At 64.6% G+C, this 110751-nt stretch carries 116 protein-coding genes and 1 pseudogene (2 of these 117 only partly in view); 54 read left to right on the plus strand and 63 right to left on the minus strand.

All coding sequences use genetic code 11. The features are described from left to right. The 6 genes from SC1_RS15910 to SC1_RS15935 all read right to left on the minus strand — a co-directional run. A protein-coding gene (locus tag SC1_RS15910) for a right-handed parallel beta-helix repeat-containing protein (protein WP_062186840.1) crosses the window boundary here: on the minus strand, nt 1-940 show its 5' portion. Its footprint begins 14 nt before the window's first position; 940 of the gene's 954 nt are visible here — the first part of the coding sequence; it begins with the start codon at nt 938-940; its stop codon lies off the left edge, out of view. Between the two features lie 93 nt (nt 941-1033). Further along, nucleotides 1034-3652 carry a methionine synthase gene (gene metH, locus SC1_RS15915; protein WP_062184836.1) on the minus strand — a complete coding sequence of 873 codons (2619 nt, stop codon included), beginning with the start codon at nt 3650-3652 and terminating at the stop codon, nt 1034-1036. Nucleotides 3653-3674: 22 nt separating this feature from the next. Next, entirely contained in the window at nt 3675-4199 is a 525-nt protein-coding gene (locus SC1_RS15920; RefSeq protein ID WP_062184839.1) for a GNAT family N-acetyltransferase, read from the minus strand. 4 nt (nt 4200-4203) lie between these two features. After that, nucleotides 4204-5268, minus strand: a complete 1065-nt coding sequence (locus SC1_RS15925) for a homocysteine S-methyltransferase family protein (protein ID WP_062184842.1) — start codon at nt 5266-5268, stop codon at nt 4204-4206. Then, the gene (gene metF, locus SC1_RS15930) at nt 5265-6203 is read right to left on the minus strand and encodes a methylenetetrahydrofolate reductase (protein WP_062184844.1); all 939 of its coding nucleotides are present in this window, start codon (nt 6201-6203) and stop codon (nt 5265-5267) included. Before metF ends, SC1_RS15925 begins: the two co-directional genes overlap by 4 nt. Further along, complete coding sequence (locus SC1_RS15935) at nt 6200-7186, minus strand: metalloregulator ArsR/SmtB family transcription factor (protein ID WP_062184847.1); 987 nt, start codon at nt 7184-7186, stop codon at nt 6200-6202. The genes metF and SC1_RS15935 overlap by 4 nt, the downstream gene beginning before the upstream one ends. Nucleotides 7187-7415: 229 nt before the next feature. Here SC1_RS15935 and SC1_RS15940 point away from each other — a divergent pair, with 229 nt between their 5' ends. The 4 genes from SC1_RS15940 to SC1_RS15955 all read left to right on the plus strand — a co-directional run bounded on the left by SC1_RS15940 (nt 7416) and on the right by SC1_RS15955 (nt 9355). Beyond that, the gene (locus tag SC1_RS15940; protein WP_062184849.1) at nt 7416-7748 is read left to right on the plus strand and encodes a hypothetical protein; all 333 of its coding nucleotides are present in this window, start codon (nt 7416-7418) and stop codon (nt 7746-7748) included. Nucleotides 7749-7919: 171 nt separating this feature from the next. Continuing rightward, on the plus strand, nt 7920-8249 hold the full coding sequence (locus SC1_RS15945; protein WP_062184852.1) for a hypothetical protein: 330 nt from the start codon (nt 7920-7922) through the stop codon (nt 8247-8249). A 78-nt stretch (nt 8250-8327) separates the two neighbouring features. Further along, on the plus strand, nt 8328-8531 hold the full coding sequence (locus SC1_RS15950) for a hypothetical protein (RefSeq protein WP_152682469.1): 204 nt from the start codon (nt 8328-8330) through the stop codon (nt 8529-8531). A 146-nt stretch (nt 8532-8677) separates the two neighbouring features. Further along, on the plus strand, nt 8678-9355 hold the full coding sequence (locus SC1_RS15955) for a DJ-1/PfpI family protein (protein WP_062184858.1): 678 nt from the start codon (nt 8678-8680) through the stop codon (nt 9353-9355). Here the strand turns inward: SC1_RS15955 and SC1_RS15960 are convergent. The 5 genes from SC1_RS15960 to SC1_RS15980 all read right to left on the minus strand — a co-directional run bounded on the left by SC1_RS15960 (nt 9352) and on the right by SC1_RS15980 (nt 14531). Further along, a complete protein-coding gene (locus SC1_RS15960; RefSeq protein WP_062184863.1) occupies nt 9352-10113 on the minus strand; it encodes a glutaminyl-peptide cyclotransferase in 762 nt (253 codons plus the stop codon). The genes SC1_RS15955 and SC1_RS15960 overlap by 4 nt on opposite strands. A 217-nt stretch (nt 10114-10330) precedes the next feature. After that, entirely contained in the window at nt 10331-11974 is a 1644-nt protein-coding gene (gene groL, locus SC1_RS15965) for a chaperonin GroEL (protein ID WP_062184866.1), read from the minus strand. A 63-nt stretch (nt 11975-12037) separates the two neighbouring features. Beyond that, entirely contained in the window at nt 12038-12325 is a 288-nt protein-coding gene (gene groES, locus SC1_RS15970; protein ID WP_037514464.1) for a co-chaperone GroES, read from the minus strand. 132 nt (nt 12326-12457) lie between these two features. Beyond that, nucleotides 12458-13855, minus strand: coding sequence for an MATE family efflux transporter (locus tag SC1_RS15975; protein WP_062184869.1), 1398 nt, complete (start codon nt 13853-13855; stop codon nt 12458-12460). 103 nt (nt 13856-13958) lie between these two features. Next, on the minus strand, nt 13959-14531 hold the full coding sequence (locus SC1_RS15980) for a Pycsar system effector family protein (RefSeq protein WP_062184872.1): 573 nt from the start codon (nt 14529-14531) through the stop codon (nt 13959-13961). A gap of 179 nt (nt 14532-14710) precedes the next feature. Here SC1_RS15980 and SC1_RS15985 point away from each other — a divergent pair, with 179 nt between their 5' ends. The 3 genes from SC1_RS15985 (at nt 14711) to SC1_RS15995 (ending at nt 18241) form a co-directional block, all read left to right on the plus strand. After that, nucleotides 14711-14947 (plus strand): acyl carrier protein, encoded by a 237-nt coding sequence (locus SC1_RS15985; protein ID WP_062184875.1) that lies wholly within the window; start codon nt 14711-14713, stop codon nt 14945-14947. A gap of 7 nt (nt 14948-14954) precedes the next feature. Further along, on the plus strand, nt 14955-16157 hold the full coding sequence (locus tag SC1_RS15990; protein ID WP_062184878.1) for an aminotransferase class I/II-fold pyridoxal phosphate-dependent enzyme: 1203 nt from the start codon (nt 14955-14957) through the stop codon (nt 16155-16157). Nucleotides 16158-16270: 113 nt separating this feature from the next. Beyond that, complete coding sequence (locus SC1_RS15995) at nt 16271-18241, plus strand: ATP-binding protein (RefSeq protein WP_062186842.1); 1971 nt, start codon at nt 16271-16273, stop codon at nt 18239-18241. Here SC1_RS15995 and SC1_RS16000 read toward each other — a convergent pair whose 3' ends face one another. From SC1_RS16000 to SC1_RS16010, 3 genes are read right to left on the minus strand one after another with little or no spacing between them, the layout of a single operon-like run. After that, nucleotides 18242-19102, minus strand: coding sequence for a hypothetical protein (locus SC1_RS16000; protein ID WP_062184881.1), 861 nt, complete (start codon nt 19100-19102; stop codon nt 18242-18244). Nucleotides 19103-19109: 7 nt separating this feature from the next. Beyond that, on the minus strand, nt 19110-20084 hold the full coding sequence (locus SC1_RS16005; protein ID WP_062184884.1) for a diacylglycerol kinase family protein: 975 nt from the start codon (nt 20082-20084) through the stop codon (nt 19110-19112). 6 nt (nt 20085-20090) lie between these two features. Next, entirely contained in the window at nt 20091-20564 is a 474-nt protein-coding gene (locus SC1_RS16010) for a DUF2141 domain-containing protein (protein ID WP_062184887.1), read from the minus strand. Nucleotides 20565-20697: 133 nt separating this feature from the next. Here SC1_RS16010 and lptF point away from each other — a divergent pair, with 133 nt between their 5' ends. The 5 genes from lptF (at nt 20698) to sppA (ending at nt 27790) form a co-directional block, all read left to right on the plus strand. Then, nucleotides 20698-21918, plus strand: coding sequence for an LPS export ABC transporter permease LptF (gene lptF, locus SC1_RS16015; protein WP_083435960.1), 1221 nt, complete (start codon nt 20698-20700; stop codon nt 21916-21918). Next, nucleotides 21919-23019, plus strand: coding sequence for an LPS export ABC transporter permease LptG (gene lptG / locus SC1_RS16020; protein WP_062184890.1), 1101 nt, complete (start codon nt 21919-21921; stop codon nt 23017-23019). 503 nt (nt 23020-23522) lie between these two features. Beyond that, complete coding sequence (gene proB, locus SC1_RS16025) at nt 23523-24629, plus strand: glutamate 5-kinase (RefSeq protein ID WP_062186846.1); 1107 nt, start codon at nt 23523-23525, stop codon at nt 24627-24629. 47 nt (nt 24630-24676) lie between these two features. Then, on the plus strand, nt 24677-25573 hold the full coding sequence (locus tag SC1_RS16030) for an NAD(P)-dependent oxidoreductase (RefSeq protein ID WP_062186848.1): 897 nt from the start codon (nt 24677-24679) through the stop codon (nt 25571-25573). Between the two features lie 234 nt (nt 25574-25807). Further along, nucleotides 25808-27790, plus strand: coding sequence for a signal peptide peptidase SppA (gene sppA, locus SC1_RS16035; RefSeq protein WP_083435961.1), 1983 nt, complete (start codon nt 25808-25810; stop codon nt 27788-27790). Nucleotides 27791-27924: 134 nt separating this feature from the next. On the opposite strand, the gene SC1_RS16040 is transcribed toward sppA, so the two are convergent. The 10 genes from SC1_RS16040 to mdh all read right to left on the minus strand — a co-directional run bounded on the left by SC1_RS16040 (nt 27925) and on the right by mdh (nt 40090). After that, nucleotides 27925-28827: an alpha/beta fold hydrolase gene (locus tag SC1_RS16040; RefSeq protein ID WP_062184893.1), complete on the minus strand. Its 903-nt coding sequence runs from the start codon at nt 28825-28827 to the stop codon at nt 27925-27927. Nucleotides 28828-28848: 21 nt separating this feature from the next. Further along, nucleotides 28849-30177, minus strand: a complete 1329-nt coding sequence (locus SC1_RS16045) for an oxygenase MpaB family protein (protein ID WP_062184896.1) — start codon at nt 30175-30177, stop codon at nt 28849-28851. Nucleotides 30178-30213: 36 nt separating this feature from the next. Next, nucleotides 30214-30843, minus strand: coding sequence for a trimeric intracellular cation channel family protein (locus SC1_RS16050; protein ID WP_370568753.1), 630 nt, complete (start codon nt 30841-30843; stop codon nt 30214-30216). Between the two features lie 10 nt (nt 30844-30853). Next, a complete protein-coding gene (locus tag SC1_RS16055) occupies nt 30854-32191 on the minus strand; it encodes an amidohydrolase (RefSeq protein ID WP_062184899.1) in 1338 nt (445 codons plus the stop codon). Between the two features lie 25 nt (nt 32192-32216). Continuing rightward, nucleotides 32217-33614 (minus strand): dihydrolipoyl dehydrogenase, encoded by a 1398-nt coding sequence (gene lpdA / locus SC1_RS16060; protein WP_062184902.1) that lies wholly within the window; start codon nt 33612-33614, stop codon nt 32217-32219. Nucleotides 33615-33663: 49 nt separating this feature from the next. After that, entirely contained in the window at nt 33664-33981 is a 318-nt protein-coding gene (locus SC1_RS16065; RefSeq protein ID WP_062184907.1) for a hypothetical protein, read from the minus strand. A gap of 4 nt (nt 33982-33985) precedes the next feature. After that, the gene (gene odhB / locus SC1_RS16070; RefSeq protein ID WP_062184910.1) at nt 33986-35236 is read right to left on the minus strand and encodes a 2-oxoglutarate dehydrogenase complex dihydrolipoyllysine-residue succinyltransferase; all 1251 of its coding nucleotides are present in this window, start codon (nt 35234-35236) and stop codon (nt 33986-33988) included. 33 nt (nt 35237-35269) lie between these two features. Continuing rightward, nucleotides 35270-38092, minus strand: coding sequence for a 2-oxoglutarate dehydrogenase E1 component (locus SC1_RS16075; RefSeq protein ID WP_062184913.1), 2823 nt, complete (start codon nt 38090-38092; stop codon nt 35270-35272). An 82-nt stretch (nt 38093-38174) separates the two neighbouring features. Further along, on the minus strand, nt 38175-39065 hold the full coding sequence (gene sucD, locus SC1_RS16080; RefSeq protein WP_058455589.1) for a succinate--CoA ligase subunit alpha: 891 nt from the start codon (nt 39063-39065) through the stop codon (nt 38175-38177). Nucleotides 39066-39127: 62 nt separating this feature from the next. After that, nucleotides 39128-40090: a malate dehydrogenase gene (gene mdh / locus SC1_RS16085; protein ID WP_062184916.1), complete on the minus strand. Its 963-nt coding sequence runs from the start codon at nt 40088-40090 to the stop codon at nt 39128-39130. Between the two features lie 386 nt (nt 40091-40476). Here mdh and SC1_RS16090 point away from each other — a divergent pair, with 386 nt between their 5' ends. Further along, nucleotides 40477-41520, plus strand: a complete 1044-nt coding sequence (locus tag SC1_RS16090; protein WP_062184919.1) for a hypothetical protein — start codon at nt 40477-40479, stop codon at nt 41518-41520. Here the strand turns inward: SC1_RS16090 and zapE are convergent. Genes zapE through SC1_RS16110 form a run of 4 tightly spaced genes read right to left on the minus strand, consistent with a single transcriptional unit; the run spans nt 41491 to nt 44859 of the window. Further along, nucleotides 41491-42612 carry a cell division protein ZapE gene (zapE, locus tag SC1_RS16095; protein WP_062184921.1) on the minus strand — a complete coding sequence of 374 codons (1122 nt, stop codon included), beginning with the start codon at nt 42610-42612 and terminating at the stop codon, nt 41491-41493. The two genes, SC1_RS16090 and zapE, sit on opposite strands and share 30 nt — an antisense overlap. Further along, the gene (locus tag SC1_RS16100) at nt 42609-43100 is read right to left on the minus strand and encodes a PaaI family thioesterase (protein WP_062184924.1); all 492 of its coding nucleotides are present in this window, start codon (nt 43098-43100) and stop codon (nt 42609-42611) included. The genes zapE and SC1_RS16100 overlap by 4 nt, the downstream gene beginning before the upstream one ends. After that, nucleotides 43097-44077, minus strand: coding sequence for an MBL fold metallo-hydrolase (locus SC1_RS16105; RefSeq protein WP_062184927.1), 981 nt, complete (start codon nt 44075-44077; stop codon nt 43097-43099). Before SC1_RS16105 ends, SC1_RS16100 begins: the two co-directional genes overlap by 4 nt. Continuing rightward, nucleotides 44077-44859: a succinate dehydrogenase iron-sulfur subunit gene (locus SC1_RS16110; protein ID WP_062184930.1), complete on the minus strand. Its 783-nt coding sequence runs from the start codon at nt 44857-44859 to the stop codon at nt 44077-44079. Before SC1_RS16110 ends, SC1_RS16105 begins: the two co-directional genes overlap by 1 nt. A gap of 62 nt (nt 44860-44921) precedes the next feature. Here SC1_RS16110 and SC1_RS16115 point away from each other — a divergent pair, with 62 nt between their 5' ends. From SC1_RS16115 to SC1_RS16135, 5 genes are read left to right on the plus strand one after another with little or no spacing between them, the layout of a single operon-like run. Further along, nucleotides 44922-46532, plus strand: a complete 1611-nt coding sequence (locus SC1_RS16115) for a lipopolysaccharide biosynthesis protein (RefSeq protein WP_238586751.1) — start codon at nt 44922-44924, stop codon at nt 46530-46532. Beyond that, nucleotides 46529-47236, plus strand: a complete 708-nt coding sequence (locus tag SC1_RS16120; RefSeq protein WP_062184933.1) for an HAD-IB family phosphatase — start codon at nt 46529-46531, stop codon at nt 47234-47236. Before SC1_RS16115 ends, SC1_RS16120 begins: the two co-directional genes overlap by 4 nt. Then, a complete protein-coding gene (locus SC1_RS16125; RefSeq protein ID WP_062184936.1) occupies nt 47236-48375 on the plus strand; it encodes a hypothetical protein in 1140 nt (379 codons plus the stop codon). Before SC1_RS16120 ends, SC1_RS16125 begins: the two co-directional genes overlap by 1 nt. Beyond that, complete coding sequence (locus SC1_RS16130) at nt 48372-49475, plus strand: CDP-alcohol phosphatidyltransferase family protein (protein WP_062184939.1); 1104 nt, start codon at nt 48372-48374, stop codon at nt 49473-49475. Before SC1_RS16125 ends, SC1_RS16130 begins: the two co-directional genes overlap by 4 nt. Then, complete coding sequence (locus tag SC1_RS16135; RefSeq protein ID WP_062184943.1) at nt 49472-49900, plus strand: HIT family protein; 429 nt, start codon at nt 49472-49474, stop codon at nt 49898-49900. Before SC1_RS16130 ends, SC1_RS16135 begins: the two co-directional genes overlap by 4 nt. Here SC1_RS16135 and SC1_RS16140 read toward each other — a convergent pair. From SC1_RS16140 to SC1_RS16150, 3 genes are read right to left on the minus strand one after another with little or no spacing between them, the layout of a single operon-like run. Continuing rightward, nucleotides 49888-50652: a sugar phosphate nucleotidyltransferase gene (locus tag SC1_RS16140; RefSeq protein WP_062184946.1), complete on the minus strand. Its 765-nt coding sequence runs from the start codon at nt 50650-50652 to the stop codon at nt 49888-49890. The genes SC1_RS16135 and SC1_RS16140 overlap by 13 nt on opposite strands. Beyond that, nucleotides 50649-51443: a nucleotidyltransferase family protein gene (locus tag SC1_RS16145; RefSeq protein ID WP_062184949.1), complete on the minus strand. Its 795-nt coding sequence runs from the start codon at nt 51441-51443 to the stop codon at nt 50649-50651. The genes SC1_RS16140 and SC1_RS16145 overlap by 4 nt, the downstream gene beginning before the upstream one ends. Beyond that, nucleotides 51440-52366: an alpha/beta hydrolase gene (locus SC1_RS16150; protein ID WP_062184952.1), complete on the minus strand. Its 927-nt coding sequence runs from the start codon at nt 52364-52366 to the stop codon at nt 51440-51442. Before SC1_RS16150 ends, SC1_RS16145 begins: the two co-directional genes overlap by 4 nt. Nucleotides 52367-52568: 202 nt before the next feature. On the opposite strand from SC1_RS16150, the gene SC1_RS16155 reads away from it, so the two are divergent. From SC1_RS16155 to SC1_RS16170, 4 genes are read left to right on the plus strand one after another with little or no spacing between them, the layout of a single operon-like run. Continuing rightward, entirely contained in the window at nt 52569-53411 is an 843-nt protein-coding gene (locus SC1_RS16155) for a diacylglycerol kinase family protein (protein WP_062184955.1), read from the plus strand. Further along, nucleotides 53408-54256 carry a metallophosphoesterase gene (locus SC1_RS16160; protein WP_062184958.1) on the plus strand — a complete coding sequence of 283 codons (849 nt, stop codon included), beginning with the start codon at nt 53408-53410 and terminating at the stop codon, nt 54254-54256. Before SC1_RS16155 ends, SC1_RS16160 begins: the two co-directional genes overlap by 4 nt. 49 nt (nt 54257-54305) lie before the next feature. Next, nucleotides 54306-55397 carry a hypothetical protein gene (locus SC1_RS16165; protein WP_062184961.1) on the plus strand — a complete coding sequence of 364 codons (1092 nt, stop codon included), beginning with the start codon at nt 54306-54308 and terminating at the stop codon, nt 55395-55397. Continuing rightward, the gene (locus tag SC1_RS16170; protein ID WP_062184964.1) at nt 55394-56437 is read left to right on the plus strand and encodes a phosphotransferase family protein; all 1044 of its coding nucleotides are present in this window, start codon (nt 55394-55396) and stop codon (nt 56435-56437) included. The genes SC1_RS16165 and SC1_RS16170 overlap by 4 nt, the downstream gene beginning before the upstream one ends. On the opposite strand, the gene SC1_RS16175 is transcribed toward SC1_RS16170, so the two are convergent. The 4 genes from SC1_RS16175 to SC1_RS16190 form a co-directional block, all read right to left on the minus strand. Further along, nucleotides 56434-56739, minus strand: coding sequence for a hypothetical protein (locus SC1_RS16175; protein WP_062184967.1), 306 nt, complete (start codon nt 56737-56739; stop codon nt 56434-56436). The genes SC1_RS16170 and SC1_RS16175 overlap by 4 nt on opposite strands. Nucleotides 56740-56843: 104 nt before the next feature. Then, nucleotides 56844-57341, minus strand: coding sequence for a 30S ribosomal protein S9 (rpsI, locus tag SC1_RS16180; protein ID WP_062184970.1), 498 nt, complete (start codon nt 57339-57341; stop codon nt 56844-56846). Further along, nucleotides 57341-57820, minus strand: coding sequence for a 50S ribosomal protein L13 (rplM, locus tag SC1_RS16185; protein ID WP_058537036.1), 480 nt, complete (start codon nt 57818-57820; stop codon nt 57341-57343). The genes rpsI and rplM overlap by 1 nt, the downstream gene beginning before the upstream one ends. A 215-nt stretch (nt 57821-58035) precedes the next feature. Then, entirely contained in the window at nt 58036-59085 is a 1050-nt protein-coding gene (locus SC1_RS16190) for a COX15/CtaA family protein (RefSeq protein ID WP_062184973.1), read from the minus strand. Nucleotides 59086-59189: 104 nt separating this feature from the next. On the opposite strand from SC1_RS16190, the gene SC1_RS16195 reads away from it, so the two are divergent. The 6 genes from SC1_RS16195 to galU all read left to right on the plus strand — a co-directional run bounded on the left by SC1_RS16195 (nt 59190) and on the right by galU (nt 64127). Continuing rightward, nucleotides 59190-60182, plus strand: coding sequence for a M48 family metallopeptidase (locus SC1_RS16195; RefSeq protein ID WP_062184976.1), 993 nt, complete (start codon nt 59190-59192; stop codon nt 60180-60182). A gap of 57 nt (nt 60183-60239) precedes the next feature. Then, on the plus strand, nt 60240-60776 hold the full coding sequence (gene msrA / locus SC1_RS16200; RefSeq protein ID WP_062184979.1) for a peptide-methionine (S)-S-oxide reductase MsrA: 537 nt from the start codon (nt 60240-60242) through the stop codon (nt 60774-60776). Nucleotides 60777-60915: 139 nt separating this feature from the next. Next, nucleotides 60916-61455, plus strand: a complete 540-nt coding sequence (locus SC1_RS16205; protein ID WP_062184982.1) for a YfiR family protein — start codon at nt 60916-60918, stop codon at nt 61453-61455. After that, nucleotides 61452-62681: a diguanylate cyclase gene (locus tag SC1_RS16210; protein ID WP_062184985.1), complete on the plus strand. Its 1230-nt coding sequence runs from the start codon at nt 61452-61454 to the stop codon at nt 62679-62681. The genes SC1_RS16205 and SC1_RS16210 overlap by 4 nt, the downstream gene beginning before the upstream one ends. Before the next feature lie 19 nt (nt 62682-62700). Beyond that, on the plus strand, nt 62701-63201 hold the full coding sequence (locus SC1_RS16215; protein WP_062184988.1) for an OmpA family protein: 501 nt from the start codon (nt 62701-62703) through the stop codon (nt 63199-63201). Nucleotides 63202-63263: 62 nt separating this feature from the next. After that, a complete protein-coding gene (gene galU, locus SC1_RS16220) occupies nt 63264-64127 on the plus strand; it encodes a UTP--glucose-1-phosphate uridylyltransferase GalU (protein WP_062184991.1) in 864 nt (287 codons plus the stop codon). Nucleotides 64128-64164: 37 nt separating this feature from the next. Here galU and aqpZ read toward each other — a convergent pair whose 3' ends face one another. Both aqpZ and SC1_RS16230 read right to left on the minus strand, forming a co-directional pair. Then, the gene (gene aqpZ / locus SC1_RS16225; protein ID WP_062184994.1) at nt 64165-64890 is read right to left on the minus strand and encodes an aquaporin Z; all 726 of its coding nucleotides are present in this window, start codon (nt 64888-64890) and stop codon (nt 64165-64167) included. A 100-nt stretch (nt 64891-64990) separates the two neighbouring features. Then, nucleotides 64991-66277, minus strand: coding sequence for a methyl-accepting chemotaxis protein (locus SC1_RS16230; RefSeq protein ID WP_238586752.1), 1287 nt, complete (start codon nt 66275-66277; stop codon nt 64991-64993). 178 nt (nt 66278-66455) lie between these two features. On the opposite strand from SC1_RS16230, the gene SC1_RS16235 reads away from it, so the two are divergent. Beyond that, nucleotides 66456-66761 (plus strand): hypothetical protein, encoded by a 306-nt coding sequence (locus SC1_RS16235; RefSeq protein WP_062186859.1) that lies wholly within the window; start codon nt 66456-66458, stop codon nt 66759-66761. A gap of 5 nt (nt 66762-66766) precedes the next feature. Here SC1_RS16235 and SC1_RS16240 read toward each other — a convergent pair whose 3' ends face one another. Beyond that, nucleotides 66767-67435 (minus strand): S24 family peptidase, encoded by a 669-nt coding sequence (locus SC1_RS16240; protein WP_062184997.1) that lies wholly within the window; start codon nt 67433-67435, stop codon nt 66767-66769. A gap of 135 nt (nt 67436-67570) precedes the next feature. Between SC1_RS16240 and SC1_RS16245 the strand changes: the two genes are divergently transcribed. Together SC1_RS16245 and SC1_RS16250 are read left to right on the plus strand one after the other, a co-directional pair. Continuing rightward, nucleotides 67571-67834 carry a hypothetical protein gene (locus tag SC1_RS16245; RefSeq protein ID WP_062185000.1) on the plus strand — a complete coding sequence of 88 codons (264 nt, stop codon included), beginning with the start codon at nt 67571-67573 and terminating at the stop codon, nt 67832-67834. After that, nucleotides 67831-68157 (plus strand): hypothetical protein, encoded by a 327-nt coding sequence (locus SC1_RS16250; RefSeq protein ID WP_062185002.1) that lies wholly within the window; start codon nt 67831-67833, stop codon nt 68155-68157. The genes SC1_RS16245 and SC1_RS16250 overlap by 4 nt, the downstream gene beginning before the upstream one ends. Here the strand turns inward: SC1_RS16250 and SC1_RS16255 are convergent. Next, nucleotides 68154-68984, minus strand: a complete 831-nt coding sequence (locus SC1_RS16255; protein WP_062185005.1) for a hypothetical protein — start codon at nt 68982-68984, stop codon at nt 68154-68156. The two genes, SC1_RS16250 and SC1_RS16255, sit on opposite strands and share 4 nt — an antisense overlap. A gap of 57 nt (nt 68985-69041) precedes the next feature. Continuing rightward, nucleotides 69042-70247, minus strand: a complete 1206-nt coding sequence (locus SC1_RS16260; protein WP_062185008.1) for a TIGR04063 family PEP-CTERM/XrtA system glycosyltransferase — start codon at nt 70245-70247, stop codon at nt 69042-69044. A 105-nt stretch (nt 70248-70352) separates the two neighbouring features. Here SC1_RS16260 and SC1_RS22575 point away from each other — a divergent pair, with 105 nt between their 5' ends. The 8 genes from SC1_RS22575 (at nt 70353) to SC1_RS16295 (ending at nt 76849) form a co-directional block, all read left to right on the plus strand. Beyond that, complete coding sequence (locus tag SC1_RS22575; RefSeq protein ID WP_274520270.1) at nt 70353-70478, plus strand: hypothetical protein; 126 nt, start codon at nt 70353-70355, stop codon at nt 70476-70478. After that, complete coding sequence (locus SC1_RS16265) at nt 70471-71853, plus strand: putative O-glycosylation ligase, exosortase A system-associated (protein WP_062186861.1); 1383 nt, start codon at nt 70471-70473, stop codon at nt 71851-71853. Before SC1_RS22575 ends, SC1_RS16265 begins: the two co-directional genes overlap by 8 nt. Before the next feature lie 52 nt (nt 71854-71905). Further along, entirely contained in the window at nt 71906-72916 is a 1011-nt protein-coding gene (locus SC1_RS16270; protein ID WP_062185010.1) for a DNA topoisomerase IB, read from the plus strand. A gap of 21 nt (nt 72917-72937) precedes the next feature. Then, entirely contained in the window at nt 72938-74143 is a 1206-nt protein-coding gene (locus SC1_RS16275) for a mechanosensitive ion channel family protein (RefSeq protein WP_062185013.1), read from the plus strand. Nucleotides 74144-74236: 93 nt separating this feature from the next. Further along, nucleotides 74237-74695, plus strand: coding sequence for a MaoC family dehydratase (locus SC1_RS16280; RefSeq protein WP_062186864.1), 459 nt, complete (start codon nt 74237-74239; stop codon nt 74693-74695). Nucleotides 74696-74760: 65 nt separating this feature from the next. After that, the gene (locus tag SC1_RS16285) at nt 74761-75942 is read left to right on the plus strand and encodes an acetyl-CoA C-acyltransferase (protein WP_062185016.1); all 1182 of its coding nucleotides are present in this window, start codon (nt 74761-74763) and stop codon (nt 75940-75942) included. Between the two features lie 16 nt (nt 75943-75958). Then, the gene (locus SC1_RS16290; protein ID WP_062185019.1) at nt 75959-76543 is read left to right on the plus strand and encodes a carboxymuconolactone decarboxylase family protein; all 585 of its coding nucleotides are present in this window, start codon (nt 75959-75961) and stop codon (nt 76541-76543) included. 15 nt (nt 76544-76558) lie between these two features. Beyond that, entirely contained in the window at nt 76559-76849 is a 291-nt protein-coding gene (locus SC1_RS16295; RefSeq protein ID WP_062185022.1) for a putative quinol monooxygenase, read from the plus strand. A gap of 474 nt (nt 76850-77323) precedes the next feature. Here SC1_RS16295 and SC1_RS16300 read toward each other — a convergent pair whose 3' ends face one another. Further along, the gene (locus tag SC1_RS16300) at nt 77324-77803 is read right to left on the minus strand and encodes a hypothetical protein (protein ID WP_062185025.1); all 480 of its coding nucleotides are present in this window, start codon (nt 77801-77803) and stop codon (nt 77324-77326) included. 63 nt (nt 77804-77866) lie between these two features. Beyond that, the gene (gene soxR, locus SC1_RS16305) at nt 77867-78337 is read right to left on the minus strand and encodes a redox-sensitive transcriptional activator SoxR (RefSeq protein ID WP_062185028.1); all 471 of its coding nucleotides are present in this window, start codon (nt 78335-78337) and stop codon (nt 77867-77869) included. Nucleotides 78338-78542: 205 nt separating this feature from the next. Between soxR and SC1_RS16310 the strand changes: the two genes are divergently transcribed. Beyond that, complete coding sequence (locus SC1_RS16310; RefSeq protein WP_062185031.1) at nt 78543-78938, plus strand: VOC family protein; 396 nt, start codon at nt 78543-78545, stop codon at nt 78936-78938. Nucleotides 78939-79002: 64 nt separating this feature from the next. Then, nucleotides 79003-79467, plus strand: coding sequence for a pyridoxamine 5'-phosphate oxidase family protein (locus tag SC1_RS16315; RefSeq protein ID WP_062186867.1), 465 nt, complete (start codon nt 79003-79005; stop codon nt 79465-79467). Here the strand turns inward: SC1_RS16315 and SC1_RS16320 are convergent. Next, nucleotides 79464-80447, minus strand: coding sequence for a dipeptide epimerase (locus tag SC1_RS16320; protein ID WP_062185033.1), 984 nt, complete (start codon nt 80445-80447; stop codon nt 79464-79466). The two genes, SC1_RS16315 and SC1_RS16320, sit on opposite strands and share 4 nt — an antisense overlap. Nucleotides 80448-80471: 24 nt before the next feature. On the opposite strand from SC1_RS16320, the gene SC1_RS16325 reads away from it, so the two are divergent. Beyond that, complete coding sequence (locus SC1_RS16325) at nt 80472-80867, plus strand: YkvA family protein (protein WP_083436060.1); 396 nt, start codon at nt 80472-80474, stop codon at nt 80865-80867. 604 nt (nt 80868-81471) lie between these two features. Here SC1_RS16325 and SC1_RS16330 read toward each other — a convergent pair. The 3 genes from SC1_RS16330 to SC1_RS16340 all read right to left on the minus strand — a co-directional run bounded on the left by SC1_RS16330 (nt 81472) and on the right by SC1_RS16340 (nt 83079). Further along, complete coding sequence (locus SC1_RS16330; protein ID WP_062185036.1) at nt 81472-81780, minus strand: hypothetical protein; 309 nt, start codon at nt 81778-81780, stop codon at nt 81472-81474. Next, nucleotides 81770-82171, minus strand: a complete 402-nt coding sequence (locus SC1_RS16335; RefSeq protein WP_062185038.1) for a TetR/AcrR family transcriptional regulator — start codon at nt 82169-82171, stop codon at nt 81770-81772. The genes SC1_RS16330 and SC1_RS16335 overlap by 11 nt, the downstream gene beginning before the upstream one ends. Before the next feature lie 104 nt (nt 82172-82275). Beyond that, nucleotides 82276-83079, minus strand: a complete 804-nt coding sequence (locus tag SC1_RS16340; RefSeq protein WP_062185041.1) for an SDR family oxidoreductase — start codon at nt 83077-83079, stop codon at nt 82276-82278. Between the two features lie 72 nt (nt 83080-83151). On the opposite strand from SC1_RS16340, the gene SC1_RS16345 reads away from it, so the two are divergent. Then, nucleotides 83152-83589, plus strand: coding sequence for a helix-turn-helix domain-containing protein (locus SC1_RS16345; RefSeq protein WP_062185044.1), 438 nt, complete (start codon nt 83152-83154; stop codon nt 83587-83589). Between the two features lie 40 nt (nt 83590-83629). Here SC1_RS16345 and SC1_RS16350 read toward each other — a convergent pair whose 3' ends face one another. Next, nucleotides 83630-84112: an SRPBCC family protein gene (locus tag SC1_RS16350; RefSeq protein ID WP_062185047.1), complete on the minus strand. Its 483-nt coding sequence runs from the start codon at nt 84110-84112 to the stop codon at nt 83630-83632. Nucleotides 84113-84159: 47 nt separating this feature from the next. Between SC1_RS16350 and SC1_RS16355 the strand changes: the two genes are divergently transcribed. Then, nucleotides 84160-84486, plus strand: coding sequence for a helix-turn-helix transcriptional regulator (locus tag SC1_RS16355; RefSeq protein ID WP_062186870.1), 327 nt, complete (start codon nt 84160-84162; stop codon nt 84484-84486). Between the two features lie 637 nt (nt 84487-85123). Here SC1_RS16355 and SC1_RS16360 read toward each other — a convergent pair. The 3 genes from SC1_RS16360 to SC1_RS16370 all read right to left on the minus strand — a co-directional run bounded on the left by SC1_RS16360 (nt 85124) and on the right by SC1_RS16370 (nt 88458). Then, the gene (locus SC1_RS16360; protein ID WP_062185049.1) at nt 85124-86938 is read right to left on the minus strand and encodes a M2 family metallopeptidase; all 1815 of its coding nucleotides are present in this window, start codon (nt 86936-86938) and stop codon (nt 85124-85126) included. A 75-nt stretch (nt 86939-87013) separates the two neighbouring features. Next, nucleotides 87014-87766: an alpha/beta fold hydrolase gene (locus tag SC1_RS16365; protein WP_062185052.1), complete on the minus strand. Its 753-nt coding sequence runs from the start codon at nt 87764-87766 to the stop codon at nt 87014-87016. 44 nt (nt 87767-87810) lie between these two features. After that, the gene (locus SC1_RS16370; protein WP_062186872.1) at nt 87811-88458 is read right to left on the minus strand and encodes a 2-hydroxychromene-2-carboxylate isomerase; all 648 of its coding nucleotides are present in this window, start codon (nt 88456-88458) and stop codon (nt 87811-87813) included. Nucleotides 88459-88590: 132 nt separating this feature from the next. Here SC1_RS16370 and SC1_RS16375 point away from each other — a divergent pair, with 132 nt between their 5' ends. The 3 genes from SC1_RS16375 (at nt 88591) to SC1_RS16385 (ending at nt 91845) form a co-directional block, all read left to right on the plus strand. Continuing rightward, nucleotides 88591-89037 (plus strand): MarR family winged helix-turn-helix transcriptional regulator, encoded by a 447-nt coding sequence (locus tag SC1_RS16375; RefSeq protein ID WP_062185055.1) that lies wholly within the window; start codon nt 88591-88593, stop codon nt 89035-89037. After that, on the plus strand, nt 89037-90137 hold the full coding sequence (locus SC1_RS16380) for an HlyD family secretion protein (protein ID WP_083435962.1): 1101 nt from the start codon (nt 89037-89039) through the stop codon (nt 90135-90137). Before SC1_RS16375 ends, SC1_RS16380 begins: the two co-directional genes overlap by 1 nt. Nucleotides 90138-90255: 118 nt before the next feature. Then, on the plus strand, nt 90256-91845 hold the full coding sequence (locus SC1_RS16385) for an MDR family MFS transporter (RefSeq protein WP_062185059.1): 1590 nt from the start codon (nt 90256-90258) through the stop codon (nt 91843-91845). Nucleotides 91846-92021: 176 nt separating this feature from the next. On the opposite strand, the gene SC1_RS16390 is transcribed toward SC1_RS16385, so the two are convergent. The 7 genes from SC1_RS16390 to rplS form a co-directional block, all read right to left on the minus strand. After that, nucleotides 92022-92477, minus strand: coding sequence for a GFA family protein (locus SC1_RS16390; protein ID WP_062185062.1), 456 nt, complete (start codon nt 92475-92477; stop codon nt 92022-92024). A 1-nt stretch (nt 92478) separates the two neighbouring features. Further along, nucleotides 92479-93084 carry a hypothetical protein gene (locus SC1_RS16395; protein WP_062185065.1) on the minus strand — a complete coding sequence of 202 codons (606 nt, stop codon included), beginning with the start codon at nt 93082-93084 and terminating at the stop codon, nt 92479-92481. Nucleotides 93085-93086: 2 nt separating this feature from the next. Next, the gene (locus SC1_RS16400; RefSeq protein WP_062185068.1) at nt 93087-93710 is read right to left on the minus strand and encodes a DUF2238 domain-containing protein; all 624 of its coding nucleotides are present in this window, start codon (nt 93708-93710) and stop codon (nt 93087-93089) included. A 142-nt stretch (nt 93711-93852) separates the two neighbouring features. Continuing rightward, nucleotides 93853-94632, minus strand: a complete 780-nt coding sequence (locus tag SC1_RS16405; protein ID WP_062185070.1) for a dimethylarginine dimethylaminohydrolase family protein — start codon at nt 94630-94632, stop codon at nt 93853-93855. Between the two features lie 183 nt (nt 94633-94815). Further along, nucleotides 94816-95841 (minus strand): aspartate-semialdehyde dehydrogenase, encoded by a 1026-nt coding sequence (locus tag SC1_RS16410; RefSeq protein ID WP_062185073.1) that lies wholly within the window; start codon nt 95839-95841, stop codon nt 94816-94818. A gap of 47 nt (nt 95842-95888) precedes the next feature. Beyond that, nucleotides 95889-96500, minus strand: coding sequence for a DUF1287 domain-containing protein (locus tag SC1_RS16415; protein WP_083435964.1), 612 nt, complete (start codon nt 96498-96500; stop codon nt 95889-95891). A gap of 98 nt (nt 96501-96598) precedes the next feature. Next, nucleotides 96599-96976: a 50S ribosomal protein L19 gene (gene rplS, locus SC1_RS16420; protein WP_062185076.1), complete on the minus strand. Its 378-nt coding sequence runs from the start codon at nt 96974-96976 to the stop codon at nt 96599-96601. Between the two features lie 333 nt (nt 96977-97309). On the opposite strand from rplS, the gene SC1_RS16425 reads away from it, so the two are divergent. Further along, nucleotides 97310-98680, plus strand: coding sequence for a sulfatase-like hydrolase/transferase (locus SC1_RS16425; RefSeq protein ID WP_062185079.1), 1371 nt, complete (start codon nt 97310-97312; stop codon nt 98678-98680). Here the strand turns inward: SC1_RS16425 and trmD are convergent. Beyond that, the gene (gene trmD, locus SC1_RS16430) at nt 98653-99360 is read right to left on the minus strand and encodes a tRNA (guanosine(37)-N1)-methyltransferase TrmD (RefSeq protein WP_062185082.1); all 708 of its coding nucleotides are present in this window, start codon (nt 99358-99360) and stop codon (nt 98653-98655) included. The two genes, SC1_RS16425 and trmD, sit on opposite strands and share 28 nt — an antisense overlap. Beyond that, on the minus strand, nt 99357-100253 hold the full coding sequence (locus SC1_RS16435) for a LysR substrate-binding domain-containing protein (protein ID WP_238586753.1): 897 nt from the start codon (nt 100251-100253) through the stop codon (nt 99357-99359). The genes trmD and SC1_RS16435 overlap by 4 nt, the downstream gene beginning before the upstream one ends. A 129-nt stretch (nt 100254-100382) precedes the next feature. Between SC1_RS16435 and SC1_RS16440 the strand changes: the two genes are divergently transcribed. After that, nucleotides 100383-100583, plus strand: a complete 201-nt coding sequence (locus tag SC1_RS16440; RefSeq protein WP_062185088.1) for a hypothetical protein — start codon at nt 100383-100385, stop codon at nt 100581-100583. Between the two features lie 93 nt (nt 100584-100676). Here SC1_RS16440 and SC1_RS16445 read toward each other — a convergent pair whose 3' ends face one another. From SC1_RS16445 to ffh, 4 genes and pseudogenes are all read right to left on the minus strand, one after another. After that, nucleotides 100677-102194, minus strand: coding sequence for a serine hydrolase (locus SC1_RS16445; RefSeq protein WP_062185090.1), 1518 nt, complete (start codon nt 102192-102194; stop codon nt 100677-100679). 160 nt (nt 102195-102354) lie between these two features. Next, entirely contained in the window at nt 102355-102849 is a 495-nt protein-coding gene (gene rimM, locus SC1_RS16450) for a ribosome maturation factor RimM (protein ID WP_062185093.1), read from the minus strand. Between the two features lie 198 nt (nt 102850-103047). Next, nucleotides 103048-103521, minus strand: a pseudogene (gene rpsP / locus SC1_RS16455) (30S ribosomal protein S16); the annotation flags it as partial. Nucleotides 103522-103609: 88 nt separating this feature from the next. Continuing rightward, nucleotides 103610-105061 (minus strand): signal recognition particle protein, encoded by a 1452-nt coding sequence (gene ffh, locus SC1_RS16460; protein ID WP_062185098.1) that lies wholly within the window; start codon nt 105059-105061, stop codon nt 103610-103612. Nucleotides 105062-105309: 248 nt separating this feature from the next. Between ffh and SC1_RS16465 the strand changes: the two genes are divergently transcribed. The 5 genes from SC1_RS16465 to SC1_RS16485 all read left to right on the plus strand — a co-directional run. Then, nucleotides 105310-106941, plus strand: a complete 1632-nt coding sequence (locus tag SC1_RS16465; RefSeq protein ID WP_062185101.1) for a bifunctional diguanylate cyclase/phosphodiesterase — start codon at nt 105310-105312, stop codon at nt 106939-106941. Between the two features lie 150 nt (nt 106942-107091). Then, complete coding sequence (gene dapF, locus SC1_RS16470) at nt 107092-107898, plus strand: diaminopimelate epimerase (RefSeq protein WP_062185103.1); 807 nt, start codon at nt 107092-107094, stop codon at nt 107896-107898. Further along, nucleotides 107895-109205: a MiaB/RimO family radical SAM methylthiotransferase gene (locus tag SC1_RS16475; RefSeq protein WP_062185105.1), complete on the plus strand. Its 1311-nt coding sequence runs from the start codon at nt 107895-107897 to the stop codon at nt 109203-109205. Before dapF ends, SC1_RS16475 begins: the two co-directional genes overlap by 4 nt. Continuing rightward, nucleotides 109202-110128, plus strand: a complete 927-nt coding sequence (gene ftsY / locus SC1_RS16480) for a signal recognition particle-docking protein FtsY (RefSeq protein WP_062185107.1) — start codon at nt 109202-109204, stop codon at nt 110126-110128. The genes SC1_RS16475 and ftsY overlap by 4 nt, the downstream gene beginning before the upstream one ends. Continuing rightward, nucleotides 110125-110751, plus strand: partial view of an inner membrane-spanning protein YciB gene (locus SC1_RS16485; protein ID WP_062185108.1) — the 5' portion only. It continues 45 nt past the right edge of the window; only the first 627 of its 672 coding nucleotides appear in the window; it begins with the start codon at nt 110125-110127; its stop codon lies beyond the right edge, outside the window. The genes ftsY and SC1_RS16485 overlap by 4 nt, the downstream gene beginning before the upstream one ends.

Raw genomic sequence — 110751 nt, forward strand, 5'->3', positions numbered from 1 at the left:
AACGCTTCAGCCCCGGCCCCAGTTCGTTTGGTCCGATCGCCAGCGGTTCGCCGCTCCAATCGGCAACGAACACCGAGTTTCGGCCAATGCCTTGCGGAATGCTCGCGCGATTGCCCTCGATCACCAGGCCGCGCGATGGATTGTCGCGTGCCTCGGCAGCGACGGCGATCAGCGCCGAATAATTTTCCTTGTCGCGCCCCTGGATCAGCAGATTGTTCACGACGCGGCCCGTCGAACCTGCGGGCAGGTCGATCAGATAATTGGTCGTCTTGCCCTGCGTGTCGTCGAAGCTGTTGTCGTTGATGTCGACCCGCGCCGCGCGGGTTTTCAGATAATGGCCGCCGCTGCCCTTTTCGAAGCGCGTGCGCGTCACGACAACGCGGCCATAGCTGCCTGTGTAAACGCTGTGCGCGCAGCTCAGGCCGCGGTCGCAGCGACCAAGGCGCGAGAAGGTCGAGCGGTCGATCGTCAGCGTCGCGGCGGGATCGTCGGCGGTTAGGATACCCTCCTCGCTGTTGCGGAAAAGGCTGTTCACGACGTCGAGGTCGCTCTGCTCGAGACGGATACCTGCGCCATTGCCGTCGGGGACGCGCATATTCTGGAACACGATCCCGTCGACTTTCGCGCCAGCACCGCGCAGCACCAGCGCAGCCTTGCCCTCGCACGTCACACCGTCGAAGATCGCACGGCCGGGTTCGACCGCAACGAAGGCGATGCGACCCGCGGTCTGCACGGCGCAATCGCGATGGTAACCGGGAGCGACGCGGATTGTGCCCTCGCCTTCCCCGATCGCATCGACGGCATCCTGCAACCGCCCGAAGCTGCGCCCATCGACACTATAGGGCTCGCCGCCGGTCTGTGCCGGCAGCGGCAGCGGCGCGAGAAGCAGCGGAAGGGCGAGCAGCGGCAGCAAGGGCCGGCGGAGAATTGCCTTGGACATCGCCGCGCCATAGCGGCTTTCGGGACCTTCGTCGCTCGCGAAGCTGGTTAATCGGGCGCCTGTCCCCTTATCGGACAGGCACACCGATGCAGGTTAATCGAGGTTCGGGCGTAGCCAGCGCGTCGCGGTTTCGATGTCGACCCCGCGCCGCTCGGCATAATCCTCAAGCTGGTCGCTACCGATCCGCGCGACGCCGAAATACTGGCTTTCGGGATGCCCGAAATAGAAGCCGCTGACCGCAGCCGTGGGCAACATCGCAAAGCTCTCGGTCAGCACCAACCCCGCATTGTCGCCAGCCTGGAGCAGGTCGAACAGGATCGGCTTCAGGCTGTGATCGGGGCAGGCGGGATAGCCGGGTGCCGGACGGATACCGCGATATTCTTCCTTGATCAGCGCCTCGTTTGTCAACTGCTCGCCAGGCGCGTAACCCCAGAGGGTGGTGCGGACATGCTGGTGCAGCCGCTCGGCAAACGCCTCCGCAAAGCGATCGGCTAGCGCCTTCAGCAAGATGTCCGAATAATCGTCCTTATCGGCGCGGAAACGCTCCGAATGCGGTTCGATACCGTGGATGCCCACCGCAAAGCCGCCCATCCAGTCGCCCGCCGGATCGATGAAATCGGCAAGACACATATTGGCGCGGTCGCGGCTCTTCTTGATCTGCTGACGCAGGAAAGGAAGCGTCACATGGCGCTCCTCCTCGGCGAGGTGGATCGTGACGCTGTCGCCGTCACGCGCGCACGGCCAGAAAGCACAGACGCCACGCGCCGTCAGCCATTTTTCGGCGATCAGCTTGTCGAGCATCGCGTCGGCATCGGCCTTCAGCGCCTGCGCCGTTTCGCCGACGACATCGTCTTGAAGGATCGACGGATAAGTGCCGTGCAGCTCCCACGCGCGGAAAAAGGGCGTCCAGTCGATGCATTCGCGCAAATCTTCGAGCGACCAGTCGTCAAAGCGGTGCAGCCCCGGCTGCAGCGGCGGCGCAGGCTTGTCGCTGAGATAGGCGTCGTAAAAATTGGCACGCGCCTCCTCAAGCGTATGCAAAACGCTCTGTCCTTTGCCCGCGCGCACGTCGCGGACATGCTCATAATCGTCCTTATAGCCCTGCACATAGGCGTCGCGCCCGGTGTCGCTGACCAGTGCAGTCGCGACGCCGACCGCGCGGCTCGCGTCGAGAACGTGAAGCACCGGGCCCTTGTACGCCGGGTCGATCCGCAGCGCGGTATGGACCTTCGACGTCGTGGCGCCGCCGATCAGCAGCGGCATAGTCATACCGGCGCGCTGCATCTCCTCGGCGACCGTTACCATCTCGTCGAGCGAGGGGGTGATCAGACCCGACAGGCCGATCATGTCGGCATCATTCTCGTTCGCCGCCTCAAGGATCTTCGACCAGGGCACCATCACGCCGAGGTCGACGATCTCGAAGCCGTTACACTGGAGCACGACGCCGACGATATTCTTGCCGATGTCATGAACGTCGCCCTTGACGGTCGCCATCACGACCTTGCCCTTGCCCTTGGCGCCGGGCTCCTTCGCCGCCTCGATGAAGGGCAGCAGATGGGCGACCGCCTTCTTCATCACGCGCGCCGATTTCACGACCTGCGGCAGGAACATCTTGCCCGATCCGAACAGGTCGCCGACCACGTTCATGCCGTCCATCAGCGGCCCCTCGATCACCTCGATCGGACGCGGCAGCAGCAGGCGCATTTCCTCGGTATCATCAACAACATAGGCGTCGATACCCTTGACCAGCGCATGTTCGAGCCGCTTTCGCACCTCCCAGCCGCGCCATTCCTCGGCCGCCTTTTCCTGCGCCGCATTGGTACCCTTATAGCGTTCGGCAAGCGCGATCAGCCGCTCGGTCGGCGATTCCGCCTCGCCGTCGACCTTGCGGTTGAGCACGACGTCCTCGACCGCCTGCCGAAGCTCGGGATCGATCGTGTCGTAAACGTCGAGCTGGCCAGCGTTGACAATCGCCATGTCGAGCCCGGCGGGGATCGCATAATAGAGGAAAACGCTGTGCATCGCCCGGCGCACGACCTCGTTGCCGCGGAAACCGAACGACAGGTTCGACAGGCCGCCCGAAAAATGAACGTGCGGACAGCGGACGCGAATTTCCTTCACCGCCTCGATGAAGTCGACCGCATAATTATCATGCTCTTCCAGCCCGGTCGCGACCGCAAACACATTCGGGTCGAAGATGATGTCCTCGGGCGGAAAGCCGATAGTCATCAGCAGCTTGTAGGCGCGCTCGCAAATTTCGATCTTGCGCTGCTTCGTGTCGGCCTGCCCGACCTCGTCGAACGCCATCACGACGACCGCGGCGCCATAGGCCATGCACTTGCGCGCATGATTCAGAAACTGCTCCTCGCCTTCCTTCATGCTGATCGAATTGACGATCGGCTTGCCGGGCACGCATTTCAGCCCCGCCTCGATGACATCCCATTTCGAGCTGTCGATCATCACTGGAATGCGCGCGATATCGGGCTCCGCGGCGATGAGTTTCAGAAAGGTCGTCATCGCATATTCGGCGTCGAGCAGACCCTCGTCCATATTGACGTCGATGACCTGTGCGCCATTTTCGACCTGCTGGCGCGCAACCTCGACCGCCGCGGTATAATCGTCGGCGAGGATCAGCTTCTTGAACGCCGCCGATCCGGTAACGTTGGTGCGTTCGCCGATATTGACGAAGCTGGAGGAAGCGGCGGTGGTCATCGAATAATCCTGAAACTGAGCATTAGGCGGCAAGCGGGCGGGCTAGGACGAGATCGTCGTAAAGCTTGCCGCCGACATTGAACTGGCGCGTGCCGAGGTCGACAAAACCCTGTTTGCGATAGAAGGCGAGCGCGCGCTCGTTGCGGGCGTAGACACCGAGCAACAGACGGCGATGACCGTGCGCTGCCTCCAGCGCCCGCTTCATCAGCGCCGCGCCGAGCCCGGTGCCGTGAAAGCGCGACAGCAAATAGATGCGCTTCAGCTCGATATCGCCTTCGAGTGCCGCGGCAAGGTCAGGCTTGCCGACCAGCGCGAATCCGATCGGCGCGCCGCCGGGCTGCGCTTCGGCGATCCAGGCGCGCGCGCCGGCCGCCAGACCGGCCGCATAGGCAGCCGCATTATGCTGTGCGGCGCAGTGACCGACGATCGCATCGCCATCGAGAATGCCCGCGAAGGTTTCGAGGAAGGTCGCCGCGCCGATCAGCGCGAGCGCCGGCGCATCATCGACTCCGGCTTCCCGGATCGTCCATGTCGGATTGTCGGGCATCGGTTCAGGCCGCCATGGTAAAGGGCTCGAGCCCCGCAAGCCGCGTGCGCACCGGCACATCGGGAATCTGCCGCGGCGCGAGCCCCTCGATCGCTTTCGCCATCGCCGCGATATGCGCGGGTGTCGATCCGCAGCAGCCACCGAGGATATTGACTTGGCCATGTTCGGCCCATTCGCGCACAAGGCTCGCGGTCGTGTCGGGCATTTCGTCATATTCGCCGAGTTCGTTGGGCAAGCCGGCGTTCGGATAGACCATCACCAACGCATCGGCGATATCGGAGAGGACGCGGACATGCGGACGGAGCTGCGACGCACCGAACGAGCAATTGAGCCCGATCGTCAGCGGCTTGGCGTGGCGTACGGCATACCAGAAAGCCTCGACCGTGTGGCCCGACAGGTTGCGTCCCGAAAGGTCGGTCAGCGTCATCGAGATCATCAGCGGCAGTTCGCGCCCGATCTTCGCTTCGGCCTCCAGCGTCGCGGCGATACCCGCCTTGGCGTTGAGCGTATCGAAGATCGTCTCGATCAGGATGAAATCGGCGCCACCCTCGGCCAGCGCGACCACCTGTTCCAGATAGACATCCTTGAGTTCGTCGAAATCGATCTCGCGAAAGCCCGGATTGTTGACGTCGGGCGACAGCGACAGTGTCTTGTTCGTCGGCCCGACCGCACCGGCGACGAAGCGGCGGCGACCGTCGAGCGCTTCATATTTTACCGCGGTCTCGCGTCCCAGCCGCGCGCTTTCAATGTTGATGTCGGCGACCAGCGCCTCGGCGCCATAGTCGGCTTGGCTAATGCGGTTCGCGCTGAACGTGTTCGTTGACACGATGTCCGACCCCGCGGCGAGATAGGCCTCTCCGATCGCGGTAACAACGTCGGGACGCGTCAGCGCGAGGATATCGTTGTTGCCCTTCTGGTCATGCGACAGGCCGAGATTGCCCGCATAGCAAGCCTCGGTCAGCTTGCGGAGCTGGATCTGGGTTCCCCAGCCACCATCGGTGAGCAGGATGCGCTCCTTTGCCGCGGCCTGAAGGGCTTCACGTGCGCCCGAAATGGATTTGGAGGTCATGCTGCCTGATCCTTTGCGGTCGAAATCGGCCGCAATCCCAGCAGATGGCAGATGGCATAGCTGAGCTCGGCACGGTTGAGGGTGTAGAAATGGAAGTCCCGCACGCCGCCCGCGTACAGGCGGCGGCACATTTCGGCGGCAATCGTCGCCGCCACCAACTGGCGTGCGGCAGGGTGATCGTCGAGACCGTCGAACAGCGACACCATCCATGCGGGGATCGCCGTGCCGCACATGTCGGCCATGCGCCGCGTCTGCGACACGTTCGACACCGGCAGGATACCGGGAATTATCGGCGCATCGATCCCTGCAGCCGCCGCGGCATCGCGGAAACGCAGGAACGCCTCGGGCGAGAAGAAGAATTGCGTGATCGCGCGCGTAGCGCCCGCATCAAGCTTGCGCTTCAGATTATCGAGATCGGCCTCGGCGCAGGACGCGTCGGGGTGCACCTCGGGATAGGCGGCAACCGAAATGTCGAACGGCGCGACGGCTTTCAGCCCCGCGACCAGTTCGATCGCATTGGCATAGCCGTCCGGATGCGCCCGGTACGGCTCGCCGCCCGGAACATCCCCACGCAACGCGACGATGTGGCGCACGCCCGCATCCCAATAGGCACGCGCGACCTCGTCAATCTCGGCGCGCGAGGCCTCGACGCATGTCAGGTGCGCCGCCGGGGGAACGGCGCTTTCGGCGGCAATGCGCGCGACGGTCGCATGGGTGCGCTCGCGCGTCGAACCGCCGGCGCCGTACGTGACGGAAACGAAGCTCGGAGCCAATGGTTCGAGCGTGCGGAAGGTGTCCCACAGCTGCGCTTCCATCTTCTCCGTCTTGGGCGGGAAGAATTCGAAGCTGACGCCGATGTCGCCTTCGAGATTGGCAAACAGCGGCGTAGCTGCGGCGCGGCGCGCCTCTGCCAGCGAATTCAAATTCGACGTCATGCCGCAAGCCTTTTACTTTGTCCGCCTTCACTGGCGGGGGGTTGATCTTCGTCGCTGCGACGGCGGCCGAGCCATAGCTTTACAGCCAGCTCCCCACCTTCGAGCGTTTGAGTCGTTTCGAGGAGCAGCCCTGCGGAAGCGAACCAGCCGCGAATCTGCGCGTCCGAAAAGCCGAGACGGGCGTGCGCCGCGAGATTGCGCAATTCTTCATCCTCATGCGGCGCGAAATCGACCACGAGCAGGTGCCCGCCGCCGCGCAGCACGCGGCTTGCTTCGGCGATCACACGGTCGGGCTCGTGCGCGAAATGCAAGGCCTGATGGATAACGACGCTGTCGATGCTCGCGTCGGCGACGGGCAGATTCAGGAAATCGCCCTGCAGCAGGTCGACAGGAACCGACTGCCCCTCCAGCTTGGTGCGCGCAATGCGTAGCATTTCGGGACTGCGATCAAGCGCAGTGATGCGCCGTGCGGTCGGGGCGAAGATTTCCGCCATCCGGCCGGTGCCGGTACCTATATCGAGCAGATGGCCTAGCCGGCGGTTGTGCATCATGGCGAGCATCGCGGCCTCGACCTGGCTTTCGGCGACGTGACGCGAGCGGATCGCATCCCATTCGGCAGCATGTTCGGCAAAATAGCGCTCGGCTGCCGCTGCGCGTTCGTCGCGCACCGCCGCCAGCCGCCGCGCATCATAGGCAATGACCCGCGTTTCACGGGCCGAGAAAGGCCATTTTTCGGCCTGCCCGATAATCCCGGCAACCGCTCCGCCCTCGGCAATACGCAGAAAAACCCAGCTCCCTTCGCGCCGCCGCTCGACGATGCCTGCCTCGACGAGGATCCGGACATGGCGTGACACGCGGGGCTGACTTTGGTCGAGAACGACCGCCAATTCACCGATGGCAAGCTCCATTTCGCGCAAAAGCGCGACGACTCGCAGACGCGTCGGGTCCGCCAAGGCGCGAAAAATGTCGAGTAGCTCGCTCATGAAAGGACATATAAAGGTTTCTTTATATCCGGTCAACCAAGCGCCACGCCACAATTTCCGCCACACGTCCCCCGATTACGACCGAATTACGACGAAACGGACGAGCTCTCCCAAAAAGGGCGTTGCACGCGATTCCACGAGGCGGTAATTCTGCCCGCGATTGGCAATATTCGGGATCGATCCGTTCCTGTGCCGATCGGTCAGTTCAAACCGAGAGGGGTATTCCCACATGAAGAAATCGATCACTCTGTCGCTCGTCCTCGCCGCCTCGATGGGCCTCGCTGCTTGCGCCGACAAGGCTGCCGATGACACGGCCGCTGCAACCGAAGACGCAGCCGCGACCGTTGAAGGCGCTGCCGATGGCGCGATGGAAGCAGCCGAAGGCGCTGCCGACGCGAGCGCTGCTGCCGCTGGCGAAGCCGGCGCCGCTGCCGGCGCCGCAGGCGATGCCGCCGCTGCTGGTGACGCTGCCAAGGCTGCTGACAAGGCGACCGAAGCTGCTGGCGCTGCCAAGGAAGCTGCCGACGCCGCAAAGGGCGCTCTGGAAGAAGCCAAGAAGTAAGCTTCTTTTCGGCTTTTCGGCCAAGACAAAGGGGGGTCGCCGGTTCACCGGTGGCCCCTTTTTCCTTCCGGGTCGGGTATCAAGCAGCGCAGTTGCAAAGGACCTGATCCCTCGTTAACTCTCAGTCCCAATGGCCCATCACACGGCCGTTGTATTCGAAAGGAATTACCCATGCGCAAGATCATCCTCGCATCGATGGCCGCTGCGGCCTTCAGCCTCACCGCCTGCTCGGAAAAGACGCAGGACGCCGCGTCGGAAACCGCCACCTCGGCCGCCGATGACGCTGCCGCCGCTGGCGACGCCGCTGCCGATGCAGCCGCTGGCGCTGCCGACGCGACCGCCGCCGCCGCTGGCGAAGCCGCCGATGCGACCGCCGACGCCGCGAAGAACGCCGGCAATGCCGTCGAAGGCACCGTGAACGCGGCCGGCGACGCTGCTGCCAATGCTGGCGACAAGATCGCCGAAGAAACCAAGAAGGCCGAAGCAAACGACAAGAAGTAAGTCGTCGGCACGCCTTCGGGCTGATATTCGGGGCTCCATCCACCTTGGATGGGGCCCTTTTTCGTGGGAGCGTATGAAATGATCGATCGGTGGAAGACCAGCGCCGCGCTCGTGGTCCTGATCCTTGCGGCAGGATGCAGCCGTACCGACAACGAACCCGGCCCCGGCGGCGTGACCGTCAGCGAGGCAAAGGCGCTCGACGATGCCGCCGAAATGCTCGAAAGCCGCGACAGTCTTCCGGTCTCAGACGAGGCCCCTGCGGCAAAAGATGCCGCCAAATAGCCTTTCCTCGCGGCCTTGCCCGCGCTAGATTGCCGTCGTTCCGCAACTGGCGCTGAAGATGGAGTCCCATCGGGAAGCGGGACCGATCCGACGATCGAGACGAGCCGCGCGCCTGGGTGATCCACTGCCAGTGCAAGGACATCCGCATGACCGACGCCCCAACCACAACAATCCTTTTCCTGCTTTTTCCGGGCATCACCCAGCTCGATTTCACGGCGCCCGCGCAAGCGTTGTCGCGGATGCCCGGCGCAGTGCTGGCCGGCGCAGCGGCAAGCCTCGAACCGATCGCGACCGACAGCGGCTTCGCGATCGTCCCGACGCATGACTTTGCGCGCGCGCCGCAAGCCGACATTTTGTGCGTTCCCGGCGGTCACGGCGTTACCGACGCGCTGAATGACAAGGCGACGATCGACTTCATCGCGCGCCAGGCTGCGGGCGCTCAATGGGTGACGAGCGTGTGCACCGGCGCCTTCCTGCTCGGCCGCGCCGGGCTGCTCGCGGGCAGGCGCGCGACGACGCACTGGGGCTATACGCATCTGCTGCCGCTCGTCGGAGCAAGCCATGAAAATGCCCGCGTCGTTGAGGACGGCCATGTCGTGACCAGCGGCGGCGTGACGTCAGGGCTCGATTTCGCGCTGACATTGATCGCTCGGCTCAAGGGCGACGCGGTCGCTCAGGCGATCCAGCTCGCGATCGAATATGACCCGGCCCCACCCTTCACCGGCGGCCACCCCGACCGTGCGCCCGAAGCCGTGACCGCCGGACTGAAAGCGCGCGTCTATGACGCCGCGGCGGCGCGAATGGAGGCGGCGCTGATGGCTTAGTGGCAGTCGGCGAGCGCGATCTCGTAAAGCTTCGGCCAGTTCTTGCCCGTCACGAACAGGCGCTTCTTCTTCGCGTCCCAGGCGATGCCGTTCAGCACGCTGTCGGTATCGCTGACGCCGGCATCGGCCTTGAGCGTCGTCAGGTCGACGAGCGAGACGACGTCGCCGGTGGCGGGGTCAATGCGGACGATGAAGTCCGTCATCCAGACATTGGCCCAGATCTGGCCATCGATCGTCTCAAGCTCGTTGAGCATCGGAAGCGGGCGACCGGCGAAGCGCACGGTGACACGCTTCTGCTCCTTCATCGTCGCGGGATCGAAGAAACGAAGGTCGGTGGTGCCGTCGCTCAGAACCAGGCTGTCGCCGACCATTGTCAGCCCCCAACCCTCGCCCTCATATTTAAAGGTGCCGGCGGGCTTCAGGTCCCTGATAGACCAACGATTGCCGATGCCGCCCTGCCAGGTCACACCGATGATCTGGTCACCCCAACGCGTGATCCCCTCACCAAATTGATCGGACGGAAGTTTCGATTGGGCGAGCGCCTTGCCGGTCTTGAGGTCAAGGCGTGCGACGCGCGATTGGCCATATTGACCGGTGGCTTCGTATAAATGCCCCTCGTGCCAAAATAGTCCTTGAGTGAAGGACGACCTGTCGTGCGGAAATGTCTCGACGATCCGATAACCGCAGCGCTCGACCGGCGGCGGGGGCGTGGCGGTTGCGGGGTCGGCGAGCAGCGCGAGGGCGAGGGCGAACATCATCGCCGCCCTAGCTATGCCGCCTTGCCTTAACTGGCAATGTCCCGCCCGCCCTATTTCGTCAGCAACGCCCCACTCACTCCGGCCGTAATCCTGAAAGAGACGCCAAGCGGGACCCCGGATCAACTCCGGGGTGACGAGAGAGCATAAACACAAAGAAAAAGGGCCGGAGGATTGCTCCCCCGGCCCTCTTATTGGCTGAACGCCGAACGGTTTGGACTTAGAAGTCCATGCCGCCCATGCCGCCCATGCCGCCGCCACCCATGGGCATGGCGGGCTTGTCGTCGGGCGTTTCGGCAATGCCGGCTTCGGTGGTGATCAGCAGACCGGCAACCGAGGCAGCATCCTGAAGTGCGGTGCGGACAACCTTGGTCGGGTCGATAACACCGGCCTTGACCAGGTCTTCATAGACGTCGGTAGAGGCGTTGAAGCCGAAGTTGCTGTCGTTCTGGTCGAACAGCTTGCCCGCGACGACACCGCCGTCGAAGCCGGCGTTTTCAGCGATCTGGCGAACCGGAGCCTGCAGAGCGCGACGGATGATGTCGATGCCGCGGGTCTGGTCTTCGTTGACGCCCGACATGCCCTCGAGAGCCTTCGTCGCGTACAGAAGCGCAGTACCGCCGCCAGGGACGATGCCTTCTTCGACCGCAGCGCGGGTCGCGTGGAGAGCGTCATCGACGCGATCCTTGCGTTCCTTCACTTCGACTTCCGAAGCGCCGCCGACCTTGATCACTGCAACGCCGCCAGCGAGCTTCGCCAGACGTTCCTGCAGCTTTTCCTTGTCGTAATCCGACGTGGTCGTTTCGATCTGCGCACGGATCTGTTCGACGCGGCCCTTGATCGCATCATGGTCGCCAGCACCATCGACGATGGTGGTGTTGTCCTTGTCGATCGTGACGCGCTTGGCCTGCCCGAGCATGTTCAGCGTGACCGACTCAAGCTTGATGCCCAGGTCTTCGCTGATCATTTCACCGGCGGTGAGGATCGCGATGTCCTGCAGCATCGCCTTGCGACGATCGCCGAAGCCCGGTGCCTTGACGGCAGCGACCTTCAGGCCGCCGCGCAGGCGGTTGACCACCAGCGTTGCGAGCGCTTCGCCTTCGATGTCTTCAGCGATGATGAGGAGCGGACGGCCCGACTGCACCACGGCTTCGAGGATCGGAAGCATCGACTGGAGGTTCGACAGCTTCTTTTCGAAGATCAGGATGTACGGATCCGAAAGCTCGACGAGCATCTTTTCGGGGTTGGTGATGAAATAGGGGCTGAGGTAGCCGCGGTCGAACTGCATGCCTTCGACGACATCGAGTTCGAAATCGAGGCCCTTGGCTTCCTCGACGGTGATCACGCCTTCCTTGCCGACCTTTTCCATGGCTTCGGCGATCTTGTCGCCGACTTCCTTGTCGCCATTGGCCGAAATAATGCCGACCTGGGCGATTTCAGACGTGCCCGAAACCGGCTTCGACTGCGCCTTGATCGTTTCGACAACCTTGGTGACCGCGAGGTCGATACCGCGCTTCAGGTCCATCGGGTTCATGCCGGCAGCAACCGACTTCATGCCTTCGCGAACGATTGCCTGAGCAAGAACGGTCGCGGTGGTGGTGCCGTCGCCGGCCTTGTCGTTTGCCTTCGATGCGACTTCGCGCAGCATCTGGGCGCCCATGTTTTCGAACTTGTCCTTAAGTTCGATTTCCTTGGCGACGGTGACGCCGTCCTTGGTGATACGGGGCGCGCCGAAGCTCTTGTCGATCACGACGTTACGGCCCTTGGGACCGAGGGTCACCTTCACCGCGTCGGCGAGGGTGTCGACGCCGCGAAGAATGCGCTCACGCGCGTCGCGGCTGAATTTTACGTCTTTAGCAGCCATGTGCTTATTCCTTTCAAAGGCGCAGAAAACTGCGCAACTTCATTCGCAAATCGATGGAAACGCTCAGGCGATGACGCCGAGGATGTCCGATTCCTTCATGATCAGCAGCTCTTCGCCGTCGACCTTGACTTCGGTACCCGACCATTTGCCGAACAGGATACGATCGCCAGCCTTGACGTCGAGCGGGGTCACCTTGCCGTCATCGGCGCGGGTGCCGGTGCCGACGGAGACGACTTCGCCTTCCTGCGGCTTTTCCTTGGCGGTGTCGGGAATGATGATGCCGCCAGCCGTCTTTTCTTCGGCTTCGATACGGCGAACAAGCACGCGGTCGTGCAGCGGGCGAAATTGCATGGAAATCCCTCCAGAGATGGAAATAATGTCGTTTAGCACTCACAGGGCGCGAGTGCTAACACGTCGGGCATATGGGTGGGAGTCAGATAGGCGTCAAGCGCCGCCCTGCAAGATTCTTGCGAAGTTTTTGCGTCAGGCCGGAAGCAGGCCGAGACGACCGCGCATCCGCCACCTGAGCAGCAGCACCGCCGAGACCACGATCAACCCCACGGCCAGCCCGATCCACACGCCGACTCCGGCGAGCGGCGTCCAGAAACCGAGATAGATGGCGGTGCCATAGCCCGCGATCCAGTAACCGCAGATCGCGATGATCATCGGCGTGCGCGTGTCCTGTAGGCCGCGCAGTACGCCGGCCGCCACCGCCTGCGCGCCGTCGAACAGCTGAAAAGCGGCCGCGACGACAAGAAACTGCATGGCAAAGCCGACCAGCGCCGCGTTGCGCGCCGCATGGACGTCGACATAGATCGACAGCACCACCGTAGGGAACAGCCACATGAGCAGCGCGGTGAAGCCCATGAAGCCAATGCCGAGCGCCAGCGACGCAAAACCCGCATGGGCGATACCGCGATGGTCGCGCGCGCCATAAGCAAGGCCGACACGGATCGTCGCGGCCTGCGCGACCCCGAAGGGAATCTGAAAGGCCAGCGCCGCGACCTGCAGTGCGATCGTGTGTCCGGCAAGCTCGGCCTCGCCGATCCGGCCCATCAGGAAGGCGGCCCCGGTGAACAGCCCGGCTTCGGCCAGAATCGTCAGGCTGATCGGCGTGCCGATGCGCAGCATGTCGAAAAAGCGGCTCCATTCGGACCGCCATATATTGCCGAACAGCCGGTAACGGCGCAGCCGGCGATCGGTCTGAATGACGACAATATAGGCAATAAGCATCGCCACGCTCGTCATCACGCTGGAGATCGCCGAACCGTGCAAGCCGAGCGCGGGCATGCCGAGGTGACCGAATACCAGCACCCAGTTGCCGAGCGCATTGACGAACAACGCGCCGAAGGTGATCGCAGTCGCGATTGTCGCGCGCCCGAGCGCCGAGACGAAGATGCGCAGCACCGCGGCGGCAATCATCGGGAACAGCCCCCACATCAGGATGAGCAGGAAGCTCGCGGCGCGCGCCGAGGTTTCCGGCGGCTGTCCGGTCGCCAGCATGATGGGCCCACCCGCGGCGCAGATTCCCATGAATAGGAGCGAAACGAGCGCGCTGAGCCACAATGCCATGCGCACGGTGCGACGCACCTCGCGCACCGCATGTTTGCGGCGGCCGAGTTCGGCGGCGATCAGCGGGGCCGACGCACCGACAAGCCCCGACCCCGTCCAGAGGAGGAGGCCGAAGATCGCGACGCCGAGCGACGAGGCGGCGAGCGCCGCATCGCCAAGCCGCGCGACGAAGATCACGTCGATCGCGTGAACCATCATCTGGAGCAGGTTGGCGGCCGCCAACGGCACCGCGAGCGCCAGCGTCGCACGGAATTCCGCGCGAAGACCCTGCGGCGTGTCCGCGGTCAGAGAGGTCGCCTGCTGCAACATAGCCGGCCCGGATAGTCGCAGCGGGGACGGGCTTCAATCCCGCACGGCGCTCATCGGATTTTTCAACGGCAGGGGTGGCATAAGGGCAACAGCCCCATCTGCGCTATTTACCCCAAAGCATCGCCATCTCGACCCCGAACGCGATGAATGTCAGCGTCAATCCGACGACGAACAGCCGATAGGCGTAAGCGAGATAGCGATATTTGCGCCGCGCGAGGACGACGCCGTTCTGATAGGTATCGCGCAGCATCGTCTCGTACAGATCTTCCTCGGTGCGCAGGCGTGTCTTCACCGCGTCGATGAACTCATCCTCGTCCATCTGTGCGAAGCGGCCGAAGAACAGGATATTGCTGTGGTCCTTACCGTCCTTGTAGACGACCGGCGGCGCCTTGCCGACGCGCGGGAGCACCGCCGACACCGCGAGCAGCGCTGACAGGAAGGAAAAGGTCGCGAGGATCGCGAGCGGCATCGCGAGCGCACCGCCCCCCGAACGCGCCTGCCCGATCGCGAGCGTGAAGACGACGAAGGTCGCACCCATCAGGATCGAAGCCTTTTGATCGGCCATCTGCGACAGTTGCATCGTGATCTGCTGGTTGGTGCGCACCAGGTGCACCGCGTTCGGCGGGAAGGAAATCGCCGGCCGTTCGGTCGGTGTCGTTGTTTCTGCGCTGTCCATGCCAAGCTGCCCCCTGCCCCAATACTCTGCCCCGATATCCTGCAAGCGACCCGCCACAGGGATGACATGAAGTCCCGCCAGCGGCAAGATGCTGCCCTGTTCCCGCCGCATTCACTTGCCAATCGGGAGCCTTCGCGGCATGCCCGCGCGCAACTTTCTTCCATAATGGGACGCACCCTATGAGCACCGCCCTCACCGACCAGATTTTCGGCCTGATCCAACCCTTCAACAAAAAGGGCGTCGAACTGACCGACGCCACGACCTTTGCCGGCGACCTCGAATGGGACAGCCTGACGGTCATGGATTTTGTTGCCGAGGTCGAGGACACATTCGACATCATCATCAGCATGAACATGCAGGCCGAAATCGAAACCGTCGGCCAGTTGGTTGCCGCCGTCGAGAAGCTGAAGGGCTGATACGCCGATGACCGACCTCTTCAGCAAGTTCGACCCGCTCATCCAGCAGCGTGAGGCGCTGCTCGCGACCGGCGTCACCGACCCGTTCAGCCTGGTCATGGAAAAGGTCGTCTCGCCAACCGTCGCGATCTGCAACGGGCGCGAGACGATTCTGCTCGGCACCTATAATTATATGGGCATGACGTTCGACGAGGATGTCATCGCAGCGGGCAAGGACGCACTGGACAAGTTCGGCAGCGGCACCACCGGCAGCCGCGTCCTCAACGGCACCTATCAGGGGCACAAGGAGTGCGAGGACGCGCTCAAGGAATTTTACGCCATGGACCATGCCATGGTGTTCTCGACCGGATATCAGGCGAACCTTGGCATCATTTCAACGATCGCCGGCAAGGGCGACTATGTCATCCTCGACATCGACAGCCATGCGTCGATCTATGACGGGTGCAAGATGGGCGATGCCGAAATCGTCGCTTTCCGCCACAACGACGTCGAAGCGCTCGAAAAGCGGCTGAAGCGCCTGCCGCCCGAAGCCGGCAAGCTGGTCGTGCTCGAGGGTGTCTATTCGATGCTGGGCGACATCGCTCCGCTGAAAGAGATGATCCGCGTCTCGAAGGAAAATGGCGCGATGGTCCTCGTCGACGAGGCGCATTCGATGGGCTTTATCGGCGAACACGGCCGCGGCGTTGCCGAGGCGCAGGGTGTGATCGACGACGTCGACTTCATCATCGGCACCTTCAGCAAGAGCGTCGGCACGGTCGGCGGCTTCTGCGTGTCGAACCATCCGAAGTTCGAGATCATGCGGCTCGTCTGTCGCCCTTATGTCTTCACCGCTTCGCTGCCGCCGAGCGTCGTCGCGACCGCCGCGACCAGCATCCGCAAGCTGATGCACGGGTCGAACAAGCGCGCGCATCTGTGGGAAAACAGCAAGGATCTGCACAAGGGACTGCGCGATCTCGGCTTCCAGCTCGGCACCGCAGAGCCGCAGTCGGCTATCATCGCGGTGATCATGCCCGACCTCGAAAGAGGCGCGATGATGTGGGAAGCGCTTCTGGAAGAAGGGCTTTACGTCAATCTCGCACGCCCGCCGGCGACCCCCGCGGGCATGACGCTGCTCCGCTGCTCGCTCTGCGCCGAGCATTCGAGCGAGCAGGTTACCGAAATTCTCGGCCGCTTCGAGCGTGCGGGCAAACGCGTGGGCATTATCGGTTGAATCGAGCGACTTCGCCGACCAGCGGATTCCTTTTCGGGGCGAGTTGAAGCGGTGTTAAGTTAACCGAAGCTTCGGCGCTTTGCGGCGCCGCGCTTGTCCGGTAAGAGATGCGCGTGTTCGAGCGGGATATCGACAGCGAAAATGACGGCCGGCGGGAGCGTATCCGCTTCTGGCTGACGATCGTCCTCGGTGCGATCCTGACCGGCGTGGTCGGGGCGCTCCTTGTGCTGCTCGCGCGCGCCAACGACAATTATGACCGTTCGCTCGGCTGGCAGACGCAGAGCATGGAGGTCATCTCGCAGACCCGCTCGGTCGACGCTGCAATTGCGCGGGCCGAGGCATCGCTCGGCCGCTTCGCGGTCGGGCTGCAGAAAGAAGACGGGCGCGTCTATGAATATCAGTGGGGCCGCGCGCGCCAGTTCCTGGCCCAATTGCGGCGCAACGTCCGCGACAATCCGAAGCAGATGGTTCTGGTCGAACGGCTGACGCGCGAGATGGACAGTCGCGGGGCATTGCTCGGCGATGCAGCGCTGAGTGCGAATTACAATCAGACGGTCGCCGCAATCTCGAAATATTATGCGGCCGGCAAGGGACAGGGGGTCAGCCAGATCGACAAGCTGATCAGCGAAATCATCGCGAACGAGCGCACTTTGCTTCGCGACCGCAACCGGCTCGCGGCCGCCGATCGTGCCAGCCTGAACCAGGCAATACTGCTCTTTTCGTTACTTGGCGCTGCCGCCGCCGTCATTGCGATCGCCACGACCTTCTCGCTGCTCCGCGCCGAGGGCGAGCGGCGCCTCGCGCGGCGCGAACAGTTTGCCGAAAGCGACCGTGCGATGCAGCTTGAAGCAGCGGTCGAGGAGCGAACTGCCGAACTGGCGCAGGCCAACGAGGCGCTGCGCAGCGAAATGACCGAACGCGAGACCGCCGAATCGCAGCTTCGCCAGGCCCAGAAGATGGAGGCCGTAGGCCAACTGACCGGCGGCATCGCACACGACTTCAACAACATGCTCGCGGTGGTGGTTGGCGGGCTCGAACTTGCGCAGCGCTGGCTACCGGGAACCCCCGAAAAGGCGCAGCGCCACCTCGCCAACGCGCTCGACGGCGCCAATCGCGCCGCGGACCTGACCCGGCGCCTGCTGACCTTCGCCAGATCGGAGCCGGCACGCCCCGAAATGACGGCGATCGACGACTGTATCGCAAGCTTTGCGCAGCTCATCGAACGCACGATCGGAGACCGAATTGCGCTGACACTCGATCTTCAGGCCGACGGTCTCGCCTGCTGGGTCGACCGGCAACAGTTCGAAAACGCGCTGCTCAATCTGGCGGTCAATGCGCGCGATGCGATGAACAGCCATGGGTCGCTGACGATCCGGACGATCGACGACGGCGAGGCCAAGGCGCTTGCGGTGCAGGTCATCGATACCGGTTGCGGCATGTCGCCCGAGGTGCTGGAACGCGTCTTCGATCCCTTCTATACCACCAAGCCTGCAGGCCAGGGCACCGGACTTGGCATGAGCCAGGTCTTCGCTTTCTGCCGCCAGTCGGGCGGCGAGGTGCAGATTTCGTCGACCGAGGGCGAAGGCACAAGCGTCGCCATGCTGCTTCCGATCGCCCAGGCGGATGCCGATGTCGCGGCAGAGATGCTCCCGAGCGAGGCCACCGACCCCGACGCCCCCACCGACGCGTTGAGCATCCTTGTCGTCGAGGACGACGCCCGCGTCCTGGCCGCCACGGTCGACGCGGTCAGCGAACTTGGCCATACCGCCGTCGCATGCGGCAACCCGCTTCAGGCCGAAGCGCTTGTCGAAGAAAGGCTGGCGGGCGGAGAGCGCGGCTTTGATCTGATATTGTCGGATGTTCTGATGCCCGAGCTTACCGGCCCGGAAATGGTCGCGCAGCTGAAGCAGCGTTGGCCCGAATTGTCGGTCCTGTTTGTAACGGGCTATGCCGGCGATGCGAGCGAAGATGCCGCGTTCGGCGATCATGACGTGCTCAGGAAGCCCTTCACGCTCACGGCGCTAGATCAGGCAATCCGGCGGCGCGGCGAACCGCGGCCCGAGGGTCAGCGCCTCGCGGGCTAATCAGCGGATCGCGCCGCCCTTGATCAGGCGCGGCACCAACGTCAGCGCGGCGACGAGCGGCCAGCGGCGCTGCCATGCCTTGATCTCGATCTTCGTCCCCGCATGCCGATTGATCTTCCACGCGAGATAATCGATCCCGCCAGCATAGGTCAGGCTGGCCTTGGCAAGCCGCGCGATGCTGAGCGCCTTGCCTTCGAAGCGCCGCTGCGACCAGCGTCCGCTGACGGCATCGGCAGGAATAGCTGCGATGGCCGGGCCGCTGAAACGTTCATAGCGGTCGGCGTCCGCATCGACGACCGATTGCGCCCGCCCGGTCCGCTCGGCACGTAGTTCGACCGAGTAAGTGAGCGAAAAGGCCCGCCGCCACCAGTCGAGCGGCGCTTCGCCCTCGATCCGGCCCGCAGCGGCGAGAAGCGCCGGCGCCGCGCGCGAAACCGCGCCCACCGCGCGGCCCCGCGCGGTATCGTCGACCGCCCAGACCAACCGCGAAGGCTGCGCAAAGCGCGCCCATACCGACACGTTACGCGTCGCGGCGCCGTTAAGTCGGTCGAAATCGGCTTCGCTGAGCACCGCGTATTTTGCAATCAGCCCACCATGTTGAAACGGAAATACATTGGGCGGGATCAGCCGGTTCGCGACCGCCATCCAGCGCTTGGGATAGGCGTCGCCATAGTCGGACACGATCAGGTAGAAATCGAGCATCAAGCCGTCGAGTTCGCTTTCGCGCAGGCAACTGCCGTAGAAAAGCACCGCGCGCGCGCTTCCGGGATATTGAGCCGCAATCGCCTGCGCCATAGCGGTGACGCGCGGGTCGACGGGGGTCGCGAGTTCTTCGCGGACGAGTTCGGCTAGCGCGGACATGAAGGGCTCAGGCGGCGAGGCGCAGGAAGGGAACCGGCTGCGTCGAAGTCAGGATGATCGGCGCGCCGTTCTTCGCCTGGAAGATTTCGCCGTCGAGGATGACGTTTGAGCGTTCGCCCTCGATACGGATTTCGTCACCCTGCTGGAAATGCACCCCGTCGAGCTGCTTCTGCCCCAGCGTCCCGCGCCAGGTCGCGCCAAGCATGCGGAACAGCGCACCGACATTGCTGTCGGTCGCGAGCAATTTCATATTGCCGTTCGTTCCATAGACTTCGCTGGTGCGGATACTGAGCAGCAGTTTCTCCAGCGTCGTGACGATCAGCAACGAGAATTTGCCCTTGAATTCGCCCTGGCGGATCAGCGACACGGTCATCGGTTCGGGCTTGGGCGGCAGGCGCCCGCCGCCGATTCCAAAGATGATCGCGAACAGACCCAGGATCGCCGCGAGGAAATGCGAAATCCCGTTGGGCAGGCCGAGCGGGTAGATTCGGTTGCGGCAATAAAGCATCACGTCGGCAAGATAAGCGCCGCCGAGGAACATGCCGAGCACCGGTCGTTCTTCGCCGCCGCTATCGAGCGCGATCAATTGGCGTTCAATCACATGATCTTCGAGCCGGCCACTTTCGACCAGTTCGACAACGCGCTGCAGCGCCTTGATCGGATCACCCTCGGCACCGAGATCGAGCGCGATGAGATTGGTTTTCCCATTCGGAAGCACCGCGACCGGCGGCGGCGAGCCACCGAAATGGCCGCCCGAATAAATTTCGGTCAGCGCGGCCTGCACGGTGCCGTCGCCGCCGTTGATAACGACGACGCGCGGACCGACCATTGCCATCGTGCTGATGGCCTTTTCGATCTGGTCGACATCCTCGACTTCATAGTGAAAAATGTCGGGATGCGCCGCGCAATATTCGCGAACCCGCGGCAACAACGAGCGATTACCCGTCGAGCGTGGGTTGGAAAGGAGCGCGACGCTAGCCATTCCCGATCACATATATTTCATCGAAATGGAGATCGTCTTGGGCGCATCCCCGACCGAAAAGGCTGCCTTCTTGTAGCTCGGCTTGCCAAGATTGAAGACATTGATGCTGGGATTGTTCGACATCCCGCCACCATCCGAGCGGAAGTCGGTCTTGCCGTTCCCGTTGACATCGTGACGCACTGCAATGCCGTAGACACCGGCTTCGGGCAGGGGCACGCAGACGGTCATCATCCCGGCACGCGCCGGAACTTCGACGCGGGCGAGCCAGCGCCCCTTCGCGAGCCAATCATCTGCCGTCCCGCGATAGCTTTGCACGCGAATCTTGCCAGCCGACGCCTTGACGCCGCTGATCTGGACCAGCGTCGACGGGCCGCTTCTGCACTTCGACAGATCGTTCGAGAGGACCCGGCCTTCCGCTTGCGCCGTGGCGGTAAAAGCCAGCACGGAAACAGCAAGGAGAGCGGATACAAATTTCGACATGACCTCAAAACCTCCAGAGGCTATAGCCATCTCCACGAGCGCAACAACGCACGCCGAGATGGGTCCCTGTCGCCCTTGAATCGGCATATCGGAAACAACTGCGGCCAAATCATGGTGATGGGGCGACCAAAGATTGAATAAGCTTCCTGCCATCGACCGCTACATCGCGCGGCTCATCTTCTTCCCGATGCTCGGCACCCTCGTCCTGTCGGCGATGCTGCTCGTGCTCGAAAAAATGCTTCGCCTGTTCGATTTTGTCGCCACCGAAGGGGGGCCGGTCAGCGTCGTGTGGCGGATGCTCGCAAACCTCATTCCCGAATATCTCTCGCTCGGTATTCCAATCGGGCTGATGTTAGGGATTCTCCTTGCTTTCCGGCGGCTTGCGACATCGAGTGAACTCGACGTGCTGAAGGGCGTGGGCATGAGTTTCGGGCGGCTGATGCGCATACCCTTCGCTTATGCAATCGCGCTTGCTGCGCTTAATCTGGCGATCGTGGGGTTCATCCAGCCGGTCGCGCGCTATGCCTATGAGGGGCTGCAGTTCGAACTCCGCTCGGGCGCGCTCGGCGCATCGATCAAGGTCGGCGAGTTTACCAAATTGGGCGACCGCATGACGCTAAGGATCGAGGAAAGCTATAATGATGGCCGCAGTTTGCGCGGAATCTTCGTGCGCGGCGAAAATAAGGACGGGCAGCGCGTGTCGGCCACCGCGGCGCGCGGCCAGTTCCTCGCCACCGACGATCCGAACACGATCATCCTCCGCCTGTCGCAGGGCGTTCTGATCCATGAATCGCCCAAATTCGCTGTCCCGCGCGTTCTGACCTTCGACAATCACGACTTGCCGATCCCGCTGCCCAAGATCGAGGCGTTCCGCCTGCGCGGCGGCGCCGACCGCGAAATGACGATCCCAGAGCTGTTCGTCGCGGGCAAGGACCAGACGCAATCGGTGCAGACGCGGCTCGAATCGAGGGCGAATTTTCATTTTCGCATCGTCGAAGTGATGTCGATGTTCCTGATCCCGCTAATCGCGATCGCCCTCGCGATCCCGCCAAAAAGATCGACGTCGTCGCTCGGCGTGTTCCTGTCGATCGTGCTGCTGGTCACTCAGCACAAGATCAACCAATATGCCGAGGATCTCGGCGCGCGCGGGACGATCGACCCGCTGATCGCGATGTGGGTACCCTATCTTCTGTTCGCGGCGCTCGCGATCTGGATGTACTACACCGTCGCGCACGTCCCCGGGGGCCAGCCGATCGGCGCGCTCGAACGCGTGGCGGCGAAGGCGGGGCAGAAAATTCGTGCGATGCTCACGATGTTCCAGCGCAAGCAGCGGCCGTTGGAGAGTTTGAACTAAATGCATCAGCTCCATTTTTTCCCTTCGCGCACGATGGCGCTCTATGTCGGCCGCCTCTTCCTCGTCCGCTCCTTCTCGATCCTCTTCGCACTGGTCCTGATCCTCCAGACGCTCGACCTTCTGGGTGAGAGCGGCAAGATTCTCGCCGTCGCGGGCAACAGCGATTCGGACGTGTGGCGCTATGTCGGTATGCGGATGCCGCAGATTATCGAGACCTTCCTGCCCTTTTCGGTGCTGCTCGGCACCATCCTGACGATGGTCACGCTCAACCAGAACAGCGAAGTGATCGCGATGAAGGCGTCGGGCATGTCGGCACATCAGGTGCTCGCGCCGCTGTTCCTTGCCGCACTGCTCGTCGCCGGGATCAGCTTTGCGTTCAACGAACGGATCGTCACACGCTCGACCGCGGCGCTCAGCGCGTGGCAAAAGGTCGAGTATAAAAAAGTGCCCAAGGACAGCGGCATACGCACGAATATCTGGGTCCGCGACGGCGACGACCTGATCAATGCAACGACGGTAGACACCAGCGGCCCGGTGATCGTGCTCGGCTATGTGACGATCTATGAGCGCACCGGCGGCGTGCTGTCGTCGATGCTGTCGGCCGACAGCGCCCGCGCGCTTCCGACCGGCGGCTGGGAATTGACCAACGCGCGCCGTTTCATGCGGCGGTCGGGCACGCTCGAACCACTCGGCACGATCGTCGCGGCGAAGAGTGTGCGCCCCGACCAATTCACGCTGGCGCAGGTCGACGGCGACGAATTGCCGTTCATGAAGCTCAAGGCCGCGATTGCAGATCTCGAGGCCGCGGGCCGCCCGGTCGATGCCTTGAAGGGCGTGCTGTGGCACAAGATTTCGGGACCATTGTCGGCGATATTGATGCCGCTGCTCGGCGCCGTGGCCGCGTTCGGCCTCGCCCGTTCGGGCAAGCTGTTCATTCGCGCGATCATCGGCATGGGGCTTGGCTTCGCTTATTTCGTCGCCGACAATTTCGCGCTCGCGATGGGTGATCTGGGCGCCTACTCGCCCTTCCTCGCGGCATGGGGGCCGTTCATCCTGTTCGCTTTGATCGGCGAGATGATCCTGATCCGTACCGAGGAATAGGGCGGCTAGCGGCCGCTGGTTGCCTTCCCCACATTAGTCATCCCCGCGAAAGCGGGAACCCAGTGACAGCGCCGGCTCGCCGGGCTCCCGCTTTCGCGGGAATGACGAAGCTGGAGTAGGAACCGTCGGCTAACGACCGGGGGCGGACCCTGCCATCCTCGTCACCCCGGGCTTGACCCGGGGTCCCGCTTGAAGTCGAAGTCGGTGAGTGCGTCAAAAAGCGGGATCCCGGGTCAAGCCCGGGATGACGAGAGCGAAGAAACGACCGGAAACTAACGACGGTAATGTGTGCCCCGGCGAAAGCCGGGGTCCAGGGCGGCAATCCGCACAGCTCGGCTTTCTAAAGCCCTGGGCCCCGGCCTTCGCCGGGGTACAACATAGTAGCAAACCTCCGCTCCCCACCCCAAAGCCGACGTTACCATCAGCGGAATAAAATTACGCGAACCGGGCTTGCCGGGACATTCGCATTGGCGGCGCGCGCGCATCGCGCTATCGGCGGCGCCATGAGCCTGTTTCCGCCCGCATCCTGTCCCCGGCTGATCGTCAAGATCGGATCGGCGTTGCTCGTCGACCCGGATGGCGCAGTGCGGCGCGGCTGGCTTGTGGGCATCGCCGCCGACATTGCCGAGCGCGCGCGCGCGGGACAGCAGGTCGCGGTGGTGTCTTCGGGCGCGATCGCGCTCGGCGCGCGGCGGCTGGGGCTCGCCAAGGGCGGGCGCGGGACGCTCGAGGATGCGCAGGCGGCGGCCGCGACGGGGCAGATCGCACTGTCGCAGGTCTGGGCCGAAGTGCTCGGCGCCGAAGGGCTGACCGCCGCGCAGATGCTCGTGACGCTCGACGACCTCGAACATCGCCGCCGTTACCTCAATGCCGCGGCGACGCTCGACCGGCTGCTCAGCCTTGGCGTCGTGCCGATCATCAACGAGAATGACAGCGTCGCGACCGAGGAAATCCGTTTCGGCGACAACGACCGCCTCGCCGCGCGGGTCGCGCAGGCCGCGGCGGCGGGCGGCGTTATCCTGCTGTCCGACATCGACGGGCTGTATGATCGCAACCCGGCGCAGGACGGCGCCGTCCATATCGCGCGGATCGAGCGCATCGATGCGGGGATCGAGGCGATGGCCGATACCGGATCGGCATCGGGCATGGGATCGGGCGGCATGGTGTCGAAGATCGCGGCGGCCCGCATCGCCAACGCCGCCGGGGCGCATCTCGCGATCGCCTCGGGTCGCATCGACCGGCCGCTGTCGACCGCTGCACGGCACAGCCTGTTCGTCGCCGACAAGGGCGCAAGCGCGCGCAAGGCGTGGCTCGCGGGCGGGCTCACCGCCAAGGGGCGGGTCGAGATCGACGCCGGCGCCGCGAGAGCGCTGCAGGGCGGCGCCAGCCTGCTCGCGGCGGGCGTAACCGCGGTCAGCGGCAGCTTCGCGCGCGGCGACATCCTCGACATCGCCGGTCCCGACGGGCGCATCATCGCACGCGGCCTGTCCGAATATCCGGGCGCCGACGCCGCGAACATCGTCGGCCTCGGCCGCGACGCGCAGGAAGCCGCGCTCGGCTATGCGCCGCGCAGCGCGATGGTGCACCGCGACCATATGGTGCTGCTTTGAGTCCCCCTCCCCGTTCCGGGGACAAACACGGCGGGCGCGTGCTGGCGATGACCGGCGCGACCGGCTTTGTCGGCGGCGCGACGATGCGCGATGCAGTCGCGGCGGGATGGCACGTCCGCGCCCTCACCCGCCGACCACAGGCCGAAATCGAAGGGGTGACGTGGATTGCGGGCGCGCTCGACAACAAGGACAGCCTCGCCGAAATGGCGGCGGGCAGCCATGTTGTCATGCACATCGCGGGCGTGGTCAACGTCCCCACCCGCGCGGCGTTCGAGGCGGGCAATGCGATCGCAACCGCGAACGTCGTCGATGCCGCGCGCGGGGCCGGCGTCACGCGCTTCGTCCATGTGTCGTCGCTCGCCGCGCGCGAGCCCGATATCTCCAACTATGGCTGGTCAAAGGAACGCGCCGAAGCGGTGGTCATGGCGAGCGGGCTCGACTGGACGATCGTGCGCCCGCCCGCGGTCTTCGGTCCCGGCGATACCGAAATGCTCGACCTTTTCCGCATGGCGCGGCGCGGCATCGCGCTGGTGCCGAACGGGCGCATGTCGGCGATTTATGTCGACGAACTCGCGCGGCTGCTCGTGACACTCGCCGCCGACCGGGGCGCGAGCGTCGGCCAGATTTACGAGCCCGACGACGGTAGGCCCACTGGCTGGTCGCATCGCGGATTTGCCCGCGCGGTCGCGCGCGCGGTGGGACGGCAGCGGCTGTCGACGATCGCGACTCCCGCCCTGCTGTTGAAGGCCGGGGGCCAGCTCGACAAACTCGTGCGCCGCAGCCGGGCGAAACTGACCCCCGACCGCGCGCGCTATATCGCGCATCCCGACTGGGTTGCGACCGAGGGCGCCTGTCCGCCCGCCGCGTTGTGGCGGCCCGAGCGCGACACCGACGACGCGCTCGCGGAAACGGTGCGCTGGTATCGCCGCGAAGGCTGGCTCTGAATATATTTCCGTTTATGTCCGGCAACGTCGAGACACTCATCGAAGGACTGCAGACCCAGGGCTCTCCGGGCATCGGCGAAAGGCCGAAGTTGGTCTTGAGCGCGTGCCAGGGCAGTCGAAGGGCTCGGTGCAAACGGATATGATATTCTTGGTAAATGTAGTCCATGGGCACTGATCGCTCGCCCGTCGAAGCGTGCATTGCCAAGGACGGGACGCGCCCCTAGGTTCGCGGACATGACCGATAGCACCGCGAACGCGCCCAACGATCCCGCCGGCCCATGGGCCATTCCCGTCCGCCGGCCGCTGCCGGGCGACGACAAACCGAAATCGAGAACAAGCTTTCCGCGCAAGGTCTGGAACCTGCTCGTCGGGATCAAGGATGCGCTGGCGCTCATCTTTCTTCTGCTCTTCTTCGTCGCATTGTTCGGCCTGCTCGCGGGACGCCCCAATGCGGGCCTGCCGGTCAGCCAGGGTGCGCTGCTGATCGAACTCGACGGCGTCGTCAGCGAACAACCCGCCGACGTCGACCCGCTCGCGGCGCTGTCGGGCGGCGCGCAGCTCAAGGAAATCCGCGTCCGCGACGTCGTCCATGCGCTGGAGGTTGCCGCCGACGACAAGCGCGTAACATCGGTCGTGCTCGACCTCGACCGCTTCCTTGGCGGCGGGCAGGTCTCGCTTGCCGAAATCGGCGCTGCGGTCGACAAGGTGCGCGCGAAGAAAAAGCCCGTGCTCGCTTTCGCCACCGCCTACACCACCGACAGCTATCAGGTCGCGGCGCACGCCAGCGAAATCTGGGCCGACGGCATCGGCGGCGTAGCGATCGCGGGGCCGGGCGGATCGCGCCTTTATTACAAGGGGTTGATGGACCGCCTCGGCATCACCGCGCATATCTATCGCGTCGGCACTTTCAAGAGCGCGGTCGAGCCCTTCCTGCGCACCGACCAGTCGCCCGAGGCGAAGGAAGCCAACCTCGCATATGCCGGCGTGCTGTGGGAAAACTGGCTGACCGACGTCAAGAAGGCACGCCCGGCTGCCAAGGTCGACGCCTTCATCGCCGACACGGCGGGCGCCGTGAAGGCGGCGGGCAACGACCTGTCGAAGGCATCGGTCGATGCGGGCCTTGTCGACAAGCTCGGCAGCCGCATGGCTTTCAACCGCCGCGTTGCGGAGCTCAGCGGCTCCCCGGACGACAGCAAGCCGTGGGAATATAATGCGATCCCGCTCGAAAACTGGGTCGCCGCGAACCCGCCCGAAACAAAGGGCAGCGCAATCGCGGTCGTCCCCGTCGTCGGCGAGATCGTCGATGGCGAGGCGCCGAACGGCGCCGCGGGTGGGGAGACCGTCGCGCAGCATATCCTCGACGCCGCTGCCGACAGCAGCATCAAGGCGATCGTCCTGCGGGTCGACTCGCCCGGCGGATCGGTGCTGGCGTCGGAGGAAATTCGCCAAGCGCTGCTCGCTGCGAAGGCGAAGAAGCTGCCGATCGTCGTGTCGATGGCAAATGTCGCGGCATCGGGCGGCTATTGGGTCTCGACCCCCGCCGACCGCATCTTTGCCGAGCCCGAGACGATCACCGGTTCGATCGGCGTGTTCGGCATCTTGCCGAGTTTCGATCAGGCGCTTGCCAAGATCGGGGTCAACGCCGACGGCATCGCGACGACGCCGCTGTCGGGCCAGCCCGATATATTCGGCGGGGTCAACGACGATTTCAACGCGCTGGCGCAGGCGAGCGTCGAGGACATTTATGCGCGCTTCACCGGGCTCGTCGCAAAGAGCCGCAAGCAGCCGATCGAGAAAATCCGCACCATTGCCGAAGGGCGCGTGTGGGCCGGCGGTACTGCGCGCCAGATCGGCCTTGTCGACCAGTTCGGCGGCTTGCCCGATGCGCTGAAAGCGGCGGCGAAGTTCGCGAAGATCGACGGCGATTTCCACGCGAAATATTTCGAGGATGAACCAAGCGAATTTTCGAAGATGCTCGCAAGCTGGTCCGGCACCGAGGAAGAAACTGCAGCACTTCCACGCGGCTGGTTCGGGATCGCGGCGATGAACCGCCAACTGACCGAACGGCGCCTCGTCCAGGATCTGACGATGCTGACGCGGGCGGGGTCGGTGCAGGCGTCGTGCCTCGACTGTCGCGCCTATCTGCCCGCGGTCCCGCGGCCGGGTCAGGCTGAGGCGAAGGGGTTCTTCGCGACGATGGCGTTGTTGCTGAAATAGCGTTCGAACGGAGGCGTTAGCCCGAAAAAATGTGTCCCCGCGAGCGCGGGGACCCATCTCCCGATGCTTCGAAATTGCGCCGACCGGTGATGGGCCCCTGCCTTCGCAGGGGCCCGATTTCCTCTCACCGCGGCTCAGGCGGCGGCGGTCGTTTCGTTGATGTGTTCCGCGATCGCATTGGCCATCGTATCAACAAGCCCAAGCGGCAAATCATGACCCATGCCCGGGATCGTCAGCAGCCGCGCGCCCGCGATATTGTCGGCAGTGTCGCGTCCGCCGGGCAGCGGCACGAGCGGATCGTCCTCGCCATGGATGACGAGCGTCGGCGCCTTGATATCCTTCAATAGCGGGCGCCGGTCGCCATCGGCAACGATCGCCGCCATCTGGCGCGCGACGCCTTGCGGATACCAGCCGCGTTCGAAGTCGGCACGCACGCGGCGCTGGAGACGTTCTTCGGTCGATGGATAGCCTGGGCTGCCGATCACACGCGCCGCGCCGACCGAATAAGCGATCAGCGCCTCTTTATCACCATTCATCGGGCGGTTGGCGAGCACGCGCATCGCCTCCTTCTGTGCGCGCGGAAGGCGGCGGTTGCCGGTGGTCGACATCACCGACGTCAATGAGAGCACGCGATCGGGATAGCGCGCGGCGATATGCTGCGCGATCATACCGCCCATCGAAACGCCGACGACATGCGCACGCTGGACGCCAAGATGATCGAGCAAGCCTATGCCGTCGGCGGCCATGTCGGCCAGCGTATAGGCGGGGCGCACCGGCAGGCCGATCACCGATTTGACGATCATCCATTTGACGTTCGGCACCCCTGCGGCATCGAAGCGCGTCGAAAGGCCGACATCGCGATTGTCGTAGCGGATGGTACGAAAGCCGCGTTCGTTCAGCGCGTCGACGAATTCGTCGGGCCAGAGCGTCAATTGGCCCCCAAGGCCCATGACCAGCAGGATGACGGGCGCATTGCGCGGCCCCTTGTCCTCATAGGTGATGTTGATGCCGTTAACGGTCGCCTGTTCGGTCTTCATGAAATTCCTTTGCTGAAAGGACTAGCTCGCCGTCGCGGGCTTGTAGTGCGCGGCGTCGGATGTGAATTCGGCGCGGCCATATTCGGCAAGCTGGCGCTCGATCCGGTGGACGAGGCGCCGGTCGGCGAGATGACGGATGACGGGAAGGCGCGAGGCGACACGATAGGCCGCCATGCGCCCCGCGATGCCGAGCATCGTCGCGCCATAAATGAGGTGATCGCGGCGCCGCACCGGCACGCCGACATTGGCAGCGCGCTCCTCGTCGCCCGCAAGAAAGGCTTTTACGAAGAAAACGCGGCTCACCGAATATTCGAGGCGGCGTTTGACCTGCCCTTTGGGCGAACGGTCTTTCGACAGTTCGGCGTCCATCGTCGCGCGGAGCAGCCCGCCGCAGACCTGATCGTCATATTCGTAGCGGAGCGTCGCGCTGCGCGTGCGCCAGATGCGGACAATCTCCTGCGGCGTATCGGCGAGCAAATCCTCGGGCAGGCCGAGCAGATAGCAGCGGTAACGCGCGAGTTCGACGCGCCCACGTTCGAGCCGGGTAAAGCTGGTCCGGCCCTTCGCCAACACCTCCTGCGAGAGGAAATAGACGGGGATCAGCCCCGCGGGCATCTGGTCGAGCTGCGGGATCGGCATGCCATAGGTTTCGGTATCCCACATGCCGGGACGCGACAGGACGTTGACGCGCACCATCGAGTGCATCAGCCGCACCATCGCCGCCGCCTTGAATCCAGGCCCGAAGCGATCGAGCGCGCCGGGAAGCGCGGTTGTCGCAAAGAAGGTCGCGGTTTCCTTCACCCGCCGCGCGGCGGTCGCCTGGCCCAGCGTCCCGGTGAGCGCCATCGGCAGCGCCGAATATTTGTTGAGGAAGGTCGCGATGAAGGCGCCGCGGATCAGAAAGGGCGAGAGGTTCGCGGTGGCGTTGCGCTCATAAGCCGCGCCCTCCTCGACCAGCTTCATGTCGAGCCAGTCGGGCTTTTGTTCCATTTCGCGGATCAGCGCCGCGAGTTCGGGCGGCGCGTCCAGGACCGCTTCGACGCCCTTGTCGCATGCATCGACCAGCATCGCGACGGTCTGCTGAAAACCAAGGCGCGGCATCAATGCGGCATAGGCATCGCCAGTCCGGTCGCCCAGCATCGTATATTCGCGGATACGGCCAAGCAGATCGGGATCGTCCAGATAGTCGGCGCGGTCGATGCTGCGAACGCGGCTCAGCTCGCTGACCGCGTCGACCTCGGGCGCCCATCGCTCAGGCGCCTTGTCGAAATCGAAACGGCCGAACAGGTCGGGCAAGGCGCGCGCCTGATCGCGCACACGGCGGGCGATGGTGCTGACATCACTGTTCATAAGGCGAAACTGACAGAGTTTCTCGATTTGGCAAGTCTATCGGCTTTTGGGATCGCGATAAGCGGGTAGCGCAAGCGACCAGCGGATCGCCGCGCCGCGCAGGATGAAGCCCGCGATCGCGCCCGTCACCGCCGCGACGGGCGTCCCGGTACCAAGCCACTGCAGCAGCAAAAACAGCCCCGACGCGAGCGCCGCCGCGGTCACATAGACTTCGGGCCGCATGATGATCGACGGCACCCCGGCGAGGATGTCGCGGATCGTGCCGCCGACGCAGCCGGTTATCACGCCCATCATCAAGGCAGGCACCGGCGGGACGCCCCACGCCAGCGCCTTCGCCGTCCCGAACACGGCATAGGCAGCAAGGCCCACTGCGTCGGCCCATTCGAGCAATTGTCCCTGCCACCAGCGTTCGGGCGTCAGCCAGACGATCAGCGCGATCGCAATGCATACTGCCGCAATCGCGCCGTCCTGCACCCAAAAAACCGGAGCGCCGATCAGGAGATCGCGCACGCTGCCACCGCCCACCCCGGTCACCAGCGCAAAGAAGGCGGCGGTGACCAGCGTCTGACGCAAACGCACCGCCATCAGCGCGCCCGACAGCGCGAAGACGCCGATGCCGACGAGGTCGAGCAGCCGGACGATCAGCGCATTGTCGATCTCGAACAAGATCGCGTGCCTATTTGGCGTCGGGGCGCACGCCGCCGATGACCGACAGCACGATCGCCGCGACGGCATTCCGGATCACCGGTTCGGCCTTGGGCGCAAAGAAGGGCGAGTGGTTGGTCGGCACCGGCTGGCCCTTGGCCTTCAAATCGGCGAGCACGGCGGGATCATAACCGCCGATCGCGAAATAGAGCGACGGAATGCCCGCATCGACAAACTCCGAATAATCCTCGCTCGCCGACACCGGCGCCGCACTGGCGGGGGCAAATAGCAGCCGCTCGCCGAACACTGGCTTGAGCGTCGCGAGGCCGTTCGCCGCCATCGATTCGTTGTTCACAAGGCTCGCCGTGCCGGTCAGATAGGTGATCGTCGGTTCGGGGGCGTTACCCATCATCGCAGCCGCCTTCGCCGACCGCTCGGCGCCCGAGCGCAGCAACTGTCGCACTTCAGGGGTCAGCGAGCGGATGTTGACTTTCACCTCGGCGCTGTCGGGGATGATGTTGGGGGCGCTACCCGCATTGATCGCACCGATCGTCAGCACGCCGAAGGCGCCCGGGTCCTTCTCGCGGCTGATCACCGTCTGCACATCGGTGACGAAGCGCGCCGCGATCGGGATCGGGTCGAGCGCCATTGAGGGCATCGATCCATGTCCGCCGCGACCGTGGAAGGTGATCGAATAGCTGTCCGATGCCGAGAAGGCCGTGCCCGCCTTGATCGCGATCGTGCCCGTCGGGCCGTTCAGCACATGCGCCGCGAAGCCATAGTCGGGTTTGGGAAAGCGCGTCAGCAGCCCGTCGTCGAGCATCGCTTTCGCGCCTTTCAAAATTTCCTCGGCGGGCTGGCCGATCAGCACCACGGTGCCCGACCAGCTATCGCGCATCGCAGCAAGCGCCTGCGCGACGCCGACAAGATAGGCGACATGCGTGTCGTGGCCGCACGCGTGCATGACGGGCACATCCTTGCCCTCATAGGTCGCGCGCGCTTTGCTCGACCAGGCGAGCCCGGTCTTTTCCTCCATCGGCAGCGCGTCCATGTCGGCGCGGATCAGGATCGTCGGACCTGCGCCATTCTTGAGCACGCCAACGACGCCGGTGCCGCCGACCTTTTCGGTCACGGTGAAGCCCGCCTTGCGGAGATGTTGCGCAAGGATGCCCGCGGTGCGGACCTCCTGCAGCCCAAGTTCGGGATTCTGGTGGAGATCCCTATAGAGCGCGTCGAGCGCTGGGTAATTTTTGTCGAGCAGCGCCGTCAGCCGCGCATTCGCGGCATTTAGATCGGGTGCCGCCTGCGCGCTGGTCGCCATGAGGGATAGGGTCAGCGAAGCCGCTGCCCAGAGCCCGTGCTTCGCCATCATTCTCTCTCCCCCATTTAGTTCATCAGACGTGGATCGGTTTGCCCGTCACCGCCATCGCGGCTTCCTTGATCGCCTCGCTGTGCGTCGGATGCGCGTGGCAGGTGTAAGCGATATCTTCCGACGTCGCACCGAATTCCATCGCCTGCGCGGCCTGCGCGATCATCGTGCCGGCGACGCTTGCGATGCACCACACGCCAAGCACGCGGTCGCTCTTGGCGTCGGCGATCACCTTCACAAAACCGTCGGGCTCATGATTGGTCTTGGCTCGACTGTTCGCGAGCATCGGGAATTTACCGACCTTCACCTCGCCACGCTCCTTCGCCTGCTCTTCGGTCAGGCCGACGCCGGCGATTTCGGGCCACGTATAGACGACCGACGGGATGACGTCGTGGTTCACGATGCCGGTCAGCCCGGCGATATTCTCGGCGCAGGCGATGCCCTCGTCTTCCGCCTTGTGCGCGAGCATCGGGCCCGGGATCACGTCACCGATCGCCCAGATGCCGGGGACCTGCGTGCTGAAATCATGGTCGGTTTCGATCTGGCCGCGCTGGTTGACCGCGAGGCCCGCCTTGTCGAGCGCCAGGCCGTCGGTGTTCGGGCGGCGCCCGATCGATACCAGCACGACATCGGCCTCGAGCGTTTCGGCGTCACCGCCAGCGGCGGGTTCTAGCGTCAGCACGGCCTTCTTGCCCTTGACCGCGGCCGACGTGACCTTGGTCTTGAGCTTGAATTCCATGCCCTGCTTCTTGAAGATCTTGTTCGCTTCCTTGCGGACGTCACCGTCCATGCCGGGCAGGATCTGGTCGAGATATTCGACGACGGTGACCTTGGCGCCCAGACGGCGCCACACGCTGCCGAGTTCGAGCCCGATCACGCCGCCGCCGATGACGACCATGTGACCCGGAACCTTCGCAAGTTCGAGCGCGCCGGTCGAATCGACGATGATCTGCTTGTCGTTATCGACTTCAACGCCCGGAAGCGGCGTCACCGACGAGCCGGTGGCGATGATGATATTCTTGGCGCGCACCGACTTGCCCGCAACCTCGACCGTGTCCTTCGAGGTAAACTGCGCATAGCCCTTCAGCCAGTCGACCTTGTTCTTCTTAAACAAGAATTCGATGCCGCCGGTCAGGCCCTTCACGGCATCCTTGCGCTGGCCGTGCATCGTGCCGAGGTCGAGTTCGGGCTTTACCTTGATGCCCATCGCCGCCATCGCGCCACCCGCTGCAGCCTCGAAATATTCGGACGCATGGAGCATCGCCTTCGAGGGGATACAGCCGACGTTGAGGCAGGTGCCGCCCAGCGTCTCGCGCCCTTCGGCGCACGCGGTCTTGAGGCCAAGCTGCGCCGCGCGGATCGCCGCGACATAGCCGCCGGGGCCGGCACCGATGACAAGGACGTCGTAGTCGTAATCAGCCATGTTCAATCTACCTCAATTTCTGCCTGAGCACCCGGAAGAGCGAATCCGCTCAAATAGGCAGCCCGGATTTCGCAGCGCATGCTTTCATAACCGGGGCCGCCATTTCCTGCGACAGGCCGATCAGTTCCGATGCGCTATATTTCTTGATCAATTCGTCGGCCGTACATTTGCACACCTTGGCGGCAAGGTCTGCCGGCGCCCCGCTACCCTCCGCCGCCGCGCGGCACGATTCACCGAAGCTTTCGACGAAGCTGGTCTTGAGCCCGTCCTCGAACCCCTTCTGCATGCGGCTTTCGCCCTCGCTGCAGCCCGCGAGGGCAGCGGCGAAGGCAAAGGCCAGAATCGGTCGGGCAGAGAGGGCGATCATCGGATCAAAGATCGATCAGAAGGCGCGTCGGATCCTCGATCGCTTCCTTGATCGTCTTGAGGAAGGTCACTGCCTCGCGGCCGTCGATCAGGCGGTGGTCATAGCTCATCGCGAGATACATCATCGGACGGATCACGATCTCTCCATTGCGGACGACCGGACGATCCTCGATGCGGTGGAGGCCGAGCACCGCCGACTGCGGCGGGTTGATGATCGGGGTCGACATCAGGCCGCCGAACACGCCGCCGTTCGAGATGGTGAAGGTGCCGCCGGTCATGTCGTCGATCGTGAGCGTGCCGTCCTTGGCACGCTTGCCAAGGTCGGCAATCGCCTTTTCGATGTCGGCGAACGACAGGCTGTCGGCGTTGCGCACGACGGGAACGACAAGGCCGTTCGGCGCGCTGACCGCGACCGACACGTCGAGATAGTCGTGATAGACGATTTCGTCGCCGTCGATGCGGGCGTTGACCGCCGGAATGTCATGCGCGGCAAGCGCGACCGCCTTGGTGAAGAAGCTCATGAAGCCCAGACGGACGCCGTGCTTCTTTTCGAAGCTTTCGCGATATTTGTCGCGCGTCGCCATCACCGCCGACATGTCGACGTCGTTGAACGTCGTCAGCATCGCGGCGGTATCCTGCGCGGCCTTCAGACGCTTTGCGATCGTCTGGCGCATACGCGTCATCTTGACGCGCTCTTCGTGGCGACCGGGGGTGCCGCTTGCGACAGGCGCGGCAGCGGCAGCAGCGGGAGCCGGGGCGGCAGCGGGCGCGTTGTTCGCGGCGGCGAGCACATCTTCCTTGGTCAGGCGGCCGTCCTTGCCGCTGCCCTGAATCTTCGTGGGGTCGACGCCATGCTCGAGCACGAGGCGGCGAACCGCGGGCGACATGGTCGTGACCGTGTCGACGCTTTCGCCGGCGGGTGCTGCGGTCGCGGCAGGCGCAGGCGCAGCAGCTTCGGCCTTGGCAGCCGGTGCGGGAGCAGGCGCGGCGGCGGCAGGTGCCGGAGCAGCGGCCGCACCGCCGGCCTCGATCGTCGCGATCGCCGCGCCGACATTGACCGTATCGCCGACCGCGGCGAGCTGCTGGCCCATCACGCCGGCAACGGGCGAGGGAACCTCGACCGCAACCTTGTCGGTTTCAAGGCTCGCGATGGGCTCGTCGAGCGCAACGGCTTCGCCGGGCTTTTTCAGCCATTCGCCGATCGTCGCTTCGGTAACGCTTTCGCCCAGCGTGGGGACTTTGACTTCGGTGCTCATAGGTGCAGTTCCTTGGGGACTTAAGCTTTGGGCTCAGGCTTTGTTCTTGGTACGGCGGATTTCGGCGCGAACCGACAGGCCGAGCGCATCGGCGACGAGAGCCGACTGTTCGGTCTGGTGACGGCTCATCAGGCCCGTCGCGGGCGAGGCCGCAGCGGCACGGCCGGCGTAGCGCGGCCGCATGCCCTTGTGGCCGGCATTGGTCAGCGCTTCCTCGATCAGTTCATTGACGAAGAACCAGGCACCATTGTTGCGCGGCTCTTCCTGCGCCCAGACGACCTCTTCGAGGTTCGGCATCCGCTTCAGGCGGACGCTGAGCGGCTCACCCGGGAAGGGATAGATCTGCTCGACGCGCACGATCGTGGTGTCGGCGAGGCCTGCGGCATCGCGCGCTTCCATCAGGTCGTAGCCGACCTTGCCCGAGCAGAGGACGACGCGCTTGACGTCCTTGTCGGCGGGCGGCGTGCGATCCGACATCAGGCGGCGGAAATGCGCGTCGCCGATGAAGTCCGAACGCTGCGACACCGCCAGCTTGTGACGGAGCAGCGACTTCGGCGTCATGATGATGAGCGGCTTGCGGAACGGACGCAGCATCTGACGGCGCAGGACGTGGAAATAGTTCGACGGGGTCGAAATATTGCACACCTGGATGTTGTCGCCGGCGCAGAGTTGCAGGAAGCGCTCGAGACGCGCCGAGCTATGTTCCGGCCCCTGCCCTTCATAACCGTGCGGCAGCAGCAGCACGAGTCCGTTGGCGCGCAGCCATTTGGCTTCGCCCGACGCGATGAACTGGTCGATCATGATCTGCGCGCCGTTGGCGAAGTCGCCGAACTGCGCTTCCCAGAGCACGAGGCTCTTCGGATCGGCCATCGCATAGCCATATTCGAAGCCGAGCACGCCATATTCGGACAGCGGGCTGTCGAGCACTTCGAACCGGCCGTGCGGCACGGTCGTCAGCGGGACATATTTATCCTCGGTCCTCTGGTCGACCCAGACCGCGTGACGCTGGCTGAAGGTGCCGCGCCCCGAATCCTGACCCGACAGGCGGACCTGATAGCCTTCGCTGAGCAACGTACCAAAGGCGAGGCTTTCGGCGGTCGCCCAGTCGAACACTTCGCCGTCGCTCTTGTCGGCGAACATCGCGCCGCGTGCGTCGATCACGCGGCGAAGCGTCTTGTGGACTTCGACGTCGGCGGGGATCGTCGTCAACGTGCGGCCGATCGAATCGAACAATTTGTCCGAGACGCCGGTCGCAATATTGCGGCGCGCATTTTCGGGATCGGCAGGGGCGTGCAGCCCCGACCAGCGGCCCGCGAACCAGTCGGCCTTGTTGGGCTTATAGCTCTTGGCCGCTTCGAAATCATCTTCGAGACGCGTGGTGAATTCAGCGCGGCGGGCATCCGCCCAGCCCGCGTCGATCACGCCTTCAGCCTCCAGCTTCGCGGCGCAAAGCTGCGACACCGGCGGATGCTGGCGAATGACGCCGTACATCAGCGGCTGGGTGAACGAAGGCTCGTCGCCTTCGTTATGGCCGAAGCGGCGATAGCACCACATGTCGATCACGACATCGCGCTTGAACTGCTGGCGGAAATCGATCGCAAGCTTGCACGCAAAGGTCACCGCTTCGGGATCGTCGCCGTTGACGTGCAGGATCGGCGCCATCACGCCCTTTGCGACGTCCGACGGATAGGGCGACGAGCGCGCGAACTGCGGGCTGGTCGTGAAACCGATCTGGTTGTTGACGATGAAGTGGATGCAGCCGCCGGTATTATAACCGCGGATGCCCGAGAAGCCGAGGCATTCCCAGACGATCCCCTGCCCCGCGAACGCCGCGTCGCCGTGGATCAGCACGGGCAGCACCTGCTCATGCTTTTCAAGGTCGTCGCGCACGACCTGCTGCGCGCGGACCTTGCCGAGAACGACCGGGTCAGCGGCTTCGAGGTGCGAGGGGTTGGGAACGAGAGACATATGCACCGACGCACCGCCGAACTCGCGGTCGGTCGAGGTGCCGAGGTGATATTTGACGTCGCCCGAGCCGCCGATGTCGTCGGGGTTCGCCGATCCGCCGGCGAATTCGTGGAAAATCACCTGATAGGGCTTTGCCATGACGTTCGCGAGCATGTTGAGGCGCCCGCGGTGCGCCATGCCATAGACGATCTCGCGCACGCCGTACTGGGCGCCATATTTGATGATGGCTTCCATCGCGGGGATCATGCTCTCGCCGCCGTCGAGGCCGAAACGCTTGGTACCGACATATTTGCGCGCGAGGAATTTCTCCCACTCCTCGGCCTGGATCACCTTGCTCAGGATGGCGCGCTTGCCCTCGACCGAGAATTCGATGATCTTGTCGGCGCCTTCCATCCGTTCCTGCAGGAACTGCCGCTCCTCGATGTCCGCGATGTGCATATATTCGAGGCCGACGTTGCCGCAGTAATTGGCGCGCAGGATCGCGACGATCTCGCGCACCGTCGCACGCTCGAGGCCGAGCGCGCCGCCGAGCCACACCGGACGGTCGAGGTCGGCACCGACGAAGCCGTGATATTCGGGCGTGAGGTCGGCGGGCAGTTCGCGCTGGCTGAGGCCGAGCGGATCGAGGTTGGCGGCAAGATGCCCGCGCACGCGATAGGTGCGGATCAGCATCATCGCGCGGATCGAATCGTCCGCTGCGCGCTCGACTTCGGCGTTCGACAGCGGGGCGCCCGCCTTGGCGGCGGCGGCCTTCACCGCGACCTGCATCTGCTGCGGGTCGAGCGCGGCGGTCAGGTCGTCGCTGTCGATCTGGGGCCAGTTCTTCGGCGCCCAGCTCGGGCCGGCCTGCGGCTCGTCGATGTCGAAGCTTTGTCGTTCGAGGTTCATCTGCTTTTCCACGGGGAGGTAGGGGTGGGTTTCATATGGGGAGCGGAGGCCCGCCGGCAAAGGGTGCCGGCGGGCCGTCCGATCAGACGCGTTCCTTCAGCACTTCGGCAAGCGTCGTGCCAAGTTCCGACGGGCTCGCCGACACCTTGATGCCTGCGGCTTCCATCGCCGCGATCTTGCTTTCGGCGTCGCCCTTGCCGCCCGACACGATCGCGCCGGCATGGCCCATGCGGCGGCCCGGAGGCGCCGTGCGGCCCGCGATGAAGCCGGCCATCGGCTTTTTGCGGCCGCGCTTGGCTTCGTCGATCAGGAACTGTGCGGCCTGCTCTTCGGCGTCGCCGCCGATTTCGCCGATCATGATGATCGACTTGGTCGCTTCGTCGGCGAGGAAGAGTTCGAGCACGTCGATGAAGTTCGTGCCGTTGACCGGGTCGCCGCCGATGCCGACCGCGGTGGTCTGGCCCAGGCCGACGTTCGAGGTCTGGAACACGGCTTCATAGGTGAGCGTGCCCGAGCGCGAGACGACGCCGACGCTGCCCTTCTTGAAGATGTTGCCGGGCATGATGCCGATCTTGCACTCTTCGGGGGTCAGGACGCCGGGGCAGTTCGGGCCGATCAGGCGCGACTTCGAACCCGAAAGCGCGCGCTTCACCTTGACCATGTCGAGCACCGGAATGCCTTCGGTGATCGCGACGATCAGCTCGATCTCGGCATCGATCGCCTCGAGGATCGAATCGGCGGCGAACGGCGGCGGCACATAGATGACCGATGCGGTCGCGCCGGTCGCGTGCTTCGCTTCCTCGACCGTGTTGAACATCGGCAGGCCGATGTGCGTCGTGCCGCCCTTGCCCGGGGTCACGCCGCCGACCATCTGCGTGCCATAGGCGAGCGCCTGTTCGGTGTGGAAAGTGCCGGTGGCACCGGTCATCCCTTGCGTGATGACCTTGGTATTCTTGTCGATGAGGATGGACATATTCTATTCTCCTGGGGAGAGCCGGCCGGCCCGACGCAAAGCGTCTGGCCAGCCAAAAGGGATCAGGCGAGGCTGGGATCCAGCGCCTTGCACGCGTCGAGCAGTTCCTTGACCGCGTCGACCGAGACCTGCAGGCCGGCCTTGTCGGCATCGTCCAGTTCGATTTCGACGATCTTTTCGACGCCGCCGGCACCGATCACGACGGGCACGCCGACATACAGGCCGTCGAGGCCGTACTGGCCGTCGACATAAGCGGCCGAAGGCAGGATGCGCTTCTGGTCACCCAGATAGGCTTCAGCCATCGCGATGCCTGAGGCTGCGGGCGCATAGAAGGCCGAGCCGGTGCCGAGCAGCGCGACGATTTCGCCGCCGCCGCCGCGCGTGCGCTTGACGATCGCGTCGATTTTTTCCTGCGACGACAGGCCCATCTTGACGAGGTCGGGAACGGGGATGCCGTTGACGGTCGAGTAACGGACGACGGGAACCATCGTGTCGCCGTGGCCGCCGAGCACGAAGGTGTTCACGTCCTTTACCGACACGTCGAACTCGTCGGCGATGAAGTGGCTGAAGCGCGCCGAATCGAGCACGCCGGCCATGCCGACGACCTTGTTGTGCGGCAGACCCGAGAATTCGCGCAGCGCCCACACCATGGCATCGAGCGGGTTGGTGATGCAGATGACGAAGGCGTCGGGGGCGTTGGCCTTGATGCCTTCGCCGACGGCCTTCATGACCTTCAGGTTGATGCCGAGCAGGTCGTCGCGGCTCATGCCCGGCTTGCGGGCCACACCGGCGGTGACGATGATGACGTCGGCGCCGGCAATGTCGGCATAGTCGTTCGAGCCGGTGATCTTCGCGTCAAAGCCAGCGATCGGGCCGACCTGCGACAGGTCGAGCGCCTTGCCCTGCGGCACGCCCTCGACGACGTCGAACAGGACGACGTCGCCCAATTCCTTCTGCGCGGCGAGCAGCGCCAACGTTCCGCCGATATTCCCGGCTCCGATCAAAGCGATCTTCTTGCGTCCCATGGCGCGCGGCACTCCCTTCCTGGCAAGCCCGGCAATTGGTTCACAGACCGGCGGGAGCACGGGCTAAAGCTCCGCTCCGGTCCCAAGACTGGCGACGCCCCTACGCCGATTCCCTTAAGGAAACAACCGCGAAAAGGACGAAAAACAGCCTTTCTTTGCTAATAGTTCGCAATAACTATAAACCTCGTTGCGAGACTCCTGTCCATATGGAAATGGATGCGAAGTACGACAAGCATATGATGATTTCGCGATGCTGACATCTTCCTGTCCCGCGCGAAAGCTGGACCTTCGGCCAGCTTGTTCGCTGCCGCGCATGGTGCATCGGACGGGATATCCCGAGGGCGCCGGTTAACCCTCCCTTATCGCAGCCCTGCTAGGCGCGGGGCGTGACTCGGGCAATCATCAGCTTCGATACCGAATTGTCCGCCGGCCTTTACCAGCGCGGCGCCGACGCGCGCGCCAATTTCGAAAGTTCGATCCTCGGCCGCTGCCGCGACGGCGATTTCGGCATAAATTTTCAGATGGATATGCTCGAACGCCACGGGCTGACCGGGGTTTTCTTCATCGATCCGATGCCGGCGCTGGTCTATGGCCCCGAGGTGATCGACGCGATCGTCCGGCCGGTGGTCGCGCGTGGGCACGAGGTGCAGGTCCATATCCACACCGAATGGCTCGCCTTCGCGCGCTTCAACCCGGTCGGAAGGCTGACCGGCCGCAATATCGGCGATTTCCCCCTCGCCGCGCAGAAAAAACTGATCGCCCTCGCCCGCGACATACTGATGGGCGCAGGCGCACCGAAACCCACCGCCTTTCGCGCCGGCAATTTCGGCGCCAACGACGACACGCTGCGCGCGCTCGCCGCCCTGGGGTTCCGTTTCGATAGCAGCTTCAACGGCGCGTATCAGGGCCATGGATGCGACATCTCACTCGATGCCGGCAATCTTGGCATGCGCACGCATCACGGAGTCTGCGAAGTACCGGTCAGCGGGCTGATGGATACCGCAAGCCGCTTTCGCCCGGCACAGCTTTGCGCGATGTCCGAAGAGGAAATGCGCGACGCGCTGGGCCATAGCGCGGCAAGCGGCGCGATCCAGTTTTCGGCGTTCAGCCACAGCTTCGAATTGCTGAGCCGCGACCGCCAGGTTCCCAATGGCCTCGCGATTTCGCGGATGGAGGCGCTGTGCCGCGCGGTCGCGGAAGACACGCGCGTCACCAGCGGCGGATTTGCGACGCTGCCCGGACCGCCCGAGCGCCCGGCACGGATCGCAGTCGCGGCGCCGAAGCCGCTGCGCACGCTGCGCCGCACGATCGAACAGGCTTACGGCCATCTGGCGCACGAGGTGCGCTATGTCCGCGACCTCATTTATGTGACGGTCAATTCGTCGCGGTGGGGCAAGATATTAGGCGGCGTCTTCCTGGCCGTGGCCTAGCGCAAGATAGTCGTCGGACTGCATCTCGGCGAGCCGGCTTGCCGTACGTTCGAACTCGAACGCCCCGTCGCCCGCGATATAAAGCTGGTCGGGCATCGCCGCCGCGCTCGCGAGCAGCTTGACCTTATATTCGTACAGCGCGTCGATCAGCGTGACGAACCGCGCCGCCTCGTTGCGGTTTTCAGGCCCCATGCGTGGGATGCCGACGATGATGACGGCGTGGAAATGCCGCGCGACCGCCAGATAATCGGCGGCACCGCGCGCCTCGCCGCAAAGCCTTTTGAACGAAAAGACCGCGACGCCCTTCAATGCCTTCGGAACATGGAGCGTCCGCCCGCCACCGACATCGAGTTCGAGCGTCGGGACATGCGCGCGATCCTCGGGCGGATAGTCGGTCAGGCGGAAGAAGGCGGCCGACAGTGCCGCGCTCGCCGCATCGTCGGCGGGAACGAACCAGCGCGCGCCGTCGCCGAGCCGGTCGCGGCGATAGTCGGTCGGACCGTTCAAACTCATCACGTCGAGCCGTTCCTCGACGAGCGCGATGAAGGGCAGGAAATGCTCGCGATTGAGCCCATCCTTATAGAGATCTTTCGGCGGGCGGTTCGAGGTCGCGACCATCGTCACCCCGCGGTCGATCAGCGCGGTGAACAGGCGCGAGAGGATCATCGCATCGGCGCTGTTGTTCACGACCATCTCGTCAAAGGCGAGGCAGCGCGTGTTTTCGGCGAGTGCGTCGGCGACAAGCGGGATCGGGTCGCCGCTCTCACTCTTGCGCACCTCGCGCATCCGCGCGTGAACGTCGAGCATGAAGGCGTGGAAATGGACGCGCCGCTTCCGCTGGATGGCGAGTTGGTCGTAGAATAAATCCATCAGCATCGACTTGCCGCGCCCGACCGCACCCCACAGATAGACGCCGCGCAGCGCCTCGGGCTTGCGGCCTGTCAGCCGCCAGAGCAGGCTGCCGCGCTTCGGCACCGCTTCGAGTTCGGCCTGCAGCCGGTTCAGCCGCTCGGCGGCGGCGCGCTGTTCTGGATCGGCGCGAAGTTCGCCTGCCGCGACGAGCGCGTCATAGGCCGCAAGGACGGTGGTCACTTGTTGCTTGCCTTGCGGATCGTCCCGGCGAAGCTCAGCACGATATGGCTGTCGCCCTCGCCCTGCACGACGAGCCCGCGCAGGAAGATCAGCCGCCCGGTCTCGCGCACCAGCTCGACCACCGCGTCGAGCGGCTCGCCCACGCGGCCCGCACCGACGAACTGCGTCGAGAGGTCGAGTGTCACCGAATGGCCGGCATTGAGCGAACCGAACTGATGCGACGCCGCGAACAGCGCGATATCGACGAGCGCCAACGTTACCGCGCCATGTACATTATCGCCGAGGTTGCTGTGCTTACGTTCGGGCAGCATCCGCACCCGCGCGCACGGGCGACCATCGGCGGTCGGCGGTTCGACCCGCACCGTCAGCGGCTCGATGAAGCTGTTGAACCGCGTCGCGTCCTTGAGATCCCAGCTGATCCAGCCGCCATCCAGTTCCTCGGCGCTGAAATATTCGCGGCGCTTCGGTTCCTCGATCCCGTCGTTCATACCTTGCAATATCCGTCCAATTTCTTCGAGCGCACAAGCTCGCCATAATAATCGGCCATCGCCTTCGCCCGCGCGGTATCGCTGCCGATCCATTTTGCAGCGCCCGCGAGCCAGCCGGCTGAACAGGTCTCAAGCGCGCCCGTTCCGTTGGCGCAAGCGATAAAATCGCCGAACGCAACGCGCCAGCGGTTGAAATCGGCGATTGCCATGATCGGTCCGTGGCCGGGCACGATCTGCTCGGCGCCCGACGCGGCGACCGCATCGAGCGCATTCAACCAGCCTTCGGGACAGGCCGTGTCGAGGAAGGGGACGGGAACGGTCACCAGATCGCCGACGATCGCACGCTTCTCCGCCGCATCGTAAATCCAGAGGTCGCGTTCGGTCACGGCATGGGGCGCGACGCGCAGCGACAGCGGCCGGCCCGCAATCGCCAGGTCGCGCGATTCGTCGACTATAACGTCGGGCCGCAGCTCGGCGCCGCGCGCGATGGTCGCAAGATCGCCCTCGACCTCCGCAATCGCGCTTGGCGGGATGCTGCCTTCGGCCAGCGCCTTGCGCGACGATTCAGCGCTCTTCGCGAGGAAGCCAGCCAACGCGCCGTCGATCGCCGACGTGCCATAGACTTTGATATCGGGAAAGGCCGCTTTGAGCTCGGGATTGCCGCTGACATGATCGAGATGCCAGTGCGTGTTGATGATCGCGACGGGCGTCATGCCGATCCCGCTCAACCCCTGCTTGATCGCCGTCAGATGCTCGGCATGGCGCCCTGTGTCGATGACAAAGGCGCCCTCGGGCCCGTAAAGGATCAGGCTGTTACCGTCGGGCGAGCGGCCGGGGTCGAAGCCGCCGCCGACCAGAAAGGTCGCCCCGCCAATGCCATGCGCATAGGTGCGCGGCATCGCGGCATATTCGACCTTGGGATTGGCGGCGCAGCCGACGAGCGCCAGCGCGAACAGCGCCGGCAGCCACCGCCGCATCAGACGTGCCGCTCGGCTTCCAGCTTCTTGATCTCGGCGATCGCGCGCGCGGGGCTCAGGCCCTTGGGGCAGGCGTTCGCGCAGTTCATGATCGTGTGACAGCGATAGAGGCGGAACGGATCTTCCAGCTCGTCAAGCCGCTCGCCGGTCATTTCGTCGCGGCTGTCGGCCAGCCAGCGATACGCCTGAAGCAGGATCGCGGGGCCGAGGAACTTGTCGCTGTTCCACCAATAGCTCGGGCAGCTCGTCGAGCAGCAGGCGCACAGGATACACTCGTAGAGGCCGTCGAGCTTCTCGCGCTCTTCGGGCGACTGCAGCCGTTCCTTGCCGCTCGGCGTCGTCGTCTTGGTCTTGAGCCAGGGCTCGATCGACGCATATTGCGCATAGAAATGCGTGAAGTCGGGGACGAGATCCTTGATGACATCCATCGAGGGCAGCGGGGTGATCGTGATGTCGCCCTTCAGATCCTCGATCGCGGTCGTACAGGCGAGACCGTTCTTGCCGTTCATGTTCATCGAACAGCTACCGCAGATGCCCTCGCGGCACGAACGGCGGAAGGTCAGCGTCGAATCCTGCTCGCTCTTCATCTTGATGAGCGCATCGAGCACCATCGGGCCGCATTTTTCGGTGTCGATCTCGAACGTGTCGAAATGCGGATTCTGGCCCTTGTCGGGGTCGTACCGATAGACCTTGAATTTCTTCACGGCGGTCGCGCCCTCGGCCTTGTGGACGTTGCCCGTCTTTTGCGGGCGGCTGTTCTTGGGCAGGACAAATTGAGCCATATCGCGGTCTTCCCTATGCAATTGCGCGCTGCCTAGACCCGATTGCCGGAGTCGACAAGGGGGTGAAGCGGGGTGATCGCGCGAAAGCCGCTGGCGGCGCAGCGGACGAGCCGCTAGGTGCGGCAACGATGAGCGAAGACGTCGCCCAACCCGCCATAACCAGCCGCAGCGTCGCGCGCGGGCTCGGCACGACCGTGCTGGCGCGCCTCGGCGCAGTGGTCGAGATCGTCGCGCAACCGCTCTACGTGCTGATGTTCGGCCTTGCGGGCTATGGTCTCTATGCCGTGCTGTGGGCGGCCGTGAACCTGCTCGAAAATATCTTCGACCTTGGCATGACGAGCGCGATGCAGCGCACGGTACCGCAATCGGCAAGCGATGCCGAGGCCGCAGCGGCGTTGCGCACCGCAATGGTCTTTGGCGTCGGCCCATGCATCGTCGTCGCGGCCATCATAGCCGTCTTTGCCGCCGATCTCGGCCCGCTGCTGAACGTCGCGGACCATGATCGCGAACTCGTCACCCCCGCGATCCGTACCTTCATATGGGCGCTGCCGCTGTGGGCTTTTGTCGAAATCGCGACATCGGCGCTGCGTGCGCGCATGGTGTTCGGCGCCGAAATCAGACTGCGGATCGTATGGGAACAGGTGATGCGGCTGGTGTTCGCCGGACTGTTCTTTGCCGGTGGCCTCGGCCTCGAAGGCCTATTCATGGCGCATCTCTGTTCCCTGGCGGGGACGGCCGCGCTCAGCATTCGCCTGCTCGCGCGTCATTATAGCTTTGCTGACGTCGCCCGCCCGCCAAAGGTCGGCAATACGGCGCGCGACACCTTCTGGGCCGGTCTTTCCATCCTGCCGTCCAACATCATCGGGCGGTTGTTTGGCGACGCACCGGCGCTAATCCTCAATCTCCTGCTTCCAGGGGCGGCGGGCGCCGCCGCGGCGGGCCTCTTCACGATCGCGCGCAAACTGTCGAGCGTCGTTCAGTTGGTTCGCATCGCCTTCACCTATGTCATGGCGCCGCTCGCCGCGAGCGCCGAACGCGAGGACCGGCGGCAAGTCGCCGACATCTACGCCTATGCGACGCGGCTGATCTCGGCGATCGCGCTACCGCTCGCCGCAGTGCTCGCAGCGGGTAGCGCGTCGTTGCTCGGGTTGTTCGGACACGGAGCGCTGACAGCCCAAGCCGCACTCGTCATCTTGCTGTTCGCGCGCGCCGCCGAAGCGGTGCTCGGCATTTCGTCACCGGTGCTGCAGGTCGTCGCCGCGTTCCGGCAGCAACTCACCGCGAGCATCGTTGGCGTCGCGGTTGCGATCGGTTCGGGGTGGCTGATCGTCGGCCATCTCGATCCGCTGACCGGCGTTACGCTGGCGACCGCCATCGGTCTCGTCGTGATGGCCGCGATCCCGACGCTCCAGCTCGCAATCACCGAAAAGCTCCAGCCCTTTGACGCGCAGTTTCCGGCGGTGGCGCTGCGCGGAATTGCAATCACGCTCGTCGCGGGCACGGTGGCCGTGCTCGTCGACCTCCTCCCTGACTGGCTTTCCCTGCCGCTGCTCCTCCTGACCGCGGTGGCTTCGATCTGGCTGGCCCTCCGCTTTGCGCTGCCGCTTGCCGATCGCATGTCGCTGGGGAAGACCGGCCGCAAACTCCGACTGTTCAAACACGAAGACGCATGACCGACCCGCTACCCATCCGTATCGCGATCTACGATCTCGACCGCACCGTGCTGCGCACCCCCACCTTCACGCTGTTCCTGCTGTGGGCCGCATGGCGCGAGGCCGCATGGCGCCTGCTGCTGCTCCCCGCGCTCGCCGCGCTGATGATCGGTTACGCCCTGCGCCTTTACGGCCGCGACCGCTTCAAGCCCGCCTCGATCCGCCTGATGCTGGGCGGAGCGATCACGCCTGCGCGCGCCGAAAGCCTCGCCGCCGCCTTTGCCGCCTGGCGCGTCCCGCGCGACGTACCGCCGGGAGCAGCCGCCTGTATCAAGCGCGACCGGGCCGAGGGATATCGACTGCTGATGGCGACCGCGGCGCCCGAATTTTATGCAGGCGCGATAGCCGATGCGCTGGGCTTCGACGCCATTGTCGCCTCGCGCCACCTCCGCGACAGTGCGGGCAACTGGCTTCCCATGCTCGACGGGCCGAATTGCTATGGCGATGAAAAAGCGCGGCGGGTTGCGGAATGGCTCGCGGCCAACGCCAAGGACGGGACCGCCCATATCCGGGCCTATTCGGACCATGTCAGCGACGCGCCAACCTTTGCGCTCGCTAGCGAAGCCTGGCTCGTCGGGCGCGGCGACAAGTATGTCCGGCTGGCCGCAAAATATGGCTGGCATGCCGCCGATTTCGAGGATGCAGCGGTGGCCGAGGTCCGTTGATGCGCATCCTGTTCCTCTTCATCGGTGAGCCACATCACGTCTTCCACGCACTGCCCGTTGCCGCCGAAATGGCCGCCGCAGGACAGGCGGTCGAAGTCGCCGTCGCAAGCCCGGACCATCTGCGCGTCGTCGAACAGGTCACACACGCCTACCCGGGGTTTGCGCCGCACATCACCCTGCTTGGCCAGAGGGGTTTCGCCCGCTGGCTGCGCGATAAGGGATTGTTCCGGCACCCACGGCTGCCGATCCTGATCGATGCGCTTCCCTATCTGCGCCAGTTCGACGCGATCGTCGTGCCCGAACGGACGACCACCGCGATCCGGCATTTCCTGCCGCGCAAGACGCGGCTGATCTTTACCCCGCACGGCGCTGGCGACCGCGCGATCATGCTCGATCCGCGCGACCGGCATTTCGATTTCGTCCTCGTCGCGGGGGAAAAGAGCGAACAGCGCCTGATCGACGCCGGGACGATCCAGCCGGGCCGCTATGCGGTCAACGGCTATGTGAAGCTCGACCTGATGCCGCGGCTGCAGGCGACGCGCGAACCGCTGTTCGCAAACGGCCGTCCGACCGTCCTTTATGCGCCGCATTTCAAACGCGACCTGTCGTCGTGGGACCGGTTCGGGCGCGATGTCATCGACTGGTTTTCTGCGCAGGACCGCTATAATCTTGTCGTCGCGCCGCATGTACGCCTGTTCGCCGAAGCGAGCGATGCCGAGCGCGTGGCGGTGACCGAGCTGGCGGTGCCCGGCAAGATAGCGATCGACCTCGCGTCCGACCGACTGTTCGACATGAGCTATACGAGCGGCGCCGACATCTATCTTGGCGACGTCAGCAGTCAGGTTTACGAGTTTCTCGCGACGCAGCGCCCATGCCTTTTTTTGAACGCCTACGGCGTCGAGTGGCGGGGCGATCCCGACTATCTGTTCTGGACGCTCGGCGATGTCGTGAGCGATCTTGCCGACTTGCCTGCGGCGCTCGATCAGGCCCACGCCCGACATCCGCTTTATGCCGCCGCTCAATGCGAAAGGCTGGCGGAATCGATCGGCGGCAACCCGGAGGGCGCGGCGCGGCGCGGCGCCGAAGCGATCCTCCGCTTCCTTGCAATGGACGCCGGGCAGGATAAGAGCGGCAGATGACCGACGCCAAGTCCCTGCCCGCCCTGACGCCGATCGGCGAAAATTCGACCTTGCTGTGGGGCATGACCAATGCCGAGCGGCTGCGGCGGCTGGCCCGCGCCGAAGGTTTGCCCGAGAGCGTCGGCCCGTCGGGCGCGCAGCTCTACGTCAATCTCGATTATGTCTTCGACCCCGTGTGGCTTCGCCATATCCTGACGCTGCCCGGCACCGTGGTCATGGACGGCGACGCGCTGGTGATGGCGCATCTGACCGGCGGCATGCGGGCCGAGGATATCGCGGCACACCGCGATACGCTGACGATCATCGACTATCGGGGCAATCCGCAAATCTACAACCGCCAGCTCCGCAAGCTCGACTGCCCCTTCATCCAGCGGCTGACGCCTGAAACGCGGCGCGAGATCGAGCGGAAGAGCTATTTCGGCGCGTACAAAGGCGTCACCGATGCGCTGACCAAATATCTGTGGCCCGAACTCGCGCTGTGGCTGACGCGCGGCGCCGCGAGTATCGGCATGACCCCGAATATGGTCACTGCGATCGGCGCAACGCTCTGCGTCTATGTGACCTATTTGTTCGCCTATGGCCATTATTGGGAAGGCATGCTCGCGGGCTTCATCTTCATGGTGCTCGACACCGTCGACGGAAAGCTCGCGCGCTGCACGATCACCTCGTCGAAATGGGGCAATGTCGCCGACCATGGCGTCGACCTGGTCCACCCGCCCTTCTGGTGGTATTTCTGGGGCGTCGGGCTCGGCACATGGGGCCTTGCGCTGTCGAACCAGACCTTCCTGCTCGTCATGCTCGCCGTCGTCGCAGGCTATATACTCCAGCGCGTGATCGAGGGGCTGTTCATCAAGGATTTCGGCATGGATATCCATGTCTGGCAAAAGTTCGACAGCCAGTTCCGGCTGGTCACCGCGCGGCGCAACCCCAATTTCGCGATACTCTTTCTCGCGACGCTAGCCGGCCGCCCCGATACCGGCCTGATCGCAGTTGCCTGGTGGACCGTCATTTCGCTGGTCGTCCACGCCGTGCGACTGGTGCAGGCCTATGCCGTGAAGCGTTCGGGTCGCCCGATCGTGAGCTGGATGGAGGAAGCATGAACCAGACCATCGCCAAATTCGGCCACCCAGCGACGCTGATCGCCGAATATGATCATTGGGTCGTCCTGCTGCGCCCCGCGCAGCCGACGCTCGGTGCGCTCGTGTTGGCGGCGAAGTCCGACGCGATAGCCTTCGGCGACCTGCCTGCCGCAGCGCATGCCGAACTCAAAGTGGCGACCGCCGCGATCGAGGGGGCACTGACGCAGGCCGTCGGCTATGCCAAGATCAACTATCTGATGCTGATGATGGTCGACCCGCACGTCCATTTCCACGTGCTGCCGCGCTATGAGGGCGAACGTTCGGGCGCAGGGCTCACGGTCGCCGACGCCGGTTGGCCAGCGCAACCCGATCTCGGGCAGGCCGTGAAGCTCGACGAGGCGCAGATCGCCGCAATCGCCGGCTGGCTCAAACCCTATTTCGCGTAGCGGCCTTCGGCGGCCCATTTCGCAGTAAGCGCATCGGCAGCTTCGACGTCCTGCGGGAAATCGACTTCCTGCCATTCCAGGCCTTCGATCGACACGGTGCCGACACGGTTGCCCTTCGCGATGATGTCGATCGCGCGCAGATACCAGCGCTCGACCCCGTCGGGGGTGCGCATCATCTGGTCGACCTGGTTGCGGAATATCGACGGGCCGTCGCCGACAAAGGCAAGCATGCCGATCGATTCCGCATTGGTGTCTGGCGGCAACAGCCGCTTGCCGATGTGGTGAAGGCGTCCCTCGGCGTCGCGGTTCACCTTCATGTCGTCGTCGTCATAGTCGGCCTTGACGTCGACGGTGACGTTGATCGGCTCGTTCGCGCCCGCGATCAGCTTTGCGACGATTTCGTCCGAGATGATGGTGTCGCCGTTGAGGATGATGAAGTCGCGGTCCATCTCCTCGCGCGCGATCCAGCAGGTGCCAAGATTGTCGGCGACCTGAAAGAAAGGATTGAACAGGGTGCGGATCCGCGCGCCGGTGTCGCGGTAAAGCTGCAGCGCATGATCCTCGACGCGTTCGGTCCGGAAACCCGTGACGACGACGATATCCTTGATCCCGTTCGCGACGAGCGCCGCGACCTGCCAGCTGATGAGGCTGCGGCCGTTGAACTCGATCAGGCATTTGGGGATGTCGCGGGTCAGCGGCAGAAGGCGCGAGCCCTGTCCGGCCGACAGGATGATGGCTTTGTCGATGGTCATAGGGGCTGCCCTATAGCGCCTTGCCGCCGCGCGGCAAATATCGCTTCGATCAGTTCGATGTCTGCGGGCTTGTCGGCATCGATGCACGCCTCGGGTTCGGACATCGGCACGACCTTTGCCCTCAGCCCGAAACGCAGCCCCGCGCGCGCCACGCCCTGCTGGATCGTAAAGAGGCGGAGCAGCGCCCCGATGAGCAGCCACGGGCCGAAAGCGGCCACGATCTTCAGCCCCTTCTTGCGGTCGCGTTCGATGCGCCCCCAGAAATCGAGCAAGGGCAGCACACGGCGTCCGCGCAGCCGGAACATGTTCGCGCCAGACCACCAGCCGCCACGAAATTTCAGCCAAGTGCGCTTCGACTGAGGATAGCGCGCGAGCAGCACGTCGCGCTCGACCATCGCGACCGCGACATCGCTGTCCGTAGCGCCGCCAAGAAATTCGGCGATCATCGACGGCGTAAGCAACACATTGTCGGCGGTGGTGACGAGCAACGGATCGTCGCCCGGCGGCAGCGCGGCGGCAAGCGAGCTGCTGATCCCCTGCCCCGAATCGGCGAAATGCAGGTTGGCGAGCCCGGCCAACCCCGGTTCGGCCGCCAGCTCTGCACTATTCTGCGCCAGGATCGTGATCGCGCCGATTTCGGCCGAGGCGCGAAGCGCTCGCACAACATGGACAAGCATCGCCTGCCCCGCGATCGGCAGCAAGGCTTTGGTCGATACGCCGCTGCCGGTGAGCAATGGGTCGGGACCGGGCCGGCTACCCGCCAGCACGATCGCCGGGATCGGCGCGCTCACTGTGCCGCTTCCGAAGCGGGCGCAATGCGGCGACCGGTCACGCCGCGCAGGAAATCGGTCGCCTCTTCGAGCACCGGCCCCTTGTTCTGGAACGGCGCGGCAAGCGCCATCACGACGCCGGTATGCCCCATGCCGGGATAGATGCGCAGCGTCACCGGACCACCCGCCTTTTCGATCGCCGCGGCGAGGTTCTGGCTGTTGCGCGGGCGCACCGTGTCATCCTCGTCGCCCGTCGCGAGCCACAAAGGCGGCGCATCGCCGCGCGCGAAGTGGATCGGCTGCGTCTTCTCGATCGGCTTGACCTTGCCCATCGCCCGGTCGCCGCGGCCGCCCTTTTCGAGCGGCAGGAAGTCATAGGGTCCGGCGAGTCCCGCGACGCCGCGGATGACCGACGGATCGCTCCTTGCCGCGCGCAGCCATTGCGGGTCGAGCGCCAGCATCGCGGCATTATAGGCGCCCGCCGAATGGCCCATCAACGCGATCCGGTCGGGGTCGCCGCCGAGCTTGGCGATATGCTCGTGCGTCCACGCGACCGCCGCGGCGCTATCTTCGATAAAGTCGGGCCAATGCGCCTTGGGCACAAGGCGATAGTCGGGGATCACGACGACGAAACCCTGCCGCGCCAGCGCGCGTCCGGCAAAACCATAGCTGTCGCGATCACCGCTGTCCCAGCCGCCGCCGTAAAAGAAGACGACCACCGGCAGCCGGTCGTCCGCCTTGGCGTTTTCGGGCACCCAGATGTCGAGCGACTGACGCGGGCCGCGGCCATAGGGCTGATCGGCGAGCAGCAACCGTGCGCCATCGCCCTGCCCGAGCAGCCGGTCGGCCATGTTGAGCGATTTGGCGCCGCCCGCGACGATCATCTTGGCGCCGCCGCCGAACAGCAACACAAGCAACAGCACCACGAAAAGGAATTTGATCAACCGTCGTCCTTTGGAAACCGGCCCCGTCATCATTCGCGCCCTACAGGGCGGCGGTTCCGGGAACAAGCGGGGGCGAAAGGACTGTATCTCAGTTTTTCGTCACCCCGGATCAAGCCTGTCCTGAGCCTGTCGAAGGGTCCGGGTGACGAAAGGGTGAAATGAAGCGCGCCACCTTTTCCGCATTCGCGCGTAGGACAGGGCGATGACCAACGCCTTCTCCCGCCCCGCCCTTGTTTGTAACCTGCGTAGCGGCAGTTCCGACGAGGCTCTCGTCGGCCGCTTGAGCGAGATATGCGATGCCGCGGGGACACCGCTCGTCCGCACCGTCACACTTCCGGACGCCGAACTGCCGACAGTGGCCATACTCGACGATGCGAACGTCGACCTGCTGCTGGTCCTGAGCGGCGACGGCACGCTCAACGCCGCCGCGAGCAAGCTTGAAACATGGGACGGCGCGATGCTCCCGCTCCCCGGCGGAACGCTCAACCTGTTCCACAAGACGCTGCACGGCGATCGCGGTCCCGAGGATATCTTGCAGGACGCGCTCGCGGGCAAGGCGCGCATGGTCCATCCGCCGACCATCCTCAGCGACGCCGGCCGCGCCTATATCGGTGTGATCGCCGGGCCGACGACCGCATGGGCCGAGGTGCGCGAGCAATTCCGTTCGCTCAGCCTCAGCGGTCTTGCCGAGACCATCCCCGGAGCGATCGACGCGACGCTCCATGGCGACGGCGTGCGCATTCGCGGGTCGGACCAGTCGTTCCAGGCGATCAACCTGACGCCGAAACCCGACCGCATCCTTGCCGAGGGGCTGATCACCGACAGCGCGGGATCGATCCTGAGCCACGGGATCGCCTGGCTCGGTGGCGATTTTCGTGAGGGACCAAGCGTCGACCTGTCCGAACGCCGCGCAGTCGTCATCGAGGGTAAAGGGTCGATTGGCCTGCTTCTCGACGGCGAACCCGCCGAACTGCCGTCGGGGGCGACCTATCGCCTGGAGGCGAGCCCGCTCGCATTCCTCGCCACGGCGCCCGCTGCCACATGACGCGCCTCTTCCACATCAGCGACCTGCATTTCGGGCTGGAGGATCGCACCGCGCTCGGCTGGTTCACCGATTGCGTCCGGGCCGACCGGCCTGACGCCGTGCTGATTACCGGCGACCTTACGATGCGCGCGCGCAGCCGCGAGTTCGCTGCGGCGTGCGACTGGATCGGCGCGCTCGACGTCAAGGTGACGGTCGAGGTCGGCAATCACGACCTGCCCTATTTCAACCCCCTGGAACGCTTCTTCTATCCCTATCGCCGCATTCGCGGGATCGAGCGGCTGGTCGAGCGCGAACTCGATCTGGCGGGCGTCGCGGTGGTGCCGCTCAAGACCACGGCGCGTGCGCAATGGCGACTCGACTGGTCAAAGGGATGGGTGACGCGCCAAGCGCTGGAAAAGACGCTCACAGCGATCGACGCGCTACCGCGCGGCACGACGATATTGGTCACCGCGCACCACCCGCTGGTCGAAGCGGGCACGAAGGGCCGCGCGCTGACCCGCGGCGGCGAGCGCGCGCTCGCTGCACTGGCCGAGCGCGGCGTCGCGGCCGTGCTCACCGGCCATGTCCACGATGCCTTCGACCTGGTGAAGGAAACGGCGGCCGGTCCCGTCCGCATGATCGGCGCGGGCACGCTGTCGCAGCGCATCCGTTCGACCCCACCCAGCTTCAACGACCTGACCGTCGAAGGCGCGGAGATCGGCGTGCGCGTGCGCAACCTCGAGCATGTCTCGACCCCCGATATGCAGATCGACGAAGTCCCGCCCGACGCGCTGCCGCCGCGCGAACCCGGTGAGCCGGTCGCACCCGTTGCGGCGGTGCCGCCGGTCGATCCACCGGTGCATTGACGCCGCGTGTCATCCCGTTACGTTGCAAGAAAAAACGGGATGAGGACATATGCTGACACGAGGCGACGATTTTCCGTTGCACCAGACCAGCGAACCGATTGCGTTCGCCGGGACGGATCGCAACTTTTACGACCGCTATTTCTTCAACGGCTATTCGCCCGACGGTTCGGTCTTCTTCGCCGCGGCGATGGGCTTCTATCCGCAGCTCGGCATCGTCGACGCCAGCTTCTGCGTCATTATTGACGGGGTGCAGCATAACCTTCGCGCGAGCCGGCGATCGGGGGGCGAGCGTCTGGATCTGTCGGTCGGGCCGATCGCGCTCGACATCAACATGCCGCTCGAAATCGTCACGCTGACCATCGCGCCGAACGACGGGCCGCTCGCGGGCGAGTTGCGCTTCACTGGCCGCCATTTCCCGATCGAGGAACCGCGTTTCATCCGCCGCAACGGCACGCGCCTGTTCATGGACTATACGCGGATGACGCAGAACGGCCGCTGGTCGGGCTGGCTGTCGGTCGATGGCCGGCGCGTCGACGTCGGCGCCGATTGGACGGGCACGCGGGACCGTAGCTGGGGTGTACGGCCCGTCGGCGCAAGCGAACCGCAGCCGCCGCCCGAGGGCAATTTCACCCAATTCTTCTGGCTGTGGACGCCGTGCAATTTCAAAGACAGCTCGCTCTTCTTTCACAGCAACGACGACGGCGCCGGAAATCCGTGGAACCGCCGGGCCGTCATCGCGGGCGATGGCGGGACCGAGCGGCATTTCGACGCCGCTACCTTCAGCGCCGATTGGCAAGCGGGATCGCGGCGGATCGCCAGGATGATCGCCGACCTGGGGAACGGTCGCTCGCTGACGTTGACGCCCGCCGGGCCGGTCTTCGCAATGAGCGGGCTCGGCTATACGCATCCCGTCTGGGGCCACGGTCTCGACCACGGCCCCGAACTCGCCGTCGCACACGACAGCCTCTCGGAAGCCGAGCGCGGCTGGGGCAATCCGCTGGCGATGCATATCCAGGCGCTGGTCACCGCCGAACTGGCCGATGGCGCCGCCACGCATCGCGGGGTCGGCGTGCTCGAACAATTGTTCGTCGGCCCGCATGAACCCACCGGCTTGTCAGGCCTGATGGACCCGGCGCGGTGAGCTTCCCGACCTCGCCCGATGCGATGTCGCCCGCGTGGCTGGCCCGGGCGCTGGGACAGGCCCCCGAAGCGCTGCGCGGCTTCACCGTCGCCAAGGTCGGTACCGGACAGATGTGCGACAGTTTTCGCCTGACGCTGGACTGGGCGGGAAACGTGGGCGCGCCATCGACCGTCGTCGCCAAATGCCCGAGCCATGATGACGCCAGCCGCCATATCGCCAAGCTGACGGGCACCTACGTCAAAGAGGTGAGTTGGTACCGCGAACTCGCGGCGGGGAGCGGCGTCGCCGCACCCTTGTGTCACCATGCGGAGATTGCCGAGGACGATGTCGATTTCGTCCTGATCCTCTCGGATCTCGCTCCGGCAGGACAGGGCGACCAGCTCGCGGGGCTGGGCCTCGCGGGCCTTATTCCCTGCATCGAGGCGGCGGCCGGGCTGCACGCCCTGCTGTGGAACGATCCGCGGCTCGACACGCTGCCCTGGCTTGCACGCGACAATGGCGACGTGATCCGCGCGCTGTTCCCGCAGCTCTATGCGGGGTTTCGCGAACGCTATGCCGAGCGGCTCGACCCCGAAGTGCTCGACCTCGGCGCCGGGATCGCCCAGCGGCTCGACGCCTATCTTTCGCGTCAGACCGCCGCGCGGACGATCGTCCATGGCGACCTGCGCATCGACAATATCCTGTTCGCCCCCGACGGCGAGAGCTGCTGGCTCGTCGACTGGCAGACGCTGGGGCGCGGCAGCGGCGCCACCGACCTCGCCTATCTGGTCGGAACCAGCATCGCCGACCCGTTCGAGCGCGCGGCCGCCGACCGGCCGGCGTTCGATCACTGGATCGCCGCGCTGGAACGGCGCGGCATAGCGCCCGACGCGGCGGGTCTGTGGACGGACTATCGCGTCGGCGCGCTCAGCGGCTATTTCATGGCCGTCTTCGCGTCGATGAGCGTCGAGCGTACCGAACGCGGCGACGAGATGTTCGCGGTGATGGCCGAACGTCCGGCGCGGCAGGCGTTAGCGCTGGGAAGCCTCGACCTGCTTTAGCCGAGCCGATGCGGTGTCGGGTCGCCCAGTTCGCCGACGAGCTGGGCATAAGCGTCGGCACGGCATCTGGCGTAGTGAAGACCAAGCTCCTCGCGCGACATCGGCAGGTCGTTCGCGAGCGCATCGAGGATCGCCGGATCGTCATGCTGCGCGATTTCGCGCACCAGCGCCGCGGGGTCGATATCGAGTATGGCAGCAAGCAAACGAAAACTGCGCGCGCGCTGGCGGAATTCGAAATCCATCAGCCGCGCCGAATCCTTTTCCTCCTTGGCCAGGAGGGCTCTGCGAAGGTCGAAAACCATCGCGCCAATCTATGGCACCCGGCCTGCTTCTTCAACGCACAACGGAAAAGGGCGGCCCGTTGCCGGACCGCCCTTCCCTTGTCCGTCCGTCGACGGAAAACTGATTAGCGCTTCGAGAACTGGAAGCTACGGCGGGCCTTGGCCTTGCCATATTTCTTACGCTCGACGGCGCGGCTGTCGCGGGTCAGGAAGCCGGCCGTCTTCACAACGCCGCGCAGCGCGGGTTCGAAGCGGGTCAGTGCCTGCGCGATGCCGTGCAGCACGGCGCCCGCCTGGCCCGAGAGGCCACCGCCCTTGACGGTTGCGATCACGTCATACTGGCCAACGCGCTCGGTCAGACCGAAGGGCTGGTTGATGACAAGACGCAGCGTCGGACGTGCGAAATAGACTTCCTGGTCACGGCCGTTGACGGTGATCTTGCCGGTGCCGGGCTTGACCCACACGCGAGCAACGGCGTCCTTGCGGCGGCCGGTCGCATAGGCGCGGCCCTGCTTGTCGACGATCTTTTCACGCAGCGGCGCGTTCGAGACCGGAGCAGCGACGGTGCCTTCGACGGCGCCGGCGAGATCCTTGAGATCGGTCATGGTCTGTTCGTCAGCCATTATGCACCCACCTTGTTCTTGCGGTTCATCGACGCGACGTCGATCACTTCGGGGCTCTGCCCTTCATGCGGATGTTCAGCCCCGGCGAAGATACGCAGGTTGCGCATCTGCTGGCGACCGAGCGGGCCGCGCGGGATCATGCGTTCGACGGCCTTTTCGAGCACGCGCTCGGGGAAACGGCCTTCGAGGATCTTCGCGGGGCTCGTTTCCTTGATGCCGCCGGCATAGCCGGTGTGCTTGTAGTAACGCTTGTCCTGCAGCTTCTTGCCGGTGAACGCCACCTTCTCCGCATTGATGACGATGACATTGTCACCGCAATCGACGTGCGGGGTGAACGACGGCTTGTGCTTGCCGCGCAGGATGTTGGCGATGATCGAGGCGACGCGGCCCACGACGAGACCTTCGGCGTCGATCAGCACCCATTTCTTTTCGACCGTGGCGGCATTCGCCGAAACGGTCGTCTTGGTCAGCGCCTTCATGGCACGCTCCTTGACAGATATGGACCGGAGCAACAGCGCCCCGAAACAAACCGCGCCGCCTGTCCCAAATGGACGAAGCGGCGCTTCGGAGCGGGCCAATGGCGAAAGCGCGTCAGAAAGTCAAGAAGATCGCGGCTTTGCTGACAGGTATTATGATACCCGCGTGCCCACGGAGCGATCTCCGGCGCCTGCACCGCGCCGGCGTGGAGCCGATATCATGCCGGCCGGCGACCCAGCCGGTGAAGCCCCGCGGCAGCTATGGCGACCAGGATCGCACCGGTCACCTGATGCCACACGGCAACCCACATCGACACGCCCGACACGACGGTCCAGATGCCGAGGAGCATCTGCGCCGCGACGACGGCGACGAGCAGCCGCGCCTCGATCCGCGCGCCGCGCTTTGCCAATGTGCGTGCAAGCAGGAGCAGAGCGAGCGCCGCGATCCACGACCACCAGCGATGGAGAAAATGGATCAGGAAGGGATCGTTCGTGAGGGCAAGCCACGCGCCGCCCGCCCAGTCGATGCCCTCGGGGACGAAGTGATCGTTCATCAACGGCCAGCTACTGGCGACATAGCCGGCATTGAGCCCCGCAACCCATGCACCGAGCAGCAACTGGACGAAGAGGATCGCGACGACCCCCAGCGCAGGTCCGGTCAGGCGCGCCGGACGCGCCGCGGGATCGCGCGCCAACCTATCGAGGTCGCGCGCCGTCCACACCAGCCCTGCAAGCAGGAACAGTGCGGTCAGCAAATGCGTCGCAAGGCGGAAATGGCTGACGTCGGTGCGATATTCGAGGCCGGAGGCGACCATCCACCAGCCGATCGCGCCCTGCAACCCGACGAGCGCGGCGAGCGCGAGCAGCCGCCAGCCATAGCCGGTGGGAATCGCGCGGCGCCATGCAAACCAGATCAGCGGAAGCAGCAGCGCCATACCGACGAGGCGGCCGAGAATGCGGTGCAGCCATTCCCAGAAGAAGATCGCCTTGAAACCCTCAAGCGTCATGCCGAGGTTGATCGCCTTATATTCCGGGATCCGCTTATATTTCTCGAACTCGGCGATCCAGCCGGCCTCGCTCAGCGGCGGCAGCACGCCCGAAACGGGGCGCCATTCGGTAATCGAAAGCCCGGATTCAGTCAGGCGGGTGATGCCGCCGACCCCGACCACGATGATGACCAGGAGAGCGACTGCCCAGAGCCAGCGGGCCAGCGCGGCGGGGCGGGGTTGGCGGGCGGCAGGCGCCGGCAAGACAGAGGCGTGCGTCATTGCCCGCCCTATCGGCGCTTGCCGGGCGATAGGCAAGAGGTCGGAAACCGGCCGCCAAGGGAAATTCATGGCCCCGACAGGCGCGCCTTGATAGGGCTATTGCGATGCTGCGCCGCGCCCGATCGATCTTCCTTATCCTGTCGCTGTCGATGGCTGCGCCCGTCTTCGCGGCGGCCCCTGCCGAACAATCGCCTTATGCCGCATTGGCGGCAACGGAGGCGCGCGTCGCGGCGATCGGCTTTCGCCTGACGGTCGCCAATGCCGCCTGGTGCCCGGCGCGCCAGCCGCAGTTCGGATGGATATGGGGCGACCCGCGCCTTTATGCGGCGGACCGCCGCTCCGAAGCTCTCGCGGCCTATGGCGCGGATGATCATAATCACGCCTATATTGCCGCGCTCGCGCCAGCCTCTCCTGCTGCATCGGCCGGAATGACCGTCGGCACGCCGGTGACGGGCATCGGCAGCGCCCCCGTCCCTGACGGCGTCGGGGACCATCCTTTTGCGCGGATCACCGCGATCGAAACGAGCCTCGCCGCGCTACCCGCTGGCACTCCATTGACGCTCCACATCGGTGCAGGACGCATCGTCAGCGTCACGCCCGTGGCCGGATGCATCAGCGATTTTCGTGTCGAAACCAGCGACAGGCCTGCCGCCGTCGCCGATGGGCGAATGGTCCTCGTTAATCAGGGACTCGCCGATTTCGCATCCGATGACCAAGAACTTGCGGCGGCGATCGCGCACGAACTCGCGCACAATATCCTGCACCACCGGGCCCGGCTCGACGCGGCGGGGGTCGATCGCGGGCTCGGTAAGCAGTTCGGCCGCAACGCCCGCTTGTTCAGACAGACTGAGGTCGAGGCTGACCGGCTGTCGGTGTGGCTGCTGGCCGGTGCGGGTTACGACCCCGCGTCAGCCGCGCGGTTCTGGACCCGCTTTGGCCAACGAAAGGGCCGGCCGCTGTTCCAGGCGGGCACACACCCGCCCTGGCGCGAACGCGTCGCCGCGCTCGAAGCCGAAGCGGCGGCGGTCGCTGCCGCGCGCACCGCGGGCCAGCCGCTCCGCCCACCGCTGATCGGTGAGCCGGCGCCCTTGGAATAGGTGCGCGCACATCCTATTTTGCGGACAATCCCCCTTTCCCAACAAGGATCGACGCCCATGACCCAAGAGACCGCCATTTTTGCCGGAGGCTGCTTCTGGTGCACCGAAGCGGTGTTCCAGTCGCTCGAAGGCGTCGAGAGCGTCGAGAGCGGCTATATCGGCGGATCGGTCGCCAACCCGACCTACAAGCAGGTGTGCGGCGGCGATACCGGCCATGCCGAAGCGATTCGCATTACATTCGACCCCGCCGTCATTTCATACGACGACCTGCTCGACGTTCATTTTGCAACGCACGATCCGACGACGCTCAACCGCCAGGGCAACGACATCGGCACCCAGTACCGCAGCGCGCTCTTCCCGCTCGATGCGGCGCAGGCCGATGCGGCGCGTGCGGGGATCGATCGTGCGGCCGCTGACTGGCCCGCACCGATCGTCACCACGATCGAGAGCGCGTCCGAATGGTATCCGGCAGAGGATTATCATCAGGCCTATTGGGAAGGCGAAGGTCAACGCAATCCCTATTGCATGGCGGTCATCCCGCCGAAACTGGCCAAATTGCGCAAAGGATTCAGTGATCGTTTGCGTAGCGCGTAATCGTTCGACCAGTCATGCGGCCGCTGTTGCAAGATGGCCGCATGACGTCAGTTTTCATTGACTTTCCAATTGTTTTGACTAGCGGACGCGCCTTCGCTGGGGCAGGATGCCCCTGAAACGCAGTTGGGGGCGCTGCCGGGTGCTGGCATCACTGTTTCTGATTGGCACGTTGGTCACGGCACCGCACATGGCGGCGCAGGCCGCAAGCCAGACAATCGTCGAAGACAGCAACGGCGGAATGACGCGCGCCGTCAACCGGATGGTTGGCGGCATTGTCAGCTATGCGCGCTGGCCCGACGCCGCGCCGCCGACCGGACGCATCATGTGCATGGTCGGAACGCCGCGACTGGCCGATCGCATGGCCCCTGATGTGCCGGGCCCCGGTTCGGTCACGGTTCGCCGGATCGCCGCGGCCGCCGTGAACCCCGACTGCGATATCCTGTTTCTCGGCCGGATGCCCGTTGCCGACCGCCGGCAGTTGATCGCCTGGGTGCGTGGGCGCCCGGTCCTCACCATCACCGACGACGATGCCGCCTGCATCTATGGCGCGATGTTCTGCCTGAACAACAAGGCGGGAAGCCTCAGCTTTTCGGTCAATATCGACGCGATCGGTCGCGGCCCACTCCGGATCGACCCGCGCGTGTTACGGATTGGCGTCGGCGAAGGGGGGACGTCATGACCGGCCCAGCAGCCACCCCGCCCCCCGTCGAACGGATCGGCGCCCGCACGACGCTGCAAAAGCTGCTGTCGCGCTTTCATTTCGGCATCACACTGTTCGCAGTCGCGCTCTCGGGCCTGACCATCCTGCTCGCGGGTGTCACCGCGCTGCGCGGCTATGCCGACCGCAATATGGAACTCGCCGCACAGCTCGGCGCCTATGGCGTCGAACCCGCGCTGGTATTCAACGATCCGCAGGCGGTCCGCGAAGGGCTTGAGCCGCTGACTCGCATTCCCGGGATCGCCCGGCTTCGCGTGCTCAACGACGTCGGCCGGCCGGTCACCGAATGGACCTCGCCCGTCGCCGATCCGGCGCCGATCCTGACCCGCATCTTCTTCCCCCGCCCCTTTGCCGTCACCGTCCAGCGCAACGGATCGGCGATCGGCAAGATCGAGGTGTGGGGCGACAGCTCGACGTTGGTCGATTATGTCCGCCTCGGCCTGCTTGCCGGCCTCGGCTGCCTGCTCATCACCGCGTTCGGCACCATCTTCCTCGCGCGGCGGTTCGAATATGAACTCGTCAAGCCGCTCAACGAAATCGCGACCGTCGCCCACGACGTGCGGCTGCACCGGCGCTTCGACAAGCGGGTCAAGCCGCTTGGCATTGCCGAACTCGACCGGCTGGGCGGCGACATCAATTCGCTGCTCGACGAATTGCAGGGGTGGCAGGGCCATATGGAAAGCGAGCGCGCCATGCTCGCGCACCGCGCCTCGCATGACACGCTGACCGCGATGCCGAACCGCGCTGCCTTCGACGAGCAACTGACGAAGCGCATCCAGGTGGCGGAGGGCCGCGGCGACCGCTTTGCCCTGCTCTTCATCGACGCCGACAATTTCAAGGCGGCGAACGACAATTTCGGCCATGCGGCGGGCGACACCGTGCTCGTGGCGCTGTCGTCGTGCATCAAGGACACGCTTCGCAAGGGCGATTTCGCTGCGCGGATCGGCGGAGACGAATTCATCGTCCTCATCGACCCGCTCGACAGCGAAGCCGTTCCCGACGATCTCGCAAACCGCATCCGCGCCTGCGTGTCGCAGCCCATCGCGCTGCCGGGCGGCGCGACCTATCGCGCGGCGGTCAGCGTCGGGGTCGCGGTCTTTCCCGACGATGGCAGCAACGCCACCGCGCTGCTGACCGCCGCCGACGCGGCGATGTATGCCGACAAGCTGACCAACCGTTCCATCTGATGACAAACGGAGTGACGCCGTGAACCTTGATTTCCCCCGATCGATCCGGACCCTCTTCCTCATCGGCTTCGCCGCCTTGCTCGCGGCGTGCCAAAGCGTGCCGCCAATGACCGGTTTCAACGCCGCGCAGATTGCGGTCCTCCAGTCGCAGGGCTTCGTCGAAACCGGCCCCGGCTGGATGCTGAGCATGCCCGAACGACTGCTTTTCCCATCGAACGAGAGCAGCGTGACGCCCGAGCAGCAACAGCGCATCACCGATATCGCCGCGAAACTCGTCGCGGTCGGCATCCCGACCGCGCGGATCGAAGGTCACACCGATTCGACGGGCACCTCGGCCTATAATCTGACGCTGTCGCAGGCGCGGGCGCAGGCCGTCGCGGGGCCGATGCAGGCGGGCGGCATGCAGTTTACCGCGGATCAGATCGTCGGCCGCGGGGAGACCCTGCCGCTGTCGAGCAACGCAACGCCGGAGGGGCGGCAGGACAATCGGCGCGTCGTCGTGATCGTCACGCCGCAGTGACGCGGCGCGCGGCGCAGTCCGCGCCCTTTTCTTGATCGAAGTTCGCCGCTAAGCCCTCGCGTATGAAACCGATCCGCAAAGCCGTCTTTCCCGTCGCCGGTCTCGGCACCCGCTTCCTGCCCGCGACCAAGGCGATCCCCAAGGAAATGCTGCCTGTCGTCGACCGGCCGCTGATTCAGTACGCGGTCGACGAAGCGCGCGAGGCGGGGATCGAACAGATGATCTTCGTCACCGGTCGCGGCAAGAGCGCGATCGAGGATCATTTCGACGTCGCCTTCGAACTCGAAAAGACGATGTCGGAACGCGGCAAGGATCTGTCCGTCCTCGAACCGACCCGCCTCGGCCCCGGCGCCTGCGCCTATGTGCGGCAACAGGAACCGTTGGGCCTGGGCCATGCCATCTGGTGCGCGCGCGATATCGTCGGGGACGAGCCGTTTGCGATCTTCCTTCCCGACGAATTCATGCACGGCTCGCCTGGTTGCATGAAGCAGATGGTCGATGCGTATCAAAAGGTCGGCGGCAACCTGATCTCGGTGCTCGAAGTGCCGCACGAGCAGGTGTCCTCCTATGGCGTCATCGCGCCCGGCGCGCGCGACGGGGCGCTGACCGAAGTCCGCGGCCTCGTCGAAAAACCGCCGGTCGCCGAAGCGCCATCGAATCTGATCATTTCGGGCCGCTATATCCTCCAGCCCGAAGTGATGCGGCTACTCGAACGCCAGGAAAAGGGCGCGGGCGGCGAAATCCAGCTAACCGATGCGATGGCGACGATGATCGGCAACCAGCCCTTCCACGCCGTCACCTTCGACGGCGCGCGCTATGACTGCGGATCGAAGGCCGGATATATCCAGGCCAATCTCGCGGTCGCGCTGGCGCGCCCCGACATGGCCGACCAAGTGCGCGCCTTTGCGGTCGACCTGCTGAAATAAGGCCGGCGGAGGCCCCAGGCCCCCGCCGGATCGGCGATTATTCGCCCTCGATATTCGGTTTCGGGAATCTGTCGGCGCCTAGCGTCTTGTAAAGCAGGCCGCCGATCGCCCCGCCGATCAACGGCGCGACCCAGAACAGCCATAGTTGCTGAAGGGCGATGCCGCCGACGACGAGCGCCGGGCCGGTGCTGCGCGCCGGGTTGACCGAGGTGTTCGTAACCGGGATCGAGATGAGGTGGATCAGCGTCAGTGCAAGGCCGATCGCGATCGGCGCAAAGCCCGCTGGCGCACGCCCATCGGTCGCCCCCATGATGATCCACAGGAAAAAGGCTGTCAGCACGATTTCGATAATGAAGCCCGACCAGATGTCATAGCCTCCCGGCGAACCCGCGCCGAAACCATTGGCGGCAAGGCCTTTGGTGGCGAGATCATAGGCAGGACTGCCGCTGGCGACATAGAAGAGCAGGAAGGCCGCGACGATCGCGCCCAGCACCTGTGCGATGACATAGAGCGGAATATCGCGCGCGTCGAAACGCCCACCCGCCCACAGCCCCACCGTGACCGCCGGGTTGAGGTGACAGCCCGAAATATGCCCGATCGCATAAGCCATGGTGACGACCGTCAAGCCGAAGGCAAGCGATACGCCAAGCAATCCAATGCCGACATCGGGGAATGCCGCAGCGAGGACCGCGCTGCCGCAGCCGCCGAACACAAGCCAGAACGTGCCGATAAACTCGGCCAGACCCTTTTGGATATTCGTCATGATGACCCTCCTCCCCGCCGGTGGCCTCAGACGCCTCCGGCGCGGGGTTCATCCTATCAGGGTTGCGCCGTCGGGCAAGCCCTTGTCCGAGCGCGATGAATCAGGCCGCAGCGACCGTTTCGACGAAGTTGCGCGCGCGCTGGTGCAGCGACAATGCGGCCTCGCTCAGCCCGGCGGACAATTGACCCAGCGACTGCGCGCCGTCGCCGACCGCGCTCGCGCCATATCCGATCTCACGGACGCGCGCGTCGATCTCGCGGCCCGCAAAGACGGCCTGTTCGACATAGCTGGCAATCGTCAGCGTCGTCGCGCTCTGCCCGTCGACCGCATGGTCGATTGCATCGGAAAAACCGTTGTTCGCGTCGATCGCCTTCTCGACCTCGACAAACCCCGCCGCGACCTGTTCGACAATATCGCGGATGCGGTCGACATATTGGGTGATATCGCCGGCGGCGGACCGCGTCTGGCTGGCCAGCGTCTTCACTTCCGACGCTACCACGGCAAAGCCGCGGCCGGCATCGCCGGCACGCGCCGCCTCAATCCCCGCATTGAGTGCCAGCATGTTGGTCCGGCTCGCCATGTCGATGATCAGGGCAAGCATCTGCTCGATCGACTGGCTCGCCGCTTTCAGCGCGACAGCCCGCTCGCTCGCAAGCTTGATCTTGCGGTGCGCGTCGCCGCGGACCGCGCGTGCGCGCGATCCGTCGTCGACGATCCTCGCCATCGTCGCGGCGAGTGCATGACCCCGGTCGCCAAGGTCCTGCAGTCCGGCAAGCGTCTGCGCCGTCGCGCCCGCGACGGTGACTGCGTCGCGCCCCGTTTGCTGCGCGCGTTCGGACAAGGTGGCGGCGACTGTCTCGACCTTGCGCGCCATCTCGGACAGCCGTTCGGTAAGCGCGCTTATCTCCTGTTGGAACCGCCGCCCGGCATCGTCGATATGCGTCGCGCGCGCCGCACGTTCCTGTGCGACTTCGACGTCGCGCAGCATCGCGAGCTTCGCGAGTTGCCCGCTGTCGAGCGTCTCGACGAAACGCCCTGCGCGCACGAGAATCAATTCCTGCTGCCCCGGCGATTGCGCGACGATACGCAATAAATCGGTGGTCGATCGCGTCACGTCGGCGACAGGGCATTGTTCGATCATCGAGGCGATCGAACCGCCGATCGTCGGGTTCTGCATCAGCGAAAACCAGAAGGGGCAGAACAACAGCTCGCGCACGCGCTGTTCGCGAATGATCCCCACCGGCCGGTCTTCGCCATCGATCACCGCAAGCGCGCGGAGCTGCGGATTGCCGCGGAACAGGTCGATGACCTCGGACATATGCGCATCGGCGCCGATCGCGGACGCGTGGCCCGACGCTGGCGTAAAGGCATATCCCATGGCGTTCATTCGACTCTCTTCATGTTGCGACCGTTCGCGCCCCGACCTAGAACGACTTGGTAAACACGAATTTAACCATTTATTTCAGTGATGTGACACATGGCCGAAGTGTCACGTCACCCCGTCGCAATATCCTGTTCAGATCGAGAGGATTATGCGATTGCGCGGCGTCGGTGAGGAGAATGAAATGCGCGCTATCATCATTGCGGTCATGGCCGCGCCATTGCTCACCGGTTGCGTCAGCGCGGTGAAGACCGTGGTCACGGCTCCGGTCAAAGCCGTCGGCCAGGTCGCCGACTGGTCGACCACCAGCCAGGACGAAGCGGACCGCAACCGCGGGCGCGAAATGCGCAAACGCGAGGAGCAGATGGGCAAGCTGTCGCGCCAGCGCGACAAGGCGGCCGAAAAATGCCGTGACGGCAACGAAGACCAATGCCAGCGCGCCGAAGTGCTCGAGCATGAGATCGAAGCCTTGATGGCGGCCCCGCGCTAAGCCGCTTATCGCACCCGCCGGCCCGTCCATACGACACGGCCGACCAACTGCACCGACGCCATCGGCAGGTCATCCCAGCTGCGATAATGCGGATTGTCGCTGATCACCGAGATGCGCCCCTGGCCCGGCGAGCGCGCGACGCGCTTCACCATCAGCACATCGTCCATGCGCAGCACATAGATGCCGTCGCGTAGTCGCGCCGCAGCGTCGCCGCCGTCGACCAATATGTCGTCGCCATCGTTCAGTGTCGGCGCCATCGAATCGCCCTCGACGCGAATGATGCTGAGCGCGCGCGGATCGGCGCCCAGCTCGCGCAGCCATTTGGGGTCGAACGCGACCTCACCTTCCACCGGCTCGCCATCGACGCTCGCCCCAGCGCCTGCCGACGCACCGATCGCAAGCTTCGGCACCAATATCATGCCGGGACCCCGACCCCTCGCCGCGGTGGCGACGCGCTGCACCGGGCCGCCAAGCAGCGCTTCGGAAACGCCAAGATAGGCCGCGATGCGCGCCCGGTCCTGTTCGGCAAGCCGCCGCGGCGAGCCGCGTTTTATATATTGCTGGATATAGGCAGGATTGCGCCCGATCACCTGCGACAGGCGCGCATAGTCGATCCCCTTGTCGGTCAAGAGACGGTCGAGCGCGGCGCGCGGATCCTGAACATAGTCGGCCATGGGTCGCTTGGGGCTGGTCCTTCCTATTTCGTTCCTAGCAAGAGGATTTTTCCTAGACAAGCAGGAAATGCGGCATCAAATAGGAAATATCCTATCGGGTGAGTCGCCCGGTTTTGAGCCAATCGGGAGGAAATGATGGAGCGCAGCCTGTTGCAACGGATCGACGCCTTTCTGAAAGAATCGGCGATGCCGCCGAGCGTGTTCGGCCGCGCCGCGGTTCGCGATCCACGCCTTGTCGCCGACCTCCGGAGCGGGCGCGAACCGGGGCGCGAATTGATATGCCGTGTGGAACATTTCATGAACAAATGGCGCGCGGACTGCCGAGCGGGCCAGGTCGCGCCGTGCGGCGACCGCCGGACGCGTGCCGGGCGCCGGCTAGAGGCGGGAGTAGCAGCATGATGCGCTGGTCCCCCGCACGGCCGCCGCGCCCCGGCTGTCCGCACCGGCGGTTGCGCCGCCTGCTCATGCGCGAATTACAGGAAGGGATTACACCCGGCGCCTCGACCTTTCGCCCGTGGGCGAGCGCGAGCTTCGTCGGCGCACGTCACATATTCCCCTGCACGCTGACGACGGGCGATGCGGAGATGGTGCGCCGTGCACTGCACGACCGGCTCGGCGCGATCGAATGGTCGCTGCCGGGGCATATTGTCGCCGATGTCGTGGTCGAGTGCGAAGCGAATCCGGATATGCTGCGGATCGAAATCCTGACGGTCGAGGATTAGCCTACCGACTGGCGCGTCATGCGTTGAAGCGTGCTGAGCGCAGCCTCGAGCGCGAAATCGACCTCGAGCTCCTGCTCTTCGGCGTTCGCGGCTTCGGGGACCGGGATGGCCGCCGTCGAAGGAGGCGTAGCCTGCCGACGCCGGGTCAACCCCGCCTCGAAGCGCGCGACCATCGCGCCGAGCGATTTGTCGGCGGGATCTGGCATCGGCGGCGGCGACGTCATCTCGGCGGGTTGCAGCCAGGGCGCCTCGCCCTCGAATTCCTCTTCGGGTGCAAGATCGGCGAGCACCAGTTCGTCCTCGGCTTCGGCCGCTTCCTTGCCGGGCCAGGGGTCGAATTCGGCAGCTTCATAGGCGCCGGGCGATCGCACCGGCCCCAGCCCGCCCGCGGGCAGGTCGCGGCCCGCACGGATCGGCGGGCGCGGTGGGTCGTCGGGATGTACGTCGACGCGGCGGCGCGTCAGAACGGGCTCGTCGTCATCCGCCACCGTCGACGCGCGGCGGAAAGGATTGCGCAGCGCGGACAGCCCTGCCGCTTCGGGCTTTGCGATCACAAGTGCGACAAGGCCCGCGATGACCGCGGCAAATGCCGACATGCCGAACGCGAGCGCAAGCCGTCCGCCATTGCCGATAGGCTGGACGAACAGGTCGGAGAGGCGGTCGAGATAAAGGTTCCAGCTAATCGCCGAAACCCAGGAAAAGGGCATGACCGCAGCGAACAGAAAGGTCAGCGCCGCAGCGCCGATCACCGCCGGAATCGCGGGCTGAAGCGCGCGCAGCAGCGCGATCGCCGTCGTCTTGGCCCGGTTCTCGCTCGTCTCTTCCATATCGTTTCAAATCCATCGGCCCCGGCGGGCCATCCGCTTCACTTACAGGCGCCGCACTCAGTCGTCGCGCAACAATCGCTGGTAAACTGGCTCGTAACGTAAAATGTTTGATGACCAGTTACGATGACTTTCGACAAAAATACGCGCCGTGCGTCGCCGGTCCGGCCACATTGTCCGATTTTCCAGCAGCTTGGCGAGCGCGTCGGCGATCGCGGCAGGGTCGTCGGGCGCGAACAGCGTCCCCGTCGCGCCATCCTCGATCAGTTCGCGGTGCCCGCCGACATCGGACGCTGCCACCAGCTTGCCCTGCGCCATCGCCTCGAGCGGCTTCAACGGCGTTACCAGGTCGGTCAGCCGCATCTTCTTGCGCGGATAAGCAAGGATATCGATCAGCGAATAATAACGCTCGACCTCCTGGTGCGGCACGCGGCCGACGAAATATATATGTTCGGCGGCCGGCGATGCTGCTGCCTGCGCCTTCAGCGCTGCCTCCATCGGGCCGCCGCCGACAAGGAGCAGGCGCGCCGTCGGCTGCGCAGCGACGAGTGCGGGCATCGCGGCGATCAGATCGTCAATGCCCTCATAGTCGTAAAAGCTGCCGATATAGCCGATGATCGCGTCGTCGACGGAAAGACCCAGCGCGTCGGCAAGCGCATCGTCGCGTGGCGGCGGATCGCCGAACAGCTCAAGGTCGACGCCATTTGGGGAGACGGTGATCTTGTCCGCGTCGATCCCGCGCGCGATCAAGTCGCCGCGCAGCCCTTCGCAGATCACCGCCACCGCATCGGCCGATTTCACCGCATGCGTTTCAAGCTGTTTGGTCAGCCAGTAACGCAAGCTACCCTCGCGCCCCGTACCGTTGCCGACTGACGCATCCTCCCAAAAGGCGCGAATTTCATAGATGACCGGAATGCCCAGCTTCTTGCCGACGCGCAGCGCCGCGAGCCCGTCGAGCACCGGCGAATGCGCATGGAGTACATCGGGCTTCCATATTTTCGCCAACGCCTCGACGCGCTTCGCCAGCGCGCCGATCTCGCGCCATTCGCGGATCGGCGGCGGCGCGGACGCGATCGGCGGGGTGCGATAGAAAGTCAGCCCGTCGACGGTTTCGCCATCAGCGCCGGGTTCAGGGTGGCGCACGCCGGTCACGCCCGCGACCTCCCATCCCTTCGCCACCTGCGCCTTCATCAGGGCGCGCGTGCGAAAGGTGTAGCCGCTATGCGCGGGCAGGCTATGGTCGAGAACGTGCAAAATTCGGGTCATCGAGCAGGTCTTTCGCAGACAAGGCTTAACGCGGCGTCAACCCAGATAGCGTAGGCAACACCTTATATGGTCGACAATTTTTCCATTGCCCTGACTCACGTCCTGATGGCGATTGCGCTCTGGCGCCTGCTCTATCGCGACGATCTCGATCGCGAGGTGAGCCCGCGACAGCTATGGCAACAGCGCCGCGACGCCGAACGCGCCGAACCGGATGTCCGCGCCGATGCGTGACATCGCGTTCGTCGCCTTTCTGTTTGCCTTCATCGGGATCGGCTTTCGCAAGCCGTTCCTGTTCATACTCTGCTTTTGCTACATCGACATCGTCGCGCCGCAGCGTTTGAGCTATTTCCTGATCAACTCGATCCCCGTCTCGCTGATCGTCTTCGGACTTGCGATCGTGGGCTGGCTGGTAGCCGATGACAAGCGCGATACACGGTGGTCGGGCCGGCAAATCCTTCTGCTGATCCTGATGTTCTATTGCTGGATGACGACGATCAACGCCGACTTTCCGGTCGAGGCCGCGGACAAATGGAGCTGGGTGTGGAAGGCGCTGGTCTGGGCGATTTTCTTGCCCCTCACGCTGCGCACCAAATTGCGTATCGAGGCGCTGATCGTCATCATGCTCCTGTCGGCGGGCGCGATCGCGATCGCGGGCGGGATCAAGACGGCGGGCGGCGGCGGCGGATATGGCTCGCTGCAACTGCTGCTCGCTGAAAATTACGGCCTTTACGAAGGGTCGATCATGTCGGCGGTCGGCATATCGATCATCCCGCTGATCCTCTGGTATCGCCGCCACGGCACCATCTTCCCGCCCGACTGGCGCGTGTCGCTCTTCTGCTTCGCGCTCGTCTTTGCCTGTGCGCTGCTGCCCGTCGGGACACAGGCGCGCACCGGGCTCGTCTGCCTTGTCGTGCTTGCGATCCTGTCGCTGCGCGCGGTCAAGCATCGGCTCCTCTATATGGCGGGGGCTGCGCTGCTCGCGCTCGCGGTCGTGCCCTTTCTGCCGCAAAGCTTCACCCAGCGGATGGAAACGATCCAGGGCTATAAATCGGACCAATCCGCCTCGACGCGCGTCGCGGTGTGGGCGTGGACCTGGGAATATGTGAAGGACAATCCGTTCGGCGGCGGCTTCAACGCCTATTTGCAAAACTCGCTGCGCGTCGAAACGACGGGCGGCGCCTATGATCCGAACCAGCCGATGGCGGCCGAGGCGACCGTGCACGATGAAAAGTCGCGCGCCTTCCATTCCAGCTATTTCGAGATGCTGGGCGAACAGGGCTATCCCGGTTTGGCGCTGTGGCTGATCCTGCACGTCACCGGACTCTTCCGGATGGAGCAGCTGCGACGGCGTTACCTCAAGACACGGCGCGCCGAGGAGCAGTGGATCGCACCGCTCGCGACCGCGCTTCAGCATGGTCACATCACCTATATGATCGGATCGCTGTTCGTCAGCATCGCCTTCCAGCCGTTCATCTACATGATGCTCGCGCTCGAAATGGGGCTGTCGACCTATTGCCGCCGCCGCGAACAGGAGGCGGGATGGCGCCCGCTGACCGATCGCCCGGCGCAGGTACCCGCGCGGCATATGATGCCGAACGCCGGCTGACCCTGAAACCGTTCGGCCGGAACCAACCGGGCCTCCGGGGCGCTAATGCCCCATGCCCGCCCCGCGCCTGATCCATGTCGACGACAGCCTGCCCGGCATCAGCCGCACGCGCTCGGGCGTCGGTTGGCTTTATCGCGACGCCAAGGGAAAGGTCATCCGCGACCGCGACGAGATCGACCGCCTCAACGCGATCGCGCTGCCGCCGGCCTATGAGGATGCGTGGTTCTGCCCCGCCCCCAACGGCCATATCCTCGCGACCGGATACGACGCACGCGGGCGCAAGCAATATCGCTATCATCCCGAATTTCGCATCGCGCGTGAGGCCGACAAATATGACCGCTGCGCCGCCTTCGGCCATGCGCTGCCGTTGCTGCGCGCGCGCCTCGAAGACGATCTGAATCGCCGGACGCTATGTTCCGAACGCGTCGTCGCGGCGGTGGTGCGGTTGCTGGACCTTGCCGCGCTGCGCGTCGGGAACGAACAATATGTCGCGGCGAACAAAAGCTTCGGCGCAACGACGCTGCGCCAGCGCCATGCCAAACTCTCGGGCAAGACGCTCCGCCTCAAATATATCGCCAAAGGCGGCGCCAAGCGTGAGGTGACGATCAGCGACCGCAGCCTGACGACGCTCGTCCGCCGGCTTCAGGACCTGCCCGGTCAGAATCTCTTCCAATATGACGATGGCGACGGCGTCTGCGCCGTCGCCTCCGAAGATGTGAACGCCTATATTCGCGAAGCGATGGGCGACGAATTCAGCGCCAAGCATTTCCGCACATGGACCGCGAGCGTCGAGGCCTTCGCCTTCCTCTACGACGCGCCCCAGCCGCCGACGTTGAAAGCGATGCTCGAACATGTCGCCGATCGCCTCGGCAACACACCCGCCATCGCGCGCAAGGCCTATGTCCACCCCGCGATGCTTGCTGCGGCGCAGGCGCGTGAGGACTTTGCCGCTGCGGTCGGCAAGCTCCCGCGCGCGGCCCGCTATCTTTCGCGTTACGAACGCGGATTTTTGACCTATCTGGAGCAGGCACCCGCGGCCGCGGTGCTGCTTCAATCCGCCTGATCCGACCCAAGAGGACCTGACGTGACCTTCTCCCTGTTCGCCGCCGCGACCAATGCTGCCCCGAAAGCCGCGCCCGCAAAGGCCGCCCCAACCAACCCGCTCGACGACCTCCAGCGCTATTGGGATCTCAGCGTCGCGTGGGTGAACAGCCACTGGCTACAGATCGGCATCGCGATCGGCGCCGGGCTGCTCATCTATTTCATCTTGTCGATGGTCCGCACCTTCGCGCTAAAGCACGCGCAATCGGCCGAAGGCGAGCTGACGCTGACCCACATCGCCGGCCGCGTGATCCACAAGACCAAGTCGACCGTGCTCGCGATCATCGCGATCCGCATGGTCGCGGGCTATGCGCAGCCGCCCGCGGTGATCATGCAGATCATCCAGTTCGCCTTTACCGTCGCGGTCGTGCTGCAGGTCGCGATCTGGGCGCGCGAGATCGTCCTCGGGCTGATCCAGCGCCGCGCCGCGGAGGGTAATAACGAGACGCTCAGCAATGCGATGGGCATCATCCGCCTGCTGATCAGCGTCGCGCTGTTCGCGATCGCGACGATCGTCATCCTCGACAATATGGGGGTGAATGTCACCGGCCTGATCGCCGGTCTCGGCATCGGCGGCATCGCGATCGGCCTCGCGGCGCAGGGCATTTTCTCGGATCTCTTTGCCTCGCTGTCGATCATCTTCGACCGCCCGTTCCGGGTCGGCGAAACGATCAAATATGACATGAGCACCGCGACGGTCGAGCGTATCGGGCTGAAGAGCACGCGCCTCCGCTCGCTCAACGGCGAGTTGCTGGTCATCTCGAACACCAATCTCCTGAGCAAGGAGATCACCAATTTCGCGCATCTCCATCGCCGCCGGATCACCTTCAAGATCGGCGTCATCTATCAGACGACGCCCGAGATGCTGCGCGACCTGCCGGCCTTGCTCGAGGAACAGGTCGTCGCGGGCGGCCAGGAGTTCATCCGCTCCAGCTTCCTGAGCTTCGGCCCGTCGAGCCTCGATTTTGAGCTGCTTTTCGACGTGTTCAGCGACCAGTTCGACGAAGTCGCCGCGGCGCGGACCGATATCGCCATCCGCCTGTTCGACGCGATGACGCGCGCGGGATACAGCTTTGCCTATCCGACGCAGACCAGCTTTACCGCGGCGCCCGACGGGACCATGATCATGCCCTATCCCGAGTCTCCAAAGCCCAGGGCGGCGGCGGCAAAGGCAGCAAAGCCCGGCTGACGCTACGGCGCCGCGGCTGCGGGGCTTGGCCCTTGTGCAACGCGTCAAGAGAGGCCTAGAACGCGCCCCGAACCAGCTATTGAGGGGATGAATATGGCCACCATCACGCCGCAGGAACTGCAAACCAAAGTCGGCGAGCATCTCGGCACGTCGGACTGGGTGCTCGTCGATCAGGAGATGATCAACAAGTTTGCCGACGCGACCGGCGACCATCAGTTCATCCATATCGACGACGAAAAGGCGAAGCTGACGCCCTTTGGCGGCACGATCGCGCATGGCTTCCTCACCCTGTCGCTGATGCCGATGCTCGGCGCGAGCACCGACGGCCCCAAGGTCGGCGGCGTGAAGATGGGCGTCAACTACGGCTGCAACAAGGTCCGCTTCCTGTCGCCTGTCCGCTCGGGCAAGCGCGTGCGCAGCCATGTGAAACTGCTAGAGCTGGAAGAAAAGCGCCCCGGCCAGTGGCAACAGACCAACGAAGTGACGGTCGAGATTGAGGGCGAGGAAAAGCCCGCCCTGATCGCCGAATGGATCAGCCAGTTCTTCGTCTAAAGCATAGCTTTGCCAGCGGACCTCCCCCGTTAAGATAACCGGAACCAACGAAAAGGACTCCAAACATGCGTGACGCAGTTATCGTCTCCACCGCCCGCACCCCGCTGACCAAGGCGGCACGCGGTTCGTTCAACAACACGCTTGCACCGACGCTGGGCGCCCATGCGGTCCGCGCCGCGGTCGAGCGCGCCGGCATCGAGGGCGGCGAGATCGACGACGTGCTGTTCGGCGCCGCGATGCAGCAGGGCTCGCAGACGATGAACGTCGCGCGCCTGATCGCGCTGCGCGCCGGCCTGCCCGTCACCGTCCCCGGCATGTCGATCGACCGCCAATGCTCGTCGGGCTTGATGACGATCGCCACCGCCGCAAAGCAGATCATCGTCGACCGTCAGGATATCGCGGTCGCCGGCGGCATCGAATCGATCTCGAAGGTCAGCGGCAGCGGCAAGGTGTTCATCGAAACCGACGCCGAGCTGATCGCGATGCACAAGGACACCTATATGCCGATGATCGGCACGGCAGAGGTCGTCGCCAAGCGCTACAACATCAGCCGCGAATATCAGGACGAATATTCGTTCCAGTCGCAGCAGCGCACGGCCGCGGCACAGGCTGCGGGCAAATATGACGACGAGATCGTCGCCTGCAATGCGACCATGGCGGTCGTCGACAAGGAAACGAAGGAAGTCAGCTTCAAGGACGTCGTCGCCAACAAGGACGAGTGCAACCGTCCCGACACGACGCTCGAAGGGCTGCTCAGCCTGAAGCCCGTGATGGGCGAAGGCTTCTCGATCACTGCGGGCAACGCCAGCCAGCTCTCCGACGGCGCATCGGCCGCGGTGCTGATGGAAGCCAAGGTTGCCGAGAAGAAGGGCCTCCAGCCGCTCGGCCGTTATGTCGGCATGGCGGTCGCGGGCACCGAGCCCGACGAAATGGGCATCGGCCCCGTCTTCGCGATCCCGAAGCTGCTCGAACGCTTCGACCTCAAGATGGACGACATCGGCCTCTGGGAACTCAACGAAGCCTTTGCCGTGCAGGTCCTCTATTGCCGCGATCAGCTCGGCATTCCGAACGAGCTGCTCAACGTCAACGGCGGCTCGATCTCGATCGGCCACCCCTTCGGCATGACCGGCGCGCGCTGCGTTGGCCACGCACTGATCGAGGGCAAGCGCCGCGGCGTGAAATACGCCGTTGTGACGATGTGCATCGGCGGCGGCCAGGGCGCAGCAGGCCTGTTCGAGGTCTTCTGATTTGCGGCCCCTTTAAGTGAGACTCCGCCAACCGCGTATCGAGCCGGTCGATTTGGACCGGCTCGATGCCGATCAGCGCACCGCGCTCGAACCCTTCCTTGCCTCCGAAGGCGGCAAGGTCGGGGGCGGCAAGATCCTGAACATCTTCCGCACCCTTGCCCATGCGCCCAAGGCGCTGACCGCCTTTCTCGGCTGGGGCAATTACATCCTGTCAAAACGCAACGCGCTTTCGCCGCGCGACCGCGAACTCGTCATCCTGCGCACCGGCTATAATTGCCGATCGGGCTATGAGTGGACGCAGCACAAGCGCATCGGGCTCGACTGCGGGCTCACCGAAGACGAGATCGCGCGCATCAAGGCCGGGCCCGACGCCGACGGCTGGAACGACCTCGACCGCGCGATGCTCCGCGCCACCGACGATCTGACCGGCAATCATTTCGTCACCGACGCAAGCTGGGCGGCGCTGGCGCCGCTCGGCGACAAGGGCCGCATGGATCTGGTGATGACCGTCGGCCAATACACGCAAGTATCGATGATTTTGAACAGCTTCGGCATTCAGGTCGAGGACGGCTGGACCGTCGACCCCGACCTCAAGGCCTGAATTCAGGAGAGAGACATGAGTGGTATCGGTGTGATCGCAACGCTGCGCGTCCAGCCCGGCAAGGAAGCCGAATTCGAGGGCGTGTTCGCCGAACTCGCCCCTGCGGTGCGCGCGAACGAGCCCGGCAACAGCTATTACAAGCTGTTCCGCACCGCCGAAACCGGTGTGTACAAGGTGCTCGAATGCTATGACGACGACGCGGCGGTCGAGGCGCACCGCGCATCGGACCATTTCCGCACCCTCGGCGCCAAACTCGGCCCCTGCCTCGCCGGCGCACCGGAGATTGAAAAGCTGCCCGCCGTTTGATCAGCTGCCGCTAACGACCGGTTGCGGACAGACTCTATCATCGTCACCCCGGACTTGATCCGGGGTCCCGCTTGATGTCGAAGTCAGTGGGTGCGTCAAAAAAAGCGGGATCCCGGGTCAAGCCCGGGATGACGAGAGTGAAGAAACGACCGATTGCAGCGCTCTGGCTTCTCGGCCCGTTCGCATCGAGCGAAGTCGAGATGCCCCTCGGGCTGGGCGTTTCGTCGATGGGTGTCTCGACTTCGCTCGACACGAACGGAGAAAGGGCGGAGCTCAAAGCGACCGGTTGCAGACCTCCCCATCATCGTCACCCTCGAACGCGACACGTGGCTCGTTCGACTTGACCCGGGGTCCCGCGTGAAGTCGAAGGCCGGTCGATGCGCGTAAAAGCGGGATCCCGGGTCAAGACCGGGATGACGGACGTCGGTGATGGAACGACAACCCCCACCCCAAACCCGCCTCCGGCAATCGCCCTCAGCGCACCCGATTGAAATGGTTCGTCCGCATCGCGGGCACGCCTTCCTGCGTGAAATAGACCACCGTCTCGGTCATCGTCTTGCCGTCGGCTGACACGGTATAGGTCCGCATCGATCCGGGATTACCGCGCAGCGCGAGCGCGGTCACCATCACGCCGGGTTCGGGCAGCCGCGTTGCTGCCATGTCGGCCTCCAAATTGCCCTCGACCGGCGTCGCCGTGCCGTCGGGGACATAGGTCGAGATCGCCTGGACCTTCTTTCCGTCGGGCAACACGACCTCGACATTCGTCCGCCACTTGCCGCCGCCGACATCGTCATAGCTGATGGTAACGCTTTTCGGCCGCGCCTCGGGCGGCATCGTCAGGCGCGACGTGTCGACGGCCCAACTGCCAATCAGTGGGGATGCGGCAGGCGCCGCAAAGCTTGGCGTAGCATTTGTCGCGGCAACGGCGAGCAAGGCGGCATAAAGCGCTTTCATTCAACCTCTCCAGACAGTTAGCATAAAAGTGATACTACATATCATGCCCCGGCCGGGCAAGCGTCACCCGACCTCGGCAATCTCCCCCGACCGGTCGCCCAGCACATAGCGCGGCCCGGCCCCGCGCTGCGCCGCCTTGTCGTCGCGGTTGTACAGCCCGCATTTCTTCAGCGACAGGCATCCGCAGCCGATGCAATTGCCCAGCAGTTCGCGCGTCCGTTGGAGCGCCGCGATCTGCGCGTCGATCCGCGCCTTCAGCCCGGTGCTGATCCGCGTCCAGTCGGCCCCATTGGGCGTTCGCCCCGCCGGAAGCTGCGCCAGCTCGGCGGCAATCTCCTCAAGGCTCAGCCCCAATTGCTGCGCGATCAGGATGAAGGACACACGGCGGATATCGGCGCGCAGGAACCGCCGCTGCCCGCCGCCGGTGCGCAGCGCCTCGATCAGCCCCTTTGCCTCATAAAAGCGGATCGCCGAAACCGCGACGCCGGTACGCGATGCGAGTTCGCCGATCGCGATCAGGTCTGTTCTGTGCATGCCCTTCCTCCGTCAATGCAAGGAGCGAAGCGACACGGCAATCCAGGTCATGCGAGAGCCGCTCTGGATTGGTTGACCTGCGGTCGCCCGCGGCCCGCTTCGCTCGCAATGACGGCCCAAATCGATCGGCGCGCCATTTATCCTTGATCTAAACCTGACTTGAGCTTTCATAAGCCGGGCGTCAACGCGAATCAGGAGAATATTGGTGGCGCACCCCTTCATCGAACATGTAAATCTGACGGTCAGCGACCCCGACCGCACTGCGGGGATCCTCTCGGCGATCTTCGGCTGGCACGAACGCTGGCGCGGCCCCGCGCGCGACGGCGGGCGCACGATCCACCTTGGCAGCGACGCCGCCTATGTCGCGCTCTACACCGGCCCCGACGGCCAACACGCCGATGTGCAATATCCAAAGGGCGCACCGCTCAACCATGTCGGGGTGCAAGTCGACGATCTCGATACGATCGAGATGCGCGTGAAGGCGGTCGGGCTGACGCCGTTCAACCACGGCGATTACGAACCTGGCCGCCGCTTCTATTTCTTCGACCCCGACGGCATCGAATATGAGGTCGTCAGCTATGCGGAGCCGCGGATGCGCTGAACCGGGCAACAACCATGCATTTGCCGCGTTGATCGATCGTCGGGGGGCACGAAGGAGCCTTTCGATGAGCGACGATATCAAAAAGCAGTTCTGGAAGGCGCTGGCCGACAGCCCTTATGTCATGGTCGGCGCCACCGGCGAGCGCGAGCATCATATCCCTATGAACGCGCAACTCGACAAGGACGCCAACAGCGCCTTCTGGTTCTTCACCGCGACCGACAACCGGCTCGCCGGCGGCGGCCCCGCGATGGCGCAGTTCGCCGCCAAGGGCCATGACCTCTTCGCCTGCATTTCGGGAACGCTCGTTCGCGAAAGTAACCGCGCGGTCCTCGACAAGCTGTGGAACAACAGCATCGCGGCCTGGTATGAGGGCGGCAAGGACGACCCCAAGCTCGTCCTGCTGCGCTTCGACCTCGACAATGCCGAAATCTGGACCGCCGACCCAAGCATCAAGGGTTTGTTCAAACTCGCGACGGGTATGACGATGAAGGAAGGCGAACTCGGCCAGCATGCGGAAGTGGCGCTTTAGATACCAATCCGCCCCTCGCGATATTCGAACCCGCCCTCGCGGTCCCGCTCCAGCAGCGCGGGGCCGTCGAGGTCGACCCAGCGCGCGCGCTGCGCCAGCACGAACGCCGGCGCGATCGCGAGGCTGGTCGACAACATGCAGCCGACCATGATCGACAGCCCCGCCGCGTCGGCCGCGTCGGCGATTTTCAGTGCCTCGGTCAGCCCGCCCGCCTTGTCGAGCTTGATGTTCACCCCGTCGTAAAAGGGCCCGATCCGCGCGATGTCGGCGGCGGTCTGGCAGCTTTCGTCGGCAACGAAGGGCAGCGGCGCATAGACTGGATCGAGCAAGGCATCGGCGCCGACGGGGACCGGCTGCTCGATCATCTCGACCCCCATGTCGGCGAGCGCCTCGGTCTCGCTCAATATATCGATCTCGCCCCAGCTTTCGTTCGCGTCGACGATCAGCCGCGCCTCGGGCGCCCCCTTTCGCACGCCCGCGACGCGAAGCCGGTCGCCCTCGCCGGTCAGCTTGATCTTCAGCAGTCGATAACCGTCGGCGGCGGCCGTTGCCGCCTGTTCGGCCATTGCCCCTGGCGTGCCGAGCGAGATCGTATAGGCGGTGACGCGCGACGTCGGCGCGCCGTCGCACCCCGCGACCTGCCACAGCCTGAGGCCGCGCTGCCGCGCCTCAAGGTCCCATAGCGCGCAATCGAGCGCGTTGCGCGCGGCGCCCGGCGCCATCAGTTCCTGCACCGCCGCGCGCGCCTCGGCCGCGCCCATGTCGGCGATATGCGGCGCCACGCGCAATATCTGGTCGCGGCACGCCGCGGCATCCTCTCCCAGATAATAGATCGGCGTCCCCTCGCCGCGCCCATAGGCGCCATCGCCCTCGACTTCGGCGACGACGACATCGACATGGGTCTTGGATCCGCGGCTGATCACGAACGCCCCCGCGACGGGCCAGCGTTCAACGCGTGCGCTTTTCAGTTGGATAGCCATGCGGGGACAGTAATGAGGGAAGCGATGACCGGCAAATCCCTTTCCGAACGCATCGGCGATCTTGGCCACCGCCTCGCGGTCGAGGCGCATGCCGCCTGGCTCGCCGCCCGCGACCCGCGCGTGCCGATGCTCGCGCGCATCCTAGCGGTCGCGGTCGCGGCCTATGCGCTATCGCCGATCGACCTCATTCCCGATTTCATTCCCGTGCTCGGCTGGCTCGACGACCTCGTCATCGTGCCGCTCGGCCTGCTCGCCGTCCGCCGGCTGATCCCCGCCCCGTTATGGGCCGAACTCCACGCGTCTGCCGAGGCCGCCAGCGAGCGGCCGTCGAGCCGGACCGGCATGGCGTTCATCCTGCTGCTCTGGGCGGGGCTGCTCTATATCGTATATTGGAGCGTGCGAACCTCGCCCTGGCATTGAGGACAAGGCCTTCCGCCTGATCGGTGTCCGCTTTGGCGTGGCGAGCTGTCGCTGCCCTCGTTGGACATCGCCCGGCTGGATCCGGATCGGGTCGGCGCAAGGGCCGCGCAATATTCCAAAGTTCAGGAAAGTTCAGCCCTATGAGCGCGCCGATTTGCAAGTCGCGGCGTGCTGGATGTGCGCGGCACGTCCGATCATGGTCGGACCCGCAAGCCGGGCAGCGACCACCTTTTTGTTCACCGAATGAAAGAGCCGGATGAAGGCTGGCACGGCCGAATAATGTAGGAAAGACCTAATTGAAGGCGATGTTTGTTTTGTATTGGGGAGCGGACACCCCGTCCCCTACTTCCGTCATCCCGGGCTTGACCCGGGATCCCGCTTTTTGACGCACTCACTGGCTTCGGCCTCAAGCAGGACCCCGGATCAAGTCCGGGGTGACGAGGATGGCAGGGTCCGCAATCGGTCGTTAGCCGACGGTTCCTACTCCAGCTTCGTCATTCCCGCGAAAGCGGGAATCCAGCGAGCCGGCGTTGTCGCTGGGTTCCCGCTTTCGCGGGAACGACGAAAAGTGGCGATGGCAACTCCCGGCCGAAACCGGCCATAGCTACCCCTCCAACCCCAACAACCCCACACAATCATCCCACAGCTTCGCGCACGCCGCATCGTCGCGCGCCAGCGCCGACGGCTCGATCCGCACCAGCGCCGGATTGCGCACCGACCAGTAATCGCCATGCGCCTCGGCATAGGCGGGGTCCGCCGCCAGCGCCGCAAGATATTTGCCCGACAGTGCAATCGTGCTTTTCCGGTCGCTTTTCATCGTCAGCGGCAGGATCAGGCTGACCAGCGAAGACACAATCTTCCCGCTCGACCGCGCCAGCCCGGTCCACGGAACATAGCCGGGGTCAAAGCTCATCGCGGCGAGATCGGGGCGCCGACGCGCCAGCGCGCGCGCCGAGCGCCAGCCGGACGCGGAAAAGGTCGCGGTTGGCGTCGAGCGTCGCCGCGGCGAAAGCGGCATAGGCATCGAACAGGTCGGCCCTCGGGGTCGTTTCGATCAACGCGTCGATCTCGGCCAAATAGCGCGCGGTTGCGCTCTCGATTGCCGCCTCGATCAAGGCATCCTTGCTGGCGAAATGATAATGGAGCAGGCCGGGATTGACCCCCGCCTCGGCCGCGATCGATTTGACATTGGTGTCGGCAAGCCCGTTGCGCGCGACCGCGCGGAACGCCGCGTCGATCAGCTTCTCACGCGTGCTTTGTCCGGGACTGTCCTTCTTCGTTGCCATGGCAGCGCGATAGGGCATGGGGGCGGACTTGGGCAAGGGGACGGCCCCATCTGGCAACCACTATCATTCGTCACCCGGGGATGTGAGAGGGCGGCCTTCTCTCGTCAGCCGCCCCTTTTCCCTCAAACCGCTTCGCTCACCCGATAACGCGGCGCCAGATCACGCTTCGACAGGTTCGGCCCCATGGCAAGCCGCGCCGCATAATAATCCTTCCACTGCCCTTCGTCGGCGAGCGGGGGTATCGTTACCTCCTCACCCCGATCGAGTCCGAGCAACGCAGCATCGACAAGGTCGCCCGCGCTCATCACCATCTCGGCGGGGAAGGCATCGACATCCTTGCCCGAACGCTCCCAAATTTCGGTGCGCGTCGCACCGGGGAGCACCGCCTGGACATGGAAGCCCTTTTCGCGGCCGGTGGTTGCGAGCGCGTGGCTGAGGTTGAGCAGAAATGCCTTCGACCCGCTGTACACGCCTTCGAATGTTTCGGGGGCCAGCGCGAGCACCGAGGCGATGTTGACGATCGCGCCTTTGCCGCGCACGCCAAACGCCTTGCCCGCCGCGATCGCAAGCCGCGCTGCGGCCGTGACGTTGAGCGCGATGATCGTCTCGATCTCGGCGGCGCTATTTTCCAGCGTGCCGCCATTCAGCGACATGCCTGCATTGTTCACGAACAGCGTGATCGCCGCATCGTCGATCAGGCGCTGCTCAATCCGCGTCACATCGTCGCTCTTGGTCAGATCCGCGGCGATCACATCGACTTGGACGCCGGTTTCGGCACGCAGCTTCGCAGCCAGTTCTTCCATCTGCGCTCCGTTGCGCGCGACGAGGATCAGGTCGTGCCCGCGCTTTGCCAGGCGGTCGGCATAAACGGCGCCAAGGCCGGTCGAGGCGCCCGTGATCAGGGCCGTTCCAGTGGGGATAGTCATCTTCAGTCTCCTTTGCAGGCGGCCCTGAGTGGGTCACTTGCAAAATGATAGTGACTGCTCCATATGACTTCAATGAGTACGGACGAAAATAATTTGGGTACCTGCCCCGTCGACCGCGGGCTGATGCGCGTCGGCGACCGCTGGAGCATGTTGGTGCTGCGCGATATCGAGCGGGGACTGACGCGCTACGAACAGCTCCGCTCCAGCCTCGGCATCGCGCCAAACATCTTGTCGCGGCGTCTGTCGGCGCTGACCGAAGCGGGACTGATCGAGAAAAAGCGCTACAGCCAGCGCCCGCCGCGCGACGAATATCTGCTCACCGACGCGGGGCGCGACTTTCTACCGATCCTGATGGCGATCGGCGCATGGGGCCGCAAATATAATGGCGCCGGCGCGCTCAGCCGCCATCTCGACGTCGAAACGGGCAAGGCGGTGCGGCCGGTCGTCGTCGACGCCAACACCGGCGCCCCGATCGGCTCGCGCCCGCTGCGGATGGAATATCCTGACTAGAAATCCTCCCTATCGCCGCACGACAGACGGGATCGGCTCGCTATTTATACATGCCCTCGCGTAGATTGATGCCGTGCTCGATCCACGCCTTCAGCGCGCACAGCATCTGCGACCAGCCCTGGCAATTGCCGTAGGAGGCGCTTAGCGCGCCCTGATTTTCGCGCCAGCCTTCCTCGGCGATCTCGACCAATGTACGGCCGTCGTCGAGTTCCTTGAAGCTCATCGTCACGCGTGTGCGATAATCGGCGTCCTTCAACTCGCCGCCCTCGACATTCGGCGCCTCGCCCTCGTTCGCCTGCCATTCGAGGACAATCTTCTCGTCATCGACGACCTCGATCACATAGACGGGAAATGCGCCCGGGAAATCGTGGAAATCCCATTCCACCGTCGCGCCCGTCTCCAGCCGCCCCTTGGCGCCGCCGGTCGTGAAATAGTTCGACAGCTTCGCGGGGTCGGCAACCGCCTCGAACACCTCGTGCACCGGCTTCGCAATCCGCGCCGCAACCCTGAACTTCAACTCCATCGACAATCTCCGCTTGATTCTTCATCATTATGTTATATATTTATAACATGTCAATCCACGAAGAATATGATCGCGTTTTCAAGGCCTTGTCCTCGCATGTCCGCCGCCAGATACTCGACGATCTCAAAGATCAGCCGCTCACCACCGGCACGCTGTGCAGCAACTTCGCCAACATCGACCGCTGCACCGTTATGCAACATCTGAAGGTTCTGGAGGATGCCGGCCTCGTCATCGCCGAACGCCGCGGTCGCGAGCGCTGGAACCACCTCAACGCGATGCCGATCCAGGACATCCACGACCGCTGGATCGGCCCGCACGCCGCCGCCGCGAGCGCGCGGCTCGCCCGCTTCAAACAGTCGATCGAGGCGCAATGAGTTCGACGATGGCAGATTTCGACCGGAAGCGGACACTCCACCCAATCTAAACCGTTCGCATCGAGCGCAGTCGAGATGCCCATCGGGCTGGGCGTTTCGTCGATGGATGTCTCGACTTCGCTCGACACGAACGGAGAAAGGGCGGAGCTCAAAGCGACCGGTTGCCGACCAATCCTTTTCGTCACCCCGGACTTGATCCGGGGTCCCGCTTGAGGTCGAAGCCATTGGGCGCGCAAAAAAAGCGGGATCCCGGGTCAAGCCCGGGATGACGGGAGTGGGGGACGGGATGTCCGCTCCCCACCCCAAAACAAACATCGCCTTCAAATTAGGTCTTTCCTACATTATCCGGCTGTGCCAGCCCTCATCTGGCTCTTTCATTCAGTGAACAAAAAGCGGTCGCTGCCTGCTTGCGGGTGCGACTATGATCGGACGTGCCGCGCACATCCAGCACTCCGCGACTTGCAAATCGGGGCGCTCATAGGGCTGAACTTTACTGAACTTTGTAATATCTAGCCGGGCGATGTCCAAAGAGGGCAACGTCAGCTCACCACCCCAATGCGGGCATTCTCAACAGCCGTCCAAAAACAAAGGGCCGGAGATCACTCCCCGGCCCTTCTGCTGTCTGCCCAAGGGCGGCTCACCAGCCTTGCGGCTTGCCCTTGTTCTGGGCGTCGAGCCATTTCTTCAACGGCGCGAAATAGTCGGCCATCGCCTTGCCCGACATCTCCCGGCTGCCGGTGAACGCCTGCAGCGCATCGGGCCAGGGCTTCGACGCACCCATTTCGAGCATCGCATTCAGCTTCGCGCCGACATCCTTGTTGCCATAGAAGGAACAGCGGTGGAGCGGCCCCTTCCACCCGGCCTGCTTGCACGCCGCCTGATAGAATTGGAACTGCAGCACGCGTGCGAGGAAATAGCGCGTGTAGGGCGTGTTGCCCGGGATATGGAATTTAGCACCCGCATCGAACGCATTCGCAGGCCGCTCACCCGGCGGGACGATGCCCTGATATTGGGTGCGCAGCTCGGTCCACTTCTTGTTGTAGTCGGCGGGCTGGATCGAACCGTCGAAAACGCCCCAGCGCCAGCGGTCGACGAGCAGGCCGAAGGGCAGGAACGCGACCTTGTCCATCGCCTGACGCAGCAGCAAGCCGACGTCCTTGTCGGCGCTCGGCACCTTCGCCTTGTCGAGCAGGCCGATGTCGACCAGATATTGCGGAGTAATCGACAGCGCGACGAAATCGCCGATCGCCTCATGGAAGCCGTCGTTCGCGCCGTTGAGATAGAGGAACGGCTGCTTGTTGTACGCACGCTGATAATAATTGTGCCCGAGTTCGTGATGGATCGTGATGAAGTCGTCGGCATTCACCTTGATGCACATCTTGATGCGGATATCGTCCTTGTTATCGACGTCCCATGCCGAGGCGTGGCACACGACTTCGCGATCCGCGGGTTTCAGGAACTGGCTGCGCTTCCAGAAAGTTTCGGGCAATGGCGCCATGCCGAGCGACGAGTAGAAATTCTCGCCCGCCTTGACCATGTCCAGCGGACCCTTGCCCTGTGCGGTGAGCAGGTCGCCGATATCATAACCGAGGTCGCCCGTCCCCGCGGGCGCGACGAGCGGGTAGATATTGCCCCATTCCTGCGCCCACATATTGCCGAGCAGGTCGGCGCGGATCGGGCCCGTCTTGGGCTGTACCGCGTCGCCATATTTCTCGTTCAGTTTCCAGCGGACATAGGTGTGGAGCGCCACGTAAAGCGGCTTCATGTCACTCCAGATCTGCTCGGTGACCTTCGCGAACTCTTCGGGCGGCATGTCGTAACCCGAACGCCACATCGCGCCGGTGTCGGCGAAACCCAATTCCTTGGCGCCGGCGTTCGCGATGCCGACCATCTTGGCGTAATCGTCCTTCATCGGCGCGCCGACCTTGTCGTGCCAGCTCGTCCACATTTCGGCGAATTGCGCGGGCGTATTCTGCAGATTGCCCATCTCGGCCTCGATATCCGATCCCGAGATTTCCTTGCCGTTCAGCGTGCCGCGGCCCTTGCCATACTGCGACTGCAGGTCGGTCGCGATCGTGTTGAGCTCGGTCGCGGCGCCCGGCGTCGTCGGCGCGGGCAGCACGATGCCGGTGCGCAATATGTCGAGCTTGCGCTTCGTGTCGGCGCTGAGCCCCGCGACGTCCTTATATTTGGCGGCCTCGAGAGCATATTTGACCGATTTTTCGGTGCCCACCGCGTTGATCCGCGACGCCATCGCATCGGTATCTTCGGTCAGGTAGGTGCTGTTGACCCAGTTCACCTGGCTCGCCTCGACCGTATAGTCGAACAGGTCCTTTTCGACCGACGCGATAAAGGCCTCGGCATCGGCGGCCGTCGGCGCAGTCTGGGCAAAAGCGGGGGTCGCCACCGCGAGCGACAGGGCAAGCGACAGCGTTGAAATCATGGCTTTCATGGGGTGCGTCCTCTGGAATGTTATCGCAGCGCTCTACGGCGCATCGGAACAGCTAGGCGCTTGCCGCGAGTCCGGTCAAGCCGCGAGAAAGGCCGCGATAGCTTCGCCCAGCTCGGGCTGCGTCACGCTCGACATATGCGTCCCCGGAATCGTCGCCAGCCGCGCCTCGGGCAGCGCTGCGACCAGTTCCTCGGCCGAACCATTATCCTGATCCTGCTCGCCGCACACGACGAGCGTCGGCATCGTCAACGCCGCCAGCATTTCGGGGGTCGTGTCGGTAAAGCTGTCGAGCAGGTGCCCCGCCGCGATGCGGTCGACCTTCATCGTCTTCATGAACTGGATCGACAGCCAAGTGTCGTCGCCGCGCTTCGCGGTTTCATATTCGGCGATCACGCGTTTGAAGAAGCGCCCGCGCCGCTGCCAGCCGGCCAGCCCCGCCAGCCCCATGCCGCCAAGGATCAGCCGCCCTGGTCGCATCCCCGCGACCACCGCGCGCGCGCTGGTCCGCGCGCCGAGCGAAAAACCGCCGAGATCGAAATCGCCGAGGCCAAGATGCGCAACCAGATCCTGCAGGTCATGGACCAGCACGTCGGGCGGGTAATGTTCTTCCTCGTGCGGCGCATCGCTCGACCCGTGAATGCGCAGGTCAGGCATGATCACGCGGTACCCCTCGGCAGCGACGCGCGCCGCAGTGCCGAACTTGATCCAGTTGACCTCGGCATTCGAGAACAAGCCGTGAAGCAAGAAGAGCGGCCGCCCTTCCCCCATTTCGCGCCACGCCAGTTGCACGCCGTCGCGCGCGTCGAAATATTGCGGTTCGTTCGTCATGCGCCGCGCTATGCGCCCTTCACGCCCCGTTCGGCAAGCGCCGATCAGCGCGGGCGCAGCCCCTTTTGCTCCATCCGCCACTTCGCCATTTCAATGCGGTCCTGGCCGAAGAAGGGTTCGCCATCGAACACCAATGTCGGCACGCCCCAATGGCCAGCGATTTCGAGCGCGACTTGATTCGCCGCAATCTCGTTGTCGAGTAACTCGGCGTCGCTCACGGCTTCGGCGTCAAGTTCGGCGAGGTCGAGACCGGCGCGCTTCGCCGCCCCCGCCAGATGGTCGCCGAGATGCCAATCCTGCGCCCCGCCCCAGATGAGCTGCGCAGCCTCATGCGCAAAGGCAAGGCTCTTGCCGCGCCGCGACGCCGCCTGCCCCAGCCGCGTCAGGCGATAAATATAGGGCTGCTCGGCCGCGATCGCGCGGGTCGTCATATCCTGCACGATCGGGTCGGGGCGCGGCGGGCCAAAAGGAATGCCATGAAACTGCGCAACGCGGATCATGTCGCGCACCGTATAGCTCAGCCAGTTGGGATGGTTGCGTTCGAAGAAGTCGGGCTGACGGATCGCGAGCGGATAGACGGGGCGCAGATTGATCGTCACGTCATGGCTCGCCGCAAGGGCGCGATATCGGCCGATAGCGAGGTAGCTGTACGGCGAACGAAAGGACCAAAAGAGGTCGGCGGTCAATGTCATGACGTCATCCTGCCGCATGGATTTGCGGGCGGCAAGGGGGAGAGGGCGGGCGATTGGTCCGATGCGGAAGTTAGCGAAAGTGCCGCGCAGCGTGCATTGAATTTAGTAGCAATTGCTATTATGTCGTATGACATGAGTGAGACGATCGGATTCCTTTTGAACGACAGCGCACGCCTGTTCCGGCGTTCGTTCAACGCGCGCACGAAGGACAGCGGGATCACTGCGCTGCAATGGCGGCTGATCACCTATCTCAAGCGCCATGAAGGGATTCGCCAGGGTCCGCTCGCCGAACTGATCGAGGTCGAACCGATCACGCTGTCGCGCATGGTCGACCGGCTGGTCGAGGCCGAATTGGTCGAACGCCGCGCCGACCCCGCCGATCGCCGTGCCTGGCAGTTGTACCTGACGCCGCGCGCGGGCGAGCTTCTGAGCGGGATGCGCCCCATTGCAGACGCGCTGACCGCCGAGGCGATCGAAGGATTGAGCGCCGCCGAAGTCGAGCAGCTCACCAGCCTCGTCGAGCGTGTCCGCGCCAATTTATCCCGCCGCATCTGCCAAAAAGAAAAAGAGACCGCCTGATGGACCAGCTCTCCCCATCCCGCCCAAAAGCCGAAAACGCTGCCCCGCCCAAAGCGGCGCCGAAGGCCGATCCTTTGCCGAGCCCGGCACTCGAAACCGAGGCCGCGCCGAAGGCAAGCTGGCGCACGCGCATCCTGATGTTCGGCCTGCCCCTGGCGCTGATCGCGGGCGGCGCCGGCTGGTGGCTGACGAGCGGCGGGTCGGTGTCGACCGACAATGCCTATGTCCAGATGGACAAGGTCTCGGTCGCCGCCGAAGTGGGGGGGCGGATTACCGAGGTCGCGGTGCGCGACGGCCAGCAAGTCGCCGCAGGCCAGCTTCTGTTCCGCATCGACGGCGAGCCATATGCACTGACCGTCGCGCAAGCGACTGCGGCGATCGACGCCGCCGAGGTCGAGGTCGGCAATCTTTCGGCGAGCGCGAACACATCGAACGTCGACATCGCCGCGGCGCGCGAGGACGTCAAATTCGCACAGGTGACCTTCGACCGCCAGGCAGCGCTGATGGAAAAGGGCTTCACGACCAAGGCCGCCTATGATGCTTCGCGCCACGCGCTCAGCCAAGCGCGCGAGAGCGTCCGCCAAGCCGAGGCCGCCGCCACCGAAGCACGGACCAAGCTCGCCACCGGCCCGTCGAGCGGGATCAACCCGCAGGTCGAGGCGGCGCGCGTCCAGCGATCGCAGGCGCAGGTGAACCTCGGCCGCACCACCGTTCGCGCACCGAGCGCCGGCCGTATCGCGCAGTCGGACCGGTTGCAGGTCGGCCAAATGATGGTCGCGGGGCTTCCCGCGGTGACGCTCGTCGACACCACGCATCCGTGGGTCGAGGCCAATTTCAAGGAAACCGATCTCGCCGACATGCGCGTCGGCCAGCGCGCCGAAATCAGCTTCGACGCCTATCCCGGCGTAAAGGTGCGCGGTCATGTGCTGACGATCGGCGCAGGCACGGGCAGCGAATTTTCGGTCCTGCCCGCGCAGAATGCGACCGGCAACTGGGTCAAGGTGACGCAGCGGGTGCCCGTCCGCATCGCCTTCGACGAAAAGCCCGCGCGCGACATGATCGCCGGGCTGTCGGCCGACGTGCGGGTGTTTACGAAGTAAGCGGGATGCTCCCTCTCCCCCTCCCTTCGTCATTCCTGCAAAAGCGGGAACCCAATTGCGACATTTGCTCGCTGGGTTCCCGCTTTCGCGGGAATGACGACATTTTTTAGGGTAAAGCATGGCGAGCAACGCCCTCCCCCGCCGCTCCGCCGCCGCGGCGCTTCCCGACGACGATTCGATCCCGCTGCACGAGCGCGTGCGTTATCGCGGGCTGCTGACGGTCGCCGTCATGGGCGCGTCGATCATGCAGATCCTCGACACGACGATCGCCAACGTCGCCATCCCGCATATGCAATCGGCGCTCGGCGCGACGAGCGAGACGGTGACGTGGGTATTGACGAGCTATATCCTCGCCTCGGCCGTCGCGATGCCGATCACCGGATGGCTCGCCGACCGCATCGGACGGCGCGAATTGTTCATGGCGGCAGTCGCAGGCTTCATCGTCGCATCGATGGCGTGCGGCGCGGCGCAGACGCTCGAACAAATGGTCGCTTTCCGCTTCCTGCAAGGGGTCAGCGCCGCCTTTATCGGGCCGCTGTCGCAGTCGGTGATGCTCGACATCAACCCGCCCGAACGCCACGCGCGCGCGATGTCCATCTGGGGCATGGGGATCATGATCGGGCCGATCCTGGGACCGATATTGGGCGGCTGGCTGACTGAAAGCGTCAACTGGCGCTGGGTCTTTTACGTCAACCTGCCCGTTGGGCTGCTCACGCTCGCAATGATGTGGGCGCTACTGCCCAAGACCAAAAGCATCACGCGGCGGTTCGACCTGTTCGGCTTCTCGATGTTGGCGCTGGGTCTTGCTGCATTGCAGCTTATGCTCGATCGCGGCGCGCATCTCGACTGGTTCGACAGCATCGAAATCTGGATCGAGCTGGGCGTCGCCATTTCGTGCCTGTGGATGTTCATCGTCCATATGTTCACCGCGCGCGCTCCCTTGTTCAGCCGCCTGATGCTCGCCGACCGCAACCTCGTCACTGCAATGGGGTTCATGATCGTGATCGGCGTCGTGATGTTTGCGTCGATGGCATTGCTGCCGCCGATGCTGCAGAATCTCTTCGGCTGGCCGGTGATCGACACGGGCGTGGTGCTCGCGCTGCGCGGGATCGGCATTCTCGCCAGCATGTGGGTCGCGGGACAATTGCTTGGAAAGATCGACGCGCGCTGGATGGTCGGCACCGGCCTGCTGATCGCGGCCTATTCGCTGTGGCAGATGAGCCATTGGTCGCTTGAAATGGGGATGCGGCCGGTGATCATCAGCGGGCTGGTACAGGGGCTCGGCATGGGGCTGATCTTCATCCCGCTCAACACCATGGCGTTCGCGACGATCCAGCCGCAATATCGCACCGACGGGTCGAGCCTGCTCAACCTGTTTCGCAGCATCGGGGCGTCGGTCGGCATCTCGATCGTCACCACCCTGCTCGGCGCGAATATCCAGCGGAGCCACGAGGATCTGGCGGCGCATGTCACCAACAGCTCGGTCGCCCTGCTCGATCCGTCGACCGCCGACCGGTTCGGCATCGCGGGCGACGCGGCGATGGCGATGGTCAACGCCGAGATAAATCGGCAAGCGGCGATGGTCGCCTATATCGACGATTTCTGGCTGATGATGTGGGTGACGCTGGCGTCGGTGCCGCTGGTCCTGCTGCTACGCCCGCCGAAGCCAGGCGGGCCGAGGGCGTCGGCGGCGGATATGGGGCATTAGTGGGGTGTCGGCTTTGGGGTGGGGAGCGGACATCCCGTCCCCCACTTCCGTCATCCCGGGCTTGACCCGGGATCCCGCTTGAGGCCGAAGCCAGTGAGTGCGTCAAAAAGCGGGACCCCGGATCAAGTCCGGGGTGACGATATGGAAGAGCGTGGCTTCCAGTCGCCTCCAGCCGTTCAGCCCGCGCGGCGCTCCATCGCAAGCCGCATGAATTCCCCGGGGTCGGGGGTTTCCTCGAAGGTCGGCACCGCCGGGTCGATTGCGATCCAGCCGCGTTTCCGGCTGGTCCACATATGCGCGAAGGGTTCGAGGTCCGACGGATCGTCGAGCGTGCCGGCGCGCACGATCGTCATCGCGGGATAGACGGTGTTCGCATTGCAAACGCGGCTGAAACAGTCGGGGCAGTGCTGGTTCGTCGTCGTCCCGCCCGACGGGCGCTCGGTCGAATAGGTCACGCGCCGTCCGGTCAGCGTGAGCGCGTCGGTCGACACGATCAGTTGATCGGCGAAGGCGCTCGCGGTCGATTTCTGGCAGTCGAGGCAGTGGCAGCAATAGTTGAGCAGCGGCCCGTCCTGCTCGAAGCTGTAACGCAGTTGGCCGCAGCGGCAGCCGCCGGTGATTTCGGTCGCCATGTCAGCGGAAGAAGCAGTTGGTGCCGGCGAACAGCGCGTCGACCTTTGCCGCATCGCCGGGCGCCGCGAACATGCCGCCGATGACATTGTCACCGGTGCCGATGCTGAATTCCTCGCCCAGCGTGCTGTCCTCGAGGTCGACGATCGACACCGACTCCGCCGCCTTGGCGCGCGTCGTGCCGATGCCGATGCCGCTCATCGTCGAATAGGTTGCGGCGCCGGGTTCGTTGCCGAGGAACCAGCCGGCGAACTTGCCGTCCTGGAAATTGAGCGTCATCGCATCGTAGCGCGTGAATTCCATCGGGCCCGCGCCGCATTCCTCGTTGGTGCTGCGGTCGTCCTCCTTGCCCGCGACATTGGCGAGCGCGGTCTCCGCCTGCGCGCGCGGGACGCCGAAGGCGAGCAGGCTGGTCTTGCCGCTGGCCTTGTCGACGAAGCGCAGCCCCTCGCCGTCGAGGCTGACCGCCATGGTCGCAGCGTTCGGGCCGTCGTTCTTTGCCTCGGGCACCGGCGGCGCGACCGGATCGGCATCGGCCGGGGCCTTGTCGGCGGCGGGTTTGCACGCAGCGAGCAGGCCGATCATTGCGAGGGTTATGAACTTGCGCATGCCTATCTCCTGTCGCGGTGCGGTATCGCGAGCACCAGTATCGCACCGAGGGTCGCAAGCGCCATATCCTTTTGCGCGTCCCAGATATCGCCTTGCTGCCCGTTATAGCGGTCGGCGGTTTCGCCCGCCGCGACGATGGTGAGCAGCCATTCGAAGATTTCGTAAAGGCAGGATATCGCCAATACCCAAGCAAGCACGGTTAACGTCGCGCCGTACCGCGAAAGCCCACCCCACCGCCGCGCAATCTCGGCGACCGGAACGACCGACAGCGCGCCAAAGGCGAAATGGACGAGGCGGTCATAATGATTGCGCGTCCAGCCAAAGGCGTCGGAGAGGCTCGTTCCAGTCAGCGCGCGCGCCCAGTCGTCATAGGGGACATTGCTATAGGCGTATCGTCCGCCAAGCGTGTGGAGCGCCATGAAGGCCACGATGCACGCGACCGAGGCGGTCGACAGCGGCCAGCGGCGGAGCAGCAGCGGCCCCGCCACAATCAACAGCATCGTCGGGATGTGCTGGAGCAACGCGACCTCGGGATAGGGCTGGTCGATCTGCGCGAGGAGGAGGAGCGCGAGGAGCAGGCCCAGAAGGCGTTTTTGAGTTTTGGATTGCGCCGCTCCACCCGTCATCGACCGAAATCCGTCGAGTCAGAAGTGACGGAAAACTGCCTAACTTCACTCGCAAATGCATGTATCGGGTGGAAGGTCGGGGCGGGTATCATATCGATGACCTAATGCAGCAAGACATTGTAGGACAGACATTTTCGATGCGTCACCAGCGCAGCGACATGCAGCTAAGTCCCGCGTCGATATGCGCGATCTGGTCGGTGGGTAGCGGACGGATTTCGATGCCCAGCGCGGCGAGCAGCGCGTGCGTCGCGGGCCAGCGGTCGCCGACGAGGACGGTGTCGCGAATGCGCAGGATGTTCGCCGAAGGCTCCTCGCCCGGCGGGGTCGTCACGACCTCCAGCCCGGCGAACTGCGGACAATCGGCGAGCGCGGGGACGGCGAGGATCGTGCGGTCGTCGATCAGCCCGCAGCCGGTCTTGAAGTGCAGCACGCCCGGCGGCGTTTCGGCGATCTCGGCAGGGTAGCCGAGCGTGCCGAGCAGCGCGGCGAGTTCCTCGGCGCCGACGCGGTCGGTGCGTGCCGAAAGGCCGATGATCACGCGGTCGGCGAGGCGCAATATGTCGCCGCCGTCGGCGTAGCCGGGGCCCGTCATTTCGAGGAGACGCGGATGATGCGCGGCGAGCGGAGCGCGGATATGTTCGACCTCGCCCGCGCGCGTTGGCGCACCGGGGCGAAGCAGGATGGCACCCGCCGGAAAGGTCAGCGCGACATCTTCGGTGAACAGCGCGTCGGGGAAATCGTCGAGGGGTTCGAGGACCTCGACCGCGAGGCCGAGGGTGCGCAGCGTCGCGACATAGGCCTCATGCTCGGCGACGAGGCCGTAGAAATCAGGATCGGGGCCGCCATCGGCGCGGATGCCCTTCACAGCGGATCGGGCAGGAGCGCGGCAGAGGGCACGGGTGAAGGCATAGGGGCTGGTCATTTCAGAGGCATAGCTTGAATGACACGCCAGCGCCAAGGGATCCTCCCTGTGCCGCAGGCATGGGGAGGTGGCAGCCTCGAAGAGGCTGACGGAGGGGCTCTTGACGTTGCCGTCACAGCCCCTCCACCACTCGCTTCGCGAGCGGTCCCCCTCCCCATCGCTTCGCGACAGGGAGGATTAGTTTCAACCCTTCTTGAGGTGCCGGCGGCCGAGCAGTTCGGCGATCTGCACCGCGTTCAGCGCCGCACCCTTGCGCAGGTTGTCGCTGACGCACCAGAGGTTGAGGCCGTTTTCGACCGTCGGGTCTTCACGGACGCGCGACACGAAGGTCGCGAAATCGCCGACGCATTCGACGGGGGTGATGTAGCCGCCATCCTCACGCTTGTCGTGGAGCACCACGCCGGGCGCTTCGCGCAGGATGCGCTGCGCATCCTCGGCCGACAGCTCGTCTTCCATCTCGATGTTGATCGCTTCCGAATGGCCGACGAAGACGGGGACGCGGACGCAGGTCGCCGTGACCTTGATCTTGGGATCGAGGATCTTCTTGGTCTCGACGACCATCTTCCACTCTTCCTTGGTCGAACCGTCGTCGAGGAACTTGTCGATGTGCGGGATGACGTTGAAGGCGATCTGCTTGGTGAATTTCTGCACATCCTTCTCGTCGCCGACGAAGATCTGGCGCGTCTGGTTCCACAGCTCATCCATGCCCGACTTGCCCGCGCCCGACACCGATTGATAGGTCGAGACGACGACGCGCTTGATCTTCGCGGCATCGTGGAGCGGCTTCAGTGCGACGACCATCTGCGCGGTCGAGCAGTTGGGGTTCGCGATGATGTTGCGCTTGGTATAGCCGTCGATCGCATCGGGGTTCACTTCGGGCACGATCAGCGGCACGTCGGGGTCCATGCGATAGAGCGAGCTGTTGTCGATCACGACGCAGCCGGCGGCGGCGGCCTTGGGCGCATGGATCGCGGTTGCATCGCTGCCGATCGCGAAAATCGCCATGTCCCAGCCCGACCAGTCGAAATTCTCGATATTCTGGCACTTAACGGTCTTACCGGTATCGCCGATTTCGATCTCGTCGCCCTGGCTGCGCGACGATGCGACCGCCGCCAGTTCGTCGTACGGAAATTCGCGCTCGGCGAGAATGGCGAGCACTTCGCGCCCGACATTGCCCGTGGCTCCGGCGACTACGATACGATAACCCATTTACTCACTCCTCAAGGCAAGAACTCGGTTGAAAACGTAACTTAAACTCAGACTTTCCAGCGAAAATGGCCGGTGAGCCGATGCTTGAACAAGGCATCCTCCTCGCGCGTGCCACCGCCGATATTGTGGAGCACCAGCGGCACGCCGGTCGTATCCTTGCGGTCGGATACGATGCCCGTGTGCGGCAGCCGGCCGCCGACCATCTGGGTGAAGATGTCGCCCGGCCGCCAGTCGGCCGGGTCGTCGGTGACGGGCAGCGCCGCGCCCTGTCTGCGCCAATAGGTCGCGAGATTGGGTACGCGGCGATGGTCGATGTTGCGGTCGGGGCGGCCGAGCCCCCAATTTTTGGGATAGGCAGTAAAATTGGCGCGCATGTCGGCGTTTACAAGGGCCTGAAGGTCGGCGCCTAGCGCATCGCGAAAGGCGCGGATCACGACGTCGGTGCACACGCCCTTGGCGCGGTCGACGTCGCCGTTCGGAAAGCGCAGCACGGTATAGGCCGGATCGTACGTCAGCGTCACGCCGACCTGCCGCCGCGCCGCGATCACAAGGCGCTGCGCGCTGGTGAGCGCCATCGCCTCCCCCGACACGCCGAACGCAAGCACCGCGCCAAGGAAGGCGCGCCGCGTCGGCTGGAACGGGAGGACGGACTGCTGCATCAAATTCGCTTTGCCCAAATGAAAACGACCGGCTCTGCCTGTTGGCGGAACCGGTCGTTTTTGAAAGCTGTTTCGGCTTTGGTGTGGAGAAGCTCCCCTTAGCCTTCGCCGGCTTCCGACCGGTATTCGCGGCGCTCCGCAATACGTGCCGATTTACCAGTGCGTCCACGCAGATAGTAAAGCTTCGCACGACGGACAGCGCCCTTACGGACGACGGTAATCGAGTCGATGTTGGGCGAATAGAGCGGGAACACGCGCTCGACACCTTCGCCGAACGACATTTTGCGCACGGTGAAGTTGGAGCCCATGCCCTTGTTCGAGCGTGCGATGCACACGCCTTCGAAATTCTGGACGCGGGTGCGTTCGCCTTCGACCACCTTCACGCCGACTTTCAGCGTGTCGCCGGGACGGAAGGTCGGAATGGTCTTCGCCGCTTTGGCGATTTCTTCGGCTTCGATCGTCTGGATGAGGTTCATGTCCTCTAGTCCTTTTCTTTTCGCCGCGCGCCAGAGGCAGGTCGGTCCCGAGCATCGATATGACGCTCCCAAAGGTCCGGCCTGCTTAACCGTTTTTATCGGCAAGGTTTCCCGATCGCAGCACTTCGGAAACCCTGCGCCCCGTCCGGATATCCGGTCGGGGATAAGCGGACGACAGGCATGCGCGATGAACGCGATTCGCCCGGTTCCACTTGAAGCCGGGGCCACTACGCTGGAAAGGCGCGAAATGCAAGGGGTTCGGCGGATGACGCACGCGGCCGATTTAAACCGACATTAACCAAAATCCGCCATGGACGGCACGGAAGGGACCCGATGCTGCACATGAATGCCATAAAGCCGCTCGCGAGCCGCGCTTTTGCGCCCGCCGACGGTGTGGGGCTGACGGCGTTCCTCAACTGGGCGCTGTGCTGGCTGGTGCTGCCCAACCTTCCCTTCCTGCCGATCACGATCATGGGCGGGCCGATGCGCGCGGGCGAGATCATGCTCTGCGGCGCGGTCGGCTTCGTGGCCTGCTGGTTCGGCTACTGGTTTCGCGTCGCCGCCTTTTTCGGCCTTCTCCTCTATCTGACGCTCGTTTTCATCGCGAGCATGTTCAACATGGACATCAGCGTGATCCTGTCGGTCATCGCATTGGTGCTCGATCTGCGCCCCGCCGCTTCGCCCGAATATATGGTCGGGGCCGGCCTGTTGATCGCGGTTCTCGGCTTTGCTGCGCGGCAGCTTCGCAGACAGCAGAATTTGCGCGGGCTGCAATGGATGATCGCCGCTGCCGCGCTCACCTATACGCTGGCGCAGGCCGACTATATCCGGGCGCGCGAGGGGTCGACCGCCTATAACCGGCTGGCGCCCGCCGATGCCCCCTTCACCTCGGCGACGCGCCAGACCGATTTCCTGAAGCTCGCGGACGGCAAGCGGAACGTGATGATCGTCGTCGTCGAGGCGATGGGACTGCCGACCGAGGCGACGCTGCGCGACCGGCTCGACGCGATCTGGACGCGCCCCGAACTCGCCGAACGCTTCGCGATTAGCCAGGGCAGCACGACCTTCTATAACTCGACGACCAAGGGCGAGATTCGCGAGCTGTGTCAGCGCTGGGGCGATTATAAGGAGATCGTCGCGCGCGACCCCGATTGCCTGCCCGCGACCCTTGCGCGGCGCGGCTATGCCACGCACGCCTATCACGGCTTTTCGCCGAAATTCTTCGACCGCGATCGCTGGTATCCGCTGATCGGGTTCGAGGGGATGAGCTTCCGCGACCAAATCGAGGCGCAGGGCGCGGGGCATTGCCCCAATGTCTTTCCCGGCGCATGCGATCGCGACATACCGCGGCTGATCGGGCGCGACCTGGCCGCGGCGAAAGAGCCGCAGTTCATCTACTGGCTGACGCTCAATTCGCACCTGCCGGTGGTCGCCAATGCGGAGCTGCGTACCGAGAATTGCCGCCAGCTAGGCCCCGTGCTCGACGGCGATTATCCGCAGGTCTGCCGCCTCTTCGCCGTCTGGGACGACACGGCAGCGGCGCTCGCCGACATGGCGAGCCGCCCCGATTTCCCGCCGACCGACATATTGATCGTCGGCGATCATATGCCGCCGTTCACCCAGCAAAAGAGCAGGTTGATGTTCGACAGCGCGAAGGTGCCGTGGGTGCTGCTGCGCTATCGCCCGTCGCGCGCGGCGACATAGGCCGCCCACAGGTCGGGGCGCCGCGCCCGCGTATCGTGCTCGGCCTGTTCGCGGCGCCAGCTCGCAATCTTCTTGTGATCGCCCGAACGCAGCACGTCGGGAATGTCATGCCCCTCCCAGTTCACCGGCCTTGTGTAGTGCGGATATTCGAGCAGCCCCTGCTCGAACGATTCATCGTCGCCGCTGGCCGAGGCGCCCATCACGCCGGGAAGCAGCCGGATGCAGGCATCGAGCAGCAACAGCGCGCCCATCTCGCCCCCCGACAGGATGATGTCGCCCATCGAGACTTCCTCGATATCGCGCGCGGCAAAGATGCGTTCGTCGAAACCCTCGAAGCGGCCGCACAGGATGATCGCGCCCGGACCCGCCGAAAGCTGGCGCACGCGCGCCTGCGTGACCGGCGTCCCGCGCGGGGTCATCGCCAGGATCGGCAGACCCGGATGGGCCGCCACGGCATGGTCGACCGCGGCGCCGAGCACGTCGGCCTTCAGCACCATCCCCGCGCCGCCACCCGCCGGCGTGTCGTCGACGGTCCGATGCTTGTCCGTGGCGAAATCCCGGATCTGCACCGGCGCGCAGTTCCACGTCCCGCTTTCGAGCGCGCGCCCCGCCATACTGTGCCCCAGCGGGCCGGGGAACATGTCGGGGTAGAGGGTCAGGGGGACGGCAGTGAAGGTCATAACGGCGGCTCCCATATCGCGTCGGGCAGCAGGTGGCGATCTTTCTCGATTTCGGCGTGCAGCCATTCGCGGAAGCGTTCGATCTTGCGCACTCCGATGCGGTTGTCGCGGTGGACGAGCCACATGCCCGAGCCCTTCGATACATAGAATGTGTCAAAGGGCTGGACCATGCGGCCGCTCGCCAATTCGCCCTGCCAATAGAGCGGGGTCATCATCGCGACGCCGAATCCCGCTTGCACCGCGCTCGCCTCCTGCAACTGGCTGTCGAGTTCGATCCCGCGACGTGAGAGCACCGGCGGTGTCGCGACCCCGGCCAGCGCGAACCATTCGGCCCACCAGCTATCGTTCGGCGCAAGGCGCTGGACGCGGAGCAGGTCGGCGGGCTCGTTTATGTCGTGCTCGGCGATGAAAGCGGGCGAGGCGATCGGCGCGAGATATTGGCGCATCAGGAAATCGCTGCGCAGCCCCGGCCACGCGCCCTTGCCGATGCGGATCGCGACATCGACGTTCGAGGCGTCGAAATCGATCAGATCATTGCTCATCGCCATGCGCACCGCGAGTTCGGGATATTGGAGCTGGAAGCTGCCGATACGCGCGCTGAGCCAGGTGCCGCCAAAGCTGGTCGCGGCATTGATCGTCAGCACGTCGGCCTCGTCGCTGCCGAGCGCGGCAAAGGCGTCCCCCATGGTGGCAAAGGCGTTGCTGATCGCGGGCAGCAGCCGCTGGCCCGTTTCGGAAAGGCGCACGCGCCCTTTCTCACGCACGAACAGCGCGCGGCCGAGCCGATCCTCCAATTGGCGGATTTGATAACTGACTGCAGCTTGCGTCAGTCCCAGCTCTTCGGCAGCGCGCGAGAAATTCTGCAAACGACCGGCGGCTTCGAAGGTGCGCACGGCGGAAAGGGGCGGCAGTCGGGACATACGACCTTATAAGGCCAGCTTATAATATGGTCTACGCCTTTTGTTGGCGCTGCGGCGCGCGGGAGGGCAATTAGGATGCACCCAAGCGAAAGGAAATGAACGATGAAAGACGAGCAGTTCATGCGCGCCTGGAATGACGGTCATGATCATTTCAGCGCCGATATCACCCGCGGCCTTCACTGGCTCGCAACCCCGTTCCGCCGCCTCGGCGAGTGGATCGCCCTGCCGACCGCACCCGGCGAAGACAGCGTCTTCACCCGTGCCGCCGCGCGCTGCGGCGTCCGCCTGCGCCGGGCACGATAAGCGTCCGCGATAAGAACCCTGCTCCCCCCTCTCAAAGGTCCAGGGCGAAAACGGGGTGAGGCTGTCCCTTGCAAAGGCCTCACCCCGTCGACATCAGTTCGCCTCGGGCGGCACGACGCGCAAGCGCAGCGCCTGGATCGTCGCCGGCTTCGTCGGGGCGAGCAGCAATTGCCCGTCGAGCTTGCCCTTTTCGCAGTTGAGGCGGAAGGCAGCCGACATCGCGCCGGTCGGCGCCAGCGGCTCGTCGGTGGGGCACGCCCCTACCTCGGCTTTCAACTTCGCGAATTCGGCCTTCCAGTTGGCGGCCGAACGATCGAGGAGGAAGTTCATCGCGAGCCGGCCCTGTAGCGGGCCGAGATCGCCGGCGGCATAAGCCGCCCTTGCTGCCGCATAGGCCTCTGCCACCGCCGGCGATACCGGAACGGGGCGCGTTTCCAACAGGCCCGCCTTGTCGATTGCGACCGCGGTGTCCCACGCGGGGGCCGACGGGCCGGCATAGGTCCGGTTCGACAGCGCAAAGACGCCGATTCCATAATCGGGCATCAGCATCACATGACTGCCATAGCCCGGATATCCGCCGCCGTGCGCGAGCGTCAGGCCAAGGTCGCAATCCTGCGCAACGCGCCAGCCCATGCCGTAAGCCGCGGCCTGCTTGCACGCCGTAGCGCCGCTGGCGCCGATGCGGTTCGTCACCGAGACGAAGTTCGAGCCCTGTGCGATCTCGCGCACCGTCGACCGCTTGACCGGCCCGGTGTCGGCATCGTCGCGCGCTGGCCAGGCCGAGAGCAGGAAGGCGACCCATTTGGCATAGTCGTTCGCGCTGACCTGCAACCCGCCCATGCTGTTGAACGCCCCGTCGACCATCTCGGGCTCGGCGGTCCATTTCTCATTTTCCCAGCGATAGCCAAGGGCGTAGCGCGCCTTTGGAGCCTTCGGCGCGTCAAAGCCGCTGCGGGTCATGCCGAGAGGGTTCAGGATCGTCTGCCGGACATAGTCGGTGTAGGGCATGCCCGAGGCGTTGGCGACGATCCGACCGAGCAAGGCATAGCCGAAGTTCGAATATTCATGCTGGCTCTGCGGTACGCGGCTGAACGGCACGCCCGCGGCGATCATCTTCGTGAATTCGTCTTGCGGCAGCACTTGCTGGCGATCGCCCCACGGATCATCGGTGACGAAGCCGCCGACATGTTGGAGCAGATCCCTGACCCTTATGCGCGGGCTGTCCTTGGTCGGGTAGGTCCAGCCCTTCATTTCGGGCACATATTGCTCAGCGAGGTCGTCGAGGCGAAGCTTGCCGTCATCGCGCAGCTTCAGGATCGACAGCGCGGTGAACGCCTTGGTCATCGAGGCGATGCGAAACAGGCTGTCGGGAGTGACGGCGCGCTTGTCGGCGATGTTCTGAACGCCGATGCCCTTCACATAAGCGAGCTTGCCGTCCTTGACGACGCCGTAGACCAGGCCGGGGATGTGCTGCTCGGCTTGATATCTGGCAAAGAGCGTGTCGATCTCGGGGGCGAGTTGGTCGAGGGTTTTGGGGGCGGATTGCTGGGCGTGAGCGGGAGCGAACGAGCCAAGGATGGCAGCAAAAACGAGACCCGATTTCAAGCGCATGACGATTCTCTCTCCAAAAGATGGCGCGACAATTCGTCCGTCACCCCGGACTTGATCCGGGGTCCCGCTCTTGAGGTCAACCCCCGCTTCGGGCTCCGATGAGCAGAAGAAGCGGGACCCGGGTCAAGCCCGGGGTGGCGATGGAAATATGGGGATATCGTTACTCGACGAACGCGGCGTTCACGGTGACGCCGTCGTCGTTCCACGCCGGCACGGCCTGCGCCGTCATCGGAACCATGAAACGTTTGCGGTCGGGCTTCTCGATTTCGAGAATGTCACCAGCGCCGAAATTCTCGACCGCGGCAACATGGCCGATGGCGACGCCGTCGGTCGACACGCATGGCAGGCCGAGCAGGTCGTGGTGATAATATTCGCCCTCGCCCAGAGCGGGCAGCGCCGAGCGCGGCACCGTCAACACCGTTCCGCGCAAGGCCTCGGCAGCGCTGCGGTCGGCGATTTCGGCGAAGGTCGCGACCGCACCCTGATTGGCGGGACGGACCGATTTCAACGTGAGCGTGCGGTCGCCCGCATCGAAAACGGAAAAGGCGCGGAGAGCCTCCGCGCCTTCACCAAATAGCTTGAGACGCACCTCGCCCCGCACCCCATGCGCGCCGGCGATGGCGGCGAGGGTGACAGGGCGATTCGCGTCGGCCAAGGCTTAGCCTTCGGCCTTTTCTTCGCCAGCTTCGGCGGCCGGAGCTTCTTCGGCTTCGGCAGCAACCGGGCCGCCTTCGGCGACTTCTTCGGCGATCGCGGTCGCGTCTTCGGCGGTCGCGTCGGCCGGGGTTTCGTCGGCGACGGCTTCGGCAACGGCTTCGGCGGTCGCTTCGCTCTTCACCGAACCGGTTGCGTCCGATTCAGCGGCTTCGGGAGCGGCGGCTTCTTCAGCGGCGGGCGCTTCTTCAGCGGCCACTTCCGGAGCGGCTTCTTCAGCAGCTTCGGGTTCCGGGGCCGGAGCGGCGGCAGCAGCGGCTGCGGCTTCTTCGGCGTCAGCCAGCTTCTGGGCCTTTTCTTCGGCGCGTTCCTTGGCCTTTTCGCCGGGGACAGCCTTGTTCGGGTTGTTGCGGGCAGCGCGTTCGAGAACGCCAGCGGCGTCGAGGAAGCGGGCGACGCGGTCGGTCGGCTGCGCGCCAACCGAAACCCAATGCTTCGCACGGTCGGCATCGAGCTTCACGCGCTCCGGATTGTCCTTGGCGAGCAGCGGGTTGTAGCTGCCGATACGCTCGATGAAACGGCCGTCGCGCGGGCTGCGCGAATCGGCGACGACGATCTTGTAATAGGGACGCTTTTTCGAACCGCCGCGTGCGAGGCGAATAGAGGTTGCCATGATATTTTCCTTCAGAGTTTAATGTTCAAATTCGGGTTTTAATTCACTGGATCCCGGCCTGCGCCGGGATGACGACCTGTTGGGGTCGTCACTTCTTTTTATTCATCAAATTGGCGAGTTCAGGCGGGATCGATCCGCCCCCACCAAGACCGGGGAGGCCACCGCCACCCATTCCGCCGCCGCCCATTCCGGGAATGCCGCCGCCCTTGCCGAACAGCGCGCCGAGGCCCTTGAGCCCGCCCATCTTGCGGATCTTCTTCATCGCGCTGGACATTTCCTGATGCATCTTCAGCACCTTGTTGACCTGCTGCACCGTGGTGCCCGACCCGTTGGCGATACGGATCTTGCGCTTCGCGGTCAGGATTTCGGGCTTCGCGCGCTCCTTGGGGGTCATCGATCCCATGATCGCGTCGAAGTGGATGAGCATCTTGTCGTCGGCAGCACCGGCCGCCATCTGCGCCTGCGCCTTCTTGATCCCCGGAATCATGCCGGCGAGCGCGCCGAGGCCGCCCATGCGACGCATCTGGTTCAATTGGGTGCGGAGGTCGTTGAGGTCGAACTGGCCCTTGGCCATCTTCGCCGCCATCGCCTCGGCCTCTTCGGCCTGGATCGTTTCGGCGGCGCGTTCGACGAGGCTGACGACGTCGCCCATGCCGAGGATGCGGCCCGCGATGCGCGAGGGCTGAAAGAGCTCGAGCCCGTCGAGCTTTTCGCCCGTGCCCGCGAATTTGATCGGCTTGCCAGTGACCGCGCGCATCGAGAGCGCGGCACCGCCCCGCGCATCGCCGTCCATGCGGGTGAGCACGACGCCGGTGAGCGGCACCTGATCGGTGAAGCGCTGCGCAACCTGTACCGCGTCCTGGCCGGTGAGGCTGTCGACGACGAGCAGCGTTTCGGCAGGGTTCGCCGTGCGCGACACCGCCTGCATTTCGTCCATCAACTGCTGGTCGACGTGGAGGCGGCCCGCGGTGTCGAGCATCAGGACGTCATAACCCTGAAGCTTCGCCGCCTGCATCGCGCGCTGCGCAATCTCGACCGGCTGCTGCCCCGCGACGATCGGCAGGGTCGCGACGTCGATCTGCTGGCCGAGGACGGCAAGCTGTTCCTGCGCGGCGGGGCGATTGACGTCGAGCGACGCCATCAGCACCTTCTTGCGCTCTTTTTCCTTCAGCCGCTTCGCGATCTTCGCGGTGGTGGTCGTCTTACCCGAACCCTGCAAGCCGACCATCATGATCACGGCGGGCGGGGTGACGGCCAGCTCGAGCTCGGCGGTTTCGGAACCGAGCATTTCGGTCAGCGCGTCGCTGACGATCTTGACGACCTGCTGCCCCGGCGTGACCGAGCGCAGGACATTCTGGCCGATCGCGAGTTCGGTGACCTGATCGACGAAACTGCGCACGACGGGCAGCGCGACGTCCGCCTCTAGCAGAGCGATTCGCACTTCGCGCATCGCGGCGCGCACGTCGGCCTCGGTCAGCGCGCCGCGACCGCGGAGCTTCCCGAAAACATCGCCAAGCCGATTGCTCAGACTGTCGAACATGCGCCTCAAATCCTTGCTTACGAGGCCCGCAACGCAAAAGACGCCGGTGAGCGAAACCTCGCCAACCAGCGGCTATCCGTGGACAGACTTTCCGTCGCGGACATCGATATGCCCGTGCGCAAGATGCGCGCGAACGCGGCGGCCTCTACACAAAAGCGCACGCAAAGGCAAGGTGCCGCGCCGAAGCGCACTTAACCCAAATTTCACCGCTTTGCCCCATAGAACCGGCGAGGGTGGGACAAATTCATATGACAGCGACGCCGAAGCCATTCGACCGAAGCGAGGGCGCAAAACGCGATATCATTGCCGGTGGCATAGTCGTCGCCGCGATCCTGCTGTTCGTGGGGACGGGCAGCAATGTGATGCAGGCGGCGGTGCGTGCATTGATCGGCATCGGCGGTGGTCCCGACCGGGCGCTGGCGACGGCGCTCATTCTCAATGTCGCGCTGATTCTCTTCGGCTGGCGCCGCTACAAGGATCTCAACCGCGAAATCCTCGAGCGCACCGAAGCCGAACAGCGCGCGCGCTACCTCGCCGACACCGACCCGCTGACGGGTTTCCTCAATCGCCGGGCCCTGCTCGCGACTGGACAACTGCAGATCGCGAACGCGATCGCCGAAAAGCGCCAAGTCGCACTGTTCCTGCTCGACCTCGATCACTTCAAGACCGTCAACGACATTCATGGTCACGCGGCGGGGGACCGCGTGCTGCAGGTCGCAGCCGAACGTATCTCGGCGGTACTACCGCCAAATGCCACCAAGGCGCGGCTCGGTGGCGACGAGTTCGTCGCGATGCTGGCGTTCGAGCCTGCGGCGCGCGCCGACATCGACGCCCTGGCGGCCGAACTCGTCATGGCGCTCGACAATGTTATCGCGCACGATGCGCAGCAGATTCGGGTCGGCGCGTCGCTCGGCCTATCGCTCGCCAGCGATGCCAGCGTCACAATGGAAACGATGGTCCGTCAGGCCGACATCGCAATGTATAATTGCAAGGACGAAGGCCGGAATCGCTTCTGCTGGTTCGAGGCCGGAATGGAAATGGCGGTGCAGGTGCGCAACCAGATCGAAACGGGCATTCGCGACGGCATGCCGCGCGGCGAGTTCGTCCCCCATTTCGAGCCGCAGGTGGATATCGCCAGTGGGAGACTGCTCGGTTTCGAGATGCTCATGCGCTGGGAATCGCCCGAATATGGGATGATCCCGCCGGAACGCTTTATTCCCGTTGCCGAGGAAAGCGGCCTGATAGGCGAATTGTCGCTGCAGGTCATCCGCGAGGCGATGGAAGTCGCCAAACGCTGGGACCCGTCGATCATGCTTGCGGTCAACATCTCGCCGCAGCAACTGAAAGACCCGTGGTTCAGCCAGAAGCTGACCAAGCTGCTCGTCGAGGTCGGTTTCCCGGCGGCGCAGCTCGAGGTAGAGATCACCGAAAGCTCGCTGTTCGAAAATCTGCCGCTGGTGCGATCGATCGTCACCAGCCTGAAGAATCAGGGTGTGTCGCTGAGCCTCGACGATTTCGGCACCGGCTACAGCTCGCTGTCGCATCTGCGTGCGCTGCCGTTCGATCGGATCAAGATCGACCGCAGCTTCATCGCTGCGATGCGGGGCAGCCCCGATGCGCAGGCAATCGTCATTGCTATCGTGCGACTGGGCGAAAGCCTCGCGATGCCGATAACCGCCGAAGGCGTCGAGGACGAGGCCACCGCGATCGAACTGACGCGGCTCGGCTGTTCGAAGGGTCAGGGCTGGTATTTCGGCCGTGCCGCGTCGGCCGCCGACACCGAACGGTTGCTTGCCGAGCGCGGCCTGCTCCGCGCCCCCATGGTGCCGCCCGCCGGTCCCGACGCCGGCGAGGACGAACGGCTGCGCAAATCGGCGTAACCTGTTCGTCACCCCCGCGAGGCGGGGGTCGCCGTAGACCTTTCGCATCGCTGCCGCTTTAAACCTCTCGCGGCCCTCGCCTTCGCGGGAGCGAGGGGATGCCCGCCCACATCGCTAGACTTCGCTGCCCTCCCCCCCTAAATGCGCCCTATGGCAGACCGCTTCACCAAGATGCACGGCCTCGGCAACGACTTTGTCGTGATCGACGCGCGCGTGGCGCCCGTCGAAATGACGCCGGCACGCGCGCATGCAATCGCCGATCGGCGCCACGGCATCGGGTGCGACCAGCTGATCCTGCTCGAACCGTCGACCAGCGCGGACGTGAAGATGCGCATCTTCAACGCCGACGGCGGCGAGGTCGAGGCATGCGGCAATGCGACGCGCTGCGTCGCGACGCTGATCGGCAAGCCCGCGGTGATCGAGACGCTGGGCGGTATGCTGCGCGTCACGCCGGCCGACGGCGGCGCCGAAGTCGTACTCGGCGAACCCGAATTCGACTGGGAACATATCCCGCTTGCGATGCCGATGGACACACGCGACATGCCCGTCGCGTGGGACGAGCTGGAACATGGCGCGGCGGTCAATGTCGGCAATCCGCATATCATCTTTTTCGTGCCCGAGGCCGACGCGGTCGCACTCGACGAGTTGGGGCCCCGGATCGAGACCGACCCGCTGTTTCCCGAGCGCGTCAACGTCAATGTCGCCAGCCTCGACGGCGAAAACCAGTTGCAGCTACGCGTCTGGGAACGCGGCGTCGGGCTGACGCAGGCATGCGGTACCGGCGCATGCGCGACTGCGGTTGCGGCAATCCGCGCAGGCAAGGTGCAATCGCCCGTCACCATATCGCTCCCCGGCGGCGACCTTATCATCCGCTGGGCGCCGGGCGAGCCGATCGTGATGAGCGGCGCCGCGACGCGCGTCTATGAAGGCGAGACCGACTGGGCGCAGTTCGGATGAGCACCACCCTCGCCGACCGGCAAGAGGTCGTCAATTTCGGTTGTCGGCTGAACATCGCCGAGGGTGAAGCCATCCGCTCGGCCGTCGCGGCGGCGGGTGCGCAGAGCATAACCGTCTTCAATAGCTGCGCCGTGACCGACGAGGCGGTGCGGCAGGCGCGGCAGGCAGTGCGCCGCGCCCTGCGCGAGCGGCCCGGAACCGAGGTGGTGGTGACCGGGTGCGCGGCGGAGCTCGAACGCGGCGCCTTCGCCGCGATGGGCGCGCGGGTGGTGAGCAACGATGCCAAGGGCTTGGCCCAGAGCTATGAAAGCACCGCGTCCTCGCGCGGGCGGGGAACCATCGTTGGCGAGCTCCAGCTCGAACCGGCGGGAGATGGGCCCCTGCCTTCGCAGGGACAGGCTTTCTTTCCCTATAGCCCCGCCCTTTCAGGCGCCGATCATGCCCGCGCTTTCCTTGGTGTCCAGACCGGCTGTTCGCATAGCTGTACCTTTTGCGCGACGGTGCTGGCGCGTGGGACGGCGCGGTCGGCAAGCGTCGATGCAGTCGTCGCATCCGCACAAACCGCTCTCGACCGCGGCCAGCGCGAGATCATCCTGACCGGCGTCGACCTCGCCAGCTATGGCGACGACAGCGGTACGACATTGGCCGCGCTGGTCGAGGCATTGCTCGCTTTGCCGGTCGAACGACTGCGCCTTTCGTCGCTCGACCCAAACCGGATCGACGATGCGCTTTTCGCGCTGCTGACCGAGGAAACGCGCGTGATGCCGCATGTCCATCTGTCGCTGCAGGCGGGCGATGATATGGTGCTGACGCGCATGAAGCGCCGCCACCGCCGCGCTGATGCCGTTGCGTTGATCGAGCGATTGAAGGCCGCGCGCGCGGAGATCGCCATCGGTGCCGACCTGATCGCGGGCTTTCCGACCGAGGACGAAGCGATGTTCGCCAACTCGCTGGCGCTGATCGACGATTGCGACATCATGTTCGGCCATATCTTTCCATACAGCCCGCGCGCCGGGACGCCCGCCGCCCGCATGCCGCAGGTCGGGCGCACCATCGCGCGCGAGCGGGCGGCGATCCTGCGCGAGGCCAATGCCCGGCGGCGGCAGGACTGGCTGGATACACAGATCGGCCATACCGCATCGATGCTCGTCGAACGCGACGGCGTCAGCGGCCATGCCGAAAATTTCGCCGCCGTGGCGCTGACCACGCCGGTGGCGCCCGGTACTATCATTGACGTGCGCCTGTCGGCGCGCGAGGGCGACCGCATGGTCGCAACCCCAATTGAGGAAAAGGACATCGCCGCATGACCGGCAAAAGCTGGAGCGAAAGGCTACTTGGCGGATTTCGCCGTACCTCCGAACGGCTCGGCGAGAATCTGGCCGGGCTGACCGGCAAGGCGCGGCTAGACGAGGATGATCTCGACCGGATCGAGGAAGCGCTGATCACCGCCGACCTTGGCCCCGCGATGGCCGACCGCATTCGCGGCCGCCTGGCCGAACGCCGCGATATCGCCGCGAACGGAACCGAGGAACTGCGCAAGGTCGTCGCCGACGAAATCGCGGCCGTCCTGCGTCCCGTTGCCGAACCGCTCGACATCGACGCCTTTCCGCGTCCGCAGGTCATTCTGGTGATCGGGGTCAACGGGTCGGGCAAGACCACCACCATCGCCAAGCTCGCGCATCTGTTCCAGGAGCAGGATTATGGCGTGATGCTCGTGGCAGGCGACACCTTTCGCGCGGCAGCGATCGGCCAGCTCAAGGTCTGGGCCGAACGGCTGGGCGTGCCGATCATGGCGGGCCCCGAAGGCGGCGACAGCGCGGGCATCGTGTTCGACGCGGTGAAACAGGCGACCGCGACCGGGATCGACGTGCTGATCGTCGACACCGCCGGGCGGCTCCAGAACAAGCGCGAACTGATGGACGAGCTTGCCAAGATCAAGCGCGTGCTTGGCCGGCTCAATCCCGCCGCGCCGCACGACGTCGTGCTCGTGCTCGACGCGACGACGGGGCAGAATGCGCTGTCGCAGATCGACGTTTTCCGAGAGGTTGCGGGGGTAACCGGCCTCGTCATGACCAAACTCGACGGCACCGCGCGCGGCGGTGTGCTCGTGTCCGCCGCCGAGCGCCACGGGCTTCCCATCCATGCGATCGGCATTGGCGAAACCATCGACGACCTTCGCCCGTTCGATGCGGACGAGATCGCAGCCATTATTGCAGGAAATATCCGATGAGCGACGTGCTTCCCTCTGGCCCCGAAGCCGTCCCGGCACCGCCGCCGGCAAAGCATGGATGGCTCAACTTCGTCATCGATTTCGGGCCTTTGCTCGTCTTCTTCCTTGCCTATAAATTCTCGTCCGGCGGTGAAGGCGGGTTCGCCGCGACGACTGCGGCGATCAAGGGCACGGTGGCGTTCATGATCGCGATCGTCATTGCGATGATCGTGTCGAAATGGAAGCTCGGCAAGATTTCGCCGATGCTGTGGATGTCGAGCATCCTCGTCCTCGGTTTCGGCGCGCTGACGATCTGGTTTCACGACGAGCGTTTCATCGTGATGAAGCCGACGATCATCTATGCCGCCTTCGCCGTGCTGCTGCTCGGCGGCGTGTGGTTCAAAAAACCGATGCTCAAATATCTGCTGCAATCGGCGCTCGAGGGGCTGACCGACCGCGGCTGGCTGTTGCTCTCGCGCAACTGGGGGATATTCTTTGCCGCGCTCGGCATCGCCAATCATGTGATGTACGAGCTGATCCAGGCGAAGCAGATGAGCTTCGATCTGTGGCTGACGATCAAGGTCTGGGGCGTCACCGCCCTCTCCTTCCTCTTCACTTTCAGCCAGGTTCCTGTGATGCTCAAG

Source organism: Sphingopyxis sp. C-1, from assembly GCF_001047015.1.
Classification (GTDB): domain Bacteria; phylum Pseudomonadota; class Alphaproteobacteria; order Sphingomonadales; family Sphingomonadaceae; genus Sphingopyxis.

What these genes read in the sequence shown, in the direction of transcription:
- metH (WP_062184836.1), bottom strand. Translation starts at nt 3,652, where the DNA reads ATGACCACCGCCGCTTCCTCCAGCTTCGTCAATATCGGCGAACGCACC.
- SC1_RS15920 (WP_062184839.1), bottom strand. Translation starts at nt 4,199, where the DNA reads ATGCCCGACAATCCGACATGGACGATCCGGGAAGCCGGAGTCGATGAT.
- SC1_RS15925 (WP_062184842.1), bottom strand. Translation starts at nt 5,268, where the DNA reads ATGACCTCCAAATCCATTTCGGGCGCACGTGAAGCCCTTCAGGCCGCG.
- metF (WP_062184844.1), bottom strand. Translation starts at nt 6,203, where the DNA reads ATGACGTCGAATTTGAATTCGCTGGCAGAGGCGCGCCGCGCCGCAGCT.
- SC1_RS15935 (WP_062184847.1), bottom strand. Translation starts at nt 7,186, where the DNA reads ATGAGCGAGCTACTCGACATTTTTCGCGCCTTGGCGGACCCGACGCGT.
- SC1_RS15940 (WP_062184849.1), top strand. Translation starts at nt 7,416, where the DNA reads ATGAAGAAATCGATCACTCTGTCGCTCGTCCTCGCCGCCTCGATGGGC.
- SC1_RS15945 (WP_062184852.1), top strand. Translation starts at nt 7,920, where the DNA reads ATGCGCAAGATCATCCTCGCATCGATGGCCGCTGCGGCCTTCAGCCTC.
- SC1_RS15950 (WP_152682469.1), top strand. Translation starts at nt 8,328, where the DNA reads ATGATCGATCGGTGGAAGACCAGCGCCGCGCTCGTGGTCCTGATCCTT.
- SC1_RS15955 (WP_062184858.1), top strand. Translation starts at nt 8,678, where the DNA reads ATGACCGACGCCCCAACCACAACAATCCTTTTCCTGCTTTTTCCGGGC.
- SC1_RS15960 (WP_062184863.1), bottom strand. Translation starts at nt 10,113, where the DNA reads ATGATGTTCGCCCTCGCCCTCGCGCTGCTCGCCGACCCCGCAACCGCC.
- groL (WP_062184866.1), bottom strand. Translation starts at nt 11,974, where the DNA reads ATGGCTGCTAAAGACGTAAAATTCAGCCGCGACGCGCGTGAGCGCATT.
- groES (WP_037514464.1), bottom strand. Translation starts at nt 12,325, where the DNA reads ATGCAATTTCGCCCGCTGCACGACCGCGTGCTTGTTCGCCGTATCGAA.
- SC1_RS15975 (WP_062184869.1), bottom strand. Translation starts at nt 13,855, where the DNA reads ATGTTGCAGCAGGCGACCTCTCTGACCGCGGACACGCCGCAGGGTCTT.
- SC1_RS15980 (WP_062184872.1), bottom strand. Translation starts at nt 14,531, where the DNA reads ATGGACAGCGCAGAAACAACGACACCGACCGAACGGCCGGCGATTTCC.
- SC1_RS15985 (WP_062184875.1), top strand. Translation starts at nt 14,711, where the DNA reads ATGAGCACCGCCCTCACCGACCAGATTTTCGGCCTGATCCAACCCTTC.
- SC1_RS15990 (WP_062184878.1), top strand. Translation starts at nt 14,955, where the DNA reads ATGACCGACCTCTTCAGCAAGTTCGACCCGCTCATCCAGCAGCGTGAG.
- SC1_RS16000 (WP_062184881.1), bottom strand. Translation starts at nt 19,102, where the DNA reads ATGTCCGCGCTAGCCGAACTCGTCCGCGAAGAACTCGCGACCCCCGTC.
- SC1_RS16005 (WP_062184884.1), bottom strand. Translation starts at nt 20,084, where the DNA reads ATGGCTAGCGTCGCGCTCCTTTCCAACCCACGCTCGACGGGTAATCGC.
- SC1_RS16010 (WP_062184887.1), bottom strand. Translation starts at nt 20,564, where the DNA reads ATGTCGAAATTTGTATCCGCTCTCCTTGCTGTTTCCGTGCTGGCTTTT.
- lptG (WP_062184890.1), top strand. Translation starts at nt 21,919, where the DNA reads ATGCATCAGCTCCATTTTTTCCCTTCGCGCACGATGGCGCTCTATGTC.
- proB (WP_062186846.1), top strand. Translation starts at nt 23,523, where the DNA reads ATGAGCCTGTTTCCGCCCGCATCCTGTCCCCGGCTGATCGTCAAGATC.
- SC1_RS16030 (WP_062186848.1), top strand. Translation starts at nt 24,677, where the DNA reads ATGACCGGCGCGACCGGCTTTGTCGGCGGCGCGACGATGCGCGATGCA.
- sppA (WP_083435961.1), top strand. Translation starts at nt 25,808, where the DNA reads ATGACCGATAGCACCGCGAACGCGCCCAACGATCCCGCCGGCCCATGG.
- SC1_RS16040 (WP_062184893.1), bottom strand. Translation starts at nt 28,827, where the DNA reads ATGAAGACCGAACAGGCGACCGTTAACGGCATCAACATCACCTATGAG.
- SC1_RS16045 (WP_062184896.1), bottom strand. Translation starts at nt 30,177, where the DNA reads ATGAACAGTGATGTCAGCACCATCGCCCGCCGTGTGCGCGATCAGGCG.
- SC1_RS16055 (WP_062184899.1), bottom strand. Translation starts at nt 32,191, where the DNA reads ATGGCGAAGCACGGGCTCTGGGCAGCGGCTTCGCTGACCCTATCCCTC.
- lpdA (WP_062184902.1), bottom strand. Translation starts at nt 33,614, where the DNA reads ATGGCTGATTACGACTACGACGTCCTTGTCATCGGTGCCGGCCCCGGC.
- SC1_RS16065 (WP_062184907.1), bottom strand. Translation starts at nt 33,981, where the DNA reads ATGATCGCCCTCTCTGCCCGACCGATTCTGGCCTTTGCCTTCGCCGCT.
- odhB (WP_062184910.1), bottom strand. Translation starts at nt 35,236, where the DNA reads ATGAGCACCGAAGTCAAAGTCCCCACGCTGGGCGAAAGCGTTACCGAA.
- SC1_RS16075 (WP_062184913.1), bottom strand. Translation starts at nt 38,092, where the DNA reads ATGAACCTCGAACGACAAAGCTTCGACATCGACGAGCCGCAGGCCGGC.
- sucD (WP_058455589.1), bottom strand. Translation starts at nt 39,065, where the DNA reads ATGTCCATCCTCATCGACAAGAATACCAAGGTCATCACGCAAGGGATG.
- mdh (WP_062184916.1), bottom strand. Translation starts at nt 40,090, where the DNA reads ATGGGACGCAAGAAGATCGCTTTGATCGGAGCCGGGAATATCGGCGGA.
- SC1_RS16100 (WP_062184924.1), bottom strand. Translation starts at nt 43,100, where the DNA reads ATGAACGACGGGATCGAGGAACCGAAGCGCCGCGAATATTTCAGCGCC.
- SC1_RS16105 (WP_062184927.1), bottom strand. Translation starts at nt 44,077, where the DNA reads ATGCGGCGGTGGCTGCCGGCGCTGTTCGCGCTGGCGCTCGTCGGCTGC.
- SC1_RS16110 (WP_062184930.1), bottom strand. Translation starts at nt 44,859, where the DNA reads ATGGCTCAATTTGTCCTGCCCAAGAACAGCCGCCCGCAAAAGACGGGC.
- SC1_RS16120 (WP_062184933.1), top strand. Translation starts at nt 46,529, where the DNA reads ATGACCGACCCGCTACCCATCCGTATCGCGATCTACGATCTCGACCGC.
- SC1_RS16125 (WP_062184936.1), top strand. Translation starts at nt 47,236, where the DNA reads ATGCGCATCCTGTTCCTCTTCATCGGTGAGCCACATCACGTCTTCCAC.
- SC1_RS16130 (WP_062184939.1), top strand. Translation starts at nt 48,372, where the DNA reads ATGACCGACGCCAAGTCCCTGCCCGCCCTGACGCCGATCGGCGAAAAT.
- SC1_RS16135 (WP_062184943.1), top strand. Translation starts at nt 49,472, where the DNA reads ATGAACCAGACCATCGCCAAATTCGGCCACCCAGCGACGCTGATCGCC.
- SC1_RS16140 (WP_062184946.1), bottom strand. Translation starts at nt 50,652, where the DNA reads ATGACCATCGACAAAGCCATCATCCTGTCGGCCGGACAGGGCTCGCGC.
- SC1_RS16155 (WP_062184955.1), top strand. Translation starts at nt 52,569, where the DNA reads ATGACCAACGCCTTCTCCCGCCCCGCCCTTGTTTGTAACCTGCGTAGC.
- SC1_RS16160 (WP_062184958.1), top strand. Translation starts at nt 53,408, where the DNA reads ATGACGCGCCTCTTCCACATCAGCGACCTGCATTTCGGGCTGGAGGAT.
- SC1_RS16165 (WP_062184961.1), top strand. Translation starts at nt 54,306, where the DNA reads ATGCTGACACGAGGCGACGATTTTCCGTTGCACCAGACCAGCGAACCG.
- SC1_RS16175 (WP_062184967.1), bottom strand. Translation starts at nt 56,739, where the DNA reads ATGGTTTTCGACCTTCGCAGAGCCCTCCTGGCCAAGGAGGAAAAGGAT.
- rpsI (WP_062184970.1), bottom strand. Translation starts at nt 57,341, where the DNA reads ATGGCTGACGAACAGACCATGACCGATCTCAAGGATCTCGCCGGCGCC.
- rplM (WP_058537036.1), bottom strand. Translation starts at nt 57,820, where the DNA reads ATGAAGGCGCTGACCAAGACGACCGTTTCGGCGAATGCCGCCACGGTC.
- SC1_RS16190 (WP_062184973.1), bottom strand. Translation starts at nt 59,085, where the DNA reads ATGACGCACGCCTCTGTCTTGCCGGCGCCTGCCGCCCGCCAACCCCGC.
- SC1_RS16195 (WP_062184976.1), top strand. Translation starts at nt 59,190, where the DNA reads ATGCTGCGCCGCGCCCGATCGATCTTCCTTATCCTGTCGCTGTCGATG.
- msrA (WP_062184979.1), top strand. Translation starts at nt 60,240, where the DNA reads ATGACCCAAGAGACCGCCATTTTTGCCGGAGGCTGCTTCTGGTGCACC.
- SC1_RS16210 (WP_062184985.1), top strand. Translation starts at nt 61,452, where the DNA reads ATGACCGGCCCAGCAGCCACCCCGCCCCCCGTCGAACGGATCGGCGCC.
- galU (WP_062184991.1), top strand. Translation starts at nt 63,264, where the DNA reads ATGAAACCGATCCGCAAAGCCGTCTTTCCCGTCGCCGGTCTCGGCACC.
- aqpZ (WP_062184994.1), bottom strand. Translation starts at nt 64,890, where the DNA reads ATGACGAATATCCAAAAGGGTCTGGCCGAGTTTATCGGCACGTTCTGG.
- SC1_RS16230 (WP_238586752.1), bottom strand. Translation starts at nt 66,277, where the DNA reads ATGAACGCCATGGGATATGCCTTTACGCCAGCGTCGGGCCACGCGTCC.
- SC1_RS16235 (WP_062186859.1), top strand. Translation starts at nt 66,456, where the DNA reads ATGCGCGCTATCATCATTGCGGTCATGGCCGCGCCATTGCTCACCGGT.
- SC1_RS16240 (WP_062184997.1), bottom strand. Translation starts at nt 67,435, where the DNA reads ATGGCCGACTATGTTCAGGATCCGCGCGCCGCGCTCGACCGTCTCTTG.
- SC1_RS16245 (WP_062185000.1), top strand. Translation starts at nt 67,571, where the DNA reads ATGGAGCGCAGCCTGTTGCAACGGATCGACGCCTTTCTGAAAGAATCG.
- SC1_RS16250 (WP_062185002.1), top strand. Translation starts at nt 67,831, where the DNA reads ATGATGCGCTGGTCCCCCGCACGGCCGCCGCGCCCCGGCTGTCCGCAC.
- SC1_RS16255 (WP_062185005.1), bottom strand. Translation starts at nt 68,984, where the DNA reads ATGGAAGAGACGAGCGAGAACCGGGCCAAGACGACGGCGATCGCGCTG.
- SC1_RS16260 (WP_062185008.1), bottom strand. Translation starts at nt 70,247, where the DNA reads ATGACCCGAATTTTGCACGTTCTCGACCATAGCCTGCCCGCGCATAGC.
- SC1_RS22575 (WP_274520270.1), top strand. Translation starts at nt 70,353, where the DNA reads ATGGCGATTGCGCTCTGGCGCCTGCTCTATCGCGACGATCTCGATCGC.
- SC1_RS16265 (WP_062186861.1), top strand. Translation starts at nt 70,471, where the DNA reads ATGCGTGACATCGCGTTCGTCGCCTTTCTGTTTGCCTTCATCGGGATC.
- SC1_RS16270 (WP_062185010.1), top strand. Translation starts at nt 71,906, where the DNA reads ATGCCCGCCCCGCGCCTGATCCATGTCGACGACAGCCTGCCCGGCATC.
- SC1_RS16280 (WP_062186864.1), top strand. Translation starts at nt 74,237, where the DNA reads ATGGCCACCATCACGCCGCAGGAACTGCAAACCAAAGTCGGCGAGCAT.
- SC1_RS16285 (WP_062185016.1), top strand. Translation starts at nt 74,761, where the DNA reads ATGCGTGACGCAGTTATCGTCTCCACCGCCCGCACCCCGCTGACCAAG.
- SC1_RS16295 (WP_062185022.1), top strand. Translation starts at nt 76,559, where the DNA reads ATGAGTGGTATCGGTGTGATCGCAACGCTGCGCGTCCAGCCCGGCAAG.
- SC1_RS16300 (WP_062185025.1), bottom strand. Translation starts at nt 77,803, where the DNA reads ATGAAAGCGCTTTATGCCGCCTTGCTCGCCGTTGCCGCGACAAATGCT.
- soxR (WP_062185028.1), bottom strand. Translation starts at nt 78,337, where the DNA reads ATGCACAGAACAGACCTGATCGCGATCGGCGAACTCGCATCGCGTACC.
- SC1_RS16315 (WP_062186867.1), top strand. Translation starts at nt 79,003, where the DNA reads ATGAGCGACGATATCAAAAAGCAGTTCTGGAAGGCGCTGGCCGACAGC.
- SC1_RS16320 (WP_062185033.1), bottom strand. Translation starts at nt 80,447, where the DNA reads ATGGCTATCCAACTGAAAAGCGCACGCGTTGAACGCTGGCCCGTCGCG.
- SC1_RS16325 (WP_083436060.1), top strand. Translation starts at nt 80,472, where the DNA reads ATGACCGGCAAATCCCTTTCCGAACGCATCGGCGATCTTGGCCACCGC.
- SC1_RS16330 (WP_062185036.1), bottom strand. Translation starts at nt 81,780, where the DNA reads ATGAGCTTTGACCCCGGCTATGTTCCGTGGACCGGGCTGGCGCGGTCG.
- SC1_RS16335 (WP_062185038.1), bottom strand. Translation starts at nt 82,171, where the DNA reads ATGCCCTATCGCGCTGCCATGGCAACGAAGAAGGACAGTCCCGGACAA.
- SC1_RS16340 (WP_062185041.1), bottom strand. Translation starts at nt 83,079, where the DNA reads ATGACTATCCCCACTGGAACGGCCCTGATCACGGGCGCCTCGACCGGC.
- SC1_RS16345 (WP_062185044.1), top strand. Translation starts at nt 83,152, where the DNA reads ATGAGTACGGACGAAAATAATTTGGGTACCTGCCCCGTCGACCGCGGG.
- SC1_RS16350 (WP_062185047.1), bottom strand. Translation starts at nt 84,112, where the DNA reads ATGGAGTTGAAGTTCAGGGTTGCGGCGCGGATTGCGAAGCCGGTGCAC.
- SC1_RS16355 (WP_062186870.1), top strand. Translation starts at nt 84,160, where the DNA reads ATGTCAATCCACGAAGAATATGATCGCGTTTTCAAGGCCTTGTCCTCG.
- SC1_RS16360 (WP_062185049.1), bottom strand. Translation starts at nt 86,938, where the DNA reads ATGAAAGCCATGATTTCAACGCTGTCGCTTGCCCTGTCGCTCGCGGTG.
- SC1_RS16365 (WP_062185052.1), bottom strand. Translation starts at nt 87,766, where the DNA reads ATGACGAACGAACCGCAATATTTCGACGCGCGCGACGGCGTGCAACTG.
- SC1_RS16370 (WP_062186872.1), bottom strand. Translation starts at nt 88,458, where the DNA reads ATGACATTGACCGCCGACCTCTTTTGGTCCTTTCGTTCGCCGTACAGC.
- SC1_RS16375 (WP_062185055.1), top strand. Translation starts at nt 88,591, where the DNA reads ATGAGTGAGACGATCGGATTCCTTTTGAACGACAGCGCACGCCTGTTC.
- SC1_RS16380 (WP_083435962.1), top strand. Translation starts at nt 89,037, where the DNA reads ATGGACCAGCTCTCCCCATCCCGCCCAAAAGCCGAAAACGCTGCCCCG.
- SC1_RS16385 (WP_062185059.1), top strand. Translation starts at nt 90,256, where the DNA reads ATGGCGAGCAACGCCCTCCCCCGCCGCTCCGCCGCCGCGGCGCTTCCC.
- SC1_RS16390 (WP_062185062.1), bottom strand. Translation starts at nt 92,477, where the DNA reads ATGGCGACCGAAATCACCGGCGGCTGCCGCTGCGGCCAACTGCGTTAC.
- SC1_RS16395 (WP_062185065.1), bottom strand. Translation starts at nt 93,084, where the DNA reads ATGCGCAAGTTCATAACCCTCGCAATGATCGGCCTGCTCGCTGCGTGC.
- SC1_RS16400 (WP_062185068.1), bottom strand. Translation starts at nt 93,710, where the DNA reads ATGACGGGTGGAGCGGCGCAATCCAAAACTCAAAAACGCCTTCTGGGC.
- SC1_RS16405 (WP_062185070.1), bottom strand. Translation starts at nt 94,632, where the DNA reads ATGACCAGCCCCTATGCCTTCACCCGTGCCCTCTGCCGCGCTCCTGCC.
- SC1_RS16410 (WP_062185073.1), bottom strand. Translation starts at nt 95,841, where the DNA reads ATGGGTTATCGTATCGTAGTCGCCGGAGCCACGGGCAATGTCGGGCGC.
- SC1_RS16415 (WP_083435964.1), bottom strand. Translation starts at nt 96,500, where the DNA reads ATGCAGCAGTCCGTCCTCCCGTTCCAGCCGACGCGGCGCGCCTTCCTT.
- rplS (WP_062185076.1), bottom strand. Translation starts at nt 96,976, where the DNA reads ATGAACCTCATCCAGACGATCGAAGCCGAAGAAATCGCCAAAGCGGCG.
- SC1_RS16425 (WP_062185079.1), top strand. Translation starts at nt 97,310, where the DNA reads ATGCTGCACATGAATGCCATAAAGCCGCTCGCGAGCCGCGCTTTTGCG.
- trmD (WP_062185082.1), bottom strand. Translation starts at nt 99,360, where the DNA reads ATGACCTTCACTGCCGTCCCCCTGACCCTCTACCCCGACATGTTCCCC.
- SC1_RS16440 (WP_062185088.1), top strand. Translation starts at nt 100,383, where the DNA reads ATGAAAGACGAGCAGTTCATGCGCGCCTGGAATGACGGTCATGATCAT.
- SC1_RS16445 (WP_062185090.1), bottom strand. Translation starts at nt 102,194, where the DNA reads ATGCGCTTGAAATCGGGTCTCGTTTTTGCTGCCATCCTTGGCTCGTTC.
- ffh (WP_062185098.1), bottom strand. Translation starts at nt 105,061, where the DNA reads ATGTTCGACAGTCTGAGCAATCGGCTTGGCGATGTTTTCGGGAAGCTC.
- SC1_RS16465 (WP_062185101.1), top strand. Translation starts at nt 105,310, where the DNA reads ATGACAGCGACGCCGAAGCCATTCGACCGAAGCGAGGGCGCAAAACGC.
- dapF (WP_062185103.1), top strand. Translation starts at nt 107,092, where the DNA reads ATGGCAGACCGCTTCACCAAGATGCACGGCCTCGGCAACGACTTTGTC.
- SC1_RS16475 (WP_062185105.1), top strand. Translation starts at nt 107,895, where the DNA reads ATGAGCACCACCCTCGCCGACCGGCAAGAGGTCGTCAATTTCGGTTGT.
- ftsY (WP_062185107.1), top strand. Translation starts at nt 109,202, where the DNA reads ATGACCGGCAAAAGCTGGAGCGAAAGGCTACTTGGCGGATTTCGCCGT.